The organism is Marisediminitalea aggregata (assembly GCF_900129565.1).
Taxonomy (GTDB): Bacteria; Pseudomonadota; Gammaproteobacteria; order Enterobacterales; family Alteromonadaceae; genus Alteromonas; species Alteromonas aggregata.
In genome coordinates this window covers 461,373-576,715 of the sequence record NZ_FQWD01000001.1, presented here as the reverse complement: position 1 = coordinate 576,715, position 115,343 = coordinate 461,373, and the positions used below count along the sequence as shown (strand labels likewise).

The 115,343-nt window shown below is 50.1% G+C and carries 97 protein-coding genes (2 of these 97 cut by a window edge); 46 read left to right on the top strand and 51 right to left on the bottom strand.

Annotation, left to right across the window (positions count from 1 at the left end; all coding sequences use genetic code 11):
• Nucleotides 1-393: the 5' end (the start) of an NAD(P)/FAD-dependent oxidoreductase gene (locus tag BUB81_RS02410; RefSeq protein WP_073317633.1), read on the bottom strand. 930 nt of this gene lie to the left of the window's left edge; 393 of the gene's 1,323 nt are visible here — the first part of the coding sequence; it begins with the start codon at nt 391-393; its stop codon lies off the left edge, out of view.
• Between the two features lie 29 nt (nt 394-422).
• On the bottom strand, nt 423-1,883 hold the full coding sequence (locus tag BUB81_RS02405; protein ID WP_073318651.1) for an aldehyde dehydrogenase family protein: 1,461 nt from the start codon (nt 1,881-1,883) through the stop codon (nt 423-425).
• A gap of 272 nt (nt 1,884-2,155) precedes the next feature.
• On the opposite strand from BUB81_RS02405, the gene BUB81_RS02400 reads away from it, so the two are divergent.
• The 8 genes from BUB81_RS02400 (at nt 2,156) to BUB81_RS02365 (ending at nt 12,634) form a co-directional block, all read left to right on the top strand.
• Nucleotides 2,156-3,337, top strand: a complete 1,182-nt coding sequence (locus BUB81_RS02400; protein ID WP_073317631.1) for a M20 aminoacylase family protein — start codon at nt 2,156-2,158, stop codon at nt 3,335-3,337.
• Nucleotides 3,338-3,412: 75 nt separating this feature from the next.
• Nucleotides 3,413-4,330 (top strand): GNAT family N-acetyltransferase, encoded by a 918-nt coding sequence (locus BUB81_RS02395; protein WP_073317629.1) that lies wholly within the window; start codon nt 3,413-3,415, stop codon nt 4,328-4,330.
• A 47-nt stretch (nt 4,331-4,377) separates the two neighbouring features.
• Nucleotides 4,378-4,749, top strand: coding sequence for a hypothetical protein (locus BUB81_RS02390; protein ID WP_073317627.1), 372 nt, complete (start codon nt 4,378-4,380; stop codon nt 4,747-4,749).
• 65 nt (nt 4,750-4,814) lie between these two features.
• Entirely contained in the window at nt 4,815-6,032 is a 1,218-nt protein-coding gene (locus tag BUB81_RS02385) for a TolC family protein (RefSeq protein ID WP_073317625.1), read from the top strand.
• A gap of 3 nt (nt 6,033-6,035) precedes the next feature.
• Nucleotides 6,036-7,316 carry an efflux RND transporter periplasmic adaptor subunit gene (locus BUB81_RS02380; protein ID WP_073317623.1) on the top strand — a complete coding sequence of 427 codons (1,281 nt, stop codon included), beginning with the start codon at nt 6,036-6,038 and terminating at the stop codon, nt 7,314-7,316.
• A 20-nt stretch (nt 7,317-7,336) separates the two neighbouring features.
• Nucleotides 7,337-10,483, top strand: a complete 3,147-nt coding sequence (locus BUB81_RS02375) for an efflux RND transporter permease subunit (protein ID WP_073317621.1) — start codon at nt 7,337-7,339, stop codon at nt 10,481-10,483.
• A gap of 123 nt (nt 10,484-10,606) precedes the next feature.
• On the top strand, nt 10,607-10,978 hold the full coding sequence (locus BUB81_RS02370) for a cupin domain-containing protein (protein ID WP_073317619.1): 372 nt from the start codon (nt 10,607-10,609) through the stop codon (nt 10,976-10,978).
• Nucleotides 10,979-11,095: 117 nt separating this feature from the next.
• Entirely contained in the window at nt 11,096-12,634 is a 1,539-nt protein-coding gene (locus tag BUB81_RS02365; protein WP_073317616.1) for a carboxylesterase family protein, read from the top strand.
• 18 nt (nt 12,635-12,652) lie between these two features.
• Here the strand turns inward: BUB81_RS02365 and BUB81_RS02360 are convergent, their stop codons facing one another.
• The 6 genes from BUB81_RS02360 to BUB81_RS02330 form a co-directional block, all read right to left on the bottom strand.
• Complete coding sequence (locus BUB81_RS02360) at nt 12,653-13,417, bottom strand: DUF6445 family protein (RefSeq protein WP_073317613.1); 765 nt, start codon at nt 13,415-13,417, stop codon at nt 12,653-12,655.
• A gap of 150 nt (nt 13,418-13,567) precedes the next feature.
• Nucleotides 13,568-15,094: a glycoside hydrolase family 30 protein gene (locus BUB81_RS02355; RefSeq protein WP_084526135.1), complete on the bottom strand. Its 1,527-nt coding sequence runs from the start codon at nt 15,092-15,094 to the stop codon at nt 13,568-13,570.
• Nucleotides 15,095-15,192: 98 nt separating this feature from the next.
• The gene (locus BUB81_RS22075) at nt 15,193-17,745 is read right to left on the bottom strand and encodes a carbohydrate-binding protein (protein ID WP_175555755.1); all 2,553 of its coding nucleotides are present in this window, start codon (nt 17,743-17,745) and stop codon (nt 15,193-15,195) included.
• Between the two features lie 236 nt (nt 17,746-17,981).
• Entirely contained in the window at nt 17,982-19,004 is a 1,023-nt protein-coding gene (locus BUB81_RS02340) for a cupin-like domain-containing protein (RefSeq protein ID WP_175555754.1), read from the bottom strand.
• Nucleotides 18,997-19,719 carry a SapC family protein gene (locus BUB81_RS02335; protein ID WP_073317604.1) on the bottom strand — a complete coding sequence of 241 codons (723 nt, stop codon included), beginning with the start codon at nt 19,717-19,719 and terminating at the stop codon, nt 18,997-18,999. The genes BUB81_RS02340 and BUB81_RS02335 overlap by 8 nt, the downstream gene beginning before the upstream one ends.
• Before the next feature lie 80 nt (nt 19,720-19,799).
• Complete coding sequence (locus tag BUB81_RS02330; protein ID WP_073317601.1) at nt 19,800-22,778, bottom strand: TonB-dependent receptor; 2,979 nt, start codon at nt 22,776-22,778, stop codon at nt 19,800-19,802.
• An 847-nt stretch (nt 22,779-23,625) separates the two neighbouring features.
• Here BUB81_RS02330 and BUB81_RS02325 point away from each other — a divergent pair.
• From BUB81_RS02325 to BUB81_RS02315, 3 genes are read left to right on the top strand one after another with little or no spacing between them, the layout of a single operon-like run.
• Complete coding sequence (locus BUB81_RS02325; protein WP_073317597.1) at nt 23,626-24,792, top strand: helix-turn-helix domain-containing protein; 1,167 nt, start codon at nt 23,626-23,628, stop codon at nt 24,790-24,792.
• 40 nt (nt 24,793-24,832) lie between these two features.
• On the top strand, nt 24,833-26,398 hold the full coding sequence (locus tag BUB81_RS02320; RefSeq protein WP_073317594.1) for a tryptophan halogenase family protein: 1,566 nt from the start codon (nt 24,833-24,835) through the stop codon (nt 26,396-26,398).
• Complete coding sequence (locus BUB81_RS02315; protein ID WP_073317591.1) at nt 26,395-27,870, top strand: tryptophan halogenase family protein; 1,476 nt, start codon at nt 26,395-26,397, stop codon at nt 27,868-27,870. Before BUB81_RS02320 ends, BUB81_RS02315 begins: the two co-directional genes overlap by 4 nt.
• A 12-nt stretch (nt 27,871-27,882) precedes the next feature.
• Here BUB81_RS02315 and BUB81_RS02310 read toward each other — a convergent pair whose 3' ends face one another.
• From BUB81_RS02310 to BUB81_RS02280, 7 genes are all read right to left on the bottom strand, one after another.
• Complete coding sequence (locus BUB81_RS02310; RefSeq protein WP_073317588.1) at nt 27,883-29,157, bottom strand: hypothetical protein; 1,275 nt, start codon at nt 29,155-29,157, stop codon at nt 27,883-27,885.
• 130 nt (nt 29,158-29,287) lie between these two features.
• Nucleotides 29,288-30,220 (bottom strand): 2-hydroxyacid dehydrogenase, encoded by a 933-nt coding sequence (locus BUB81_RS02305; RefSeq protein WP_073317586.1) that lies wholly within the window; start codon nt 30,218-30,220, stop codon nt 29,288-29,290.
• A 2-nt stretch (nt 30,221-30,222) separates the two neighbouring features.
• The gene (locus BUB81_RS02300; protein ID WP_073317583.1) at nt 30,223-30,729 is read right to left on the bottom strand and encodes an Lrp/AsnC family transcriptional regulator; all 507 of its coding nucleotides are present in this window, start codon (nt 30,727-30,729) and stop codon (nt 30,223-30,225) included.
• 130 nt (nt 30,730-30,859) lie between these two features.
• A complete protein-coding gene (locus BUB81_RS02295; RefSeq protein ID WP_073317580.1) occupies nt 30,860-32,986 on the bottom strand; it encodes a TonB-dependent siderophore receptor in 2,127 nt (708 codons plus the stop codon).
• Nucleotides 32,987-33,666: 680 nt separating this feature from the next.
• Nucleotides 33,667-35,703: a TonB-dependent receptor gene (locus tag BUB81_RS02290; protein WP_073318642.1), complete on the bottom strand. Its 2,037-nt coding sequence runs from the start codon at nt 35,701-35,703 to the stop codon at nt 33,667-33,669.
• A gap of 148 nt (nt 35,704-35,851) precedes the next feature.
• Nucleotides 35,852-36,691: an S-formylglutathione hydrolase gene (fghA, locus tag BUB81_RS02285; protein ID WP_073317577.1), complete on the bottom strand. Its 840-nt coding sequence runs from the start codon at nt 36,689-36,691 to the stop codon at nt 35,852-35,854.
• 66 nt (nt 36,692-36,757) lie between these two features.
• Complete coding sequence (locus BUB81_RS02280; protein WP_073317574.1) at nt 36,758-37,885, bottom strand: S-(hydroxymethyl)glutathione dehydrogenase/class III alcohol dehydrogenase; 1,128 nt, start codon at nt 37,883-37,885, stop codon at nt 36,758-36,760.
• A 121-nt stretch (nt 37,886-38,006) separates the two neighbouring features.
• Here BUB81_RS02280 and BUB81_RS02275 point away from each other — a divergent pair, with 121 nt between their 5' ends.
• On the top strand, nt 38,007-38,876 hold the full coding sequence (locus BUB81_RS02275; RefSeq protein WP_073317571.1) for a LysR family transcriptional regulator: 870 nt from the start codon (nt 38,007-38,009) through the stop codon (nt 38,874-38,876).
• A 184-nt stretch (nt 38,877-39,060) separates the two neighbouring features.
• On the opposite strand, the gene BUB81_RS02270 is transcribed toward BUB81_RS02275, so the two are convergent.
• Nucleotides 39,061-40,056 carry a proline iminopeptidase-family hydrolase gene (locus BUB81_RS02270; protein ID WP_073317568.1) on the bottom strand — a complete coding sequence of 332 codons (996 nt, stop codon included), beginning with the start codon at nt 40,054-40,056 and terminating at the stop codon, nt 39,061-39,063.
• Between the two features lie 283 nt (nt 40,057-40,339).
• Between BUB81_RS02270 and BUB81_RS02265 the strand changes: the two genes are divergently transcribed.
• Nucleotides 40,340-42,523: a prolyl oligopeptidase family serine peptidase gene (locus BUB81_RS02265; RefSeq protein ID WP_073317565.1), complete on the top strand. Its 2,184-nt coding sequence runs from the start codon at nt 40,340-40,342 to the stop codon at nt 42,521-42,523.
• Nucleotides 42,524-42,640: 117 nt separating this feature from the next.
• Here the strand turns inward: BUB81_RS02265 and BUB81_RS02260 are convergent, their stop codons facing one another.
• The gene (locus BUB81_RS02260; protein WP_073317562.1) at nt 42,641-43,087 is read right to left on the bottom strand and encodes an Hsp20 family protein; all 447 of its coding nucleotides are present in this window, start codon (nt 43,085-43,087) and stop codon (nt 42,641-42,643) included.
• A 291-nt stretch (nt 43,088-43,378) separates the two neighbouring features.
• Between BUB81_RS02260 and BUB81_RS02255 the strand changes: the two genes are divergently transcribed.
• The 3 genes from BUB81_RS02255 to BUB81_RS02245 are packed head-to-tail and all read left to right on the top strand — an operon-like array spanning nt 43,379 to nt 45,992.
• Nucleotides 43,379-44,404, top strand: a complete 1,026-nt coding sequence (locus BUB81_RS02255; RefSeq protein WP_073317559.1) for a 5'-methylthioadenosine/S-adenosylhomocysteine nucleosidase family protein — start codon at nt 43,379-43,381, stop codon at nt 44,402-44,404.
• Nucleotides 44,404-45,360: an SEL1-like repeat protein gene (locus BUB81_RS02250; protein ID WP_073317556.1), complete on the top strand. Its 957-nt coding sequence runs from the start codon at nt 44,404-44,406 to the stop codon at nt 45,358-45,360. Before BUB81_RS02255 ends, BUB81_RS02250 begins: the two co-directional genes overlap by 1 nt.
• An 11-nt stretch (nt 45,361-45,371) precedes the next feature.
• Nucleotides 45,372-45,992, top strand: coding sequence for a flavin reductase family protein (locus BUB81_RS02245; protein ID WP_073317553.1), 621 nt, complete (start codon nt 45,372-45,374; stop codon nt 45,990-45,992).
• A gap of 7 nt (nt 45,993-45,999) precedes the next feature.
• Here the strand turns inward: BUB81_RS02245 and BUB81_RS02240 are convergent, their stop codons facing one another.
• From BUB81_RS02240 to BUB81_RS02200, 9 genes are all read right to left on the bottom strand, one after another.
• The gene (locus tag BUB81_RS02240) at nt 46,000-46,704 is read right to left on the bottom strand and encodes a response regulator transcription factor (RefSeq protein ID WP_073317550.1); all 705 of its coding nucleotides are present in this window, start codon (nt 46,702-46,704) and stop codon (nt 46,000-46,002) included.
• Nucleotides 46,705-48,264, bottom strand: coding sequence for a sensor histidine kinase (locus tag BUB81_RS02235; RefSeq protein WP_073317547.1), 1,560 nt, complete (start codon nt 48,262-48,264; stop codon nt 46,705-46,707).
• Between the two features lie 54 nt (nt 48,265-48,318).
• Nucleotides 48,319-48,843 (bottom strand): hypothetical protein, encoded by a 525-nt coding sequence (locus BUB81_RS02230; RefSeq protein WP_073317544.1) that lies wholly within the window; start codon nt 48,841-48,843, stop codon nt 48,319-48,321.
• Between the two features lie 96 nt (nt 48,844-48,939).
• On the bottom strand, nt 48,940-50,652 hold the full coding sequence (locus BUB81_RS02225) for a GGDEF domain-containing protein (protein ID WP_073317540.1): 1,713 nt from the start codon (nt 50,650-50,652) through the stop codon (nt 48,940-48,942).
• A 22-nt stretch (nt 50,653-50,674) separates the two neighbouring features.
• Nucleotides 50,675-51,118 (bottom strand): DUF2721 domain-containing protein, encoded by a 444-nt coding sequence (locus BUB81_RS02220; RefSeq protein WP_073317537.1) that lies wholly within the window; start codon nt 51,116-51,118, stop codon nt 50,675-50,677.
• 125 nt (nt 51,119-51,243) lie between these two features.
• Nucleotides 51,244-51,924 carry a Fe2+-dependent dioxygenase gene (locus BUB81_RS02215; RefSeq protein ID WP_073317534.1) on the bottom strand — a complete coding sequence of 227 codons (681 nt, stop codon included), beginning with the start codon at nt 51,922-51,924 and terminating at the stop codon, nt 51,244-51,246.
• Nucleotides 51,925-51,934: 10 nt separating this feature from the next.
• Entirely contained in the window at nt 51,935-54,208 is a 2,274-nt protein-coding gene (locus BUB81_RS02210; RefSeq protein WP_073317531.1) for a TonB-dependent receptor, read from the bottom strand.
• A 335-nt stretch (nt 54,209-54,543) separates the two neighbouring features.
• Nucleotides 54,544-55,446 (bottom strand): bile acid:sodium symporter family protein, encoded by a 903-nt coding sequence (locus tag BUB81_RS02205; protein WP_073317529.1) that lies wholly within the window; start codon nt 55,444-55,446, stop codon nt 54,544-54,546.
• 79 nt (nt 55,447-55,525) lie between these two features.
• Entirely contained in the window at nt 55,526-56,470 is a 945-nt protein-coding gene (locus BUB81_RS02200; RefSeq protein ID WP_073317526.1) for a helix-turn-helix domain-containing protein, read from the bottom strand.
• Between the two features lie 119 nt (nt 56,471-56,589).
• On the opposite strand from BUB81_RS02200, the gene BUB81_RS02195 reads away from it, so the two are divergent.
• Together BUB81_RS02195 and BUB81_RS02190 are read left to right on the top strand one after the other, a co-directional pair.
• Nucleotides 56,590-56,988 (top strand): rhodanese-like domain-containing protein, encoded by a 399-nt coding sequence (locus tag BUB81_RS02195; RefSeq protein WP_073317523.1) that lies wholly within the window; start codon nt 56,590-56,592, stop codon nt 56,986-56,988.
• Nucleotides 56,981-57,466, top strand: a complete 486-nt coding sequence (locus tag BUB81_RS02190; RefSeq protein WP_073317521.1) for a GNAT family N-acetyltransferase — start codon at nt 56,981-56,983, stop codon at nt 57,464-57,466. The genes BUB81_RS02195 and BUB81_RS02190 overlap by 8 nt, the downstream gene beginning before the upstream one ends.
• On the opposite strand, the gene BUB81_RS02185 is transcribed toward BUB81_RS02190, so the two are convergent.
• The 3 genes from BUB81_RS02185 to BUB81_RS02175 form a co-directional block, all read right to left on the bottom strand.
• Entirely contained in the window at nt 57,455-59,179 is a 1,725-nt protein-coding gene (locus tag BUB81_RS02185) for a hypothetical protein (RefSeq protein WP_139241478.1), read from the bottom strand. The genes BUB81_RS02190 and BUB81_RS02185 overlap by 12 nt on opposite strands.
• 90 nt (nt 59,180-59,269) lie before the next feature.
• On the bottom strand, nt 59,270-60,388 hold the full coding sequence (locus tag BUB81_RS02180; RefSeq protein ID WP_073317515.1) for a glycoside hydrolase family 88/105 protein: 1,119 nt from the start codon (nt 60,386-60,388) through the stop codon (nt 59,270-59,272).
• A 16-nt stretch (nt 60,389-60,404) separates the two neighbouring features.
• Nucleotides 60,405-61,766 (bottom strand): BNR repeat-containing protein, encoded by a 1,362-nt coding sequence (locus BUB81_RS02175; RefSeq protein ID WP_073317511.1) that lies wholly within the window; start codon nt 61,764-61,766, stop codon nt 60,405-60,407.
• Between the two features lie 236 nt (nt 61,767-62,002).
• Between BUB81_RS02175 and BUB81_RS02170 the strand changes: the two genes are divergently transcribed.
• Nucleotides 62,003-62,239: a hypothetical protein gene (locus tag BUB81_RS02170; RefSeq protein ID WP_073317508.1), complete on the top strand. Its 237-nt coding sequence runs from the start codon at nt 62,003-62,005 to the stop codon at nt 62,237-62,239.
• A 10-nt stretch (nt 62,240-62,249) separates the two neighbouring features.
• Here BUB81_RS02170 and BUB81_RS02165 read toward each other — a convergent pair whose 3' ends face one another.
• Nucleotides 62,250-63,416 (bottom strand): hypothetical protein, encoded by a 1,167-nt coding sequence (locus BUB81_RS02165; RefSeq protein WP_073317505.1) that lies wholly within the window; start codon nt 63,414-63,416, stop codon nt 62,250-62,252.
• Nucleotides 63,417-63,585: 169 nt separating this feature from the next.
• Between BUB81_RS02165 and BUB81_RS02160 the strand changes: the two genes are divergently transcribed.
• From BUB81_RS02160 to ppiC, 6 genes are read left to right on the top strand one after another with little or no spacing between them, the layout of a single operon-like run.
• Nucleotides 63,586-64,941: a TolC family protein gene (locus BUB81_RS02160; protein ID WP_245819099.1), complete on the top strand. Its 1,356-nt coding sequence runs from the start codon at nt 63,586-63,588 to the stop codon at nt 64,939-64,941.
• Nucleotides 64,938-66,191, top strand: coding sequence for an efflux RND transporter periplasmic adaptor subunit (locus BUB81_RS02155; protein ID WP_073317499.1), 1,254 nt, complete (start codon nt 64,938-64,940; stop codon nt 66,189-66,191). Before BUB81_RS02160 ends, BUB81_RS02155 begins: the two co-directional genes overlap by 4 nt.
• Nucleotides 66,188-69,355 carry an efflux RND transporter permease subunit gene (locus tag BUB81_RS02150; protein WP_073317496.1) on the top strand — a complete coding sequence of 1,056 codons (3,168 nt, stop codon included), beginning with the start codon at nt 66,188-66,190 and terminating at the stop codon, nt 69,353-69,355. Before BUB81_RS02155 ends, BUB81_RS02150 begins: the two co-directional genes overlap by 4 nt.
• Entirely contained in the window at nt 69,333-70,010 is a 678-nt protein-coding gene (locus BUB81_RS02145) for a response regulator transcription factor (RefSeq protein ID WP_073317493.1), read from the top strand. The genes BUB81_RS02150 and BUB81_RS02145 overlap by 23 nt, the downstream gene beginning before the upstream one ends.
• Nucleotide 70,011: 1 nt before the next feature.
• On the top strand, nt 70,012-71,286 hold the full coding sequence (locus BUB81_RS02140; protein ID WP_084526131.1) for a sensor histidine kinase: 1,275 nt from the start codon (nt 70,012-70,014) through the stop codon (nt 71,284-71,286).
• Nucleotides 71,286-71,567 (top strand): peptidylprolyl isomerase PpiC, encoded by a 282-nt coding sequence (gene ppiC / locus BUB81_RS02135; RefSeq protein WP_073317490.1) that lies wholly within the window; start codon nt 71,286-71,288, stop codon nt 71,565-71,567. Before BUB81_RS02140 ends, ppiC begins: the two co-directional genes overlap by 1 nt.
• A 73-nt stretch (nt 71,568-71,640) precedes the next feature.
• On the opposite strand, the gene BUB81_RS02130 is transcribed toward ppiC, so the two are convergent.
• From BUB81_RS02130 to pedF, 6 genes are all read right to left on the bottom strand, one after another.
• Nucleotides 71,641-72,849, bottom strand: coding sequence for a type II toxin-antitoxin system HipA family toxin (locus BUB81_RS02130; protein ID WP_073317488.1), 1,209 nt, complete (start codon nt 72,847-72,849; stop codon nt 71,641-71,643).
• Nucleotides 72,839-73,090 carry a helix-turn-helix transcriptional regulator gene (locus BUB81_RS02125; protein WP_073317485.1) on the bottom strand — a complete coding sequence of 84 codons (252 nt, stop codon included), beginning with the start codon at nt 73,088-73,090 and terminating at the stop codon, nt 72,839-72,841. The genes BUB81_RS02130 and BUB81_RS02125 overlap by 11 nt, the downstream gene beginning before the upstream one ends.
• Before the next feature lie 213 nt (nt 73,091-73,303).
• Nucleotides 73,304-75,415 (bottom strand): NosR/NirI family protein, encoded by a 2,112-nt coding sequence (locus tag BUB81_RS02120; protein ID WP_073317483.1) that lies wholly within the window; start codon nt 75,413-75,415, stop codon nt 73,304-73,306.
• 117 nt (nt 75,416-75,532) lie between these two features.
• Complete coding sequence (locus BUB81_RS02115) at nt 75,533-77,296, bottom strand: PQQ-dependent methanol/ethanol family dehydrogenase (RefSeq protein WP_073317480.1); 1,764 nt, start codon at nt 77,294-77,296, stop codon at nt 75,533-75,535.
• Between the two features lie 638 nt (nt 77,297-77,934).
• The gene (locus tag BUB81_RS02110; RefSeq protein ID WP_073317477.1) at nt 77,935-78,801 is read right to left on the bottom strand and encodes a substrate-binding periplasmic protein; all 867 of its coding nucleotides are present in this window, start codon (nt 78,799-78,801) and stop codon (nt 77,935-77,937) included.
• 32 nt (nt 78,802-78,833) lie between these two features.
• On the bottom strand, nt 78,834-79,280 hold the full coding sequence (gene pedF, locus BUB81_RS02105; protein WP_073317474.1) for a cytochrome c-550 PedF: 447 nt from the start codon (nt 79,278-79,280) through the stop codon (nt 78,834-78,836).
• Nucleotides 79,281-79,559: 279 nt separating this feature from the next.
• Here pedF and BUB81_RS02100 point away from each other — a divergent pair, with 279 nt between their 5' ends.
• From BUB81_RS02100 to BUB81_RS02070, 7 genes are all read left to right on the top strand, one after another.
• Nucleotides 79,560-80,741 (top strand): ABC transporter substrate-binding protein, encoded by a 1,182-nt coding sequence (locus BUB81_RS02100; RefSeq protein ID WP_073318636.1) that lies wholly within the window; start codon nt 79,560-79,562, stop codon nt 80,739-80,741.
• Between the two features lies 1 nt (nt 80,742).
• The gene (locus tag BUB81_RS02095) at nt 80,743-81,723 is read left to right on the top strand and encodes a YVTN family beta-propeller repeat protein (protein WP_245819098.1); all 981 of its coding nucleotides are present in this window, start codon (nt 80,743-80,745) and stop codon (nt 81,721-81,723) included.
• Nucleotides 81,720-82,457 (top strand): ATP-binding cassette domain-containing protein, encoded by a 738-nt coding sequence (locus tag BUB81_RS02090; RefSeq protein ID WP_073317471.1) that lies wholly within the window; start codon nt 81,720-81,722, stop codon nt 82,455-82,457. Before BUB81_RS02095 ends, BUB81_RS02090 begins: the two co-directional genes overlap by 4 nt.
• Nucleotides 82,457-83,251, top strand: coding sequence for an ABC transporter permease (locus tag BUB81_RS02085; RefSeq protein ID WP_217653440.1), 795 nt, complete (start codon nt 82,457-82,459; stop codon nt 83,249-83,251). Before BUB81_RS02090 ends, BUB81_RS02085 begins: the two co-directional genes overlap by 1 nt.
• Before the next feature lie 84 nt (nt 83,252-83,335).
• Entirely contained in the window at nt 83,336-84,004 is a 669-nt protein-coding gene (locus BUB81_RS02080; protein WP_073317465.1) for a response regulator, read from the top strand.
• A gap of 69 nt (nt 84,005-84,073) precedes the next feature.
• A complete protein-coding gene (locus BUB81_RS22445; protein ID WP_139241493.1) occupies nt 84,074-84,196 on the top strand; it encodes a type II toxin-antitoxin system RelE family toxin in 123 nt (40 codons plus the stop codon).
• A gap of 89 nt (nt 84,197-84,285) precedes the next feature.
• Nucleotides 84,286-84,705 carry a hypothetical protein gene (locus BUB81_RS02070; RefSeq protein ID WP_073317462.1) on the top strand — a complete coding sequence of 140 codons (420 nt, stop codon included), beginning with the start codon at nt 84,286-84,288 and terminating at the stop codon, nt 84,703-84,705.
• Here BUB81_RS02070 and BUB81_RS02065 read toward each other — a convergent pair.
• The 7 genes from BUB81_RS02065 to BUB81_RS02035 form a co-directional block, all read right to left on the bottom strand.
• Nucleotides 84,699-87,383, bottom strand: a complete 2,685-nt coding sequence (locus tag BUB81_RS02065; protein ID WP_084526129.1) for a NahK/ErcS family hybrid sensor histidine kinase/response regulator — start codon at nt 87,381-87,383, stop codon at nt 84,699-84,701. The two genes, BUB81_RS02070 and BUB81_RS02065, sit on opposite strands and share 7 nt — an antisense overlap.
• Complete coding sequence (gene nosP / locus BUB81_RS02060) at nt 87,380-88,573, bottom strand: nitric oxide-sensing protein NosP (RefSeq protein WP_073317460.1); 1,194 nt, start codon at nt 88,571-88,573, stop codon at nt 87,380-87,382. Before nosP ends, BUB81_RS02065 begins: the two co-directional genes overlap by 4 nt.
• 67 nt (nt 88,574-88,640) lie before the next feature.
• The gene (locus BUB81_RS02055; protein WP_073317457.1) at nt 88,641-89,432 is read right to left on the bottom strand and encodes an ABC transporter ATP-binding protein; all 792 of its coding nucleotides are present in this window, start codon (nt 89,430-89,432) and stop codon (nt 88,641-88,643) included.
• Nucleotides 89,423-90,178, bottom strand: coding sequence for an ABC transporter permease (locus BUB81_RS02050; protein ID WP_073317454.1), 756 nt, complete (start codon nt 90,176-90,178; stop codon nt 89,423-89,425). Before BUB81_RS02050 ends, BUB81_RS02055 begins: the two co-directional genes overlap by 10 nt.
• Nucleotides 90,171-91,163, bottom strand: a complete 993-nt coding sequence (locus tag BUB81_RS02045; protein ID WP_073317451.1) for an ABC transporter substrate-binding protein — start codon at nt 91,161-91,163, stop codon at nt 90,171-90,173. Before BUB81_RS02045 ends, BUB81_RS02050 begins: the two co-directional genes overlap by 8 nt.
• 113 nt (nt 91,164-91,276) lie before the next feature.
• Complete coding sequence (gene exaC / locus BUB81_RS02040; protein WP_073317448.1) at nt 91,277-92,794, bottom strand: acetaldehyde dehydrogenase ExaC; 1,518 nt, start codon at nt 92,792-92,794, stop codon at nt 91,277-91,279.
• A 126-nt stretch (nt 92,795-92,920) separates the two neighbouring features.
• Nucleotides 92,921-94,081 carry a porin gene (locus tag BUB81_RS02035; RefSeq protein WP_073317445.1) on the bottom strand — a complete coding sequence of 387 codons (1,161 nt, stop codon included), beginning with the start codon at nt 94,079-94,081 and terminating at the stop codon, nt 92,921-92,923.
• 414 nt (nt 94,082-94,495) lie between these two features.
• Between BUB81_RS02035 and BUB81_RS02030 the strand changes: the two genes are divergently transcribed.
• Nucleotides 94,496-95,788: an NAD(P)/FAD-dependent oxidoreductase gene (locus BUB81_RS02030; protein WP_073317442.1), complete on the top strand. Its 1,293-nt coding sequence runs from the start codon at nt 94,496-94,498 to the stop codon at nt 95,786-95,788.
• A gap of 37 nt (nt 95,789-95,825) precedes the next feature.
• On the opposite strand, the gene BUB81_RS02025 is transcribed toward BUB81_RS02030, so the two are convergent.
• Nucleotides 95,826-97,184: an 8-oxoguanine deaminase gene (locus BUB81_RS02025; protein ID WP_073317439.1), complete on the bottom strand. Its 1,359-nt coding sequence runs from the start codon at nt 97,182-97,184 to the stop codon at nt 95,826-95,828.
• Between the two features lie 333 nt (nt 97,185-97,517).
• The gene (locus BUB81_RS02020; RefSeq protein WP_073317435.1) at nt 97,518-98,198 is read right to left on the bottom strand and encodes a hypothetical protein; all 681 of its coding nucleotides are present in this window, start codon (nt 98,196-98,198) and stop codon (nt 97,518-97,520) included.
• Between the two features lie 110 nt (nt 98,199-98,308).
• On the opposite strand from BUB81_RS02020, the gene BUB81_RS02015 reads away from it, so the two are divergent.
• A complete protein-coding gene (locus tag BUB81_RS02015) occupies nt 98,309-98,662 on the top strand; it encodes a VOC family protein (RefSeq protein ID WP_073317432.1) in 354 nt (117 codons plus the stop codon).
• Nucleotides 98,663-98,720: 58 nt separating this feature from the next.
• Here BUB81_RS02015 and BUB81_RS02010 read toward each other — a convergent pair whose 3' ends face one another.
• On the bottom strand, nt 98,721-99,287 hold the full coding sequence (locus BUB81_RS02010; protein ID WP_073317429.1) for a YceI family protein: 567 nt from the start codon (nt 99,285-99,287) through the stop codon (nt 98,721-98,723).
• 32 nt (nt 99,288-99,319) lie between these two features.
• Nucleotides 99,320-99,856 (bottom strand): cytochrome b, encoded by a 537-nt coding sequence (locus BUB81_RS02005; protein ID WP_370239854.1) that lies wholly within the window; start codon nt 99,854-99,856, stop codon nt 99,320-99,322.
• Between the two features lie 308 nt (nt 99,857-100,164).
• On the opposite strand from BUB81_RS02005, the gene BUB81_RS02000 reads away from it, so the two are divergent.
• The 3 genes from BUB81_RS02000 to BUB81_RS01990 all read left to right on the top strand — a co-directional run bounded on the left by BUB81_RS02000 (nt 100,165) and on the right by BUB81_RS01990 (nt 101,677).
• Nucleotides 100,165-100,473 (top strand): hypothetical protein, encoded by a 309-nt coding sequence (locus BUB81_RS02000; protein ID WP_073317423.1) that lies wholly within the window; start codon nt 100,165-100,167, stop codon nt 100,471-100,473.
• A gap of 55 nt (nt 100,474-100,528) precedes the next feature.
• Nucleotides 100,529-101,092: a CBS domain-containing protein gene (locus BUB81_RS01995; protein ID WP_073317420.1), complete on the top strand. Its 564-nt coding sequence runs from the start codon at nt 100,529-100,531 to the stop codon at nt 101,090-101,092.
• Nucleotides 101,093-101,227: 135 nt separating this feature from the next.
• Entirely contained in the window at nt 101,228-101,677 is a 450-nt protein-coding gene (locus BUB81_RS01990) for a hypothetical protein (RefSeq protein WP_084526125.1), read from the top strand.
• A gap of 3 nt (nt 101,678-101,680) precedes the next feature.
• On the opposite strand, the gene BUB81_RS01985 is transcribed toward BUB81_RS01990, so the two are convergent.
• Entirely contained in the window at nt 101,681-102,007 is a 327-nt protein-coding gene (locus tag BUB81_RS01985; RefSeq protein ID WP_073317418.1) for a TfoX/Sxy family protein, read from the bottom strand.
• A gap of 145 nt (nt 102,008-102,152) precedes the next feature.
• Between BUB81_RS01985 and BUB81_RS01980 the strand changes: the two genes are divergently transcribed.
• Both BUB81_RS01980 and BUB81_RS01975 read left to right on the top strand, forming a co-directional pair.
• A complete protein-coding gene (locus BUB81_RS01980; protein ID WP_073317416.1) occupies nt 102,153-102,974 on the top strand; it encodes a hypothetical protein in 822 nt (273 codons plus the stop codon).
• A gap of 80 nt (nt 102,975-103,054) precedes the next feature.
• The gene (locus tag BUB81_RS01975) at nt 103,055-103,951 is read left to right on the top strand and encodes a surface lipoprotein assembly modifier (protein WP_073317414.1); all 897 of its coding nucleotides are present in this window, start codon (nt 103,055-103,057) and stop codon (nt 103,949-103,951) included.
• A gap of 17 nt (nt 103,952-103,968) precedes the next feature.
• On the opposite strand, the gene BUB81_RS01970 is transcribed toward BUB81_RS01975, so the two are convergent.
• Entirely contained in the window at nt 103,969-105,360 is a 1,392-nt protein-coding gene (locus BUB81_RS01970) for a S8 family serine peptidase (RefSeq protein WP_073317412.1), read from the bottom strand.
• Nucleotides 105,361-105,662: 302 nt separating this feature from the next.
• Here BUB81_RS01970 and BUB81_RS01965 point away from each other — a divergent pair, with 302 nt between their 5' ends.
• From BUB81_RS01965 to BUB81_RS01955, 3 genes are read left to right on the top strand one after another with little or no spacing between them, the layout of a single operon-like run.
• A complete protein-coding gene (locus BUB81_RS01965; RefSeq protein WP_073317410.1) occupies nt 105,663-106,184 on the top strand; it encodes an RNA polymerase sigma factor in 522 nt (173 codons plus the stop codon).
• Complete coding sequence (locus BUB81_RS01960) at nt 106,181-106,921, top strand: hypothetical protein (RefSeq protein ID WP_073317408.1); 741 nt, start codon at nt 106,181-106,183, stop codon at nt 106,919-106,921. The genes BUB81_RS01965 and BUB81_RS01960 overlap by 4 nt, the downstream gene beginning before the upstream one ends.
• 18 nt (nt 106,922-106,939) lie before the next feature.
• Nucleotides 106,940-107,464, top strand: a complete 525-nt coding sequence (locus tag BUB81_RS01955; protein WP_073317406.1) for a CC0125/CC1285 family lipoprotein — start codon at nt 106,940-106,942, stop codon at nt 107,462-107,464.
• Between the two features lie 497 nt (nt 107,465-107,961).
• Here BUB81_RS01955 and BUB81_RS01950 read toward each other — a convergent pair whose 3' ends face one another.
• Nucleotides 107,962-108,570, bottom strand: coding sequence for a TetR family transcriptional regulator (locus BUB81_RS01950; RefSeq protein WP_073317404.1), 609 nt, complete (start codon nt 108,568-108,570; stop codon nt 107,962-107,964).
• A 126-nt stretch (nt 108,571-108,696) separates the two neighbouring features.
• Here BUB81_RS01950 and BUB81_RS01945 point away from each other — a divergent pair, with 126 nt between their 5' ends.
• Both BUB81_RS01945 and BUB81_RS01940 read left to right on the top strand, forming a co-directional pair.
• Nucleotides 108,697-109,830 carry an efflux RND transporter periplasmic adaptor subunit gene (locus BUB81_RS01945; RefSeq protein ID WP_073317402.1) on the top strand — a complete coding sequence of 378 codons (1,134 nt, stop codon included), beginning with the start codon at nt 108,697-108,699 and terminating at the stop codon, nt 109,828-109,830.
• A 15-nt stretch (nt 109,831-109,845) separates the two neighbouring features.
• Nucleotides 109,846-112,953 (top strand): efflux RND transporter permease subunit, encoded by a 3,108-nt coding sequence (locus BUB81_RS01940; protein ID WP_073317400.1) that lies wholly within the window; start codon nt 109,846-109,848, stop codon nt 112,951-112,953.
• A 78-nt stretch (nt 112,954-113,031) separates the two neighbouring features.
• Here the strand turns inward: BUB81_RS01940 and BUB81_RS01935 are convergent, their stop codons facing one another.
• Nucleotides 113,032-113,598: a hypothetical protein gene (locus BUB81_RS01935; RefSeq protein WP_073317398.1), complete on the bottom strand. Its 567-nt coding sequence runs from the start codon at nt 113,596-113,598 to the stop codon at nt 113,032-113,034.
• A 337-nt stretch (nt 113,599-113,935) separates the two neighbouring features.
• Here BUB81_RS01935 and BUB81_RS01930 point away from each other — a divergent pair, with 337 nt between their 5' ends.
• A complete protein-coding gene (locus BUB81_RS01930) occupies nt 113,936-114,136 on the top strand; it encodes a hypothetical protein (protein WP_073317396.1) in 201 nt (66 codons plus the stop codon).
• Nucleotides 114,137-114,258: 122 nt separating this feature from the next.
• Nucleotides 114,259-115,343: the 5' portion of an O-antigen ligase family protein gene (locus BUB81_RS01925; protein ID WP_073317393.1), read on the top strand. The gene runs 322 nt beyond the window's last position; 1,085 of the gene's 1,407 nt are visible here — the first part of the coding sequence; its start codon is at nt 114,259-114,261; its stop codon lies off the right edge, out of view.

Genomic DNA, 115,343 nt, shown 5'->3' with positions numbered 1-115,343 from the left:
TAACATACGGGTGTTAACGTTGAATTGTTTGGCTACGTCGCGCCAGCTGTCCCATTCTGCTAATTGTTGTGGATCGTCTGTGGCATAGCGTAAACCACAGCGGCGAAAACCCAGGTCCTGACCCAGATCTTCGGTCATCTCGTCCCACAGGCGCATAGCCAGTCCCGAGGTGGGAAGCTCACGTGCGTCACGGTTTTGCTGTCGGCACCACCCCCAGTTTCGGCTTGACTGTTCAGCGCCAACCAGCCCTTTCTCGATCAAGGCAACCGAGTAGCCTTGTTTGGCCAGAAAATAGCTGGCACAGGCACCAATAATACCGCCACCAATAACAACGACATCGGCCTGTGAGGGCAATGTTTCATTGCTGGCAATTTTCTTTAACGTCGGGGTCATGCTGTACCTTCAACTATCAAACTAAACGTTTATGCTTCATCAAAGCCAACGATGGCTTTGGTTTCCAGATATTCTTCAAAGCCTTCCAGGCCAAACTCACGACCGCTACCAGACTGCTTGTAACCGCCGAATGGCGCGTGGGCATCCCAGGCCGGGTAGTTAATGTGCACCTGGCCACTGCGGAGTAAGCGCGCTACACGACGAGCTTCATTTAGATTCTTAGACTGTACATGGGCAGCGAGGCCGTAAACGGTGTCGTTAGCCATTGCGATAGCTTCGTCCACCGTGTCGTAAGGGAGCATACACAGCACGGGGCCAAAAATTTCGTCGCGAGCAATTGCCATGTCATTGGTTACGTCACTAAAAATGGTAGGGCGTACAAAGAAACCTGCCTCAAATCCATCCGGTCTGCCAACCCCGCCGGTAATGCATTTAGCGTCTTCCGAGAGTCCTTTTTCAATCATTAACTGCACTCGTTCGAACTGTGCTCGGTTGGCTAACGGGCCATGGGTGGCTGTCTCATTGTCTGAGCGGCCAATCACAATGGTATTTACTGCTTCAATTGCTAACTGTTCCGCTTCTGCCAGCTGTTCGCGTGGTACCAGCATGCGGGTTGGGGCGCTACACGACTGACCATTGTTGCGCATACAGGCTAATACGCCTGGCCCGATAGCGGCCTGCAGGTCCGCATCGGGAAGAATAATGTTCGGTGATTTACCGCCTAATTCTTGCGCAACACGTTTAACGGTGGGCGCTGCAGCCTGAGCCACCAATATGCCAGCACGGGTTGAACCGGTAATCGATACCATATCCACAAGCGGGTGGCTGGATAGCGCTGAGCCCACTTCTGGGCCATCACCGTTCAACAGATTAAATACGCCCGCTGGCACACCGGCATCATGCAGAATGTCGGCGAAAGCGAGCGCACTGAGTGGCGAAAGCTCACTGGGCTTTAGTACAACCGTGCAGCCCGTCGCTATCGCCGGGCCGACTTTAGCGGTGATCTGATACAGCGGCCAGTTCCAGGGCGTGATCAATCCGGCCACACCAATGGGTTCACGGGCAATGGCGGTTGTGCCGCGCATCTCAGTAAATTCGTAGCTGGCCAGATTATCCCGGGCAACCTGCAAATGAGCCAGGGCCAGCGGCACATGAGCGGTTCGTGCATAATTGATCGGCGCGCCCATTTCGGTAGACAGGATTTGAGCTAGTTGTTCAGCGCGGGCTTCGAAAAGTGCAATTACGCCGTCCAGTATTGCCAAACGCTCGTCAACCGACGTCTGACTCCAGGCTGGAAATGCCGCAGCCGCCGCTTGTATGGCTGTATCGGCATCGTCAGCATTGCCTAGCGTGAGTTCGCCAATCAGGCTCTCGTCCGAAGGGTTAACAATGTTGTGCGAGCGCGTTGAGCTGAGCGTTACCCATTGACCATTTATGTATGCTTGTTGCAGCCTGCCAAGGGTTTTTAACTCGTCTACCGGGTGCGTCATGGTATTCCTGTTTCCGTTGATTCTGAATGCAGCACAATCTACTGCGACAGCACATCTTACCGCGCTGCCGGGACCTACTGACCAATGCAGAACAGTATAGGGCGGCAACTGCAGCATGGGGTGCTGCTTTGCGTGGCTGAACAGCAAATTATATTAAAAGCCAGCGCGTAAAGCAGTCGATATCACTTTTTGAATGGCGCTAAAATGAGTTAACGTAAAGTGGCCGATGTAAAAGTCAGATTCGCCACAATGACAGCCACAAGGATACCTTTATGCCCTCCTGTACGCTTTCCGATATTGACGCGTTAATTAAGCCGCTCATCGATTTTCGACGCGATATTCACGCGCATCCGGAGTTGGCTTATAAAGAAGTCGCCACGGCAAGAAAAGTGGCAGAGGCCTTGACGGCAGCAGGGCTCAAGGTTACGACAGGCGTGGGCAAAACCGGTGTGGTTGCCAGCTTAAAAGTCGGTAACGGCTCACGCTCAATTGGCCTGCGTGCTGATATGGACGCCCTCCCTATTCAGGAAGAAACCGGACTGCCTTATACCAGTTGCCACGACGGCGTATTCCACGGCTGCGGGCATGACGGCCATACCACCATGTTACTTGGCGCTGCGCAATATCTGGCGCAAACGCAGCAGTTCGACGGCACGGTTCACTTTATTTTTCAGCCAGCAGAAGAGGGCGAAGCAGGCGCAAAAGCCATGATAGATGATGGGCTGTTTGAACGATTCCCCTGTGACCGTGTTTATGCGCTACACAACTGGCCGGATTTACCGGCCGGGACTATCGCAACAAGGCCTGGCCCAATTATGGCGGCAGCTGACAAATTCAGTATTCGCGTACAGGGCAAAGGGGGGCACGCCGCTGCGCCGCATCAAACGCCTGACGCTATTCTTGCCGCCAGTGAGTTAGTGTCTCAATTGCATACCATTGTCTCACGTCGGATTGCGCCCACTTCGACTGCAGTCTTGTCGGTAACCCAAATTTCAGGTGGCAGTTCGCACAATGTGTTGCCGGGTAGCGTTGGCTTAACCGGTACGGTTCGCACGTTTGATCCGGAAGTGCAAAATGCCGTTGAAAAGGCCATTCGGCAGGTGATTCTGGGCGTGGCACTGGCAACCGGTACGGATATTTCCCTGGACTACAATCGCTATTACCCGGCTACCATTAATCATGAATCGGCGGCATTACGAGCGCTGGACGTCGCAGCCAGTGTGGGCAATGCTCAATTAGCCCCAGAGCCCGCTTTTACCTCGGAAGACTTTGCGTTCATGTTGCAAGCTTGCGAGGGAGCCTACATTTGGTTAGGTCAGGGGACTGAACAACCCACCATTCCGCTGCATCATCCACACTATGATTTCAATGATGATGTACTCGCTACGGGCATTCAGTTGCTGGTTGCGCTGGCAGAAGATTATTTAAGCGAAAAAGAAGATCGTACCGAATAACGCGGATTTACAGCAGCATATGTTTGCGCTGCACCGTTACTATTTACCCATTAATACAGTTTAAAAGGCAGTTTTGTGAAGTCTGAGATGGCAATGTCGATTCGTAGCATGACCGAGGCCGATTTACCGGTGTGCTTGTCGTTTACCCAACAAGTCAAATGGCCCCACAGGTCAATTGACTGGCAATTGCACTTTGAACTGGGGCATGGCAGCGTTATTGAAGCGAACCTGGATTCAGACAACGCGCAATCTGCGCCTCAAATCGTGGGCTGTATTTTGTGGTGGGATTACCCAGCGCTGAACAACGCAACCGGCAAGGCCTCAACTACTTCCGATTTGGGCTGTGCAACAGTTGGTTTGGTAGTTGTGCCCGATGCGATGCAAGGCCGTGGACTAGGCCGTACATTAATGAATACCGTGATGGAACAAACCGGCGAGCGTAATTTGCAACTGGTAGCCACAGTCGCGGGCAAGCGTCTTTATGAACAATGTGGGTTTACCACAAGAAGTACCATTTATCAGGTTCAGGGTGAGCTAACTACACAGCCTGACGTTTCTGACGAATTCGAGATCACAGACATCGACGCGAGTTCACTGTCTACTGTTTTAGAATTGGACAATCAGGCTTTTCAGGCCAACCGCAGTGCATTACTTCAAGCACTAGTGGCGCGAGGCAAGTGTGTTATTGCCTCCCAAAATGGCCAACCACAGGGTTATGCCTTTATTCGCGAGAGTGGACGAGGTGAAACCATTGGACCAGTCGTCGCCAGTGATGCTGATGTGGCAAAGGCTTTGGCGGCAGCGTTACTTCAGCAAGCCAATGGCTTTGTACGTTTTGATCTTACCGAACACGCCAGTGACCTGAAAAGCTGGTTGACTGACCTTGGTTTGCAGCAGGTCGATGAGGTAAGCTTAATGGTCAAAGGCGAATGGCTAGCCGAGCAAGCCGCTGATTATCAGGTATATAGTCTGGCGTCTCAGGCTTTCGGTTAGCCGGAATCCTAATTAATGTGAGGAGACCGTTGTTGGTAACACGGGCAATGAAACACTGGGTATTGTGCATACTGTTGGCATTCGCCACGCAGGCATCCAGTGCTGCCTTTGATAACCATGCCTCACATCAGGCCGGTACCGAGCACGTCAGTTTCGAGCATCATGAGCACCAGTCCGAATCTGCGATTGACGTTGAATCACAGTCTGATGAAGCCGGGCAGTCTGAAGTAGTAACAGCGGGTACGTCTGCTGACTTCGATTGCCATCATTGCTGTCATTGTCATGGCGCGCATCACGTCTACCTGCCGGTTGTCCTTACTCACTCAGGACTGAGTGCCTTCAAAGGCTTACAGCCAGAGTTTTACGCTAACCTGCACACCGGTTACCAGCGCAATTTGTTACGCCCCCCAATCGTTTAACGCAACGGAATTTTTCGTAGCACTGCCACGAAGCAGTGATCCACAACGTTAAACGAGACATTACTATGTTGTACAAATACATTTGTGCGGCGTGTGTTATCACGCTGAGCACAGGCGCATACGCGCAGTCAAAGCAGTGGGCCAATTGGCTGCTGCAAAAAGTAGACACCCACCCTTCTATTCAGGCGTTACAGCACGATGTTCAGGCGAGCGGGTATCAGGCATCGGCCCTCGCCAGGCCACTTTATAACCCATCGCTGGATACCAGCCTGGAACGCGAAGGCAGCGAAATCAACTATCAGATTGGGCTATCCAGTCAGTTGGACTGGCACGATGTGCAGTCTTCACAAACCCGAGCCGGTGAGCTGCTGTCCGAACAAAGTCGCCTGGCTTTGGCGTTAGCCAGAACAGAAGTGGCTGCTAAAGGGCTTAGATCCCAAGTAGCGTTTTTATATGCCGACAAGCAATACACTATCGCCACGCAGCGTGTTGAGCAATCCATTGAATTGCTTCAGGTTATCGAGAAAAAAGTGGCGACAGGCGAAGTGCCGGCTATGTCGTTGGCTATTACGAAATCGGCCATTGCTGAGGCGATGGTTGCTGAAAGTGAGTGGCTGACCACCTGGCAACAGGCAAAACAAGACGTATTGGCCATACTGGGCCAAGCCGGCCTGGAAACACCTATCAGCCCCCATTTCTGGACACCCACTCTTTCTTTGCTGCCGCCCACGCAGATCCAGCAACTGCCTTCCCTGCGATACGCTCATATCAACTGGTTGATTGCGTCTAATGAGGTGGATGTCCAGCGCGTTAGCAACAAGCCGGCGCCCACGGTTGGGTTTGGGGTTGGACGGCAGGCAGGAGAGCCGCTGCTGTCATTGTCGATGTCGGTGCCTCTGAACGTTCGCAATGATTTTAGCGAAGTCACCGAAGCGGCAAAACAGCGAGCAATGGCCAGTGAACAGCAATTAAAAGCAGAGGTGGTGACTGTGCGTGAAGCCATCTCGTCAACCTACCAACAGATGTTGCAACTAGGCGAACGGCATCGTATCTGGCAGCAAATTGATAGCGGTGACTTTTCGGAGCAAACCAAGGTGCTCAGCGAACGGTTTGCAGCAGGCGATCTGGCTTTTGACGACTACCAGTCTCAGCTCAATCAGTTATTGAGTGGTCAGCAGGCCGCGCTAACCCTTACTTATCAGTTTCAACTGACTTACATCGACTATTTGCGCCAGAGCGCGGGGCTGGTGGCACATATTAGTGCGCTGGCCGACAAGGAGTAATCCATGACTTTTCTTTATTTCAATAAATACATTCTTTTGAGCGTGCTGTTGGCGTGGCAAGTGGAAGCTGCAGACGCAGCGAGCAATGAGCAGGCACATGAACACAATCACGATGTTCATGAAAAGCATGACGTGCAGACTAAACCTGAGCAACATACTGAAGAACACGAAGAACACGAAGAACACGAAGAACACGAAGAACACGAAGAACACGAAGAACACGAAGAACACGAAGAACACGAAGAACACGAAGAACACGAAGAACACGAAGAACATGGCGGCGTAAGTCTTTCCGGTGAGCAGGTGGCCATGGCTGATATTCATCTGGATACGCTGGAGCCACTTAGCCTAAGCGAGTCTGTGTATGCGCCGGGCGAAATCAAAGCCAACGGTTATCAAAGCTACATAGTGTCACCGCGCGTAAGCTCGGTGGTGGTGAAGCGTCACGCTGCGCTTGGTGAGCAGGTAAAACAAGATCAACCTTTGGTGTCGCTATTCAGCGAAGACATGATCACGGCACAAAGCGAGTTGCAAACCGCCGCCGTTGAATGGCAGCGCATCCGCAAATTGGGGCAAGCCGCTGTTGGCGAAAAGCGTTACGTAGCCGCGCGTAATGATTATCAGGCGGCGTCACGCCGCTTGCAGGCGTTTGGGTTATCCCTGAAAATCATTAATGAAATCGCTGAAACACCAGATTATCCGTTGGGCGAGTATACGCTGGTTGCACAGGCTGCCGGCGTGGTGATGACAGACGATTTCAATCAGGGTCAACAAATCGCACCTGGACAGGCACTTATGCTGGTCTCCGATGAATCGCAACTTTGGGTAGAAGCCAGACTGCCTGCGCACAACGATTTGCATCTGGCCGCTGGGCATACTGCCAGCGTGGTGGTGGGTGATATTGCCGCAACGGCAACGGTTACGCAGGAATCCCACACTATCGATCCGGTAAGTAGAACGCGAACTGTGCGATTGAATCTGAACAACGAGGCACACAAGTTTCACTCCGGCATGTTTGCCGACGTGTATTTCAGCGGTCCACAGGCGTCACGCGTGCTAGCGGTGCAGGAAAGCGCCCTGATGCGCGACGCCGATGGCGATTGGCAGTTGTTTGTTGTAGACGAAGACGGCGAACTGGTACCCAGAGTTGTGCAATTGGGTAATCGCTATGGCAAGTGGCAACAAATCAGCGGTGTTGAAGCAAACGTGCGGTATGTGAGCCGCGGCGCGTTTTTTGTGGCATCGGAAATTGCCAAAGGCGGATTCGATCCGCATAACCATTAATTGTCGGTCAGGAGATTACTATGTTTTCAAACCTGATTGAAGCCGCCGTACGGCTGCGATTTATGGTGCTCTGCGTGTTGGTCGGGCTTGGCGTATTTGCCGCATTGATGATCCCGAAACTCAACCTGGATGCGTTTCCTGATGTGACCAACATTCAGGTTGCGATCAACACCGAAGCGCCAGGCCTGGCCGCTGAAGAAGTGGAGCAATTGATTACCTACCCCATTGAGGCGGTGATGTACGCTCTGCCCGATGTTGAAGAAGTGCGCTCGATTTCCAAAACCGGTTTATCGGGCATTACTGTTGTGTTCAAGGAAGGCACTGACATCTATTTTGCTCGCCAACTGGTATTCGAGCGCCTGCAAGTAGCATCAGAGATGATCCCCGACGGTATCGGCATGCCCGAAATTGGCCCCAATACCTCTGGCCTTGGCCAGGTGTATCAGTATTTGCTAATCGCCGAACCGGATTCTGGTTACGACGCTATGGCATTGCGCAGCCTGAATGATTACCTGATTAAGTTGTTACTGATGCCGGTAGACGGGATCACCGATGTGCTCTCATTTGGCGGGCAGGTTAAGCAGTATCAGGTCAATCTGTACCCCAATCGACTGCTGTCGTACAACCTGACTCAGCAGGACGTGATGGATGCGCTGGCCCGCAACAATAACAATGCGGGTGGCTGGTATCTCGACCGCGGACCCGAACAGCTGGTGATCCGCGGTGCAGGCTGGCTGGCGTCCGGTGCAGAAGCACTCACGCAGATTAAGCAGATACCGCTGACTACTGAGGGCAGTGGCATCGTAACCATTGGTGATGTCGCCGCCGTTGAGCTGGGCGCAGAGATTCGTCAGGGCGCGGTGACGATGTCAGTGCGGGATGAAAACGGCTCTGTCGCATCCCGGGGTGAAGTGGTGTCTGGCGTGGTACTTAAACGCATGGGCGCCAACACAAACGCCACCATTGAAGGTATCAACGCGCGAATCGACCTAATCCAGCAGGCCTTGCCTAAAGGTGTTCACTTTGAACCCTACTACGATCAGGCGGCGCTGATAAAACAAGCGGTCAATACTGTGGTGCAGGCGCTGTTGCTGGCCTTTGTGTTTATTGTCATTGTGCTTGCGCTATTTTTAATGAGTGTCCGTGCTACTTTGTTGGTATTGCTGTCGATTCCGGTGTCGATTGGGTTAGCGCTGTCGGTACTTAGCATGCTGGGCATCTCAGCCAACCTCATGTCGTTAGGCGGCATCGCGGTAGCAATAGGCATGCTGGTGGATGGCTCTGTTGTGGTGGTAGAAAACATCTATCAAAAACTGCAACAGCGTGAACCAGAACACTCGTCGATTTCAGAATTAGTGGTGCAGGCCGCGCAGGAAGTGGCGAAGCCGGTGTTTTTCGCGACCCTGATTATCCTGGTGGTGTTCACACCGTTATTCAGTTTTGAAGGGGTAGAGGCCAAGCTCTTCCAGCCCATGGCGGTTGCCATTATGCTGGCGCTAGTGTGTGCGGTAGTCGTGGCGCTAATTTTTGTGCCAGTGCTGTCGGTATTGGTGCTGGGATTGCGCACGCCGAAAGTACGTGAAAACCGCGCATTACTCTATATAGAATTTAAATATCAAAATGTGCTCAGTGCATGTTTGAATCGTCCGAAGTACCTGCTGTTTTCGATTGCTGTGCTATTGGCTGGCAGCGCTATTGTCTTTCCGCAGTTGGGTACCGAATTCGCACCAGAACTTGAAGAGGGCACCATTAACTTAAGGGTAACACTGGCGCCTTCGGCAAGCTTAACAACCGCTCTCGACGTTGCGCCTAAGCTAGAGGCTATCCTGCTTGGCTTCCCGGAAGTCACCTACGCGGTAAGTAAAATAGGCCGGGCCGAAATTGGCGGCGACCCGGAGCCGGTGAACAACATTGAAATCTACCTGGGCTTAACGCCGGTAGATCAATGGACCTCCGCGTCGAATCGTCTGGCCTTGCAAACTGAAATGGAAAAGGCGCTGGAAGTGCACCCCGGGCTGTTGTTTAACTTCTCCCAACCCATTGCTACCCGGGTAGACGAGCTACTGTCTGGAGTGAAGGCCGAGTTAGCTATAAAACTGTTTGGGCCGGATTTGAATGCCCTGGCTGAGTATGGGCAGCAGATCACGTCTGCTGTGGCCACAATCAGTGGTACCCGCGATGTTGCCATGGAGCAAATCAGTGGTGAAGCGCAATTGGTGATAAGACCCGATCGCAATCAGTTAAGCCGGTATGGGCTGGATGTCGCCGGTGTGATGAATTTGGTGCAGCAGGGGCTTGGCGGACAAGCTGCGGGCCAAATCATTCAGGGCAATGAGCGTTACGACATTCTGGTGCGCATCGATTCCCAGTATCGGAATGACATTGCAGCATTAGCCGAATTACGCCTTCGCTCTGCCCAAGGCGCGTGGGTACGTTTGCAAGATGTTGCCACGATTGCCATTGAGTCCGGTCCGCCGCAAATTCGCCGTGATGATGTACAGCGACGTGTGGTGATCCAGGCGAACGTGGACGGCAGGGATATGGGCAGCGTAGTGAGTGATATTCGCGATGCCATTGATACCTCGGTCCAACTACCCGCCGGATACACCGTGCAAATAGGCGGGCAGTTTGAAAATCAGCAGCGCGCTATGCAGCGGCTGATGCTGGTGGTACCTGTATCATTGGCGCTTATTGCTGTGTTGCTGTACCTCGCATTTGGTGAGTTGAAACTGGTGATGCTGATTATGGTGAATGTTCCCCTTGCCGCAGTTGGCGGGATATTCTCGCTGTATGTAAGTGGTCACTATTTGTCAGTGCCCAGCTCGGTAGGATTCATCACTTTGTTTGGGGTGGCGGTGCTCAACGGTGTGGTGATGGTTGAGAGTATAAATCAGCGCTTGGCGAATCAAGAGGCTCGAGCCAATACACAAAACGCCATTGATGCCATCAAAGACGGCGCTCGCTCTCGGTTGCGACCTGTGCTTATGACCGCACTCACATCGGCACTGGGTTTACTGCCTATGCTAATGTCGAATGGCTTAGGCGCGGAAATCCAAAAGCCACTCGCGGCGGTGATCGTAGGCGGTTTGGTCACCTGCACGCTGCTAACGCTGGTTGTATTACCAGTGTTGTATGCGCGATTTGTGAGCCATACCCGTTCACAGTGAATTCCACTAAACCTCACCTGTGACTCAACAGGATCTGCCTGGCAGGCAAGGCGAATCAGCCTCACTTGCCGGGCATTCTCACTATACTGGCTTGCTAACACTGTTACTGATTAGGAAGCCGTTATGTCTCGTCTAAATACTGTAGTCCAGCATCCCGCTGACGCGCCTGAAGAAGGCTACATTAACCCAGCTATTTTGTTAGCGGGAAATCCACTGCTACAAAAATGGGCGCCAGATTGCATTGCCGATGACAAGATCAAAGTCGGCGTAATGGGCGGCGAACCGGGCACCAACCGCTCAATCAAAGACGGTGTGTTTGAGTTCTGCTATCTCATCGAAGGGGGGATTGAGCTAACTGAAGACGGCTGTGAACCCAAGCTGTATCACGCCGGCGATACCTTTTATATGGAGCCAGGCTACAAAGGGCAGTGGCGTACTATTGAGACCTATAAAAAAGTGTACGTGTGTGTCTATGGGTTAGATAACCCACAGTAATCCTGCAGGTTTTCGGGTTCTGTCGCTAACTCGAACGTTCGAAATAAGGCAGGCGCTGCACTTTCTCACCAATCGCTGATATGGTGTGCCTTACATATTTTGTAGCGGAAACAGAAAGTGAAGCAATTGATTGCAAAAGTTGTCCGTCTTGTCGTAACAACCTCAACTGCGTTCTCGATAGCGTTGGCGTTTGTAAGCAGTGCCAATGCTAATTCCAGTGCGGTTGAGGTGCGTATTGGTGAGTCAGTACTGTATGGTGAAGCTTATGGTTCTGTGCTGGCTTTCAAAGGAATACCCTACGCCGCCTCTCCAGAAGGCCAAAACCGATGGATGGCACCTCAACCCGTTACCTATGACGGTGATATTGATGCTTCCCGCTATGGCGCGCAGTGCCCTCAGCGCACCGATCAAATCACCAGTGAAGATTGCTTGTTTATTAATGTATTCACTTCTGCAAAAAACGATTCCAACACAGCTATTGAGCCCAAACCCGTTCTGGTGTGGATCCACGGTGGTGGCTACGTAGGCGGTTCCGGCAATCTTGATATGCGCGCCGTGTCTCACTGGCTTTCTCAAGACGTAGTGGTGGTGTCCTTTAATTACCGTTTGGGCGTACTCGGCATTTTTGCGCACCCAACACTTGATGCAAGTCAGGGCGCAAACTTCAGCGTACTAGACATGGTGGCCGCCCTTAAATGGGTGAAAAGCCATATCAGCGTATTTGGAGGGGATCCAAAAAACGTCACTATTGCTGGTGGGTCTGCAGGTGGCATGGCGGTACAAATGCTGATGGTAGCACCGCAAAGCGCGTCGTTATTTCACCATGCTATCTCACAAAGTGGCTACGGTGCCTGGCCCTTACCCAGAACCAATAATTTAAAGCCGTTACCACAGAGCCTGAATGCACAGGAATATGCGCAAGTGCTGGCATCCAGAGTGGTCAGCAAAGCGGCTTCAGCCGTGACTGCTGAGGATTTAATTAATGTATCAGCCAGCCAATGGGTGGAGGCCGTTGAAGGATTTCACTTACCTGTGGCTGACGGGGTAATTCTTCCAGATGAACCGGGTGTCGTGTTTATGCAAGGGCGTCAGCACGATGTGCCTTACATGAGCGGCGGAAACAGCTATGACGGCAGCGTTTACCCCTGGTCTGGTGTGCCGGCTGCACGCTTGATTGAGCTGGCTGGTGATGAAGCGCCTGGCATCAAAGGCGTTTATCAGCTTTCAGCACTTCCCGATGGCAATGGGTATCAGTCACTACCTTACCAACACGTGTTTGGTGATATGCGCTATGTGCTAGCGGGCTCGGTAACTACTGAGGCGATGCAAAATAAGCGTAGCCAAGGGTATCGTTATTTCTTTGATGTTACCCGTAGCGGCGAATCCGGTGCGCATCATGGGGCAGAGGTGAATGCCTTGTTCTCCCCTTCCTCACTGCCCGGTGTACAATACATGCAGCGCTACTGGTTGCAGTTCATCAAATACGGTAATCCCAACGCAGCAGGCTTACCTGAGTGGGAGCCGGTAGACGCCAGTGGCGCAAATTGGATGGTGTTTACGGTCAGCGGCGCCGCGCAAGTACCTCACATTCGCGGTGATAAGCTGAAACTGCTGAATAAAGCTTATAAGGCCAGGCTTAGTCCATTAGTCCGTTAGTTATGTAGTCAATTAGGGTTAATCGGCGCGTATAAACACATTTACGGTGAGTCGGCCAGTTGCAGGATTGGCCGATAAGTCCCGGGTTGGGTCAATCAGCCCGCTGTGCAGCAAGGTCCCAGGGTAGATAACCAGCCGATTGGCCCGGTAATCTATTTTGCCCAAACGCTCAAATTCATCGGTGGAATCCGAAAAGTAACCGGTAGATTTTGTTTTACTTAATGATTCAGAGCCGCGATGTATGGCGTCTGCTGCATCGCGCGATGCTTTAAATGTTGGCCAGCGTGCAGCGGTAATATTTTCGTATCCTGTGGGGCGATGTCGATAGAACCCGGTTCCCTGAAAATCCTGTTCATTGGTATACAGCATTACCGCAAAGTCACGCTGGGAGTGTGAATCAAAATGCGGAAGTTGCTGTAAAGGGTCTAAGGCTTCAGGTGGAGTATTGGCAATGCTCAGCCATGAACCCTGATCGCTAAAGGTTTGCTGTGGAGGCAAGTGATACGCCTGTCGAATGATATCGGCACTGGCTGCAATGATGGCTTGGCGTAACCGGTCTGGACAGCGGGCACGTACACCGGGGTAATAGGTGTGTGTCTCATTGGTGTAGGTTTGTTCGCAGGCTAGTTGCCTGACAGCATTTATGGATTGTATGGCATCGTCAATCAAGAGCACCCTGGTTTTCTCTGCACCAATTTGCAATACATGACGCCGCGCGTTGGGGTTAGGCGCAATGGCGGCGTGAGTATGAGTTTGTGTTGATGAAAAAAGGTGGGTGTCCATAATGTGCTTTCTGTTAACTCGCTGAAAATAAATGATTTAATTTTTAAGAAAAGTGGGTGTCCAGAAAAAGTGCAAAAGAGCGCCCAGAAATTGGGATTTGTGGACACCCACCTTTTTAGTGGGTGTCCAACAATTTGCTTCTCGACTTTATTACCACTTCACGGTGACTATGCTATTGGCGGGCAGCGTGAGCTGCCAGTAGGTTTTGTTTGCGCCAATGGTGATCACCTGTTCCAGGTCGTGAGGGTTACTCAGGACACTCACTGTACTGCCGTTGGGATTGGTAAACGCCACGGCCTCGATACGGTTTACTGTCTCAGGCGTGACTTCAATGCGTGTTGCCTCTTCGCGAATAAAGCGGGAAAACTGCCCCATTAGCCAGTATTCAGGGGTTTTGTACCAATTGGTGCTGCTGCCTTTTTCCTGAATGATCATGGTGGGCCCCACCACTCCCAGTTTGTTGTAGGGTCCCTTATTAGCTTCATCGACCTGCTGTGGCAGCATGGTGACCCACGACAAATAGGCTGTAGACCAATGACGCAAATGACGAATAATGGCCTGATAACCGCGATTCGGGTTGTCGTTGCCGGCCCCCCACACGCTGCCTTCAGAAAAAATGACGTCCTTGCTTGGATAGGCGGCGTGCACCGCAGCCATGGCTGACGAATCGCCGCCATAATGGTGGAATGCGGTACCGTCCACATAGTGGGCTTTGCCTATTTCGGTAAAAGAGTCTAGCTGCTCGATAGCTTGTTGCCAGTAGTCGAAGTTGTGATCCAGTGTCCAGATTTTTACCGGAAGATCCTTACCGTACTCGCCGCCGATGTTGTGGAAGTTTTCATAAACCGCAATCAGTAAATCGCGCTCTTGTTGCCAGCTTAGCACCATACCAGGGTAAGCGGGTGGCTCGAACTGCCGTTCGTTTTGAAGGGTTATGGCATAGACCGGGATGCCTTCATCGGCGTAGGCTTCAATGAAGTTACGTAAATACTGGGCATAGGCGGCGTAGAATTCTGGCAGCAGGGTGCCGCCTTGTACCATCGAGTTGTGCTCGCGCATCCAGGCGGGCGGGCTCCAGGGGCTGGCCACAAACCGCACCGGGTTATTACTCGCTGCACCCACGTCAAGCGCCATGTTCAGGGTGTCAATAATACCCAGTTCGCGATTGCGCTGAATACTGAACGGGCTGTCAGGACTATCCTGAAAGCTATACCAGCCATTGGGGTGGCTGGTGGGTGTCTTCGCCAGTGTACCGTCGGAAAAATCTGACGTGCCAATGCTAATTCGAAACAGATTCATGCCAATGCCGTTTACCGGATCAATAAGGGCGCTTAGCAGAGCCCGTTGCTGGGCTTTTGATTTGTTCTTGCGAATGGCATACACGGTTGAGTGTTCCAGTGACGCGCCTATCCCTAAAATAGTCTGAAATCTCTTCTCGGGTTGTAGGGTGAATACCGGTGCGTTGAATGCTGTAACTGCATTTACTTTAATGGGACTCAATGTGTGGCTGATGTCACTTTCAGACCAGGGCGAGGAATACCAGCGATGGTCATTGGGGTGAAGCTCGGTGGATGCCCAGGCCTGTGGAGTTGGGCCCTTCGATGAAGTATCGGGGGTTGCACAGGCAGAAAGGCCGGGCAGAAAACAGAGTAGTAAGCAGGAAATTCGAAAAATCATAGATGACTCGATAGGTGATTTACAAAGGCAAATAAAAAAGCAGCAGACTTACCAAAAGCGAAATAAATCTGCTGCCCAAGTTGCACTAGCGTGCGCGCTTAGTTTTTCTCAAACTGCATCCAGTTGAGGTTCCAGGCGCCGCCCAGTGCGGTGAGTTGCAGCTCTTGTTCACCGGCTGCTAGGGTCACGGTTGTTGAAATTGTCGTCCAGTTTTGCCAGTCGCCCGTGTCAGGCACTGAAATACTGCCAACATTTGTGCCGTTCATACTAAAGGCAATGCCTTCGGAGCCGCCCGAACTGGCAATACGCAATGAAACAGTGTATTCACCGGCCTCGGCGACCTCGACGTTATATGTCAGTGTATCGCCGGGATCGGTATAGCCAAGGTTCTGACCACCGCCCTCGTCCTGGGTGTCTTCCACCTGGAAGCCTGACTGACCACTGAAGTGCTCAGCCTCGATTAAACCGGGAATACTGGCGTAAAAAATTTCCGTGGCAACTTCGTTAGACGCGTAGCTCTCTTCTCCGTTGTCGGCGGTGACAATGTAGTAGTACGTCACGCCTTCTGCGGTAGTCGTATCCAGATACATCTCCGCTTCCAGCCCTTCGGCAACTAACTGATAGTTGCTGCCCGATGACGTGGTGCGATACACGTTGTAGGTCGCATCGCTTACGCCTGTCCAAACCAGGCTCATGCCTTCGGCTGTTTTTTCCAGCGTGAGGTCCTGGGGCGCGTTAGGGAAGTTAAATATATCGGCTGGTTCGCTGGCTGTTAGTGCAGATTTCACCGGCTCATTCACTTCGTATTCAATGGCAGACATACCGGCAAAGTAGGCTTCAATGTCTTCTAACGAATCGTTGTTCAGATCAATACGAGGCATGGCTGCTGCGCTGATATCTGTGCCATTTTCCGGGGCAGCAGGCAGCAGATAAATCTCAGCCCAGGTATCTGATGAACCGGCGTCTACGAAGGAGCCCGACAGCAAGTAAGATTCACCACCGGTGAGTTGTACCGCTTGATACACACCGCCGTTAGCAAAATTACCGTTAGCTGTGATGCGCAGAATGCCGTTGCCATCAGCCATGTACCCCACTTCCGGGGTCAGATTGTCATCAGCTGGTGACGCGTCGGTTGCACTCCATTCAATCCAGTCACTGGCAGTATCAAACGCACTGTTCTGCAATACATTTTCGCCGCTGGACTGCGCGACCAGTTCGAGGTCGTCAATACGGATATCCTGATTACCACCCAAAGATCCTGACTTCACAATCAGGTAGAAAGTTTGGTCAGTGTCGGTTGGCGTGACAACTTTTGACGGTGTCTCACATGCATCGGACAGCGTGGTATCCCAGCCTGAACAGCTCCATGTGCTGGCTTTCGCCAGCAAGCGTTCCCCTTTGTTGGTTACATAACCCCAGGTGCCATTGCCCTGGCCGCCGTTGATAGTCATTACTTTGTAGGACCAGGCAGTTGCCGCCCAGCTTAATTCGTTATAACGGTCGAAGGTGGCACGTGTAATGGCGCCGCCTTGCTCACCTAACCCGGTCCAGGGCTGCATTTCGCCTATAAGGAATGGGGTGTCCAGCTCGCGTATTTTCTCATCCCACTCGCACACACCCGTAGTGCCATTCTGGCCGCATGTCAGCCAGTCGCGATGGACGTCATAGCCGATTTCACCCCAGCCAAAAATACCCGGGTAGAAGTGCATTTCAAACGCGACATTAGTCATACCGGCGTCTTTCGGATCGCCGTACGCATCAATACCGCTGTTATGACCTGGCAAGATAACAATGTGGTCTGTGTCCACCTCACGAATGGCGTGATACAGCTCTGTTACGTTTTCGGCGAGTGTTTCTGCGTCTGTACCCCAGGGTTCATTAAGCACACCATACCCAGCTACAGCGGGTTCAGCTTTATAGCGCGTAGCAATTTGCTGCCATAGCCAGGCGGTCCTGGCCTGATTGTCGGCGGCGTTGTCGCCATCCCAGTATTCGTTTTTACCCGCACAGCCGCTGTGATGCTCCCAGCCTTGTGCACCAGCCGCGCCGTGTAAATCCAGCACCACCCACATGTTACGGGACTTGGCTTCGGCAATGGCTTGGTCAAGATATTGCCAGGCATCGTCGCGCAGTGTCATTGGATTATTAGCGTCTTCGATTAATTGGTAAGGGAAAGGCAGGCGGATCAGGTTAAAGCCTGCTTCCTGCATAATGTCCCAGTCACGGGTGGTAATGAAGTTGTCGCGGTATACATCCATCAGGCGGGCGCGTTCTTCGGCACCGAAGCGTTCCTCCAGTTTGCCTTCAAATGTACATTGGTCTTCTATACCTTCGCCAACCGGGTTGCCGCCGTTGTCGAACATCCACATTTCCAGCATTAACCAGTTGCCCAGGTTCACACCGCGTAATGACACGACTTCACCCTGCTCGTTCATCCAGCGCTCGCGGTCGTGGCTCAGCATACTGTATTGCTCACTGCCGGGGGCAGGTTTGGGCGGTGCGAAGTCATACACGGTCTCGCCGTTGTGTTTGTTAGCATCGCTGGCTTGATCCAAACTGCAGGCTGTCATGTTCAGGGCCAGGCCCCCTAACGCAAAAAGCTGTGCCAGTTTGGTTAGCGTAAACTTATTCTGTTTATTGGTTGTTTTCACCGGTTATCTCCGAGTTGCTCCATTGGTTTGTCGGCGTGCTTGAATCAACAAGTTTGCAACAATCAGTTAACCAAAATTTCTTTCAGGTGGATTCCGACTGCAAGCAAAATGGCTAATTAGAACGTTCGGATTAAGGTCAGAACGTCTGTTTTTTCTGGGCTAGCAGGGAATACGCGCAAATTGGCGAAAGAAAGGAGTGTGTGCAATTGCAGTTGACCACGCTGAAATGAACGGCGCTATCTGTTCAAAGATTGCAGCAACACACTGCGAATTCGTCGTGCCATGGCATCATTCATTTCCCCTAATGGTCCTCTGGCGTGCTCGGGTATATGCGCATTCGCGTCTGGCGTTGATTCAAAAACATAGTGGTTGAACATGTCTTGCCAAATCTGCTTTTCGTTGCCGGGCAAATGGGCTATCGCTAGCAAAGCGTGATAAAGCGCATTCACCGGTGCATCGACGTAATCGGGGGTGGTGCGCCACCAGTAATTCACCAATACGTTAAACGGTGCTAGCGCCGACACCTCATGCCACCACATGCTGGGAATAAAAAGTGCGTCGCCGGGCTCCAGTTCGGTTACCTGAGCATGTTGAAGTGCAGTTTTAAATTTCGGGTATTTTTGGTAGTCAATATTATGCAGATCGACCAGGCTGACGGGTTGACCCGACGGCGTCACATCCAAAGGACCTATATATAAATTGGCGGTTTGGTTGGGGGGAAATAACGTAAAGTGGCGAGAACCGGCAACACAGCAAGCTATGTTTAGCGGCAGGTCCTGATGAATCGCGACCCGTGTTTGGTTGCCAATCCACAAGCCATTGCGCGGTTGAGCGTGGGGTACCGGCACCGGCGGATTGTGTTGTTCAAAGCCGGGCAGATAGTGTTGCAGGTGGGTACCGCCAATAAACAGCGAATGGGGTTCTGCTGCGCTGGCTTCCTGATGCAGACGCTGCAGCACGGTATCCAGTGTGGCGGCGACTTTGTCAAAATTAAAACCGGTTAGCGTGTCGTTATAAAAAAATCGGCCTTGGATCTCGGGCTTGCCATAGAAGAATCCTAATGCCTCTCCTGTGTAGTAAGTAAGCATTTGCTTACTCAATGCTTCGCTACTTTCAATGCCTAACTGCACTGCTTGCCAGTGAGCAATATAGCCGGGTAGTTTCACCGGCACAGTCGATTCCAGAAGAGCGGCTGGTAACGCCTTTCCGGGGCTAAGCTGGAGGGTTTGGCAAGCAGGAATATCCAGTGTATTAACCACGGCTCGCCGCCTGCTTGCGATCGATAAGGCTACGAAAATTGCTGTGGCTGGCCAGCACGTAATAGAGCAATGGTAATACGTTTTGCTGGTGTAATTCGGCTATGGCCTCTTTGGGCAGAGTGCTTAACCGCTCTTCGTTAATGGTGTAGTAGCCAGTTAGGCGATGCTTTGTCTGGTTGTCCAGCGTGACATCAAGGAAAAAAGGCTCGAGTAACTCGTAGCGTGCCAGCAAATCATAAAATACCTGAGTTTCGCTCTCACGTTCACGAATGGTTGCCAGTATATCGGTGACCTGTTGCAGATATTCACTGTGGCCGCCATGCGGTAGAAACAAAGGTTCACCGTCGTGTTCGCTGACCTTAGGACTGTCCATGTCTATCAGCAATACCGGGTGTGCGGCGCTGTTGTCGGCAGCAGGCTGCATGCCGATTAAAAAGGGTTGGCGTTCGATCATGAGCGGGATGTAGCTGGCGTCCCAGCCTTGATCATTCAGATACAGGTTTTCCTGTTGTTCAAAACCGAGTAGCGCCACCGCCTGATAGGTGTGTGTGGTGTCATTCCGAATAAACACCAACGGGTATTCGTGCTGTAAGCTTCGAAATTCAAACGGCAGAGCCAGGGTCATATTCAATGGCTCATTGAGTGCAGGTGAGTGGCGGCGAACCACGCGGAGATCTTTGTGTGTCACATTGTTAAGGACGACAGCATTGGTCATAAATTGCTCCTGTATAAAAACGCAAAAAACGGCGCGACACCTACCCGCAGATAAGTGAGGCACCGTTAGCCTGGTTACAATCAGAAGGTGTAGCGCATACCCAGATTGTAACGAGGCGACGACTGACGCAGGTTGATCAGCATGCGCTCATGACGGCCATGTTGACGCTGATATTCGTTGGTCAGGTTGATACCTTCGGCGAAAATAGTCAGGTTCTCGGTAACGTCATAGCTGGCATTAAAATCCCACTGACCGTAGGCTTCGGTATACACCGGGTTGTCGCCAGAGCCGTCGCCAATCCAGGCGAGGAACTTGTCACGCCAGTTGTAGGCTATACGAATTGAGAACACGTCGTTTTCGTAGAAAGCGATCAGGTTGGCGGAATCACTCAGGCCGGTTAATGCATACTGAGGTGCCAGAGACGCGTTGTCGTAATACAGATCCCCGTCGACCAGCGTACCGTTCACGTTAATACCAAATCCGCTGTCCCAGAACATGTGCTGAACGGCCATTTCCCAGCCATGCACATTGTTGTCGCGCTGGTTGAATGGAATGGTGATCTCGAATACCGCCAGTTCATCTTCCGGGCTGGCGACAATGACGACGTCACCGTGTTCATTCAGATAGACGTTCGGATCGCTGTCCAGATAGTTTTCAAGAATGTACTGACGAATCTCGGCATTACCGGTAAAGCCTGCTGCCCGCGCCGCGTCGGCACGAGGGCCTTGTGCCGGGTTACGCAAATCAAACGCGTTTTCGGTGATGGTTTGGCGGCCAACAAAGTTCTTCACGTCTTTGTTAAACCAGCCAATGGCGGCGTAGCTGGCCTCGTCGTAATACCATTCCAGCGACAGGTCGTAGTTGGTCGATTCCAGCGGCAAGAGCGCCGGGTTACCACGTGAACCTGAACCCTGAATGGTTGTGATTTGACTGCCCAGGGTTTTACCCCCTTGCATGTCGCCGTAACTGGGGCGGGATATGGTTTTGCTGTATGACGCACGGGCAACCAGATCGTCAGTTAAATCCACTTTAAAGTCGATGCTGGGTAACAGGTTGTCATACTCGCCTGATTCGTCGGTAAAGACCGAGTCGCCGGTAGGCTGTAACACCAGTTCGTTGGTGCTGCTCCAGTGAATACCGTCGTAGCTGGGCACCAGTGCGGCGGCATGGGTTTCGGTTTCTTCATAGCGCAAACCGGTAACGACTGTGGCGGGCATATCACCGATATCAAACACCAGGTTCGCCTGCACATAGGCCGACAGCATTTTTTCGTCGGTGTAGCGGTCGGTAGTGTAGTTGGTGCCACCACAGAAGCGCGGACCACACGGCCATTCAATCGGATTTTCATTGTAGAAATTGGCCGCGGTGAATTCGGCAATTTGCACAAAGTCCCAGTCGATGAAATACGGTTCAAGATCCGGGTCAGCATGGCCCGGTATGTTATCGAACATATTTGGCAGTGAACGCTGAGTAAACCAGCTGTCTTCCCAGTCCTCCGGTTCGCCTACACCACTCCAGGTACCGCGCGTGGCGCTGGCGTATTTCGAGTGGTTATTGACTTCGGTTTGTGAGATACCAAAATCGACACTTTCTACAATACCTGCATCAAAGGTGTATTTACCCTTGGCCTGGATTTGTTCCAGGTCCGAACGCTCGCGGTTGTTACCAAAGTTGCTGCCCGCGCCAATCATGTCGGCTGGCTCGAAGCCGTCAACACCGTCCGGGTATTCAATGCTAAGTACCGGGAGGACTTGTGAGAAATCCACGGTTGTGCGGATACGGTTGGCAGATATCATTGCCAGTGAGCCCCAGCTGCCGTATGGGCTGTTAGGTGCGTGTTTGGCTCCTGCAGTATGATAGTCCAGTTCTAACAACAGATTGTCGTTTACCGCGTATTCCAGATTCAGGCCCAATGACTGATTGGTGTTCTTCGTGGCCGAGAAACCACGACCCGAGTTAATCCCGGTACCCTCACCGCGCATGGTGTCAGCGCTGTAGTTATCGGTATCCTGATACTGAATGGGATACGCGATGCCTTCGCTGTTAGGCTCCGACCATACCATGGTTGAGTTGTTGTAGTTGAACGAGAACCAGGTCGACATGTCGGTCAGCTCACGGTCGATACTGTTTTCTGAATAGGTGTAATCCAGACGGGCCTTCAGTTTGTCTGTGGCCTGATATTCCAGCGTGAGCTGGCCGTTTACACGGGTGCGGTATGCTTCGTTGAACTGATAAATCAGGTTTTGCGGCACGGCATAAGTCACGCCGTCGGCCGGCTTGTTCAGGTAGGAGTTGTCCGGGTCTTCACTGGGCAGGTTACCCCAGCTGCCTTCATCCTGACCGGATATAAACGAGCGCCAGCCTGAACCCACCGACGCATTGCTGTTGCCGCTGTCGCGTTTTTGGTAGCTGCCGGTTAGCGACACACCAAATTTATCGTCAAGGAAGGTCTCTGAATACAGACCAGACAGTTCCGGCGTCCAGGTGTCACCGCGCTGTGTGGAGTCATCATGTACGGCTTTAAAACCCACTGTGGCCTTGCGACCCGGTGTCGCCAGTGGACGCGGAGTAATAATGTTAACTGTGCCACCTAAGCCACCCGTCGCAATAGACGCTCGGCCGGTTTTATATACTTCAACAGCGCTTACGCCTTCTGATGCCAGGTCGGCAAAATCAAATGAACGTGTTGGTGTGGGCATTTGACGGCCATTCAGCAGCACCAGGTTGCGGTCTGAGCCAAACCCACGAATAGTAACGCGGCTGCCTTCGCCGTCTGAACGGTCAATAGATACGCCGGTGATCCGCTGCAGTGATTCCGCCAGGTTGGTGTCGGGGAACTTACCGATGTCTTCTGCTGAGATGGCTTCTACCACACCGTCGCCAGAACGCTTCATGTCCATGGCGCGAATCATACTGCCACGAATACCACTGACTTCAATGATCTCTACCACGTCGTCTGTGTTTGCTTCCTGTGCGTGTGCGCTGGTGAGCATCGCCGAACCTACCACCAGAGAAACCGACAGGGCTATCTGGCTTTTTTTAAAGGGGCGAGTTTTCATTATTTTCTCCCTTGCGATAACTTTATGTGTTGTGCTCGTGTTGCACGCATTTGGTCTACTTTTCATTAACAAATAGGAAAAGCAGGGCAAGCCTACGCCGCGTCATCAGAGAAGTCGTTTTACTGCTGAAAAAACCGCCCACTCGAACGTTCGAGTGCAGGAATAGAACGTGGGTATATTTATATTGCTATTAAAATCATGTTGTTATGATTTTTGTGCCATGGCTGATTTGGCTGGATTAACCCTTGGTGATCATCAAATTCAACCGGCACTATAAGGCTGTATGGCGGAATTTCTTCAGTGTAAGACGTCGAATCAGCGAGCAATGAACATATATTGTTGTTAACAAATGCACTACAGGTGTGGGCATCGACACACTGAAAAGCGTCAACAATGACCGTTTGGAATGAATATGGGTGTGCAAAAAGTGGCTTTACCGGATCTGTTACTCGATGCTTACTTTGATTCCCTCTTTATTCGTTGTGATTTGATGAGGTCTGGCACGGGTGGTGTTTTCAATTTTATAACATGCGAAAAATGAGTGACTTAGCACAATTGGGCCCCCTAATTCACCCGTGTTCAGGTTAGTAAAAGGCGCAACTCGAACGTTCGTTTCCCGGAAAGAACTTGTAACCTAATGAAATTTATATTGTTATTGGTTTGGAATTTAGTTCCGGCGAACAGTGTTTTGAACAACTGGCAATAGGCAAAAAGTCAAAATGGCGTATAAGAGAACGTTCGGCTAAGCGCCATTTTTAGGTTTAAGCAATTGATTTCGTTGTAGCGAGTGTTTAACATTCTTGTGATTCGTTAACATCATAATTACAACAAACGTGCGCAGAGGATCATGGATAAAACCCTCTTCAACTTACATGACCTGGTTCTCCTTATCATTGCTTTTGAATGTCTGGCTGTGGCTTTTTATTTGGGTCTTAATCGGGCAAAAGCCAGCTTACCAACCAGTTTACTCATTGCGTTTTTAGCCGTTCATGCGGGCATTGCTCTTCATGAGTTGGTGCTATGGGGCAGCACATTTCGTTACTGGGTATTGGACGCCTCGCCGAACTATTTCTTTGTTTTAAATTTTGCGTACTGGCTGGACGGTCCGCTGCTATTTTTGTTTGCTTGTTCGGTCACGCAGCAGCATTTTAAGCTGCAGCGATGGCATGGCTTGTTGTTGGTGCCGGTAGCGCTGTTTGCAGTGTTTATTTTTCAGCATTTTTACGCGTTGCCTCACGACGCCAAGGTTACGCTGGTTAAAGACTACAGTTTTGCTGACTTTGACTACGTGTTTATGGACTTGCTGGCGAAGGCTATCAGGGTGGTATTCAGCGTCTATGCCACACTGTTGATTCTGCGAGGTAACGAACAAACTAAAGCGACATTCAATGTACCGGAATGGTTGCCGAAAGTACTGATGTTACTCACTGCAGTGTTAGCCTGGGAAACCATGCTGAGCATGATCAAAGTCTATCATTCTCTGTATGTCTTTCCGTATTACGACGTGGTCGAGTTTATCGGGCTGGCGTCGTACTACATGCAGTTTGCGTTGTTTAACACGGTGATTTTTATGTCGGCGTCGCATTTTTTGCGCGCGCAGCCAGCTAAGCCCAAAGCAGTAGAAAGGGAGCCGGTTAGTCAGGCGTTGCTTGAGCAGCTGGAAACCACCATGGAACGGGAGCGGCCGTACCTGAATCAGAATTTGTCGTTTGAGCGCTTGGCAGAAAAGCTCGACATTCCTGTGAAGGAGCTATCGAACGCGATTAACCGGCACTATGAGGTGAATTTTTACGAGTTCATCAACAACTACCGCATTCAGGAAGCCAAGCGGCTATTGGAAGACCCGGCTTGTTTTGAAAAGAGTATTACCGACATTTTCTACGATGCCGGATTTAACAGCAAATCAGTGTACAACACGCTGTTTAAGAAGAAGTTTAATAAAACACCTAGCCAGTATCGCAACGATGTAAAACAAAAGCTGGCCAAGCAACAGACACAAGCCGGTCTGTCCTGACTAAAGGATCTCCGGCTTTTGCAAACAGCCGGAGAGTCAAATGCAACAATCAAACGCTATCACTCAGGTCATTGTAGTCGGTGGTGGTGCAGCGGGGTGGTTAACGGCAGGTATTCTGGCGGCGACGGCAGCACAGCCCTGTGCGGTCACCTTGGTTGAATCTCCGGATGTTGGTATTTTAGGCGTCGGTGAAGGCACCTGGCCTACCATGCGCGGTACCTTACAAACGCTGGGTATAGACGAAGCGGCGTTTCTGGCCCAATGCGATGGTGCTTTTAAGCAAGGTACCTTGTTTAAGCAATGGCAACACAATCAGGCCAGCGACCAGTATTATCACCCCTTTAGTCTGCCCGTTGGGTATGGAGACGGCGACTTATATGCCTGGCTACGATCATTGGGCGAGGGCCCGTCTTTCGCCCACGAAGTCAGCACCCAACCCTGGTTATGCGACAATCATCTGGCCCCTAAACAGATACAAACGCCTGCTTTTGCCGGTGTGACCAATTACGGCTATCACCTGGACGCCTACAAATTTGCGGCTTTACTGAAACAGCATGCAACTACCCGGCTTGGCGTAAAACACATTGTAGACCATGTTGAATCGGTCGACGGTGCTCCCGGCGAGGCAATACGAGCCATCGTGGGGAAGCAATACGGCGCAATTCACGGTGATCTGTTCGTTGATTGCAGCGGTTTTTCTGCGCGACTCATTGGTCAACACTACAACCAGCCACTTATATCCTGTGGTGAGCAGCTCGTTAATAACCGGGCTGTGGCTATTCAGGCACGCTACAAGTCGCCCGATACACCTATTGCATCAGTGACTCGCTCCACCGCACAGAAAAACGGTTGGATTTGGGACATTGCGCTGCCAGAGCGCAAGGGCACTGGCTACGTGTTCTGTAGCGACTATTGTGACGACGATACGGCTTTGGACACGTTACTGAAGTATTTAAATGACGATCCGATTATCGCTGATGTTGATAAAGCGTCGGCCCGTTTTTTCAGTTTCAAACCCGGCTACCGCGAATCTCCCTGGCAGGCTAATTGTGTCGCGATTGGCACATCAATGGGGTTCCTGGAGCCGCTAGAGGCGTCTGCGCTGGTAATGGTTGAATTGGCGGCGTCTCATCTGGCCCGGCATATGCCGTTTACTACCGAACAGTTGGGGCCTGCAGCGAGGCAGTTTAATCGCATCTTCAGTCAGCGCTGGTCGCGGGTGGTGGACTTTTTAAAGTTGCACTATGTGTTGAGCAAGCGCGATGACAGCGCATACTGGCGGTATATGCGCAACCCGGACAGCGGTTCTGAGCAGCTTCAGGACTGGTTGAGTATGTGGCGCAACCGAAGTCCTGACCCCCTCGACTTTAACTTGCGGGAAGAGATCTTTCCCACGGCTAGTTACCTCTATGTATTGCAGGGTATGGGATTTACACCAGCGCTCTCTGGCGGAGAGAAGAATGCCGCAGCTGACTTATCCAAAGTACGTCAACGCTTGCAGCAGCATCAGCAGAATGTGCACATGCAATTGAATGGTTTGCCAACGAATCGCGCACTGCTCAATCACCTCACCGGTGCTCACAATATCAATAAGGAATATTCATGAATCAGCCAGATCAACAACGCGTCGTAATAGCGGGTGGCGGCACCGCTGGTTGGATGGCTGCCGCTGCGATTTCCAGGCTTTTGCACGGCCGGGTTGAAGTGACTTTGGTGGAGAGCAGCGACATCGGCACGGTGGGAGTAGGAGAAGCTACAATTCCGACTTTGCTGTTCTTTCACAAGTTGCTGAAGATTGATGAACAAGCCTTTATGGCAGCCACTAATGCCACGTTTAAACTGGGGATTAACTTTGAAAACTGGCGTTCGCTGAACCACGCCTATTTGCACGCGTTTGGCGCGACCGGTAAAGATTGTTGGGCGGCGGGATTTCAGCACTTCTGGCGCCGTGGGCTGGACCTTGGGTTAAGTGAAGACTTTGGCCAGTACTGCCTGGAACGTGTAGCTGCCGAAGCGGAGAAGTTTGCCCATTTGCCAGGTAATGGCCTCAATTATGCGTTTCATATTGATGCTACGCGATATGCTGGGTTTCTGCGGGAGTTAGCAGGGCAGGCTGGCGTAACGCGTATTGACGCAACCATTGAGCGGGTAAACGTGCGCGAGCAGGATGGCTTTATTGAAAGCCTGACGCTAGATAATGGCCAGACACTTTCTGGCGATCTGTTCATCGACTGCACCGGTTTTCGGGGATTGTTGATTGAAAAGGCACTGCATACCGGTTACGAAGACTGGTCGCAGTGGTTGTTATGTGACAGCGCAGTGGCGATGCAAACAGAAAGTGTCGAAGCGCCGTTGCCTTATACGCGATGCATTGCCAGGGAGGCGGGCTGGCAATGGCGTATTCCGCTGCAGAGCAGAGTGGGAAATGGACTGGTGTATTGCAGCAACTACCTGTCAGACGAGCGAGCAACGGAAATACTGCAGCAAAACATTAACGGTAACCCGCTAAACAGCCCAAGGGTGATTAAATTCAGGCCGGGTCGCCGACTAAAACAATGGAATCGAAACTGTGTGGCCATTGGCTTATCCAGTGGCTTTATTGAGCCGCTGGAGTCCACCAGTATTCACTTAATCCAGCAGGGCATAGTGAGATTGCTGCGCATGTTCCCTCATGAGGGTATTGAGCAGGCAGTAGTAGACGAGTACAACAAGCAAACCGTGTTTGAAATGGAGCGCATTCGCGATTTTATTATTTTACATTACAAAGTGACCGAGCGAACGGATAGCCCGTTCTGGCAGCACTGCAAGCAAATGGACGTGCCTGATTCTCTGGCTCAGCGCCTGGCCCTATTCGAAAAGACCGGGCAAATTCACCGGGAAAACAATGAACTGTTTGACGACTCCTGGCAGCAGGTGATGATTGGGCAAGGGATGGTGCCCAAAGGTTACCATCCTATTGCAGATACCATGACGGAGCGGGAACTGGCGGACTTTCTGGGTCATATAAAGCATAACATTCACCAGACAGTCGCGCGTTTGCCGTTACATCAGCAGTACCTGAATAGCTATTGCCGCTAAATATGATCTGACCTAATACTTTTGTACGCCGTCGTAGATACCAAAAAAGTATACGACGGCAGCCTTGCGCCAGTCGCCGTTGCCTTCAAGGCGGCCGGAGTCTGAGCCGCCCATAATAATATCGCCATTGGTTTTGAAGGTGGCGACTTTGCGACCTCTCACCCATACATCGCCGTTTTCCTCGAGGGAGCCCAGGGTTTTGCCGTAACTCCACACCTGACCGTCTTCCTCAAAAGAACCAATAAAGTCCGACTTCAGATAAATGTCGCCATCGTCCTCGACCCAGCCGCCAGAGGTACCGCCAAACCAGACTTCGCCTTTTTTGGTGATCTCGCAAAACTTATTGCCATTCACAAACATGTGCAGGCTCTCTGGGTTCAGCTTTTTATCCTTCTTAGGTATTTTAGACAGCGCATTTTGATGCTCGGGCAATTTGGCAAGTAAGGCATCATAGTGAGCAATGGCATTGGTAAACTGTTCGCGTTGTTGAGTGCGAGTAGCGCTATTGTCTATTTGGCTAATACGGTCAAACGTGGCGGCAACTTCGACACTTTGCAGCCCCATCGCCAGCACTTGTCCGGCATCCTGATGGGTTTTATTGGTAATATTCACCACACCGGTCATATCGTTGGGCTGCACATACAGTACTTGCATCGCCGTGGCTGTTGCGGTGGCGATTCGGCCTTCAGCCTGAGCATAGGCCTGCTGAAATTGCTTGATGATTTGATTAAACCACATGGTGTTGACCCAGTGATCAAACCGATCGTATTCGGCTTTGCTTAGTCGTCCTTCGCTATAAGCCTGGTTCACGGTTTGCTGGTCGGCCATTCGCTGTTCTTTAATCAATGACAGCATTGCCGTCGCCCAGGTTTCCGCTTGCGCTGGGGTGGGGTTGTCACCCAGCACTGGACGGTTGTTTTTCTGATATTTCGCGATCAGCGAGTTATAGAGTGCCTGACCAGACAAACCAGATGGTTTTTGCGCTTGCGCTTCTGGTTGCTTCCACTCCTCAAAAGTGGCCAGTAAGGTGGTTCTTGCGCCTTTCCATTTTTCCACTGTTTCAGCAAAAGCCGGGTCGTCTTTTGAACCGGTACTGGTGAGTAAGTCTTTGGCGTTTTTCAGTTTATCGGTGAGCTTGTTGATGGTATTCACATCGTTGCGTTTGATGTGCTTCAAGCCGTTCTCGACTTGTTTTACCAGGGCTTTTGCACGAATTAAATCACTGTCCTGGGCAGCGAATGAGGCAGTTGAAAGGCACAACAGGCAACATAAAAGCAGGTATTTCATTGTTATTATCCTTAATAAGCAGACTGACATTCCTATTTGAGCTGATTACGTGCTCGTTCAGTCTTTGTGGTCGGATAATATACTAAATTGAACGAAATTTGTACTGCTGTGAATGGCTGCGCGGTATGGATTAATACCCGCGCTGTTTATCTACCTCACCCATCATTGGCTCACCCTGATGCCAGCGTAACAGGTTTTCTGCCAGGCGATCTCCGGCTGTGTCGTTTCGAGTAATGGACGCGATATGAGGCGTGATATGCACTCTGGGATGCGTCCAGTAAGGATGAGACTCAGACAAAGGCTCGTCTTTAAACACGTCCAGAATCGCATACTGAATATGGCCACTGTCGAGTGCTGCGAGTAGGTCTTCGTCTACAATTTGCTCGCCGCGTCCCGCATTGATTACCGATGCACCCTGCGGCAGCTGTGCCAGTGTATCAGCATTGATCATGCCTTTCGTTTCGTCGGTCAGCGGTAACAGACTAACCAGAATGTCAGTGAGTGCTAGCATATCTTGCAAGCCTTGCTGACCATGAAATGTGGATATGCCGTCGAGTTGTTTGGCGCTGCGGCTCCAGCCATTCACGTTGAAACCCAGAGCGCTAAGCTGACTGGCGACTGCTTTACCCAATTCGCCTAAGCCCAGAATACTGATTGTGCACTCATGGGGTAAAGCTACCTTGTGTTGTTGCCAGGTTTTTTGCGCCTTTTGGGCCTGATACAAAAAGTGATCGCGGTGGATCATCATCACCGATGACAGCACATAGGTTTGCATTTGCTGAGTAAGCGACGGGTCGATAAGCCGTACCAGCTTAATCGAGTCAGGGATCTTGTCGGGTTGTAATTGGTCAACCCCGGCTCCGACCGAGAAAATGGCCTTCACATTGGGATAGGTCTCCAGCGCATTGTCTGGCAGTGTCCAGGCAATAATGGCGTCGACGTTCTCCGGCGCGGGAATGTCAGGCCAGGTACACCAGGTTGCATCGGGTAAAGCGCTGGCGACTGCGCGTTGCCAGCTTTCGCCGCGTGCCTGGGGGCCTTTGTATAACAGGGTAAACGGCATGTTTATTTATCCGGCTTAAACAGCGTGGTCAGTGGATAGTGCAGTTTCTCAATCGGTGATTTCAGCACGATGTAGCTGAAGTATTTTGAAATACCGAAATCTTTTTCCAGAATTTCTTCCATGAGGGTCTGGTAGTGGGTAATACCGCGGGTTACAAATTTGAGCAGGTAGTCGTAGCCGCCACTGATCAGGTGGCATTCAATGACTTCGTCAATGGTACGAATGTTACGCTCAAATTTCGCAAAGTCTTCCATGTGGTGGTCGCTTAACGTGACCTCAGTAAATACGGTTGCGGTTTCACCCAGTTTTTCCAACGCAATTTTCGCGTTGTAGCTGGTAATGTAACCGGCTTTTTCCAGTCGCTTTACCCTCGCCAGGCAAGGGCTGGGAGATAATGCAACGGCATCGGCGAGATCAGTGTTAGTGATGCGCCCGTTTTTTTGCAGTTCGGCCAGAATGTTTATGTCGATTCTGTCTAATTTAATACCTGCCACAATGGTGTTCCTCATGTACTGCTTGATTCCGACACAGTATCGCTAATGGCTAAACCAGCGCAACTGTTTGTTCAGAGCGGCTTATTCAGAGCTGCTAATTCAAGAGCTAAGAAAACAGGCCGGGCGCGATGGCCCGGCAATCCAATTAGAACGCGTATTTTACGCTGATCTTAGCAGTACGGGGTGTACCTGGCATGGTCCACAGCGCAGAGTAGGAGCTGGCGTAGTATTCCTTGTCGAACAGGTTGTCGATGTCGGCATTGATAACAACATTGTCAGACAGGTTTACCGAGCCAAATAAGCGAACGGTGGTGTAGCTGGGAAGGATGTAATCTGGGTCAATGGTTTCACCCAGACGATCGCCAACATAGGTTACACTGGCGCCCACTTTTGATTCTTTACCTGCAATGTCCATGAAGTGCATGGCGGTGACATTCAGCTTGTGTTCCGGAATGTTAATCAAACGGCTTCCCGCTGGGATATTAACGCCCCAGTCAAAGTTAACAATGTCGTTTGACGTTTCTGCATCTACATACGCATAGGCGACGGTGACTGTCGTGTCGTCGGCAATCACAGCATTCAGGTCGACTTCGATACCCTGACTTTCCGCTTCACCCAAGGCAGCAGAGTAGCCAGAGTTAACCGGGTCCGCGCTCAGTACGTTAGACTTTTCAGCACGGAATATAGCAACCGTACCGGTCAGGCTTTCGTCACTGTTTGCGAATTTCACACCGGCTTCGTAGGACTTACTTTCTTCCGGGTCAAACGCCTCGCCATCGGCATCGGTGCCGGAGTTCGGGCGGAAGCCTTCAGAATAACTCAAATACAGGGTGTAAAGGTTAGAAGGCTCGTAGACCAGGCCGATGCGTGGGCTTGTCGCAGTCTGAGACTGACTGGATTCAGAATCCGCCAGGTAATTGTAGAAATCACGTGAATAGTCGTCGAAACGGAAACCGGCCAGGACCTTTAACGAGTCAGTTATGTCAATCTGGTCCTGCACATACAGACCTACAGTAGACTGGTCTTCACGGCGGTCCCACAAAGCCCCGGTCTCTGGCTGAGCCTGACCGTATTCCGGGTTAATCAGAGAAACCGAATAAGTGGTATCCCCTGCACCCCAAGCGGTTCTCCAGCGCTGTTGAATTTGATCAAGTTGGTAGTCGTAGGCGTCAGCACCAATCAGAATGTGGTGAACAATGTCGCCGGTTTCAACGGTACCGCTCAGTTCAATACGACCCGATAAATCCTCGGCATCGTAGTCGCGATAACGGCGCTGACGCGAGACCGTTTCACCGTCGGTGTAAAGTAACTGACGACCGCCAGATAGCTCAACTTCACTCGAGTAACCTTCGAATGACGACTCGCGGTAGCTCAGGCCTACCATGACGCTCCAGTCACTGTTCAGACCGTGTTGTAAAGTAAGCTGGTGGCCCAAAGCTTCGATACTCATGGGGCCATCGTTAGGCTCACCATAAAAAGTATCGATTGGCACGGTCCCAAATTGATAGTCTACCACTACGATACCACGGTCAAAGGGGGCTTCCTGATCAAGCACTTCCAGCTCATAGGTCAGAGAAGTGTCGTCGGTAATTTGATAAGTAAGTGAAGGGGTAAACGCTAGCTTATTGCTTTCCACAGTATTGCGGAAGCTACCTGCATCTTCGTATGCGCCATTCACGCGGAAGGCTAAATCGTCGTTGATTGCATTGGTGTAATCACCTTCAAGGCGGTAAAGGCTGTAGGTGCCCGCAGTTGCCTGAATATACCCTTCTTCGGTAAATTGCGGCTTTTTGGTAATGATGTTGATAGTACCGCCTGGCTCACTGCGGCCGTAAAGTGCAGAGCCCGGGCCTTTTAAGACTTCAATGGCCTGAACGTTCGATGTGTCGCGACGACCACTGAATCCACGTCCTGCACTAAAGCCGTTGACTACATAACCTGACGGCAGGTTTTCATCGCCGGCGAAACCGCGAATCGCAAAGCTGTCCCACAGGCCGCCGAAGCTGTTCTGGCGAGCGACGCCGCTGGCAAAGTCCAGCGCATTCTGAAAGTCATTCACGCCGACATCTTTTAATAATTCGGCGCTTACCACATCAATATTTTGCGGCAGTGACTTTAAAGGCACATCACCACGGTAAGGCTGGCGCTGTTTCACCACCTCAATTTGTTCCATCTCTTCCGGAGTTTCCTGAGCAATTGCGCTGGCACTGTTTGCCAACGCAACAGAAACTGCCGCCGTTAGCGCAGTTTTCATAAAAATACGGTTCTTCATCTTGTGCTATCTCCAATTGTTCTCAAATCAACGGCAAAAGGGGCTATCCGGTGGCTGGTGTTATTTATTTTGTTGCCACACTTATGGTGTATTGATGCTGGATATTCCTTCCACAATCAGTATAAGTGAGTCGGCACACTGTAAATGCGTCGAAAAAACGCACTCTGGCAGCGGAAAATTGCGACGCTGGGTCGGCAGCAGCAGAATATGCTAAGTCAAAATCACTTTCTTTTTCACAGGTTACTTCGGCAATAGGGCTTCTTCTTTTCTCCGACTTTAATAGTTTTAGGCGATATGTCAGTTATTTAGCGCGGTAACTAGCGTTTTCTCTTTGGTTGGCTCGCAATGGACTATTTAAACTATTGACTAATTGGCGTGCTATTTCAGCGTGGCTAGTATCGAATTGTAACAGATTGTTAACATTGACAGGTCATGGAGAAGAGCATGGTTACACATAAACCCGTGTTTACTAAGCACGCTAGCGAATTCCGTGTGAAAGGCTTACTTACAGATCCAAATTTATATTGTTTTCTCATTGGTGTCGGGTTGCTTGTTGGCATTGATGTGTTGTTTTCAGCGATATAAAGAGAAATAACTGGCAGCAAGAACGACCCACAACCTCCAGTGTTTTTATGTCGCTGTGTCGCTAGCCAGTATGGCTAGCGACATTTTTAGCTGCATTAAAACCGGTAAGTGATCCCGGCGCGAACGGCACGGGGTTCAATGGGGTGGTAATGGTTGTCTTCAACGCCATCCTCAGGTTCGCCAGATAAACGACTGGCGTACCAGTAATCAATGTCGTGATCGCGGCTGTCGAACAGGTTTAATAAGGTGAGTTCAGCCTTCCAGTTGTCCAGTTCGTAGGCCAGATTAGCGTTTACGACCGTGAACGTGTCTGATTGGCGGGATTTCGTGCTGTCTAATGTACGCTTTCCGAAATGACGCACACGGAGACCGGTTCTGATGGTGTCTGTAGCCTGCCAGTTCAGGCCCAGGCTGGCAACGAACGGCACGCTACCGTCGATGTAGTTGCCTTCTCCCTCTTCGTCCTGAGTGAACCGGCCTTGCGTCCAGGCAAGTTCAACATCGGCAGTCAGATTGCTGTTAAACCAGTAGTAACCAGAGAATTCCGCGCCCCACCGTTTTGACGCCCGACTTGCCTCGGTATTTCCCGCATCGCCTACAAAGACCAGCTCGGAATCGTTACGCAACTGCCAAACGGCGAAAGACGCATTGTAGTAACGGTATTTGGCTACCCGGATACCGACTTCACTGCCCACGCCGCGAACCAGTAAATCAACCGGCGTGGCCGGCTCCAGGGTGACCGGGTCGACACTGATCACAGCGCCCCGGACGTCATTGGAATGAAAGGACTGTCCGGCATTGGCATAGACCTGCCAGGCATCGTTAATAATGTAGCTCAGGCCACCTTTTACACTTAGCAGACTATCCCGTTCTGAGCCACTGTTGGCTGGGAGGTCGCTGTTTACATCTGCCCACAGCGTGTCGTGTCGCACACCGATATGCACAGGCAGGTTGTCGGTAATGTCCAGGTTGAGTTCGTAATACGCAGCTACAGACTGTTCGTTAATATCGTCCCGGCGCACAGTACCAAGTCGTTCGCGATTTGCGGTGTTGAACAGACCAATATCACTGATGTCATCCTGTCGGTATTCAACGCCGGCCATATGGTGTGCGTGCAGACTACCGATTTTAGTCGACTGGATATAGGTGACCGAGCCGCCGCTGAGAATGCGCTCGTCGAGTTGTTCAAACTGGTCTCCCTGTTCGGGGTTGTCCAGTAGGTAGGTAAAGTTTGAGAACAGGTTTAACTGACTTTTAATGCTGTAGGCGTTCACCACCCATTGGCTGTTCTGCCAGTTCATTGACAGGCTGTAGCGGGACGAGTCGCCGCCCAGGCCGTTATCCAGCGAACCAAATTCGTCAATGAGTCCGGATGCAACTGCGCGAGCCGGAATTTGGTCTGCAGAATTCCAGCTGTTGTCATAGCCCATGAAAGTAACGCGCAGCAGGCTGTCGTCATTAGTGTGCTGATAGCGAACAAGCAGATTCTTTTTGTTGATATCCTCGTTGATATCCGTCCAGGGACCGTCATAACCCTGCCACTCTGCGCCAACAGCCAGGTTGCTGTTGTCTTGGCTAAAATTGGTGGCCGCCACGGCGCGCTGATAGCCGTATTCACCCAGTTCAAATTTTACAAACGGTTGTTCGAATTTGGAGGTTAGCGCGAAGTTAGCACTGCCAGCCAATGAAAAATCGCCCTGAATAGCCCGGTACGGCCCTTTCTGATAATCAATACGTTGGATAAATTCCGGCGTAATAAAATTCAGGTCGCTGTAGCCCTGTCCATGCCCATGGCTGCGCATGTTAACCGGCATGCCGTCTACCAGAATGCTGAAATCGGTACCGTGGTCTAAATTAAACCCCCGTAAGAAATATTGATTCGCTTTACCTGAGCCACTGTGTTGCGTCACTACCATACCTGGCACAAATTCGAGGATTTCGCCGGCGCGGGCGATGGGTCTGATTTCAATATCGCCATAGCCAATCACGCCTTCTGACGCGGAAATAGAATCACCAATTAAATCACTTTGACGGCCATATACCACCATGCGCTCGAAGTCGGGGCCATCCGCAAAAACAGAAGGCGAAGAAAGGACAATCAGGCTAAAAAGGGCAGTACGTGTGTTATTCATTACTTTGATCATTCATTTTATCGGACTGCATATAATACGCTTAACTCAGGCGCGTGGATGCAGGTTTCGGTGGAGAGTAGGAATTACCCGATAAATTCGGGGGAACCGTCCACGTAACGCACAATCAGCGCGCTACGTGTACAGTGTATTATTCAGCCAGTTGTTTGGCGTGGAAACGAAGATGGTCTTCTATGAAGGAAGCAATGAAATAATAGCTGTGATCGTAGCCTTCGTGTTGGCGAAGCACCAGCGGGTAATCTGTCTGCGTCACTGCTTCAGCCAATGCCGACGGCATGAGCTGCTCTTTCAGGAAATTATCATCAAGACCTTGATCTACCAGCATAGGTACAGACTCACGGTTTTGTGAGATGAGGTGTACGGTGTCGTATTGCAGCCAGGTGCTCTGGTCTTCTCCGAGGTAAGCGGTAAACGCTTTTCGCCCCCACGGGCATTGGGTGGGGTGACAAATCGGGCTGAACGCACTGGCGCTGGCGAACAGTTGCGGGTTTTTCAGCGCAATAGTCAGTGCCCCGTGGCCCCCCATGGAATGGCCGCTAATGGCGCGTTGTTGGGTAACCGGAAAGTGGGCTTCAATTAACGCCGGAAGTTCATTCACCACATAATCATACATGTGGAAATGCGCAGACCAGGGGGCCTGTGTCGCGTTCAGGTAGAAGCCAGCACCTTGTCCCAGATCGTAGCCGTCATCATTAGCAACGTTCTCTCCTCGTGGTGAGGTGTCAGGCGCTACAATGGCAATCCCTAGCTCTGCAGCGATACGCTGAGCGCCGGCTTTTTGCATGAAGTTTTCGTCTGTGCAGGTGAGGCCGGACAGCCAGTATAAAACCGGGACTTTGGCGCCACTACTGCACTGCGGCGGTAGGTAAATGGCAAAACGCATATCACAATGCGTCGTCGTGGAAGCATGGGAGTATTGCTTGTGCCATCCACCAAAACTCTTATTACTGCTAACGTGTTCTATGGTCATATAAACAAGTTCCAGGAAAAACACGCCGCTATCGGGTGTGGGTCAATGTGATAGCGGCGCATAGTACTAACTGTTGTAGTGAATTACGCTGCGAATGCTTTTGCCTTCATGCATCAGGTCAAACGCTTCGTTGATGCTTTCAAGCGGCATGGTGTGGGTAATGAAGTCATCCAGTTCGAATTTACCTGCCAGGTAGTCTTCAACAATCTGTGGTAAGTCTGAACGGCCTTTTACGCCACCAAAGGCAGTGCCGCGCCATACGCGACCGGTAACCAGTTGGAATGGACGGGTGGAGATTTCCTGACCCGCTCCAGCTACACCGATGATAACCGACTCGCCCCAACCTTTGTGGCAGCATTCCAGAGCAGAACGCATCACATTGACGTTGCCGATACACTCGAACGAGTAATCAACACCACCGTCTGTCAGTTCAACAATGACGTCCTGAATAGGCTTGTCGAAATCTTTCGGGTTAATACAGTCGGTGGCACCAAACTTTTTAGCCAGTTCGAATTTGTCCGTGTTCAGGTCAACACCGATAATGCGAGATGCCCCCGCCATCTGCGCACCAATCACGGCTGCCAGACCAATGCCACCCAGTCCAAAAATAGCAACGGTACTGCCCGCTTCTACTTTTGCGGTGTTTTGCACGGCACCCATACCGGTGGTAACACCACAACCCAACAAGCAGATTTTCTCAAGCGGCGCGTCTTTGTTGACTTTGGCTACGGCGATTTCAGGCAATACTGTGTATTCAGCAAAGGTTGAGGTGCCCATGTAATGATAGATAGGTTGGCCGTTTACTGAAAAGCGCGTTGTGCCGTCTGGCATCAGGCCTTTGCCTTGTGTTGCACGGATTTTTTGACACAGGTTGGTTTTACCAGATTTACAGAACTTACACTCACCACATTCTGGTGTGTAAAGTGGGATCACGTGATCGCCAACCTGAAGTGACGTTACGCCTTCGCCGACTGACTCCACCACGCCGCCGCCTTCGTGGCCAAGAATGGCAGGAAAAATGCCTTCTGGATCTTCACCTGACAAGGTAAACGCATCGGTGTGACATACACCGGTTGCAAACAGTTTTACGCGTACTTCGCCTGCTTTAGGCGGCGCTACCTGTACATCTTCTATCGTTAGAGGCTTGCCGGCTTCCCAGGCAACCGCGGCTTTACAAGTGATCACGTCAGACATGCAAATTTATTCCTTGGTAAAAATGGTTTAACAAATAACACCTAATAGTGTAGTTGTGTTATTTTGAGTAACAATAGGTATATTTAGTAAATCACTTTTACTACATGGTAATAATACTGGCATGGCGAATTGGGAAGGTATCAACGAATTTGTTGCTGTGGCTGAATTGCAGAGCTTTTCGGCGGCGGCAAAACGCCTGGGCTTGTCGACCGCTCAGGTCTCCCGGCAGGTAGTGAAGCTGGAAAACCGGCTGGGTAGCAAGCTGCTAAACCGCACCACGCGAGTTGTGGCCTTAACGGACACCGGTGAGACGTTTTATCGCCACTGCCAGCCAATTCTAGAAGAGCTCAACGCCGCAGAGCGCGTGATCACTGATTTGCAGGCAAAGCCCACGGGTAAACTCATGATGACAGCGCCAGTTACCTACGGGGAACGGATAATCGCACCGGTGATCAACGACATCGCCAAGGCGCATCCCGAACTGGAAATTCACCTGCATCTCACCAATCAGCTGGTGGATTTAATTCACGATGGCTATGACCTGGCCATTCGCCTGGGGACGTTGGAAGACTCTTCCTATATAGCAAGGCGACTGAGCAGCCGGGCCTGGCACATGGCGGCGTCGCCGGACTATTTAGCCAGATTTGGTACGCCACACAGTATCTCTGAGCTTGCAAAGCACCAATGTATCTTGGGTACGTCGGACAGCTGGAAGTTTTCCCGTCAGGGTAAACCAGAACTGGTACGTGTTAAGGCGAGAATGCGCTGCAACAGTGGAGTGGCTGTTATTGATGCGGCGTTAAAGGGCCTGGGCATTGCGCAACTGCCAGACTATTACGTTAACCCTTATCTGGACTCTGGTGAGCTGGTTGAGGTTATGCCGGGCTACCAGATTGCCGATGAAGGCATCTGGGCGATCTATCCGTCTACCCGGCACCTTTCGCCCAAAGTTCGATTGGTTATCGATGCTTTGGTTGAGGCATTACAGTAAAAATACTCACTTATTTGCAAATGATAATAATTATTATTTGCAAATGGTTTGAGGTTGGGGTACATTGAGCCTGTACGTAGTTCTTAATAGAAGTCTCTTAACTCTACTAGGACTCTTTCAGCAGGCTCTCATCCACTAGCCTGCTTTTTTTTGCCTGCAGAAAAGTAAACCGGTTCGACAGCCCCTATTGTGCAGCCGGGTCTTTCCTGGTTAGCCAACTGCGTAAAATAGCCAGTGTAATTAACGGGCGATCGCCATAAAATCCATGGGCTCCGCCGGGCACCACCGCCAGTTCTGCGCCAGGCGCTAAAGCCAGATAATCCTGTACGGTATCGATGCGGGCTGAATCGTACTGACCTATCATAAACAGCGTTGTTAGCGGGTTGATCTCGGCCAGTAAGTGGGTTGCATCATAGGCTTTTAATACACCGGTAGAGGAAAATTCACTCGGGCCCCACATGGCATTGTAAATAACCGGGTTAAAGCCATTGCCGCCCACGTTTTCGTAGTAGTCGAGTCTGGCTTTGCTCGGTGTGCCCCGGGTGTAGTAAGCGGAATAGAGCTTGGTGTATGCCGCGCTGCAGACGTCGCCTTCTGGTGGTTCAGAAGATTCGCACAATCTAAGGGTGTCCTGAACCAATTGGGGCGCTGCTTTTACCAGCAGGTTGGCGTCCATAATCCAATGCGGTGTGGATATAAAAGTACCGCCCAACACAGTCGACACCGTATGCTGCGGGTATTTCGCAGTGTATTCCAGCGCCAGCGCGGAACCCCAACTGTGTCCAACAACATGCCATTTGCCAATGTTCAGGTGCTGCCGAATGGTTTCCAGTGATTCCACAAACCGTTCAACCCGCCAGTTTGCCGGGTCATTGGGTTGTTCAGACTTACCACTGTCGAGTTGGTCGTACATGATGACCATGCGGTCATCAGCCAGTTCAGTCATACCGGCAAAGCCGTTGTGTGTGCCGCCCGGTCCGCCGTGAACGAAGATCACAGGCACGGCGTCTTTGTGTTGCAAGCCATTGAGTCTGACATAGACCTTCCCGCCTTCAACCGGCACCATGAGTTCTTTTTCTGGCTGGGCATAAGCTGGTGTGCTGGCATTTGTGGTGGACGATACCAGGCAAACAATGAGCAGGCACATTGTGCCAAGCAGGATTCGAAAGAATGCGGGCATGAAACAAACCTTAACAGTGAAGTCGCAAATCGGGCAGTATAAGAGCCTTTGTGAAGAGGCACCAGTTTACGGTGTTGAGTGACTGGCTGGTGCGACTAATCTTCCGTTCTATTTATGCACAGCGAACTTTACAACCCCACAGGCTTATTTTAGTAAAACAGGTACATACCGAATATTACGTAGTATGCTTTTGTTGGGGTAAATACGACAGATAAACAGGCTGCCTACCGGCTTGTTAAGAATAACAGGATGCGGTTAAACGCACTGGATGAGGAAATACACAATGGAATTTAAAAGGAAGTCATCGATAGCATCGATAGTGTTGCTGACTTTACTGGGTTGCACGTCACAAGATGCCAGCGTAAACACAGCGCCAGCAACACAGCCTGTTGCTGAGGTGCGTCAGGCGGTAGCCGATGACCCTTACCTTTGGTTGGAAGAGGTTGAGGGCGAACAGGCACTGGCGTGGGTGAAAGGGCAAAACAGCCGCACTTTGGCACAACTGCAGGCTGATCCTGTTTACGCTGATTTGGAGGCAAAAGCGCTTGATATTGTGAATGCATCAGAGCGTATTCCCTACGGCAGTATTCGAAATGGCAAGGTGTACAATTTCTGGCAGGACGCGACGAATGTGCGTGGTTTGTGGCGAAGAACCACACTCGAAAGTTACGGCACTGATCAACCCGAATGGGAAACCATTGTCGATTTTGATGCCTTTGCTAAAGCAGAAGGTAAAAACTGGGTGTACAAAGGTGCAGATTGTTACACCGCAAAAGACATCTCGAACTACAAGTGTTTAGTTAGTTTGTCCGATGGCGGTAAAGATGCCGTGACCGTGCGAGAGTTTGACCTGTCCTCCAAGCAGTTTCTGGATGATGGCTTCACGCTGCCGGAAGCTAAATCCGGCGCGGAGTGGATAGATTATAATACGTTGCTGGTTACAACCGATTGGGGCGGTGACGGCTCCACGCTCACTGAATCCCGTTACCCGTCGGTAGTAAAGCGCTGGACCCGCGGAACGCCATTGGAAGAGGCTGAAACCCTGTTCTCCGCGAATAAAACCGACGTCGGCGCCTTCCCTTTTACTCTGGACAGGGACGATGGCACAAAGGTCGAGGGGGTGGTAGTCGCACCCACTTTCTTTACTCGTGAATACTATATTTTTTCCGGCGCAGATGTTGTTCAGCTGCCTTTGCCAGCGCAGTCTGATTTGGTCGGTTTGTATGAAGAACAGCTATTCTTTACCGTAAAACAGGATTGGACCGTAACGGTAGATGGGGTGGACACCACCTACAATACCGGCAGTCTGTTAGCCATGCCTTTTGTTGTGAGCAGCGAGATTACTCAGGCTACGTTACCGGAAGTGGTGTTTGAGCCGAATGCGCGCCAGGCCATTGAAGGTGTTTCTATGACCAAGGGCCAAATCCTCATGACCCTTAGTGATAATGTGGTGGGTAAAGTCTTTGCCATTACCAAAGGGCAAAGCGGTTGGGTCTCGAAGCAGCTGGACCTGCCCGCAAACGGCACTCTGTCGGTGTCTTTTGCCGACCCTGATGAAGATACCGTGTTTGTTAATTATGAAGGTTTTTTAACGCCTGACTCGCTAATGAGCTACTCAGCATCGACTGGCAAAGTGACTACGCTTAAAAGCCTGCCCAGCTGGTTTGATGCCGACGATCTGGTTGTTGAGCAAAAGCAGGTGGAATCCAAAGACGGCACCATGATCCCTTTCTTTGTGATTCATAAGAAAGGCATTAAACACGACGGTAAAACGCCGACTTTATTGTACGGCTACGGCGGTTTCCAAATTTCTATGCGTCCTAACTACAGCGGTTTACGTGGCAAACTCTGGCTGGAGCGAGGCGGTGCATTTGTGCTTGCCAATATTCGCGGTGGCGGTGAATTCGGACCCAAGTGGCACCAGGCAGGCCTGAAAACAAAACGCCAGGTTATCTACGATGACTTTATTGCTGTGGGCGAATGGCTGATTGACCACAAACTTACGTCGCCTGAGCATCTGGGCATACAAGGCGGCTCAAACGGCGGCTTGTTAATGGGTGTGATGCTGACGCAGCGTCCTGATCTCTGGAATGCGGTGATTGTGCAGGTCCCCCTGCTGGATATGCTGCGTTTTCATTTATTGCTAGCGGGTGCAAGCTGGGTAGGCGAATATGGTTCTCCCGATGTGCCTGAAGAGCGTGAATGGCTGGAAGCAATGTCGCCATACCATAACTTCGATGCCGGAACTGCGTATCCGGAGCCCTTCTTTGTGACTTCAACTAAAGATGACAGGGTGCACCCCGGCCATGCGCGTAAAATGGCCAAGCTGTTTGAAGCGTCAGGGAAGCCTTTCCTGTACTACGAAAACATTGATGGTGGACACTCCGCTGCAGCAAACCAGCAAGAAACGGCACGCCGGGTTGCGCTGGAATTTACCTACCTGACCGAAAAGTTAATGGCTAAATAAAGCGAGCTGAGACACTGGAGCGCCAGTGTCTCAAATCAAGCCTTAACTCAGGCAAAAAAAAACGGCGCTTAAAGCGCCGTTAAAGAGAGAAACACATGAAAACCAGGGAGTCGTAGATTATTCGTTATCGAATAATCGACTGCCTATTTCAATTTTACGAGGCTTCTTCGCTTCTGGGATCACTCTTTCCAGATCGACGTGAAGTAAGCCGTTTTCCAGGTCGGCGGTAAGTACTTTTACGTGGTCGCCCAATTGGAATTTACGTTCAAAGTTGCGCTCAGAGATGCCTTTGTGCAGGAATTTACGTTCCTGAGCGTCTTTCGCATCGACGGTTTTGTTGCTGTTGATCACCAGGGTGTTGTCTTCCACCACAATGTTGATGTCATCTTTGCTAAAACCGGCAATAGCCATAGTAATTCGGTATTTGTCTTCAGCCAGCAACTCAATGTTGTAGGGCGGATAAGAACTTTGTTTTTCCGCGCGGCTGGCAGCATCAACTAATGATGCAAGGTGGTCAGAACCAATGAATGAACGGTAAAGAGGAGATAGATCGATAGTACGCATAGTCATATCCTTGTATAAAGCAATATGTAAAAAGTTATGCCCCGAATTCGGCGGCGGTTGTATCGGCCTTACTGTTAAGCACCGATAATTCCTATATGTGACCGGCCAACGGCTTTTCAAGTAAAAAAGTGAAAATTTTTTTCGACCAGTGCACATTGAGTCACGAGTAATGCTAATTCACAGGCTCTGTGTATACCTGTTAAGCTAGGCTCAATAACGGTTCTAAGGTGGCAAAGAAAGAACCGTTCGCTTTTTCACATTCCTCAAAAATTAAATTAGAAAGAGACATTTATGGTTGCAGTAACTTCCCGTTCTTTACGCGTGCTTTGGCTGGGCGTGATGGTATTCGTTATATCGGCGTGTCAGTCAACAACCGCGCCTGTTTATGGCCCGCAGTTTGCTGACGTGACAGATACTGAAAACGGCTTTACAGCAGTTGTTGTGGCCTATGCACCAGAAATGGAAGGTATATTAGGCCGCATTGAGGCAGACCCGAATGCCAGTATTACCTCAACGGTGACTTACAAAGGCGTTAAATACCGCTTAGGGCAATATCATGAGCAGCCAATTTTAGTGTTTGCCACCGGGATGAGCATTGCCAATGCGTCGATGACTATGCAGATGGCGCTGGATTATTTCCCGGTGAAACAAGTGGTGTATATGGGCATTGCGGGTGCAGTTAATCCAGCCTGGCAACCGGGTGATGTGATTGTACCGGCACGTTGGTACTATCACGATGAAAGTGTGTATGCCAATCCGGACCCGGCTAATCCCGGTCAGTCAGTATTACCAGAATACTACGCGAAGTTCATGCAGGAACAGCCTGCACGCAAGGCCGCAGACCCACATTACCCGAACTACAAGCCGTTTGCCTTTATTCACCCTGACGAAGTGTTGATCATAAAAGACGGGATGGATAAACCGCAGGATACAGCGTATTTCTCTGCCAGCGCCAGACTGCTGGACGCGGCGGAAAAAGCAATGAATGCCATGCCTGCACAGATGATTCTTGAACAGCGCCAAGCCAAATTACATGTAGGCGGCAACGGCGTAACCGGTTCAGTCTTTTTAGATAACCGTGAATATCGCAAATGGACCCGCGAGGTATTCAACGCTGAGGTCACTGAAATGGAGTCAGCCGCAATTGGCCAGGTGTGTACCGTCAACGATGTCGACTGGGTGATCATTCGCGCAATCAGCGATCTGGCCGGTGGTCAGGAAGGCGTGAATGTAGAACATATTTACGATAAAGAAGTCTCTCGCGTCGGTGCAAACGTACTCTTTGCAGTGATGGATGAATTAGCCAAGGCCAATTAATGAATAACAGTGAGAGTCGGTTAACGTGCAGCATGAGTAATGGGGTCATTGCCTTAATGCTGATTGCTGGGTTGTTAGTACCAATACGGGCGATAGCGGAATCGGAACAACATGCTGTTGCCAGGAAATACGCTGCGCTGGTGGGGCGTCTTGCGCTTACTGAGTCGTTGTTCAGTGAAATGTCTCTGCGATGTGATGTGGATTTTGCATACACCACGCAACAATATTCCGCTATCGACTACCACCTCAGAATTCATACCGGCATGACGTTCAACCAATGGCAGGCGCAATTTGGCGATGCTGAACAGTCGAACGCCATGGTTGAGCAGGTGATGAATGACACGCTTCGCGATATAGGTGAATGTAACCCGGAAGGCTTACAGCAGTGGTTTGCGGGCATGCAGCAAAATCTGGTCGGTCCTTCAGTCGATGAACTCACTTCACTGCCTTTGGTTTTTGGTTTGCGCGCCCGTTCAGTGAGCGAGCAGGAGGCCGTGGCATTCTTTCGGTCTCAGGTGTTAGCTTATAAAACCTTGAGTACAGCAGAAATTGTCGGACTGGCGCATGGCTTAAGTACTGGCGGCTACCATTACGCGAAAATGGTGTATCTACCCAACATTCAGGTAGATCATCAAAAGGCGGTTACGCTGTATGAGTTTGCTTACCAACAGGAAGCCAGTGCCGAGAATCTCTTCGCGCTGGCACAGGGTAAAGCCAGAGTGGATCGCGATGCGAGTGTGCCGCTGTTTAAGCAAGCGGCCGAAGAAGGGCTATTTGAAGCCCAGCGCTGGTACGGTAACTATTTAGGGTGTCAGGGTAATAAACCCGATGCCCTGTTCTGGCTTCAACAAGCCAAAGAGACCAACCCTGAGCAAGCTGAATTCATTGATGACTTCATTATCGAGATTAACGAATTGGGTGAGCCTACCAACTGCCTCGATGGCTGGGTTCACTAGAGGAAAACACGATGTCAGACCGGTTTTATTCTTATCAGGTGGCGAATGGCCACGGACTTCCTCACGACCCGTTTAAAGCTATCATTGCGCCGCGCCCAATTGGTTGGATAGCCTCTAAAAGCCTAAACGGTGTAGCAAACCTGGCGCCCTACAGCTTTTTCAATGCATTCAACAACGCACCGCCTATCATCGGCTTCGCCAGCGTGGGTTATAAGGACAGCGTGAAGAACATCGAGGAAACCGGCGAATTTTGCTGGAGTATGGCGACACAGCCGTTGGCTGAAGCCATGAATAATACCAGTAAGCCGGTAGCAGAAGATGTCAGCGAGTTCGAATTAGCAGGACTTGAACAGGGAGTACCTCACCAGGTTAATGTGCCCTTCGTGGCGGCCAGTCCGGTGTCGATGGAATGCAAATTAACGCAAATAGTGCAGCTTACCAATACCGCACAACAGCCGTTGGATACCTGGGTTGTATTTGGGCAGGTAGTAGCGGTGCATATTGCCCATTCACATTTAAAGGACGGCGCGTTTCAACTGGTAGAAGCACAGCCGATCATGCGTGCTGGCGGGCCGGGTGACTACTTTTCAATTAGCGCGGAAAATGGCTTTTTTATGGGGCGGCCGACGTAGTCCGCCGTTATTCAGCGGGTTGAATAAGACGATAGCCCCTGCCGCGGATAGTCTCAATGACAGGTGTTTTTGCGGGTGATGAGGGGGAGGCGTTTTCAGCAAGCTTCTTGCGCAATCGATTGATATAGACATCTACAACATTGGTTAACGGGTCGTTTTGTGTGCTCCATACCTGACTCAGGATCCGCTCTCGCGACAAAACGGTTTCCGGGCGCTCTATAAAAAATTTAAGCAACAGGAATTCCAGTGTGGTGAGCTGAAGTTCTTGTGCTTGTAACCACACCCGTTGTTTTGCGGGCTCAAGTGTTAGCTGGTGATATTGCACTTTGTCGGTCTGGGACTGACTGGAAGGCCGTCTTCTCAATAACGCATCAATGCGGGCAAGCAGCTCGTCGAAGTCAAACGGCTTGGCAAGATAGTCATCGGCCCCGTGTCGCAGACCTTCAATTCGCTCTTCGGTATCGCCCAACGCCGTTAACATCAGAAATAGCAAGTCAGGGTGGCGTTTACGCCACGTTGGTAAGCTGTACAAGCTGTCATCGGCGCCTATCATGCGGTCGATGATAGCTAGATCCGGTGACACCGATTTTAATTTGTCGGCCATCTCAGTTAGGGTGGCGGCATGGTGGCACTGGTGCCCCTCAGCATTTAAACCACGGGTTAAAAAACTGGCCAGTTGAGGCTCATCTTCCAATATTAACAGCGTAGCCATTTACGACCTCGTATTGGGTAATTCGACGGTAAAACAACAGCCAGAAGGCTCGACATTGTGAGCGCTGATTGTTCCCTGATGGGCATCGGTAATTGCCTTGGCGATTGCTAATCCTAATCCGTTACCCTGGCCGGAACGTGAATCCGACGCACTGAAATATCGCTCAAACACGCGCTTGATGTGTTGCTCGTCCATGCCGGTGCCCTGATCAGTCACCGTAAAACGAATTGCTGCTGGGTTTGCGTAAACTGACAAGACGATTTCACCTTTGTCTGGTGAATGTCCAATGGCATTGTCGAGTAAAATGAGCAGGACCTGACGAATTCGCTCATCGTCAAACACCGCGGTTTCCGCTTGTAATTCTGCACTTACAGTCAGATAGACAGGTTTCCCCGTCACCATGCTGCTGGCACGTTTCTCAACATCGGAGACAAACGTTGATAAGTCTTGCGCGGCAGGCGCAATACGCAACTTACCGGCTTCGGTGCGCGCAATAAACAGTAAGTCGTCTACCAGCTTACTGAGCGCCAACGACTGCTCCAGCACTATGCTCAGCGTTTCCCGCAGTGTGTCATTGTCGGCCTTCTGCCGCAATGTGACCTGCGATTCTCCGCGAATAATGGTAATGGGAGTACGTAATTCATGGCTGATATCGGCCAGAAACTCCCGTCGTGCAGACTCGTTTTGACGAAGCTGATTGTTCGCCTCGGTTAACGCCGTGGTGCGCTGCCCCACTTCATACTCCAATTGTTGCTGATATTGCTTTTCTTGTTGCTGTTGGTTATTTAAAGCGTCGGCCATGGTGTTAAATGCACTGGCGATATCGTCAAACTCCTGGTCGAAGCCGCGAGGAATGCGATAATCGTAGTTGCCCTTTGCCACTGCTTCTGCCCCCAGCCGAATTGATTGCAGAGGTTGGTATAAAATACCGAGTAACCAGTAACAGCCGTAAATGACCACGGGCACAGACAGCGTAGCTAACAGAATGGAGTAACCCAGAATAGATTGGTTTGTCGCATCAATCCTGGCCTCCAGATAGGTGACGACCTTTGACTGACGATTCACCGCCGCATTGATTGCCTCGCGAAACTGGTTGTCTATGGTGACTTCGAGTAAATACTGAATTCGACTCTCTTTGCTCAGGTCACCCTGGCTGTACTGGGCAATAATGACACGAAAATCGCTGATGATGTTGTCGAGCAATTGTTCCAAAGCTTCGGTATCTTCCACCGAACCTTTGGTTACCTGCTCCCCCAGCGCCAGGCGTTGTTGCGCTTCCAGCGTTTTGATTTTCAGTAGCGAGGACTCAATGATTTTCCGCTTATTGCGGACTTCCGCCTGATTAGCGCCCTTGCCAAAAATAAGCTCATCGGTGAGTTGTTTAAACAAACGGTAGGACACGCTGGACAGCAACAAGTGCTCCTGTAGCAAAGACTGTGCAATGGCATTTTGTGTCAGATTTGCGCGGGTAGTGTACGACGATATGGCTACCAGCGCTGAAGTGGCAACTAACAGCGTTGCCATGACCATGGCGAATATCGTAAGCTTTTTCTTATACATACTTGGTATTCTGGCGACGGCATTGAAAAGCCGCCGCGCCTGCCAGTTTGAATGCTACCCGTTAAAAGGGAGTGATGAGTGATGCAGCACTATCTTCACATCGCCCGATTCGTCCAGTCGGTACCCAAAGGTGTACTCAACCTTCACTTCTTCATTATTGATTGTAGTAAAAAAGTAGTTACCCATAGCCAGAGCAATGTCATCCATTACCAGAATATCGTGGTTATCAAAACGCACATTGGTCCAGGGATTAATGGCAAAGCCATTATCTTCATTTACTACGCCTGTAACGAAATACGAATGGGCTTCCTCAAAAGTTTCACGAAACTGGTCTGATTTTGCTTTGGTTGGCTTAAACAGGACGCCGTACTTTTCGTAGTCGTACAATTCGCTGATCATTTTCTCAGCGTAGGCCGCGTAGTCTTGATCAGACAGTTTTGCCTCACCAATGGACACAATGCCCTGAGCCCAGCGCAACTGCGCGTCAGTGATCATGTCTTCTGTTATTTGATTTGCGCTAGCGTTGGCCGCTGTTAGTGCCAGTGTTACGAATGAAAGTGAACAAGCCATGCGTTTCATAATGATGTCTCCAATCTCAACGTTCGGGATCATCTTATGTCACGCACTGTGAAAAAAGCTTTTAAGTAACATTAACAGAACATGAAAAAGAGCGCGTTAACTGGTCTTAGTGCATAACTGATCGCGGCCGTTGCGCTTGGCTTTGTAAAGCAGTTCATCGGCTTGATTAATCAGGCTGGTTACGTCGGTTTGTCCGTCAGCCTGCACCGCCCCCATACTAAACGTGACGTTAAGGGTTTGAGTGCCAATGTCGATTTCAGCGACGGCCTTTCGAAGTCGTTCGAACAAGCCATTGGTGGCGGAAAGCTCGGTTGCGGGCAGCACAAAAAGCCACTCTTCACCGCCCCACCGGCCTACTGCGTCGTGCTGACGTATCAGTAATTTTGCGCGCTCAGCGAAGGTCGTAAGCACAATATCACCGGCATCATGGCCGTAGGTGTCATTCACCGATTTGAAATGGTCAATATCGGCCAGTGCCAGTACAAAGGGCTTATTAGTTTGAGCAAATTCGTTACGTACCTGCTCGGCGTATTCCTGCACGGCGCGGCGGTTCAACACCTGGGTTAGGCCGTCGGTGTTCGCCAGGTGTTCGAAGCGCTTTGCGTCTTTGTGTTTACGTACAAACAGCAGGACCAGAATGGCCAGACAGAGTAACGAACATACCAGAGCCAGCAAATAAATAAGCTGCTGTTGCGACTGTTTTTCAACCTTGAGGTTTTGTAGTACCGTTTGTTGTCTTGCCGACTCAAGCGCTTTGGCCTGTTCAATTAATTGGAAGCTGGCATATTCCCGTGCCAGCGCTTTGTTACGTGACACGGTTTGATTCAGTGCCTGCGCCTGTTCGTAAAACGCTGACGCTGCCTGCCAGTCGCCATTTTCATTTGCTCGATTGGCGTTTAACGTGGTCAGCGTTAGCTGATCGGCGCTGGCCATCGCGTTGATTGGTAACGTGCTTAACCTGGTCATTGCTGATTCACGCTGCGCGTTAGTGCCGTGCTGAGCGAGATAGAGTTGCAGTGAAAGAATAAGCGCATTATTGCCAGCCTGTTCGGCATGGGCGAGGGCCTGCTCTGCATAATCTGTAGCAACCTGAATCTGGTTGTCTTCGATTGCCTGTTTCGCCAATACAAAGGTGGCGCGGGCCTGAACGGAATGGCTCACCGATTGCGTTTTGGGGCTGCGTAACAGCGCCAGCACCTCGCTCAGTTGGGCTTCATCACGAGGGGTATGCCACAAGTGGACAGCGGCTTGAAGCGCCAGGCTGTTGTCATCGTGAACCAGTAACGGGGTGAGCAGGTCACGCACCGACTGAAAGAAACCGATCCTAAAATGAATGTCGGCGACCGCGAGTTGGGCGTCGGCCAGCGGTTTACCCGATAACTGTGGCAGGAGTTCACTGGTAAGCAGGTGTGTGAGTGCCAGCGCCTGTTTAACATCGTCGGTGCGCAGGGCGTACTTGGCTAGCAACTGGGTGTATAGGGCCAGTTGCGCAATATTGTCGTTTACCGATAGCTGGGTTAGCAGCCGCTGTGCAGACTCGGCGGGGGCGGAAAGAGTAACGTCCTGCAAATACAGGTAAATACGCAAGGCGTCGTACTGCTGCTTTTCTTCCGGTGTCATTTGGGTCATACATTCGGTAGCCGGCAGCGCTTGCTGAAGTTGCTGCAGTTCGTGGGCGTAAATCGCAGTGTAGAATGTATTTGGATTGAATACTGAGGAATTCGGGCAGTCTTGTTGGGCTTGCAGTGTCATACTGCAAATCAGGGTGAACAGCGCAATGAATACGGCAATAAGTCTGTTGGTGGGCACCCGGCATTCCCTCATGTTGTTTCTACCGCACGGTTCGGATCACGCGAATAGTGGCTGTGGCTAATTTTACTTCCAGTAAGAAGAGTAGCAGTGCAAAGATAAGTAGCAACATTGCCAGAATAAATAAGGTGATGACCAAGACATTGAGCTTTACCTGCCATAACTCACCGGCAAACAGGCTCATGATCACGCTGCACACCATAAATGCTGATGCGGTACAAAAGCCAATTGCCCAGTTGATTAACTTCACCCGCTTCCATAGCAAAATTATTTCAGTTTTCAGTCGCCCGCTTTCCTGTTCCGAGGATATTGTGACAATTTCTTTTTCTGCCGAGCGCACACGGTCGGTAATGCGTCCCAATCGCCCTGACATGACATTCAGAAAACCGGCTATACCCGCCAGTAAAAACACCGGGGCAACGGCAATTTCAATTAAGGTCGATAACGACGGGATCAACGCTTCCATGGGCAAAGTCAGATACTGAAAAGCTGAAGTAAATGGGTAATTTACCAAGCATAATCAATATTATGCTGCGATACCAGAATAGCGCTGCACAACATGACTAAAGGTGAATAGGCCTGGCAGGGATTTTACAGCTGCGCGTGCTTGCGGATCAGGTTGTGATAGACGTGATGCAAACTGTCCAACTGTGCTCTCTCCACGCTGTCATTGTTTGCCAGTTGCTGAATGTTCTGGTCCAGTTCGTACAGGATTTCCCGGATATGGGTGTCTGACACCAGGCTTTGCATCCAGGTAATTGCTGCAATGCGAACACCGCTGGTGACTGGTGTGACTTTGTGCAGACTACTCGACGGATAGGTTACCGCATCGCCAGCCTGAGGCTTTACGCGCTGCTCGCCAAACTCAGTTTGAATAACCAGTTCGCCACCTTCGTATTCATCGGGTTCTGACAAGAACAATGTCATCGACATATCGGAACGCAATACATCCGGGGAGTTGGGGATGCGCATAATGGCGCCATCTACGTGAAACCCATAGGTTTCGCCGTTTGTGTAGCGGTTAAAACAGGGAGGGAAGATTTTTTGCGGTAATACCGCAGACACCAGCTTGGGTGTCTCGCCGTATTTGGCCAATAACGCATTGGCCAGTTGTTTCACTGTGTCGTCGTTGGCATCGGCCTGGGCGTTGTCTTTTACGCTGGCAGACATACCCATGGCCGTGCCCTTACCATCCAGCCACGGTACTTGATCGAGGTGCTGACGAAAAGCGTTAACTTCATCTTTGGTTAGCAGTTGCTCGATCAAGACCATGTGGTAATCCTTAGAATTGGTAAGTAACGTTGGCGCGCAGTGACTGACGGTCACCGATGTACATAAACTTCGGCGCTCGGTAAGTGGAGGTATAGTATTCTTTGTCGAATACGTTGCCAAGGTTTACACGAACCGTCAGGTCTTCTGTCATGTTGTACAGCGCAAACAGGTTAACCAGGCTGTAAGACGGGACTTCCGGGCCGTTTGAACCTGTGTCAGGCTGGCCGCCGGTCATTTTGTCTTTGTAAGTGAAGTCACCACCGAAGGCGAAGTCTTCCGTCAACTGATAACGGGCCTGAGCGTAGAAGCTCTTGTTGGCGAACAAGGCCAGCGGCAAACCAACGCTGTCCGGGCTGGACGCAGATTCTAAAATTTCAGAATCCATTACGGCACCGTTGATCTGGATGCTCAGGTTTTCTGTTACCTGACCATTTACCGCTACCTCAACACCGGTCACTTCGTTCTTACCTGTGTTCAGTGCACCGGTTACGTCGTAGCCGCGGCCTGAACCTTCCATAACGTCATCTTTAGTCAGCTTGAATGCCGCAATCTGAACGAACAACGACTCATCGATCAGTGACATCTTTGTACCGATTTCGATGTTTTGTACATTTTCAGGATCCGCAGCTGCGTTGCCGTCTGAATCGGTACAAACACCACCGTAACCACAGTTTCCGCCCACATCTGACTCACCGCCATTGATGTTCGACGCTGTACCGTATGATGCGTAAAGGTTGATGTCATCGACGACTTCATACACAACACCTAAGTGGCCGTTAACCAGAGTGTCGTCGAAGGCATATAGAGTTTCGCCGTCGCGGCCATTCGTGTTGTTGCTGTAGTCATAGGAGTCGATACGAATACCAGCGAACACCATTAACTCTTCGGTTAACTGGATGGTATCCATGACTGACACAGCACTGACTTCGTAGCTGTAGTCTGCGGTAAAGTCGCCTTCGTAGGCTGCTGAGCGGTCGATAACAGTATTCAGACCTGCAACCGCACTACCGCTGGCATCAAGGCCACAGAAGGTATTGCTAACGCCGCCGCGGCCAGAAGCCCAACAGTTTGCGACCGACGCTGAACCAGTATCGGCATAGCGGCCGTTCAATACAGAGTAATCGGCGTATTCGGCACTGAATAACAGCTTGTGCTCAATATCACCGGTAGTGACATTACCGAACAGGTTTAACTGGGTTGCAAAGTGTTCGACGTCCTGCCAGTTAGAGTGTGTACCAAACGTGAAAGTGGTGTAACCATTGGTGCCGTTGGTGGCATCGTCCTCAGTGGCATAGCCGGTTGTCCCGCCAGCACTGGTAGCCAGATAACCGTTGTCGGTTTTACCGTAACGGGTAATGTTGTAGATTTTCCAGTCGTCATTGATTTCGTATTCAACGCGTACCGTGCCCGACAGTGCCTCAGAAGTCAGAAAGTCGCCTTTTTGCGCATACACCGGAATATCTTCAAATATTACGCCGTCTACTGCCGTTGATCCCAGGTCAGGTACGTCTTCAGCTTTCAGGTAATAAACGTCTGCCCACACTTTGGTTTTATGCAGATCATCATACAATCCGGATAATAAAATACCGGTACGGTCGCGCTCTGCACCGTCGCGCTTTGGCGCATCTTCAGTCGATGTCATGATGTTAATGCGCGTGGCGAAATTATCAGAAAGTGGTGTGTTAACATCGACTGTGCCGCGCAAATAGTTGTCGGTACCAAAGCCAACATCCACACGACCAAAATCATAACCCAGGTTCGCTTTCTTCGTGATGCTATTGATCGCACCACCAGACGAGCCACGGCCAGCAAACGTAGAGCTGGGGCCTTTGGTGATTTCGATTTGTTCTACAGAAAAGCTTTCACGTGTGTTCATGCCCGGATCGCGTAAGCCATCAACGAACACGTCAGAGCGGGCTTCGTGACCACGGATAATGTAGCGGTCACCAAAAGCGTTACCGTTCTCACCGGTACCCAGGGTAACACCCGCTTGCGTCGACAGGACTTCTTTCAGATCGCTGCGACCCATTTCTTCGATTTGGTCTTTGGTTAGAACGGTGATGGTGGCTGGCGTGTCAACCAGGTCTGCCAGACGGCGGGCGTCACCTGATTTTTTCACATTGTAAATTGAGTTTCTGACGCCGTGGATTTTGATTAATTCAACGGCTTGCTTTTCTTTTTCTGCGGCTGCGTCTTGCTTGTTTTCGTCTGCGTACGCGGATGAAACCGACAGTGCTAAGGTGGTGAGCAATGCGCCCGAGCCGAATTTGTCCATTTTAGACATGATAAGTGTTCCTTATGGGAGTGTGTGTGCGGGTGAGAAAGTAAATGATAATGATTATCATGTAAAGTTAAATGAATGTTAATTTACAAACGCGAGACCCTTATATTTTCTGGACTCAGCGCCATTTGAGGACTATTCATGTAAGAGAAGTCGCATATTCGTTGGCCAAATAGTGTGCGAGATTTGTAAAGAAAAGCAGGTAAAAAAGCGGCTGGTTTGGGCGGTACTAAGCGGCAGAAAGTGGCAAATAGCGACGCCATAAGCATCGCTTATTGGCGGGGCTCACCGACAACAGTTTCTTCAAATTATTAGCATAAATCCATTAAGTGAAGTGGTCAGGGTTTGTCTTTCCTAGCCCAATAGCTGGCAAACATGGCGCCTGACAGGTTGTGCCAAATACTGAACAAAGCGCCTGGAAGGGCACTGGTTGCGGAAAAGTATTTGAGTGCTAATGCTACACTCAACCCAGAGTTTTGCATCCCCACCTCTATTGCGACGGTGCGGGCAATAACGCTGTCATAACCCAATTTGCGGGCGGCCAGGTAACCGCATGCCATACCAATAAGGTTATGCAGCATAACCGCGCAGACCACTGGCCATACTAAAACACTCAGGTTGTGATTGTTGAGCGCTACAACAATGGCTACGATCAGTAAAATTGCCAGAATAGAGAAGCGTGAAAACCAAGGGGTAAGCCGTTTCAGGTGTGCTGAAAAGAAATGATTAAACAACATGCCGGCCAATACCGGTAAAACAATCACCTTCACCAGCATTGTTAGCATGGAAGCCGCGGGGACGTCGATGTTCTGGCCTAAATAGAGCCAGGTAAGCAGAGGCAGCATAAAAACTGCCACCAGCGTCGAAATCATCGTCATACTCACTGACAACGCCACATTGCCTCTGGCGAGGTAGGTCATCACATTCGAGGCAGTACCGCCGGCAGTGGCACCCACCAACATCATGCCTGTCATGAGTTCACTGCTCAGGCCAAGTAAAAGAGAGATAAGCCAGGCCGCAAGCGGCATAACCAGAAACTGAATAGCAACGCCGACCATAACGATGTTGCGATAAGACACAATTCTGGTGAAATCCTTCCAGGTTAATGTCAGGCCCATACTCAACATTACCATCACCAGCAGGGGGATTATCCACGACTTTAACTGCGTTAATAGCGCCGGAAACAAGTAGGCCAGTATACTGACCAGAACAGCCCACACCGGAAACAGAAAAATTGCCATGAATACACCTGCTATGAGATTGTGCTGCTCGCCATCTTAACATCACAAAGCAATGAAAAATAATTGCTTAGATTTAAGACTATACGTTCTTAAACGCCCCGAACGTAGCTTTGTATTCGCTCGGCGAAATCGACAGGTATTTTTTAAAGTTGTAGCGCAACGTAATGGCATTGTCGAAGCCTGCACGCTCAGCAATGTGTTCAAGGCCAAGCTGGGTGGTTTCAAGCAAGGATTTAGCAACTTCCAGCTTGCGGGCCTGCAGCCATTCCAGAGGGGTCATGTGATAGTGTTTTTTGAAATGCCTGTCGAAGGTACGTCGGGTCATACTGGCCTTGCTGGCAATGTCCTCAATGGTGAGTTCCGGCGACAAGTGTTTTACAGCCCAGTCCAGCGCCTGCGACACCGACGATTTAGTTTGCGGCAGTGGCTTTTCTATAAACTGAGACTGTCCGCCATTGCGATGGGCTGGCAGCACCAACCGGCGCGCGACGGTATTGGCGACATGGTAGCCATAATCCTGACGGATCACCTCAATACCCAAATCCAATCCGGCGGCACTGCCCGCTGAACAGCCAACGACGCCATCGTAGTGATACAGAATATCTTCCTGATAGGTAACCTGTGGAAATCGTTGTTTAAACGTTTGGGCGTAGCGCCAGTGTGTAGTTGCAATTCGGCCATTCAGTAGCCCCAGCTCAGCCAGCAGAAACGCACCGGAACAGAAACTGATCACACGGCCTCCGCCGTTGTAGTGCTGAAGCACTGCTTGCCTGAGTGCTGCGTCAACTTGGGTCACAGATACCGGGAAACTGGGTATTACCAGCAGGTCACACTCCGGAAGCTCAGAAACCTGTTTACAGACAAAGCCGGTCTCACATAGGCCCGGAAACGCTGTGCTACCGAATGCGACTACTTCGGTGGTGTACCAGTTGTCGAACTCTGGTCGCGGCAAGGCAAATAACTCAACAGCGCTGGCGAGCTCGAACAGTGAGACTTGTTCTGCAACAACAATGACCACCTTCATGTGATTTTCCTATGTGTTTCTGGCTGTCTAAATGTTATCGATAGTTGTCTAATTAGACAATGTTTGATCTGAGATATTCATTGCAGAATACATTCAACAACCAACAAGGAGTCACCGTTATGTATTCAACTGTTATTAGACCCAGACCAGCTCCGTCCGACGAAGCGTTAGCCCACTTTCAGCGTTTACTTACTTTTGAAACAGACTGTTGGGATGTGCACTATGCCATGAATAACGGCTTGCATGATTTTGTGTTACTCGATGTGCGGGGTATCGAGACGGCGAAGCAAGGCTACATTGACGGCGCCGTATTTTTACCTCACGCGAACATTAACGAGGCCGCGCTGAGCGAATACGCAGACGATACGGTTTTTGTGGTGTATTGCGCCGGCCCCCATTGTAATGCAACCGAAAAGGCGGCGATAAAACTGGCCCGGCTGGGTCGACCGGTTAAGAAAATGATTGGCGGTGTAACCGGGTGGCTCGACGAAGGCTTTACGTTGAAAGCCGATGTCTGAAAATGTACTTGTTGTTACCCCAGCAAATCAGGCCGACTTACCTGACGTACTGTTACTCATGCGGGATTTAGCCGAGTTTGAGGGATATCTACCGGACTTTGCAGTGACGCTCGATGCACTGGAGAGCCTGTATCTGCAGCAACGTGTGTTTGGCATTCTGGTAGCAAAGCATAAGGATTCTGGTTCTACTGAAAACGGCAGAGTCGCTGGCATATTGGTGTATTTTTTCCAGCCTTTTACTTACGACTTAACCCCTTGGTTAATCGTGAAAGAGCTGTTTGTGTCAGAGGCATTCCGTGGGCAGGGCGTCGGTGAGGCGCTGATGCTGGAAGCCAGGAATGTGTGCAAGGCACAGGGCGGCTCGCGGATGAAATGGGAAGTGCTTACGCAGAACACCGCTGCGCAGGCATTCTATAAACAGCTTGGGGCTAGCGTAGAAGAGAACTGGCGCACCATGAGCTTGCCATTAGTCCGCTAGCATTTCGAAGTCTTTTTCATCAAACCGATCGAGGATTTTAATCAGCGCCAATAAATTGTGCTGAATGTTATCCATACGGATTTCGTTGTTGTACACCCGGGAGCGCAAACCGCCCGCAGCCGCCTGCTTGTTGGCGATGTAAAACATATCGATATCGTCAGCAAACTCCAACTGCATGGCGTGTCGGATCCCTTTGATGATGGCCTGACGGTAGGCTTCCTGACGCTTGGTATCGTTTACGGCCTTTGCCAGCGCCCAGGCGTCAGCCAAGCCTTCAAGGTAAACGCCGGTTGCAGAAGCATGCGGCGGGCCATACCCGCCTTTTGGGTAGTAAAAACGACCCGCAAAATCCGGATAATCGTAGCCTTCCTGTTCTTCTATTGACTGCAGTTTTTCAATCAACCAGTCATTCATGGTAAAAATTGAAGACTGCAAGAAAGGGTCACTTGTTTGTTGCCAAACCTTGTAATACGCCTGTGTATGCCAGGGCACAAATGCCGGATTGCGGTGCGCGAAATGCCAATCCATGTAGTAGCGCGCACTGGTCAGAAATTGCTGCGTCAGCGCGTCATCAGGCTGCTGTTCTAACCAGTGAGCCCAGAAAAACATCGCCTCACCGGGGTAGAAATTATGCAGGTCATTCCGTTCCTGACGAATGAAGGTGCGAAATGCGCCGGTAGGCTGCCACTGTTCCTGAATGGCATTAACCAGCCCGTTGAACTGCGCTGTAAATTCGTCACCCTGCTGTGATGTGAATATCGACAGGGCTGCCAGTCCGGCTGCGCCCAGTTTGCGTTTCTTGCTGTACTCAATAAATCCAATTTCGCCGTCGGTTTTGTAGTAGGTGTTCAGATTGAACGTGAGATTTTTATGGGCAAGCTCAACCGCTTTGGGTTCTTGAGTCCTGTTTGCCCAGACCTGCATGGCGTAGCTCGCCATAAACTGGCGGATCATGTTGTTGGACGTCGAAAACTTAGCCGGGCCGGGCCAGTATTTATAGGCTGTTTCGCCGGTGGCGGGACTGGTGTTATTGAACAACCAGCCTGCGAGCCGCTCAGACATGGCATTCACGGAAGTTTTAGAAATGTCATCATACGTCACCAGTTGGTTACCGCGATACAATGGCGTGGCTTTACCTGTGTTTACGTCAAAGTAGAACTGATGATTGTCGTAGGTATAAAAAGGGATATCTGCGGTGTTTAGTTTGGCCAGGCTCACGTCAATGGCCTTAGCAAATAACGTTAAAATTCGCCACGGCGTTTGATTCTGACTTACTGATTTTAGCCCGCAATAGTTGATGGACTTGTCTTCATAGTGAAACTCAAATCCCTTAACGCCAATCGCCGTTTGATAACTGCTGGGTGATTTCAGTGGCATCCGGGTGAGTGTGTAGTTGTAACCAAAGCACAGTGTGAGCTGGTTATAGTCCTGGTCTGGCAGAGTGGCGAGGGCTTGTGTTACCAGATTACGCCAATCCGTGTTGTCTTTAATGGTGGTTTCAGCCAGCAACTCACCGTTACGGCGGCTATGTAACTGCAGGGAGGTAACCTTGGTAACCGCGCCGGGCCCTTGGGTGAAATACGGTTCCAGTGAAGTGACAACGCGTTGCTCCAGCGTCAGAGGTTTTTTCGGTATCGTGACACACCCACTGAGAGACAGTAGTAAGACACTGAAGAGTAAAGTAGAGCGGCAAAAAGCCCAGAATGTCATCATTGAATAACCGTTAACGTGCAGGTGTCTTATGACACGGGTTCCCTTGCGGCCCAGCATAGCTAAGGGCCACTCAGGATTCAACGCAAAACGCTATTTGGATGTGTTATTCACCAGCTTGTAAATTTCGCTACCGGCGGCTAAAAACGCCCCTACGCCGTATACTTCGGTTTTATCGGGCCAAGCTTCACCGGGTGCGGCCCCGATAGGTTGTACATAACCCAGCATGCCGGCCTCGGTAATATGCGAGGTCATATTTGCCCAGCCTTTTTCTACCGCGGGTAAGTAGCTGTTGCTGTCCAGGTACCCGTTGTTAATGCCCCAGGCCAAACCGAAAGTGAAGAAGCCCGTGCCGGACGTCTCTGGCGTGGTATACACGTCTCCGGCTTTTAAGCTCATAGGCCAGAAGCCGTCTGTTGACTGAAGCTTAACAAGTGCTGCTGCCATTTCCGTAAACAGGGTTTCAAAATAGGCTTTTTGCGGGCCATCGGGCATCTCTTCGAGAATCAAAGCCAGGCCAGCGAACACCCAGCCGTTGCCGCGTGACCAGAATATTTTGCGGCCATGCTCTTTTACGCCGATAAAATGTTCATCACGGTAAAAGAGGTGTTCTTCGGTGTCGTATAAATGATTGGTCGTGGCAACATATTCCGCAAACATGTAATCACGGTATTGCTTATTTCCCGTGATATTAGCGAGTTTCGCCCACAATGGCGGAGCCATAAATAATGCATCACACCAGGTCCAGCGCTCGGTGTACTTGTAGTTGTTTAGTCGCATAGGTTGCTGGCTGGGATTTTCCAGAATATGTGTAGTGCGTTTCAGCGTTTTTTCGAGCATATGCGGCGACTGAAACTTGTCGTACAGGGCAAGGTAAAGCTGGCCGATAGCCTGGTCGTCTGCATGGTATTCCGCTTTGGCTAAATCCCATTTGTTTTCATCGGCAACGCTCAGTAAAAAATCATAGTAGCGCTTGTCTGGTGCAATATCCGCCCAACGTTCCATACCAATGTACATGGCGGCGTAAGGCCATCCATTGATAGGGTTATCCCATTCATGTTTGCGCCCGTAATCATCCCGGAAATGGGTGATTTGCCAGTCGGCCATACTCGTTAGCGTGGTTTGTAAGGTCGATCTATCATGCAATGCGGCTTGAGTAAACAAAGCAGATATTCCCAGTGTGAACAGGAGTGGGCGAAGCAGTTTAGGCATAGTGATTTCCTTATAATTATTGCAAGCTGGCTTGCCAGCTCAGTACGCCAATGTGACTGGGCGCAACTTGCGCGCTTTCGGCATCGTTGCCGTCTCGTTGCTCGACGCGTTGCAGCAGCAGATCAGCCCTGCCATGCTGTATCCACTGCGTTGGGTCAATACTGGGCTCCCAGGCACCGACATTTTGTGGGTGCAGCACATGCGATTCCCAGTTTGCATCAATAATGTTGTGCATGGTCAGGCCCATCACCTGTCCGCTCTGAAAGTCATCCCGGTAAATTAAATGCAGCGACGTCACACCATTGTGCTGACGAGGTAGCACAATGGTTCGGGAGATGGGTGGCCGCTTGGTGCCGTGGCCACTGAGTTCGAAATTCTCTGCCGCTTTGGGCGCTTTAATAATCTGCCAGGTGTTGGGTTGGGGAAGAGGATATACCACCTGATAACGAGGAATATCAGTGGGGGAATCAGCCCAATAGCTGGCAATAAAAGGGCGGCTGCTATTGTCGCCCATTACAACAGGTGGATTCATTAACTTGTGGTGTTGAGGGATAGGGACAACAACATCGGACTCGGATTCGGTAATGGGCAGCGCATAAGGTGTGCCGTCGTATTGTTGCCAGGTATCACCTTGATCAAAGGAACGGGCATAGGCGAGATCGTGATTACTGGCTACGTCGGGGGGTTCCCGCCAAATCCAGGCCAGATGAACCACACCATTAATATCGACAGACATGTCCCAGTAAGCGCTGCGCTTACCTTCACCATCCAGCACAGAGCTGTGCAAACGCTGCCATTGTTGGGTGCGAAGGTCATAACGGTTGAGTACCAGGTTCCCACGGCCAGAACCTCCATCGCGGTAGGCAAACAGCAGGTCACCTGAAGGCAACGCATAAAATTGCGGGTAGGTAACACTGTTCTCTCCGGCCTCGTCTGGCGACTGTGGTTCGCCTAACATTGGCTTTCGCTCTAGTGTAAGCGCGCCTGGCGCAACAGAGCGCGCATAATTCAGCGGAGAGTTATGGTGATCCCAGGCAATATGAAGGTACCCGTCGGCATCGACCACCAGGCTAATATGATTGTGGGCATCGTCTACATTGCCGGTAAAAGGCGTTACTTGCGTCTGCCAGGTTTTGGAACCAGTTGGGCGTTTGGCAAGCACCAGGTGCCGATTCGCATTGTAGTAGGCGGCATATTGGAACTGGCCATGGGTAAAGAGGGTCTGTTTGACGCCCGCCAACACATTCACTGAACTGCCTGCGAACGCGTCATCGGCGATAATTGAGTAGCGACTATCTGCATCGGCAGACAGCGGATAACCACCGCCGCCACAGCTCATCAGCGAAAACAAACTCATTAACAGGAAAATCGTGCGCATAGTCCGGGCTCATTTATAATTTGTATGACGAATTAACATACCTGAAAGAAAAAGGTAATGCCCTTTTTTGTTTTCTACTTGTCGTTCTTTAATTGAAACGAATGCTTTGCTATCGGTTTTTGAATCGTCTGGGTCGGGGGCGGTGAAAGCAGATCTTAAGGCTAGCTGTTTGATGCCATTTAGTTAGGTAGTTTGGTGCAGATCAGCGCAGGAAATGCTACTTCCGGGGAAAACCTATGTTCCGAGATATCAAATCTATCGCAGCCTACGTGTGTTATTTAGTTATGCAGGTGATTACGTCTGTGGTCCTATTAAAGCTGCAGAAAAGCCTGTTTGCCTTGTCAGACAGCGAGGAGATGGCGCTGACATTCTGTACGCTGTTAGTTGTTACCTATGTGTTTACAACGATAGCAAGAAAGTGCGGCCTGTTTCGCAGCCAGCAGGAAGGTGCTGACAACGAAAAAGATGGTTAATCAGGCAATATCATTTAGGGCAACTCATGGCGGTAAACCTCTGACCTTGGGTAAGAGTATTTCGCCCGCCTCTGGAGCCGGGATTTTGAGGATCCATTAGATTGATAGGGTATGCCCGATCTTTTGCTTGCTTGTCGGTTTGGACATAAACCTCGTACCAACACTGACAATGTGCCATGGATTTCTTATTCGCCAGACACGTAGAGAAGAAGACGCTTTCGGGTAGTTTTTCATCGAGAGCTTCGGTCATTCCAAACAAAAAGGGCAATGTGATGTTTGCGTCACAGGCTTGGGCTTTCGCCCAGTTGGTGCCGTTCCCTTCAACGACTTTTAGTAAAATTTGTGAGAGTTCGAAATTTTTGAATAGTTTGTCGTGTTGTACTTTAAGTACTGCTTGCGCAGTATTGAGTGCATCACCGCCAATGGACTTGCAGGCGGCAATCAGATAGTTACTCGCCTGAATGACCTGATAAACCTCCTGAGGCGTGTACGTTCTGCGTTTCCCTTCGGATATATCCTCAACCAATTGGCTGGGCAAGCTGTCATTCAATTGAGAAAGCGTGCGCCAATCTTCAATTTGAAGCGCTCTGGCCATTGGTTTACAAGCTTTATGTTTGGACTCCTGCTTACAGGCTACGGCTAGTCCTCTCAAACGAGCAAACTTAGGACCTCCTGGACACGTGTTTTCATCTTTACAGATGTCATCGCAGCTTCCCCCTAATATCGCTGAGGTATAGCAAACCCTGTCCTTTTGAGCCATCGATTTTATCAATAGGGCATCCAACTGACGCCCTTGCTCCTCAATGCCCGCCTGTAAGGCTGACTTGGGCTTTAATTTGTAATTTTTCCAATATTGTTTGGCTGACATGGGCATGCCAACGCAGAATAAATTGGTGTGATCATTGATAATGCCGGCCTGTTCAAACGGAATGGAGATTGAGATTTCATCTTCGTGCAGCACATTTCTGATTTCAGTTGGGTGTTCAGAGAAATGTTTCAGTTGTTCCGGGGTGGCGACTTCCGCCGTTCTGACCGCAACGCATTTACAGTAGCCGTCCAGATTATCTCTTCCGCCTTTGCATTTCGAATAAAGCGCGAGGGTATCTTCATGTACATCTGCTGCGCAAAATAGGGGGAATGCGAGAGTTACCACAAAAAACAAAAGGAGTCTGTTCATCTGATGTCCTTATCAAGAGTAAACGAGGGAACAGCGTAACCTACTTTGTTTGTTTTTTATACGGTTAACTTCCGCTGTTTTAACGCACGCTAGTGCGTTAATCAGCGTTAACCCGGCATTAACCGTTGGTTTTGTATTCTGTGCCCATTGTGAATAAACAGGTATGGGTATGAGACATACACTTCTAGCCGTTTCTCTGACGTTGGTGCTTTCCGGCTGCGCCAGTCAGTACACGGGTGACTTCAGCGAAAACGCTCAGCTCAATACCGGGAAAGGTGTGAGTTGGCAGACAATGCCAGCAGAGGCCAACTCGGTTACGTCGCTAACCGAACTCGTTAGTGTGCCCGGTTTACCTGCGCTGATTGACGAGGCGTTAAGCGGCAATCCGGGCTTGCAGCAACAGCTAATTAGCTTAAAAACCGCTAAGGCGCAAAAACGCGTGACCAATGCATCGCGGTTGCCCGGTGTTAGCGCGGGCCTGAGCGGTACGCGCCAGCAAGACAGTGACGATAGCTATAACACAAGTCTCACTGTCAGCTGGGAAGCCGATATTTGGAATAAGCTGGGCAATCAGGTGTCAGCTGCACAATGGTCAGTGGCTGCCAGCGAGGCAGAGCTTACCTCGGTGACCAATACCCTGGTCGCTGAAGTGATGCGAGGTTATCTGGAAGTCGCTTATTACCAGCAGCTCATTGACAATGAGCAGGCCCGCCTGACACTGCTGAAAAACAATCAGGAGGTTATCCTCAAGCGCTATCGCACCGGATTAGGCGCATTGGAAGATCTCGACAACGCCCGTACATCGTCGGCTAGCAGCGAAGCCAATATTGCAGCGTATAAAGAAAACCTCGCGCAATCACTGCGCGCTTTGGCAGTATTACTTGGTCGTACTGACATGTCGGTGAGTGATCTGCCGGTTGCTGCCACCTTTCCGGATGTACTTTTGCCACTGACCAGTTTGCCTGAACAGGACCTGGCGAGACGCCCTGATTTAATGGCGGCTTATGCAAATATTCAGGCTCAGGAATTCAGTACCCGGGTGGCTTACAAGTCACTGTTACCTTCAATTAGTTTGAGTGCGGCCCTTTCCGATGCGGGTACTTCGCCCTCGCAGGCGTTGTTTACTAATCCTGTCTGGCAATTACTTGGTCAGTTAACAGCACCGCTGTTTCAGGGCGGAGAATTACGCGCAAATATCGACATTCAGGAACTGGCTGTAGAAAACAGCTGGTGGGGCTATCAAAGCACGTTGCTCACTGCGGTAAAAGAAGTACAGGACGGCATTGGGCAGGAGAAAAGCCTGGCCAGCCAGTATCAGGCTACGAGCGTCGCACTGGCGAATGCGAAGCGCAGCAGCGACACCTACACAAAACAATACCGTCAAGGGTTAGTCGACATTTTGGATTTACTGTCGGTATATCAGCAAACCTACGACCTGCAAGCGCAGTTATTGCAGCTGCAATTTAATCAATTATCGAATCGAATCAGTTTAGGCCTGGCACTGGGTCTGGGAGTATCAGCATGACTTCAACAGCAAAACGCGTCATCGGCACCGCAGGGGCGCTGGTAGTATTGGTACTGGTTACCATTAGTGTATTTGGTCAGTCTGGTCATGCAGGCCCGCCGGGAGGTCCTCAAGGAGCCCCTTCAGCGGCAAAAACCCAAGGGCGTCCCGCTGCTGAAGCAAGTACATCAGATACAAAGGTTCCGCCACTTGCCAGCCCTCAGAATCAGGAAGCCAGCTTACCTGCGATAGGCGTACTGGACGTAGTCGCAGGAACGTATCAGGCGAAAGTGAACGGCTATGGTGAAGTAACCGCTAAACACGTATTGTCGCTGACTGCGCAAGTGAGCGGCGAAGTCACGCGGTTGTCGCCGCATTTTGAGACTGGCGCGGTTTTTCGCAAAGGCGAAGTCATGGCTTACCTGAACGACACTGCCTATCAACAAGCCGTGGCGACCGCCAGAGCCGCCGTTGAAGCTGCAACCGTCGCGCTGGAAGAGGAACGACTGCAAGGCGTCCAGGCAAAAGATAACTGGGAACGTTCAGGGTTAGATGGCGAACCTGAATCGCCCCTGGTACTCAGAGAGCCCTACTTGCATGCCGCCCAGGCCAATCTGGACGAAGCCAAAGCCCAATTGAAAACCGCAGAGCGTGAACTTGCCCTGACGCAAATCGTGGCGCCTTTTGATGCCGTTGTGGTTACTCGTGATATCCAGCCCGGTAGCTTTGTTCAATCGGGTACCAGCATTGCGCAGCTATATTCAGCCTCAGAGGCCGAGATTGCTATTCCGCTGTCGGCCAGCCAGTGGCAAAACCTGCCAACCACGGCGTCGTCGGATGACCAGTCATGGCCGGTTGTCATTGAGGATATGGATGGGCTGAATCAATGGCACGGCACGGTAAAACGTATCGAACAGCACCTGGATACCAGTTCACGACAGCGTTCGCTGATTGTTGAGGTGCAACAGCCCCTTGCCGGAGACTCACCGTTGTATTTTGGCACCTATGTCACCGCGCATGTCGCCGGAAAAACCTATGATGCACTGTGGGAAATTCCCGCCAGTGCCATCTCGCAAAAGCAGGAAGTGTGGTATCTGGACGCTGGTAACAAGCTGAATAAATTTACCCCCAATGTGAAGTTTCAGGCCGACGGCAAAGCTTACATTATGCCTCTCGCTGGCATGACCGAAGCGCGCATTGTGGCCCGCCCGCTTAACAGTTATTTGGTGGGTACCCGTGTTAGTCCGCAAAGCACCGGAGGTAACGCATGAGTACGCAACACAGAGGGATTATTGCCTGGTTTGCCAACAACAGTGTGGCAGCCAACCTGTTAATGATGGCCGTGATTGTGGCGGGTGTACTGTCGGTAAACGAACTGCGTAAGGAAGCGTTTCCCAGCATGGAGCCTCGTTTTGTTACCGTATCCATGACCTATGACAGTGGTGATGCGAAACAAGCGGAAGAAGGGATTGCAATTAAAATTGAAAACGCGCTGGAGTCTGTGCCCGGGATCAAGCGTATTACGTCTAACTCCTCGGCTAATGGCAGCTCTGTGCAAGTCGAAAAACAAACCGACTACGACCTGGATACGCTGATGACCGACGTGAAAAACAAGGTCGATGCAATATTTAACTTCCCGTCTGACGCGGAGAAAGCGGTGATCTCCAAGGGCCGTCGTCAGGAGCACGTGATATGGGTGCAGCTATACGGCGATACCGATACCGCCACCTTACAGCAATTAGGTGAGCAGTTGGAACGAGAGCTGTTGGCCCGGGATGGCATTAGTCAGGTATCTCCCAGTTCTTATGTCGACCACATGATGTCGATCGAAATCGATGAAGCCAAACTGCAAGCCTATGGCCTGACTATCGACGATGTATCCAGTGCCATCAATGCCGAATCGGCCACGGCACTTACCACCAGTTTGCGCAACAAAGAAAAAGTCATTCGTTTGAAAGCCTCTGAGCAGGCCTATTACAAAGCTGACTTTGCCAGCATTCCCTTGTTAGCGAATGCCAATGGCACTTATCTGACCGTGGGCGATGTGACTAATATCTCCGACATGTTTGCCGACGATGCCTATGCCTTATCTCGCTACAACGGCGTGAATGGCTATGGCATTCAGGTGATCATGGATGAATACGGCGATGTGCAGAACATTGTAGAGCAGGCCAATCAGCTAGTAGCCGAGTGGCACGAACGCGGTATTTTGCCCGACGGCGTTGAGCTGGAAACCTGGTACGATCGCAGTACCCTGATCACTGAACGTCTGGATCTGCTTACCAAAAACGCATTAACCGGCATTGCCATGGTGTTTGTGGTACTGGCATTGTTCTTAAACCTGCGCGTGGCGTTTTGGGTCGCAGCGGGTTTGCCATTCATCCTGTTCGGCACCCTGTTCTTCATGACCGGCAACTTTGCGGCGCTCACCATTAATGAAATGACCACCTTTGGCTTCATTATGGCGCTGGGGATCGTGGTGGATGACGCGGTCGTAGTGGGTGAGTCCGTCTATGACACCCGCAAACGCGAAGGGGATACCTTGAACAGTACTATTCGCGGCACGCACAAAGTTGCCGTGCCAACCCTGTTTGGTGTGTTTACCACGGTAGCGGCATTCGCGGCGCTTTCCAACATCTCTGGAGGATTAGGAAATCTGTACGCTCAGTTCGGCATGGTGGTGACCATTTGTTTGTTGTTGTCGGTAGTGGAGTCCAAACTGATACTGCCTGCTCACCTGGCGCATTTACCCACCCATAAAAAGCCAACGCATGCATTGGCACGTGGCTGGGCTAAGATACAGGACGGTGCCGACGCGGGGTTACAGTGGTTTAGCCAACGGGTGTATATGCCGGTGCTGAAGTATGCATTACAGTTCCGTTATGCCGTGATCCTGTTGTTTGTGGCTGTGTTTATTGCGGTGATTGGTATGCCGATGAATGGCACGGTACGCGTGGGGTTCTTCCCCAGCATGCCAGGCGATACCGTTGAAGCCAGCATGACGCTGCAAAGTGACGCCAGCTTTGGCCAGACTGAGCGCAATATGCAGTGGCTGGAAGCGACACTTAATCAAGCGGATGCGCAGTTAATGTCGCAAAACGATGCCGACGGTTCAGGCATTAAGAGTCTGCAGGTAATGGCATCAGGCGATCAAAGTGGGTCTATTGTAGTGGAACTGGCGAAAGAAAAGCCCTATTCACTTGACGACCTGGCCCGAACCTGGCGTGAACTGGCCGGTACACCCGAAGGTGTGAAGCAACTTAAAATTCAATCGCGCCGGGAAATGGTAGATGCCTTCAAAGTAGAGCTGAAAAGCGTGAGCGACGAAACTCTGCTGATTGCTGAAGAAGCATTTCGTGAGGCATTGGATAGCATGGACGGGGTGACCAGTGTGGAGTCTTCCCTTACGCCGGGCGAAGCCATGATGCGCTTTGAGCTCACGCCTCAGGGCCGTGCATTAGGCATGGATACTGCCAGTTTGTCGAAGCAGCTGTTACAAGCCTTTGGTGGTGACATCGTGCAACGCTATCTGCGCAATAAAAACGAAGTGAAGGTGCGTGTACGCTACCCAGAGGAAAGCCGCAGCAACGCGACGGACATCCTCAATGCCCGCGTGCGCTTAACTGACGGCACGGTCGTTCCGCTAAGCGTGGTAGCGAATATTATTCAGGACAGCCAACAACAACAAATCACTCGCATCGATGGTTTGCGGGCACTTACTGTGTCTGCATCTGTTGATTCTGATGTGATCACCGCTACCGAGTTGGTGCAAACACTGAATCAGTCACTGGTACCTCAGCTAACCCGTCAGCACGCTGATTTGTCGATACATTTCGCCGGTGAAGCCGAGCAGCAGGAAGAAACGACCTCGTCGATGAAGACCCTCACGGTGATGGCACTAATTGCGATCTACGCACTACTGGCTATTCCGTTGAAGTCATACATTCAGCCGTTGATTATTATGTCCGCGATTCCATTTGGTATTGTTGGCGCCATTCTGGGCCACTGGAGTAACGGCCTGATGATGAGCATTTTGTCGCTGAACGGTATTCTGGCACTGAGCGGTGTGGTGGTGAATGACTCCCTGTTGCTAGTGTCTCGTTATAATGAAATGCGTCGCGCCGGTGGAGAAGTGTTCGATGCTATTCAGCAAGCCTGTCAGGGGCGCTTACGAGCCATATTGCTGACGTCGTTTACCACGTTCGCCGGGTTGTATCCGATTCTGGGTGAAACCTCAAAACAGGCGCAGTTCCTGATCCCTGCTGCGGTGTCGTTAGGTTATGGTATTCTGTTTGCCACGTTTATTACGCTGTTGCTTATTCCGGCGCTGATTCTGATTAACGAAGACGCCCGCCGGGGAGTAAAAAAGCTGCTGTCTGCGGTATCAGGCAGGGCACAAGGGTCAACACATCATGATCAAACTGCTGCTGGTTGAAGACGACCTGGATCTGGCCGGTAATGTAATGGATTACCTGGAACTGGAAGACATCGTGTGCGATCACGCCAGTAACGGCGTGGCCGCCCTGCAGCTCTTGGAAGAAAACCGTTATCAGGTGGTTGTACTGGATATTAATCTACCGCGATTGGATGGATTACAGGTCTGTGCCCGGGCCAGAGAGCAAGGTAACGATACGCCCATTATTATGCTGACCGCACGGGACCAGCTACAGGACAAAATCACCGGCTTTAAACAAGGTGCCGACGACTACCTGGTAAAACCCTTCGCCATGGAAGAGTTGGTTATGCGGGTGAAAGCCCTGGCAAAACGCCGCAGCGCGCAAAACAAACAGCTGGCGGTGTCCGGTTTAGTCATGGACTTATCCGGTAAGTCGGTCAGCTACAATGGCGTGGTTTTACACTGTTCACCCACCGGTTTTAAGCTGTTAGAGCAGTTGATGCGAGCCAGCCCAAACCCGATTGACCGTGATGAGCTGGTTGAGCTGGTTTGGGGCGAAGAAAGTCCCGACAGCAACAGCCTGAAAGTCCACATGCACAAGTTGCGCAAAGTGTTAAGCTCCGCCAGTGTGCCGATGGAAATTAATTTTAAAACCCAGGTTGGGTTCAGCCTGTCGCCAGTTCAGGAGTCGTAATATGGCCGCCATGAATATAAGTTTGCGCCGTTATGTGTTTATGTCGCTGTTTGTGCTGGCCAGTGTGATGATTGCGGCGTTTTCCTGGATGTCGGCCAATCAGTTTCTGGCAGGCATGGATGGCATGATGCGGGGTACTATGATCGATATAGCCCGTCGTACGCCGGTAGTCCAAGGCGCACCCGTGTCGGTGCTGAGCTATACCATTGCAGCCGATTGGCAGGACTTGCCCGATACCATTCAGCAGCAGTTTAACCCCAAAAAACTCAAACCATTTCGATTGTATAAACACGTAGAACGCAACTCCATCTTTCAGCGACCTACCGTGGCTGAATTTGTGCTGATGGCAAAGTTCGACAACGCCAGGCCCGTCTACGTAACCCAGATGTTTAAACCCCGGGATGGCGACGACGAGCCCCCTTTTCATATGACCCGGGAAGCCTGGATCATGATCATTGGCATTGTGACACTGTTGTTATTTAGCTTGCTGGTGGTATTAATGCAAAAGTCGGTGTCCCGCCCGGTTGAAAAGCTGCGAGAGTGGGCAGCGAGCCTGCAAAATGCGCCGCTCCCTACGGCCCCGCCAACGTTTAAATACGCCGAGTTGAACTCGTTAGCAGCACTGATATACCAGGCAATGCAGTCGGTGCACGACAGCCTTAAGCGTGAACAGAATTTTGTACGCCATGCCAGTCATGAATTGCGCACTCCTATTGCCGTCATTCGCAGTAGTACAGAGCTCATTAATCGCGTACGCCGCGATGCGCCCGAAGACAAGCTCAGCAAACCGCTGAAACGTATTGAGCATGCCTCTCACACAATGGAAGACCTAACTGAAACATTGTTATGGCTAGACAGACAGGACAATTCGTCGCTGTCGACATCGCCGGTAGCGTTGCACAGTCTGGTGACCACTATCAGCGATGAGCTCGCGTATCTGTTGCAAGGCAAAGAGGTAAGCGTTGCTGTTGAGACCAATGAGTACACCCTTGAAGCCAGCCCAATTGCAGTGCGAATAGTATTAGGTAACCTCATTCGCAACGCGTTTCAGCACACACAGGTTGGCTCGGTAACTATTAATCAAATTGGTGCCGGGGTTGAAATTATTAACCGAAATACCGACAAACCTGACTCTAAGGAAACGCAAACATCGCTAGGATTTGGGCTGGGTTTACAAATGGTAAGTCAACTAACGGCCGCAATGGGCTGGCAATACGAGTATAGTACGCGGGATAATGGCGTCCATTGTGTGCAAATAACATTTGAGGGTAACTAATGGCCACTGCAGCCGCCGTGCATATTCTGGTAAAAACCGAACAACAGGCGTTGGATATTTTAAAGCAACTCAAACAGGGTAAAAACTTTGCTGCGTTGGCGAAGAAGTACTCTATGTGCCCGTCGGGGAAGCGCGGCGGTGATCTGGGTGAGTTTCGTCGCGGGCAAATGGTTAAGCAGTTCGACGACGTAGTGTTTAAAAAAGAAGTGCTAACGGTACACGGCCCGGTTAAAACCAAATTTGGCTATCACCTTATTAAAACGCTCTATCGAAACGGCTAAGTCAGATTGTTTACTAAAAGCTGCGACCTTACTTTGGCTAATGCCGGGACAAGTTGATTAGCATTTATGTACATTACTCATACTTCTTCTTTTTGTCGTGCCTGAATACCGGTTGTATGCCAGTTGTTTTCATCACATTATTCAGGTGAGCTTCAATGGAGCCCCTTAACCCATCCATAGCACTTACTTCTTCCATATTGGATAGGGACACTGGGATGCATTCTGCCATTCTATCGACTATTTTACCGGCCGCCGACCGGCTGATACCTGCTGTATAGGCAAATTCCACCAGCTCATGCCGAGAGGGGAACGCCTTGCTTTTACGCATTTTGAGCGCCATATCATTGTCGATAGTGGGGTATATCAGAGTATGGGTGACATCGTATACAGGGCTGAGCTCAATTCGGGTGAGATCCGGAAGATACTGTAGAGAGAAATTTTTCAGGTGGGCGTCACCATTGCCAATCAGGCAATTAAAAGCGACCAACTTAAATGCCTCTTCAACTTGCTCCATCGAACCGGTATTCAGCTTGACCACTTTTAACACATTTTCATAAGTTCCCTGGTATTTTTGATCGCCGGTCCGGCCCATCAATGTGGCAAAGTCCTCAATTCCGATTTTATTTCCCAACTCATCAGTATCGAAACGCTCTACCACATAGTGTTGCAAATCATCGGATAGCCAGATTTTTGGTGTGTTGAGTCCACAATGCTCAGCACATTTCATACAGACGTATTCATTTACCGTGAGTAGCGGAAATTCTTCATCAAACGTTTTGACGATCACATCTTTCTGTAAAATCGCAGAACGGGAAATGACAACCTTGGGTTGTACTCCTGATGCCATGCCATTGAGGTAATATCGTTCCAGAAGTTGAGGAAATAGCTTTTCTCTGCCAGACCAATGAAGAATATCCTCTATTGCCACTGGCTCTGCTGCGGGTAAGTGGATCCCTGCATCGTAGGACAGGTGACCTATTCCTTTGGTACCCATTAAAGCCAACAGATACATATCGTCTATCTCAGCATGGCGGCGAAGCTTTTCTGAGATATAACGGCGCAAGTAGCCTTCGGGCAAATTCTGAGTAAATACAGGATGAAGCGCACCGCGATTGTAGGGATCGGGTTGATTTGGCATGGTTAGCGAAACTGCCATGGCATCCTGGGAGTACAAAAAACTGAAATGTGAAGAATGAGTGAGTAAACCAACTTGTTGGCGCGCGACGTTGACGGTAATCCGCTTTATTTGCGCTGGCAATCCTGCAAGGTTATCAGTCGTCATTGTAGACAGAGTCCAGTTCATCTAATGTTGGTCGTTTGGCCTGTTTGGGAGTGGCCGTAAGTTCGAACCCCATTATGTTCAGATATCGCTCCAGCAGTTGTAGTGAGCCTTGGTACCTGCCATTTTCAATATTGGAAATGCTGGGCCGGCTGCATTGCAATTTATCTGCAATATCAGATTGGCTTAGTTTCTGTCGCTTACGCTCGGCCTGTAATTGCTGACCAATACCTTCCCTACTCATTACACTCTCAAAATGTATTTATATAAGTACAATTATAGATAAAAAATCAAAATGTACAAATATAGATACAAAATGGGTGGTTGGGAGCCACAAATAAGACATTAATCAGGAAGCACATACCGGATATTGTGTCGACTTACTCCTCTTAAACAGTCGGAAGCGCTTTAAGGATGATCAAATACACAAAGTGGTAGGTCTGGAATTTACTTCTATTCACCTTACCTCCACAGCCAAAGAATCAGCCATATCGGGTTTTCTTTTGGGCCCTTTTTTCGCTTTTTTCAGGGGAGGGCACAGGTCGTCATTGTTGTAATACACAATGCATTCCAGGCACTGCACACACTCGTTGTAATCTACTTTGCCTTCCGGCGTGATCGCCTTAATATCGCACTTGTGATAGCACATGGTACATGGCTTTCCGCATTCTTTGCGACGTGTGAGCCACTCGAACTTGTGGAAGTAACCCAGTATGGCTAACCCTGCACCCAGCGGGCATACGTAGCGGCAGTAAAATTTATTAATAAACAGTCCCGCCGCGAGCAAGGCGACTGTGTAAAGCACAAACGGCCAGTAGCGCACAAAGTGCAATGTAATCGCAGTCTTGAAGGGTTCAACTTCCGACAGAACTTCGGCGTCTGACAGCGATATATAAGACGTAATGACTAAGCCGCCCAGAATGGCGTACTTAATCCACCATAGTTTGCGGTGTACGGCGAAGGGAATTTTACGTTGCCGGATTCGGAATTTTTTCGCAACCCAGCCCACCATTTCCTGTAAGGCACCGAACGGGCAAAGCCAGCCACAAAATATCCCGCGGCCGACAATAAACAGGCTAACAAATACATAGCTCCAGAGGATGAACAATACCGGGTCCATCAGATAAACCTGCAGGTCAAAGCCGGATTTAACACTTTGCAATATGGGGTAGATATTCACCACCGACAGCTGACCCTGCGCATACCAACCGATGAATATCAGGGTGTAAAACATAAAGCTCCAACGTATCCAACGAAAGCGCTTTTCATTGGCGGATAACTGATGTTGTAAAGCGAAGATGGCGGTGACCGCAATCAGGCTGAGCGCCAGTACGGTAATGACTGGCCAGCGCATTTTCCACACTCTTATCCAGGCCGGTTCCGGTTTGTATTCTTCAGTCGGCGCAGCGATATCGAACAAGTCCTTGGGCAAGGTGTAAGGGTGGGTGAGTTGGAGTTGTTGGCTAATTAAGTGGTTTTTAGCAATGTCGATGTTGAGGCTTAACTGCATAGGTAAGCTAGGGTTAAAACCTGACTGGGTATTTACTGCAAATATTTGAAGGTCGTTTGTGGCCTCCAAATTACCGGCAAGTTGCTGAGGTTCAAAGCTATAAAAATTCAGGTCACGCATACCAAATGGCAGGCCATTTTGCTGCAGGCTTACCCGGGTTGGTACCGTGCCGGGCTTAAATTCGGGTTCGAGGTAGCTGAAAAAGCCAGACGACATCACCATAAAGGCCTGCTCGTTGGGTTTTAACATCGCTTGCAGACGAGTAAAGTCGGCTTCGCCAAGCAGATTTTTGCCAATTAATGGGCTATTTAAATAGGCGAAGTAAACCGTAAACGTTTCGCCATCCTGCAGATAAAAGGTGCCATCAGGGTAATCGTCGAGGCTTGCGCCCAATTCGTCTTCAAAGACCTCCGGACTTATTTCCCAGCGTTGGAGTAAACCGCGCTCGAATAGTGTGTCGGTATTGAGCGGTTCATACAAGCCCGGTTTGGCTGTGGCAGCGGGGGCGCTGGCAAAACCAGTCAGTTTATTTTTTGCCACCTGTAATGCGGAAAGCAACACGGTATCGCTTATCACAATGACCGACACCGTGGCTTTGGTGACGCCATCTACGTGAACGGTATTGTCGTTAGGATTCGTGTCATTTGCAGCGCTATCAACAATCACGCGATTCGACACATTCTGACCAATATACTGGTCTATGAAGCGGTTCATAGGCTCCGGGCCTAAACCGTGTAAGAAAATGGGTTCGTGATGGTGCAGGACTTCAATACCCACAATATTGCCCTGCACGTCAATGCCAATGAGCAGGTTAATACGGTCACCGGAGAAACCGGGAAATTCAACTAAGTCATTGCTTTCGAATGCATAGCCAATGAGTTCCTGTAACTGATAAACCGGATAGACGGGGAAGTCGGAGGCTTTGTTGCCAATCACGGTCGCTTTGGGAAATAAGCGCTGAATTTGCTCCGGGCTGACGGATTCGCTGGCTTTACATTCCAGCACGATGAACAGGCTATTGAGAAAAATAACACAGATAATTAGAATAAAACGTTTCATCTGACTCCCTCAATAAAGCTGAAAAAGGGGCGAATGAACCACTACCTGCATTCACCCCCGAGGAGAGAAAAAAACGCGACGAAACGGTGGGACTAAAACGATTCGTCGCGTGGCCTCTTAGCTACGAGGCAATTTGAACGTCCAGACAGTACCGCCTTGGTTAATGTCTTTGACTTTCTTGGCAACTTCACCGCCCCACAGAGGAACAGCGCCACCCCATCCAGACACGATGCTCAGGTATTGCTCACCATCCTGTTCCCAGGTAATAGGTGAACCAACAATGCCTGAACCTGTGTTGAACTTGTATACGACTTCACCGGTTTTCGCATTGAAGCCATACAGGTAGCCTTCAGGTGTACCGGTAAATACCAGGTTACCCGCGGTGGCTAACACACCACCCCAAAGTGGCGCGTTGTTTTTGAATTCCCAAACAATCTCACCGGTTTTAGGATCAACGGCTTTCAGTGAACCAATGTGGTCGTACATTGACTTGATAGTGAAACCAGAACCTAAGTAGGCAGCCCCTTTCTTGTAGTTAACCGGCTCGTTCCAGATGTCCATGCCCCATTCGTTAGACGGTACATAGAACAGGCCTGTTTCCTGGCTAAACGCCATAGGCATCCAGTTTTTACCACCTAAGAATGAAGGTACGGCAAATACGGTTTTACCTTTTTTGCCATCTTCACTGTCTGACGGGTTACCTGGGCGCATGGCTTCGTCGTAAATTGGACGACCGTTTTTATCCAGTCCTTTCGCCCAGGTAATGCCGCTTACAAATGGGAAGCCGCGAATGAAGTCGCCGTTTTCACGGTTAAGGACATAGAAGAAGCCGTTACGGTCAGCAGTTGCTGCCGCTTTAACTGTTTTTCCACGATCTTTGTAGTCAAATGCGATGAGTTCGTTAACACCGTCGTAATCCCAGCCGTCGTGTGGGGTGGTTTGGAAGTGCCATACGATCTTACCGGTGTCTGGGTCGATAGCCAGACGAGAAGAAGAGTACAGGTTGTCGCCTGGACGTAAGTGAGAGTTCCATGGAGCCGGGTTACCCGTTCCCATGAAGATCAGGTCCTGATCCGGGTCGTACGTGCCGCCTAACCAAGTCGCTGCACCACCTGTTTTCCACAGGTCGCCGGTCCAGGTCTTGTTAGCTTCACCACCAGTGATGCCGTTGTCTTTACCGTTAAGCGTACCCATGTGGCCTTCAACCGTAGGGCGGCTCCATACCAGTTCACCGGTTTTTGCATCGCGGGCTTCAACTTTACCCACAATACCGAATTCACCACCAGAGATACCGGTTACAACCATGCCTTTAACAATCATAGGTGCTGCAGTGAATGAGTAACCTGCTTTGTAGTCACCCATACGCTTACGCCAGCGCACTTTACCGGTTTTTTGATCCAGGGCGACCAGAATCGCGTCCAGAGTACCGAAGATTACCAGGTCATCGTATATAGCTGCACCACGGTTAATCACGTCACAGCAAGGCATAATGCCATCAGGTAAACGTGCTTCGTATTGCCACAGCTCTTCACCACTTTCTACGTCGATTGCGTAAATACGTGAATAAGACGCTGTTACATACATAACACCATCTTTAACCAGCGGCTGTGATTCCTGACCACGTTGCTTTTCACCACCGAATGAGAATGCCCATACCGGGTGCATTTTCTTTACGTTTTTGGTGTTCAGTGTATCCAGTGGGCTAAAGCGCTGGCCACGAGGGCCTAAACCATAACTGACTACGTCATTGGTGGTGGCCTGGTCATTCAGGATGTCTTTGTCAGTCACGCCCGCTTGTACGGCGCCAGACAGTGTCCCTAAAGACAGCGTCAGACAAAACGCAGAGCTTAATAAGTGACCTGAAACTCTTTTACTTTTCATCAGATTTCTCCAGTGTTTCAACGGGTACTTAGGGCTTGTATTACCCCTTGTTCACAACGAGCGCGAATTGAATAGGTTCAGCATGCGACAGGTTGAGTATTGTTGTTGACCTTGTGGTGTGGGACTAACAGCCAACTCAACCACAAAAGGCATCAGAATCAGTATCTGACATCAATTTGTTAACAACCATTAAACCTTGGATTATCATTTTTAGTCCGATGGTAGTACTACTCTGCAATAAAACTTGGTAGTGAGGCTTACGGAAGGTTTTAGAGAAAGTAAACTGTTTACTGACGAGAAAAATGGTGATGTAGATAGCGTAGACTTGAATACAGATTAAGCCCTAGCGACATTTCTTGGGATCTCGGGGGGTGTCATTGAGGGAACCGATTATCACGTTTAACAGGCCATTGAAAAGGTTTGCTTTTTTTTCGTCTCTGTCGCTATTTACATTTCTGTGCAGCGTACCCTCTACAAAATCGCAACTTACCCGAGCCACCGTGGTGGTTGCACAGCCTGATATTAATGAAATAAAAAAGATGATTGCCGCACATTTTCTTTTCACGAATAGACAACCTTAACTTGTCATTATAGTCTCTCTACTTTAACACTCAGTAGCACTAATACTAGTGTTATGCTCATTCGGTGCGGAAATAGTCTGGGATTTCGTAGCTCAAGCCATACTCGAGGTATAGTTTTTCCATCTCGCCGCTGTTGACCATGGGCGTGATGATTCCTTCAATGGCATAGGTCAACTCGCGATAGTCCTGTTTTACCGCCATACCAATATCCCAGCTTTTAATGCTCATTGCGGCCAGACCGTCGGCGCTGATGTCGTACTGGCTGGTAAGCGGGCCCATTCCCCATTGTAATTGGCTTCTCATACCTGCAACTGCCGCCACTTCACCGGCTTTCAGTTTGTCGATACCAGTAAACACCGAGTCTACATGAACCAGCTTGTCACGCAGGCGGCCACCAATGGTTGCGCCTAAAAAGAAGCTGGGTAGCGAGTCCAGTTCAACGGCGACATTTTCATACTGGAAAATGGCCAGAGTACGTATATCGTTGGTTTTCTCGTGATCGCGAACCAGTGCCCAGCTTTCCCGCTGGTAGGGGGAAAACATCACGACCAGTTCGTTTTTCGGCAAACCATAGCCATCAATGGCATAAGCAAAGCGGCGGTCGTAAGGCACGCGCAACATCACATCGGCTTTCTGCCGCGTAATGATATGGCCTTTCCATATCGCGTTACGCAAATCGTCTTCGAGGTTTTCGTCGGCGTTTATCCAGAGCCATTCAACCGACACGCCAAGGCCCTTGGCAATGTGTTTGCCAATTTCGATGTCGACGCCAGCAGGCTCACCGTCTTGTAAAAAGGAATAGGGAGGGAAATCGTTGTAGACAGCAATGGTGATCTGACCTGACTCGATAATATCTTCGTAGCTTCGGGCGTTTGCGTAGCTGCTGAGCGCAACGCAAATCAGGAACAGAATTCGTACTACCATTACTGCCTCAACGGTTATTGTTTAGTTAACACTTACTCGGGTGTACCACGGGTTTCGATGTAAGATTTGATGGCCCACATCGCTTCCTGGCTCAGGATACCTTCGAACGGAGGCATGTAAACACGACCATCTACTACCGCGCCGTTACGAATACGCATCATAAACCAATCGTCCGCTTCTTCCTGGCTGAAAAATTCGTTCTCGTCATTCAGTTTACGCAGATCCGGCGTAATACCGCCAGAAATAACTTCCAGTCCATGGCAGCGTGCACAGTTCTGATTATAAGCAGAGTCGCCGATTTTAATCGCAAGCTCATTGCCGGTGTAAGGGTTGGTAGCCAGCCACTCATCGCCCAACTGGGGAAGTGCACTGGTGTCTACTGCCTGAGGCGTCACGTCACCGTGAGCCAGCGCTTGTGCAGATGTTAATGCCATCGAGGCAATCATCGCACTGCGCAAAAAGGTTAAATACTTCTTCATGATGTTTCTCCAAAAGCTGCCTGTGAGAATGCTTGTTTACGCTGCAGAAACGCCCTCGCTTTTTATTCTTTCGCTACTACAACAAAGCACACCGTGAAAGTTAGGAGATATGCACTAAGCTTCCAATTGTACTTAGGTAGTAAACCTTTCATCCTTTTTGCTCATTTCATCCGGGCATGATCATGCTCTACTATTGCAGCATAACGTTAATAAAGGGTTTTGTTTTTGAACATAAAAAATCCCGTTGATTACAAATTTTACACAGCTTTAACGTGGTTTATGCGATTTATCGCAACTACCACAAAAAGCCTGTGCTGGCTGTTTTTGCTGCAAAAAAGCGCGTTTGCCGCTGTGCAAAATATCGACATTTTGTACGTTAAACTGCACGCTGAAATGTCGGCAGAACCCTTGTTGTTGAAACAGCCTGCTGACAATAAAACCCTGGCAGGTGCAAAACTGGCCATTGAAGATAGCAATACAACAGGGCGCTTTTTAAAACAGCATTATCAGTTAACGGTAGTAGAAGATAACAATGCCGACGGGGTAATTAGTCAGCTCAAGCGCTTGCTGTCTGTACAGGAAGCGCCTGGCACTGTTTTAGTGGATGTGCCGGAAAATGCGTTTAATGCGGTAAGTGAAGTCATTCGGGGTAGTGGTGCGCTGGTTATGAATATCAGCAGCCGGGAGGATGCCCTCCGGCAATCACAATGTGCAGAAAAGGTGTTACACACGGTGCCTAGCCGGGCCATGCTGGCCGATGCCATGACCCAATATCTGATGTCGCGTCGCTGGCGTGAATGGTTCCTGGTATCGGGAAACAGCGACGGCGATAAAGCGTTTGCAAGTGCACTTCAACGCTCAGCAAAACGCTTTGGTGCAAATATCGTTGAACAAAAACAGTGGTCATTCGACACTGACTTACGCCGTGTGGCACAGAAGGAAATCCCGCTGTTTACTCAACACGATGACTACGATGTGGTCGTGGTGGCAGACGAGCAGCACCTGTTTGATAAGTACTTTCCGGGCAATACCTGGTTACCCCGCCCAGTGGTAGGTACTGAAGGTCTAGTGCCAACGGGCTGGCACTGGACATTGGAGCAATGGGGGGCAACCCAGTTGCAAAACCGCTTTTACAGTCAGTTTGCCCGGGAAATGACAGAGTCCGACTATGCCGCCTGGCTGGCAGTCAGGGCAATCAGTGAGGCCGTGACAAGAACCAAATCGACAGCGTCTGACGTGCTTTATGATTATTTGCTCAGCGATAGTTTTGAATTGGCAGCCTTTAAGGGGCGAAAGCTAAGTTTTCGGGCCTGGAACGGGCAGCTACGGCAGCCTATCCCTCTGGTCCATCCAAATGGTCTCACCGCACTGTTACCTCTTGAAGGCTACATGCATCCGGTTACTGATTTAGACACACTGGGGTACGACAAGCCCGAAGTGCGTTGCAACATGGCGAAGTAGTATGAATCTGTTCAATGTAAATCGTTTTGCTAAATTGACGATGGTCAGCTTGTTAGCCTTGCCGGCAGCGGTACAAGCTGAAACCGCTTATGTTTCAAACGAGAAAAGCGACACGCTGACGATAATCGATACGGACTCTCTGGAAGTCACTAACACCGTGGATGTGGGGATGCGCCCCAGGGGGATCATCTTCAGCCAGGACTACAAATACCTGTATATTTGCGCCAGTGAATCCGATGCCGTGCAGGTAATGGACGTTGCGACTAACCGTATTCTGCACAACTTGCCATCGGGCGAAGACCCTGAGCAATTTGCGCTACACCCCAACAATCGCCATTTGTACATCGCCAATGAAGACAGCGCGGTAGTGACGGTGGTAGATACCGAGTCCCGAACGGTCATTGCACAGATTGACGTGGGGATAGAGCCGGAAGGCATGGCGGTGAGCCCGGATGGTAAATGGGTTATTAATACCTCTGAAACCACCAATATGCTGCACTGGATCGACACCAGCACACATGAGCTGGTAGACAATACGCTGGTAGACCAGCGGCCGCGTCATGTTGAATTTAGCAAAGATGGCAGCCTGGTTTGGGCATCTGCTGAAATTGGCGGAACGGTAGCGATTGTAGACACGACTACGCGCCAGATTAACCATACCATTCGTTTCAAAATACCTGGCGTACACCGAGACAAAATTCAACCGGTCGGTATTAAGCTCACCGACGATGGTAAGTATGCCTTTATTGCCCTTGGCCCGGCTAACCATGTGGCTGTCGTCGACGCGAAAACCTACGAAGTTCTGGATTACCTACTGGTCGGTCGTCGTGTATGGCAGTTGGCCTTTGCCGACAATCATTCTAAGCTGCTGACAACCAATGGGGTGAGCGGTGATGTATCGGTGATAGATGTGAATAAACTCAAAGTAGTGAAAACCATTAAGGCCGGGCGTTATCCCTGGGGAGTGGTAGTCAAACCATGATTGATGAAGTGCTGGCTATCGACCAGCTAGGCTTTCAGTACGGCGAAAAACAGGTGTTGAGCGATATTTCGTTATCGCTTAATTCAGGTAAATACTATGCGCTGCTTGGTCCGAATGGGGCAGGTAAGAGTACGCTGTTTTCGTTGATTTGCCAGTTACTTCGTCCGGTGAGCGGCTCACTGAACCTGATGGGGAAAAATACCCAAAAACATACCCGCTTTGCGCTGAAGCAGTTGGGTATAGTGTTTCAGCAACCCACCCTGGATCTGGATTTAACAGTAACCCAAAACCTCCAGTACCACGCCAGTTTACAAGGCATGTCAGGCGCGTTAACTCGCCAGCGAATTGAAGAAGAGCTGGCGCGTTTTGGCCTGGCTGACAGAGCGAAAGACAAGGTCAGAGCATTAAATGGCGGGCATCGCCGACGTGTTGAAATTGCCCGGGCATTATTGCACAAGCCCAAGTTACTACTGCTGGATGAAGCCACAGTCGGCCTCGACCAGAACACCCGCGACGCGATGAATACGCACTTACGGGCATTGTGCGACAGCGAGGGGATTACAATTCTGTCGTCGACTCACCTGATTGACGAAGTCAAACCCAATGATGAACTCATTGTGTTGCTGAACGGGCAGGTAAAGTTACAGCAGCGCTGTGAAGAAGCAATGAAATCTCTGGGAGTCGAAACCGTGCAGCAGCTCTATCGCCAGATGCACATGAGTGGCGGGCAATAATGGCTTATTTTACGTGTTTTACCGGCATCCTTATTCGCGAGCTACTGCGCTTTTGGCAGCAGCGCTCACGCCTGATCAGTGCGCTGGTGCGCCCGCTATTATGGCTGGTGGTCTTTGCGGCAGGTTTTCGTGCGGCGCTGGGCGTGGCGATTATTCCCCCTTATGAGACTTACATTACTTACGAAGTGTATATCGTACCGGGATTAGCCGGTGTCATTATGCTCTTTAACGGTATGCAAAGTTCGCTGTCGATGGTGTATGACCGCGAGATGGGCAGTATGAAAGTGCTGCTGACCAGCCCAATGCCAAGATCATTTTTATTGGTGAGTAAACTGCTTGCGGGCGCGTTTATCTCAACATTGCAGGTTTACGCTTTTTTCGCCATTGCATGGTTGCTGGACGTACAGGCTGAGCCAATAGGCTACCTAGTAGTATTGCCTGCACTGGTGCTTACGGCGTTGATGCTGGGCGCACTGGGGCTGTTGCTGTCGTCATTTATAAAACAATTAGAGAATTTTGCCGGGGTGATGAATTTTGTGGTGTTTCCCATGTTCTTCCTCTCTTCGGCGCTTTACCCATTGTGGAAAATGCAGGAGTCGAGTGAGTGGTTGTATCAGCTTTGTCTGTTCAATCCATTCACGCACGCAGTAGAGTTGATTCGCTTTGCCATGTACAGCCAGTTTAACGCTCAGGCGTTAGCGGTAACCTTGGGTTGTACACTAGCGTTTATAGGACTGGCAATTTGGGGATACGACCCCAAGCGTGGCATGGTACGCCGCAAAGTAGGTGGCTGACGCCGCGCACACGGGTGTGGTAGATTCGCTAAACAGGCCCACATCCACTAAAATAACTAACAATATATAAGCAGGGTGACACACATGGTAGAAATATTAGTTGCAGACGACCATCCCTTGTTCCAGTACGCGATCACGGACTTTGTTGAGCGCAATATCCCTGATACCAAAACTATCAGTTGTACTGATCTGGAAGAAGCCCTCAACACTGCCGAAGAGAACCCTGATATCGACCTGGTGTTACTCGACCTCAACATGCCGGGCATGGACGGGCTAAACGGTATCGTTCGTTTTCGCAACCAGTACCCGGAAATTCCGATCGTTATTGTGTCTGCGGAAGAAGACAAAAACGTTGTGCTGCAAGCCTTTACTTATGGCGCTGTGGGTTTCATTACCAAGTCATCCAGCTGCGAACAGATTGTAGCGGCACTGCAGCAGGTGCTCTCTGGTCAGGTGTATTTGCCGCCCGACATTATTCGTAAAGGCGGAAATAATAAGCCTCGCGAAGAGCAGGCCTCGCAACAAATCGATCCTAAATTAATCGGCGCGCTGACCCGTCGTCAGTTACTGGTGTTTGAGTGTATTGCAAAAGGCAAATCCAATAAGCAAATTGCCTACGAACTCAATATTGCGGAGACCACGGTAAAAGCCCACGTGTCGGCTATTCTGACCAAGCTAAACGTTCACAACCGTATTCAGGCGGCGCTCTGTGCGGCCAGCATCGACTTTAACCAGTACTTAATGCGTAACTAAACACTGGTTTATTCCGTTCTATGTCCTCGGGACAGTTTTACTGTTCCGGGGGGTTTTGTATTTTTTTAGCTGTACCTCCTTTTCTGCGTTCGCCAGGGCCTTTATCGGATTATTTACGAAATAAGAGGTCAGGAGCTTATTGTTCAAGTAATAAAAGTGGGGCATGGGTCGAGCGTGTGCAAACTCACTTAAATTAACTACTGATTCAGAGGCTGGCTGCTTATACGCTTGTCCATTATGATAGAGCCATAAATTATCCATTTATTAAAGGACAAAGCCTAATGGGCCCTGAGACGTTGTCACTGGAGTGGCAAACACTGCAGAATCAGTTCGACAGTTACGAAAAATACAGTCTAATTATAAAGCTAGTGGCAGTGCTGCTGACAGCAATTGCATTACTTACCCAGTTGCCAGTGCTGTTCGCGATAGCATTAATTGGTGTGCTGTGGTTGCAGGATGGAATATGGAAAACATTCCAGGGGCGTTTTGAGCAGCGTTTACTTCAGATTGAAGCTGAAATAAGAGAATCCGGTACGCCGACAGACTGTCAGTTCAACTCTGCTTATCAGGCTCAGGCCAACTCAGGCGGCGCACTCATTGCCGAATACATTAAACAATCCCTTCGTCCGACAGTGATGTACCCATACGTTGTTTTAGAAGCGCTGGTCGTGGCCGCGGCGGTTTACCAGTCCTTCTACTGATTTGATAGCAGATTCGACAGGGCGAGTTTCATCTTGTGGGGCTTAACCGGTTTATTTAGCAGCGAATACCCCTGCTCTCGCACCTGCTGACGCAGTTCATTAGTGTAGTTGGCGGTGATCATGATAACCGGTGGATGGGGGGTTAAGTGCTCGCGGGTAATAGCAAGCGCGTCGAAACCGGTATCTCCGTCGTCCAGGTGGTAGTCAGCAATAATAAGTTGTGGGTCCAGCTCAGTTAAGAATTCAGGCTCGCTGAGTTCTTCCAATGTTTGCACCGACGTCACATTACAATTCCAGCTGCCCAGCACAGTTTCCATGCCTTTACAGATTTCTTCGTCGTTATCGATTAACAGAATGCGCGCGCCTTCCAGCTTGTCGTTGAAGCGATCTATGAGCGGTGCGGGCGCGGGTTTGGCTTTCTGATTTTTGATATCAGCATAAGGCAGCGTAATGCTAAAGCAGGAGCCCCTGCCTTCTACTGAGCTAACTGATATTGACAGGTTCATCACGCTGGCCAACCGTTCCACAATGGCCAGACCAAGCCCCAGGCCTTTGTCGTGTCGGCGCTTCTTCGCATCCAGTCGGTTAAACTCGCGAAATATGTCAGACAGTTTATCCTGAGGGATACCAATGCCGGTGTCGATTACCTGGATCTGAACGCCTTGCTTACGTCGGCGTACGCCCAGCAAAATGCCGCCTTCATTGGTGTATCGCAAGGCGTTACTCAACAAATTACGCAGTATGCGGGCCAGCAGATAGTTGTCGGAATGCACCAGCTTCTGCGTGGTTTTCACCTTGAATTTAAGGCCTTTCGATTTTGCTTGAGGGGCAAATTCGGCTGCCATGTTGTTAATCAGATCATCAATCTCAAAGTCATCAAGCACCGGCTCTATGAGTCCGGCTTCCAGCTTGGAGATATCAACCAACGCACTGATCAATGACTCCAGATTCTCCAGCGAATAACTCAAAGAGGTCATCAGTTTTTGTGCTTCATCACTCAGTGATAAATCGTTTAGCGCATCAGCGAATAATCGTGCCGAGTTCATTGGCTGCAACAAATCGTGGCTGGTTGCTGCAAGGAATTTGGATTTGGACTCGTTGGCCTGATCCGCTTCTCGCTTGGCTTCCAGCAGCTTCACTTCTGCTAACTGACGCTCTTCAATCTCGTTGCGTAACTGCAGGTTTATCTCGGAGATTTTCTTGGTGCGCTGGTTAACCCGCTGCTCCATGTAGTCATAGGCGTGTTTTAGGGCACGTGCGGTACGACGCTGTTCGGTAACGTCCTGTTCCAGTGCGAAGAAGCCTATGACATTGCGCTGCTCATCGAAATGTGGAATGTAGGTTTTATTTGAGATTCTCACATTGTCTGGGTCGCGACTGTGTTCAATTTCAAAATTCACCGCCTGACCCAACATGGCCCGGGCAATATGGATAGACAGGTTGTTGTACTCCTGTTCGCCTAGCACATCGCGCAAGTGGTGGTTGATGATTTCCTTGCGAGAACGGTTAAACCACTTTTCAAATTCGCGATTAACGAATTCATAGCAGTGCTCTTTGTTCACATAAGAAATCAGCGCCGGCATCGCATCAGTGATCAGGCGGATGCGCTGCTCACTTTCTTTTAACGCTTGCTGACTGCGACTGCGCTCAGTGATGTCGGCAAAGGTAAACAACATACCACCGGAGGGGATCAGGCTTCGGCGGTTCAACAACACCAGATCATCGCTGAGTACCGTCTCGACTTCCATAAATGGCGTGTCCTGTGACTGATCCAGAGCCAGTGCGTTATACAAGGTTTGCGCGGCAGGTGTTTGTGACATCAGGCGGGCGAATTCTTCGCCTCGGCTGACGTTGGAGTCAGGCATACCAATGAAAGACAGGAATGGCTGGTTCCAGGTTTCGAGAAGACCATCTGCGTTTATCAGCACGACGCCCTGCGACATGTTTTCCAGTGTGGCTTTTAGCAGTTCGGCCTGTTCAGTCATGGCGGTTTCATAGCGCAGTTCTTCAGCCAGTTTTATCGACGTGATGTCGGTATAAACCACCACCAGACCACCGTCGTGAGTAATGCGCTCCTGCATTTGAATCCAGGTGCCATCGCGCAGTTTGAAAATGGTTTGGGCGATGGGGTCGTGGTGCACGCCCACTTTTTTCTGGGCTTTGGCGTCTTTGTCCACCACCACCAGTGACGCGGCGGTGATCTCCTGGAACGTGGTAACTCCCAGTTCAAACTCGATATTGTGTTGTCGCCAGAAATCCGCACAGCGGCTGTTCACCATCACCATTTTTCGGTCTGAGTCGAACAAAGCGAATGCGTCAGAAATACTTTCAATCGCGTCGCGCAAGCGCTGTCGATCCTGCTCCGCCTGAATCTGGCTTTGCTCGGTATCGCGGCGTGCCTGTTCCAGTTCTTTGTTGGACTCTTCCAGACGATGCAGGGTTTGTTGTAAGCGATAGGTCCGCTCTTTTACTTTGTCTGCCAGCATGGCGGCGTCTTCGAAAGACTGGTAGGCGTCGGAGTGATTTCCCCAGCCCATTTCAACGCGTCGCATGAGTACGCGATTGATTTTTTGCAGTTTTTCGTTTTCGTAGCGCAGGCGCGCCAGTTCATCGGCGGGGTTTTCTGCTTCTATTGGTGGTGGCGTTGATGCGACCTCAGTGTTGGCAGGTTTGCTCAAGGCTGGCTCCGGTGAGGCGCTCCAATGGCAACACCCGTAAAGGTGTGATTCAGATGCAGTCCATTGATTTGCTCACCATAGGTGTTAAACCCAATCATATGGTGGTCCCGGTACAACGACGACATGGACTCACACAGGTCCAGCTTGTCGATTTCCGCGCGTCTGTGAATACAGTCAAACCCTATCAGTAAGTCAATATTGCCTAACCGTTGTTGCAGTTCGTTCAACACCATGGCGGTATGGGCATGCAGGCCGCTTGACTGCATGCGGGTAAGCACGATACCTGCATCAATGGCACAGAAGAATGTGAGGCTCAGGTCATCGTTAACCTGCTGGATGCTGCGAATATACAGCTGATCGCCAATTTGTACGGCTAAGGGGTTCATGGCGAATACTTCAGAGCTGAGTTCTTCCAGCTTTAGACCGTTAATTCTGCAGTATTCCAATGCCGCGGGTTCGGCGTTAAATTCTTCGACAACGCGTTGACCTGGTGCGGTTTGGGTCACCACCAGTTTTTCTTCTTCGGGGGCCAGATGGTGGTAACTGAACACTTCAAACTGACAGCTTGTGTTGACCAGCATAAACACCGCTGCATGGCTGTAAAAGCGTCCATTGCAAAAGACCTGGGTGTCTACAAAATGCTGATCATCACCGGCAGAGCCGCCAACTAACGGGATGTCCTGTAAACTTAGATTCAGGGCATTAATAACCAGTTCTTCGCGAATTGACAAGCCGTCAAGTAAGGTTAAACCAAAACAGTGTTGTTCGATGGGGCCGGCAGAGACGGTTCTCTTGCGTAAATTTTCCAGCATGCCGCTAACCAGTTCATCGGCATCGGTTTCTGAAAAGGTCGCCAGATTCTCGATCAGTGCAGTCTCTACTGAGAAATGTTGTTTGCTCAACGCAAAGGCACTAATGGAATGCTTTCTGCAGCCAAGAGGCGTAATTTCACCGGCAGATGTACAGCCTATAACGGTGATATCACCAAAATAGCGACTTAGCTCTTTTGACAATTGTTCCAGCGGGTAACGCGTACAGCAATAGAACACCACGCAAGTGGCTTCGCATTCAGCAAGTGACGTATAAATTTCTTTGGCTGCAACGACCGGATCCAGGCTTTCAGAGCCCGCACGGGCAACAGCTGGGGCGAAGGTATCGTTTACCGCGTGTTGAATTGAATGAGACAGCATAAAAACCCCCTGACAAGGCTTGATTTTATCTGCTTCACAATTGATTAACAAGTTCGGTAGCATGCTTTTACCCCGCCGTTTGCACGTTTGGTGGTATTTGGTTTTTCTCATCGGTCAGCCACGCGCGCAGTTGTTGGGTAATCGCTTGAATATCGGCGTTGTCGATGGGTCTCGGTCGTGGCTGGGGTATTTGCATTCGGTGCTTTATGCTCATGGGAGAACGGCCTGCAACCACGACTCTGTCTGCGAGTGCCACCGCTTCGTCAACATCATGAGTAACCAGTAATACCGACGTGCGCTGTTTCGCCCATAACAGTAACAAACGTTCTTTTATGTCCGACGCGGTTTGAATATCCAGTGAGGAGAAGGGTTCATCTAATAGCAGGATGTCCGGTTCATAAGCAAACGCCCGGGCCAGCGCGGCGCGTTTAAGCATGCCACCCGACAGTTGATTCGGAAAAAACTGTGCGTTGTCAGCCAGGCCCACTTCTTCGAGCCAGTATCTGGCGCCGTCGATTTTGGCTTTTCGCGAGCCATTGATAACCAGTGCAACATTGTCTTGTAACGTTAACCAGGGCATTAAGCGATGCTCCTGAAACATCAGTGCGACTTTGGCATTTTGTTGGGTATTCAGCGTGTTGTCGCCGTAGGTAATGGCACCGCTAAAATCCTTGTCGAGGCCGGCCATGATATTCAGCAGCGTGCTCTTTCCTGCCCCGGATGGCCCGGTTAAGGCTACAAATTCTCCCGGGTGTATAGTCAGGGAAAAGTCACGAATAACCGGTCTTGTTGCGTTATTTAAACTCTTAGAATCTAAGAATGCTTTATTGGCCACGCAGACCCCGTAACTTAACGCCATCGTAGACCCCTCCGTTCCCAAGGACGCAGAATCCCTGCTTCAACGGCAAAAATAATACAGGCAAATGCCAGGGTATAAGCCAGCACGCTGGTGATATCAAAAAACTGGAAAAACAGCGACAGTTGAAATCCTACGCCGCTACTGCAACCGAGCAGCTCTACAACCAGCACAATTTTCCAAACCAGCGCGAGTCCACTGCGGGCCGCGGCTAAAAAATACGGGTACAGTTGTGGCAAATATACGTGGGTAACCTGGCGCGTTAAGGGCAGTCGATACGCTTTACCTACCGCCAGTAACTGAGCGTCGACAGCGCGCGCTCCTTCGCGAAGGGTAACGGCGATGTTGGGTGTTTTGTTTACAATCACTGCGGTGAGTGCAGCTACTTCATTCAGACCAAACCAGATAAAACAAAGAATGATCGTTACCAAAGCCGGAATATTCAGCGCCAGGGTGGTAAGGCTGTCGAGCCATAAATCAAGGTACCGGAATTTCCCCATCAGAATACCAAGTACACTGCCCAGCACCATCGCGATACTAAAACTAATCGCAATGCGCCCCAGCGTAATACCTAAGTGGTGAGGTAATTCACCGGATTCCGAGTGCTGCCACAGACTGTTAATTACCTCCAGTGGAGACGGGAGCAGCGCAGGCTCGATGAGGCTTACAACAGATTGCCAAATTACAATCAGCCCTACAACAGAGCATACGCGAATTAGCGATGCATGGGGCTGTTTAGGATTATTCATGGGATCCTAACACGGTGTTTTGCCAGAATAGGGAAGTGGGAAGGGTGTCCAGTTGCCCGGTTAGCGTTTGGGCATCGTCGTATTGCTTGATTACCCTTAGGATTGTTTGCATGTCCTGCCAAGTCGCCGGTCCCCACCGGGTAGGAATGCCCGCACGATAGGCACTGATCAGCGCAGGTTGAACCGATGCCGGGTATTTACTTGTAAAAGAATTAATATTCTTCCACATGTCGTCCTGTTTGTTGAGCATGCTACGGATAGCATATGAGCGTTGCAGAAAAGCGTTTACCAACTCAGCATGTTGGTCGCCCCACTCACGTTTGAACAGCCACCCCAGCACAGGTACTTCTTTTTGAATACCAAAGCTGTTGAGTATGTCCTGCATGGTGAGCATGGGCGTGTAGTTGTCGTTGGTAAGCACAGCCGCGTAATGCCAGAAGGTGAGTACCGCATCAATATCACCGCGTTTCAGGAGTGAGTTCAGCATTGGCGGTGCCGCGAACTTGATGGTCGTAATGCTGGCAATATCAACATTAAATTGCTTGAGAGCATAGGCCCGGTACAGGATGTAGTTTTTATTGGCTTTGCCTCCGGCAATGCCCAGTGTTTTTCCGTCCAGTGCCTTGATTGACTGGTTGCTCAGCGCAGGGGATGCGATAAGGGTCCCTGCAGCGGTTGAATAGGGGTAAAAATAGAATTCACGCTGATGAAGATGTTGGCGAGCGGCCCATAGCCAGTCACCTATGATCATGTCCACCGCTCCGCCTTGCAGCGCAATAGTTAATGCTTGCGGCGAACCTAATGGAACCAGTTCAAGCTGATAGCCAACGTTTTCAGGTGCGTCTTGTTTGGCAATGTCGAGTTCCCAGTTAAGGGTACCGTAGGTCAATACACCAACGCGAAGTACGGGAAGCTGACTGGATGCATGTGCCGTGGGTAACAGCAGAAGAACGAGAAATGATGAGATAAGAACGGCGATTCTCATACGTTCACTTCTAACCTCAAAGTAAGTGTGAAACGGCAAGTGACTCGCGAAGGCCGTAAAAGATCTCCGCGCGAACGCGGAGATCGTTACTTACGCCAGTAATGGCAACGCTTTTAGAAAAAGCCCAATGGGTTGATGTCGTAGCTAGTCAGCAGGTTTTTGGTTTGCTGATAGTGGTCGAGCATCATTTTGTGGTTCTCACGGCCCACCCCAGATTTCTTATAGCCACCGAATGCTGCGTGAGCTGGGTAAGCGTGGTAGCAGTTCATCCACACACGACCCGCTTCAATGCCGCGACCCATACGGTAGGCAAGGTTTGTATCACGTGTCCAGACACCTGCACCTAAGCCAAACTCAGTGTTGTTGGCAATAGCCAGTGCTTCTGCTTCGTCTTTAAAGGTAGTTACACCTACAACCGGGCCGAAGATTTCTTCCTGGAACACACGCATGTCATTTGAACCTTTCAGCAGTGTTGGTTGTACATAGAAACCGTTGCTGAAACCTTCAACGTTGGCAGGGCCGCCACCGATAAGTACCTCGGCACCTTCTTTCTTACCGAGTTCCAGATAACCCAGAATTTTTTCGTACTGTTGTGCTGATGCCTGCGCACCAACCTGCGTATCGGTATCGAGCGGGTTACCACGTTTGATTTGCTGAGTACGGGCAATAACCAGAGAGATGAAATCATCGTACATATCTTCCTGGATCAGGGCACGTGAAGGACACGTACATACTTCACCCTGGTTGAAGAATGCCAGAACCGTACCTTCAACACATTTACTCAGGAACTCATCTTCGTGCTTCATGACATCGCTGAAGTAGATGTTTGGCGACTTACCGCCCAGTTCCACAGTAGAAGGAATAATGTTGTCTGCTGCACATTTTAAGATGTGGGCACCTACTGGGGTTGAACCAGTGAAAGCAATTTTTGCAATACGCTTGCTGGTTGCCAGCGCTTCACCCGCTTCTCTACCGAAGCCGTTTACAACGTTCAGTACGCCTGGTGGCAGTAGGTCACCAATGATTTCCATTAGAACCAGGATAGACGCAGGTGTCTGCTCAGCTGGCTTCAGTACGATACAGTTACCCGCAGCCAGCGCTGGCGCCAGTTTCCACGCAGCCATCAGTAGTGGGAAGTTCCATGGAATGATTTGGCCAACAACACCTAAAGGCTCGTGGAAGTGATACGCGATAGTGTTTTGGTCAATTTCGCTAATACCACCTTCCTGAGCGCGGATACAACCTGCGAAATAACGGAAGTGGTCAGCAGCTAAAGGAATATCAGCGTTCAATGTTTCGCGAACTGCTTTACCATTATCCCAGGTTTCGGCTACGGCCAGCGCTTCAAGGTTGGCTTCAATACGGTCAGCTATCTTTAAAATCAGATTAGAGCGTTCAGTGACTGAGGTTTTGCCCCAGGCTGCTTTTGCTTTGTGAGCGGCGTCCAGCGCCAGTTCAATATCTTCCGCTGAAGAGCGTGGGATTTCACAAAATACTTCGTTGTTAACAGGTGATACGTTGTCGAAATACTGACCTTTAACGGGAGCAACCCACTCGCCGCCAATGTAGTTTTCGTATCGTGATTTAAATGAGACGACAGAATTTTCTGTTCCAGGTGCTGCATAGATCATGTTGCTTACTCCGGTAATCAATTATAAAAGCGTTGCCAGATTGTCGATTGCGCGGGAGGTATTTTTTCCTCCCACAACGGCATCGACGGCCGTAATACAAAGCTGCTTTCTGGCAATCAAGCAGCCTTAAAAATTAACAATGGCACCAACGGCAACGGTGTCTGCTTCTTCGGCACCCAGGATGCCGCTGAATTCGCTGGTTGAATACTCAACTGCGAAGGTCACGTTGCTGTTGTACGAATGGAACCACGCGGCTTGCATTGCTTCATGAGCAATGTAGTCAGCGTTCTCAACTTCGTTTTCGCCGTAAGACAGGACAAAACGGTTGGCGTCCAGCGTGTAAGACGCTTGCAGTAAGTAGCCCTGACTGTCTAGTTCGTTGTAATCAGTGTCATACATAGTGACTTGAGCCAGGCCTAATGCGGCTTCGGTTGGGCCAAGCAAAATACCGATACCTTCACCGCTGTAGCCTGATGCATGCAACGACACGCCACCAAAGCCCACTTTCACACCGTAAGACGTGCCCGTTGAGTCAACGTCGCCCATGGATGATTCAGAAGACTGATTCAGGAAGCCAACCCAGGCTGTTACTGAACCGCCGTCAAATTCTGTGCTGTAAGTCACCTCACCTTCGATACGAGGTACAGATTCTTCGCGGTCGGCGGCACCATTTACTGGTGATGGATCAACTAAAGCCACCGCGACTTTAAGACCACCGGCGAAGGTTGGAGAGGTATAGCGAATTTGAGAAGCCGGGAAGGGGTAGGTGTAACCTGAACCGATGTTACCGAACGATACGCCCTGGCCGTCTACCAGACCCAGGGTGTCGTTGACGTTGCCGTAACCAAGCAGAATTTCGTCAAGGAAGATGTTACTGCGGTTAAACAGTGTAAAGTCTTTACCCAGCAAGACCTGACCCCAGTCAGCATCTAATGTGGCATAGAACTGACGTACGTCGATGCCGGTGCTGGTAACGCCTGTATTGGTGTCGTTAATGGTTACCCAAAACGATGAGCGGCCGCCGACTTTCATGTCGCCAACTTGTTTGCTGAAGCTCATACCCAGCCAGTTTGGCAGGAAGCCCATTTTTACGCGTGACTGTTCACGATCGCCATTTGGACCGCCATCAATCGATGAATTAACGTAAAATGTGTTAAAAGACGCGTCTACCGACACGGTTGCTACCTCTGCATCGTCATAAATGGTCACTGCGCCATTCGCTGAAGCCGCTGCAAGAGTAAGACAGGCAATGGATAGTGGTTTATACGCAAATTTCATGTTTTTCATGTGTAACCCTCGTTATATTTTTTTAAATTTTGCGCGGAGTAACACTTTTTTCTATCCCACTGTCACTCTCATCAAACGGTAGCGATTCGTTGCCGCCACTCTTTGGAATGAGTATTGTTTAGGCGAGGAAAATTGAGTACTCCACAAAGGAGCCTTTTGCGTCACACTTTAGTCGCCGATGAATGCTGGCCAAAAGAACTACTACCAAAGTGCTGGTTAAAACGGTGGGTTTTTAACTAGCTGTAAAGTGCTATTCTGAGCGCCCGTAAAGTCCTAAGAAAGGCACTGGCTTTTGCTGAGTTTGTTAACATAAAATGGTGACATCGCCAGAAACGACTAAGCCGGTTTATGAGTGTTGATTGATGTGTGCAGGACACCTGTGCAGACCAATTCACATTTATAAATAGGTCTATTATGAAAAAAATCGTTGTGGTTGGCGGCGGTGCGGGCGGTCTTGAGCTCGTAACCCGTTTAAGTAAAACCCTCGGCAAAAAGAAGCTGGCAGAGGTTATCCTGGTGGATCGCAGTCGCACTCACGTATGGAAGCCCCTGCTGCACGAAGTAGCTGCAGGCATCATCAACAAAGCGTCAGACGGCGTGGATTACCGCATGCACGCGGCTCAGCACCACTACCAGTTCCAACTTGGAAACATGAGTCTTATTGACCGTGAAAACCAAAGTATCTATTTGGACCCACTTTACGATGATGACGGCGAGGAAATCCTGCCAGAGCGTACGGTTGAGTACGACTATCTGGTGCTGGCATTTGGCAGTGTAACCAATGATTTTGGCACGTTAGGAGTAGCAGAGCATTGCTACTGCCTGGACTCGTTGGATCAGGCTGAGCGTTTCCACAGAGCCCTGTTAAATCAACTGCTTAAGATTAATCAGGATGGCGTGAACAAAGATAAAATTCACGTCGCTATTGTAGGCGCAGGGGCGACAGGTACGGAACTGGCTGCGCAGCTTCACCATGTGGCGAATCTCGCGCGTGCTTATGGTATGCCGGAGATGTCTGCTGAACGTTTGAAGGTATCGATCCTGGAAGCCGGACCACGTATTTTACCTGCGTTGCCAGAGCGCATTGCCGCGTCGGCTCGCAAGGCACTGACCAAATTAGGCATTGATGTGCTGGAAGGGACACGCGTTGCACGGGTTGAAAAAGCGGGGTTTATTACCGCCGAAGAAACGCTCATCGAGGCCGATTTGATGGTCTGGTCTGCAGGTGTAAAAGTGCCTGATTTTATAGCAGATTTGAATATTTTTGAGCTGAACAGAGCAAATCAAATCCTGGTGACGCCGGAATTACAGAGCACTGTCGACAACAAGATTTTTGCGGTGGGTGACTGCTGTGGTGTGTTGCAGGAAAATGGCAAATGGGTACCGCCACGGGCCCAGTCCGCCCACCAAATGGCCAGTTTGGTCGCCAAAAATCTGGTCAATCTGTTTATGCATAAACCGCTGCAAACCTACACTTACACCGACTACGGTTCGTTGGTGCACTTAAGTAAATACTCTACGGTGGGAAGCTTAATGGGCAAGCTGTCGAACAGCAGCATGTTTATTGAAGGAAGGCTCGCTAAAATGGTCTATATCTCTCTGTATAACATGCACTTATTTGCGGTGCATGGGTGGCTCAAAGGGGCGTTGATACTGCTTACCCGCAAGGTCAGTAACCTGGTAAGCCCGCGACTTAAGCTCCACTAAACTATAAGGCCCGGTGTATTCCGGGCCTGTTTGTTTTCTAGCCTGTTATCAATGCACTGGCGGCTGCTTTGTGGCGTGAAGTAAGGTCCGGTAAATCCAGGCCGTTGATTTGTCCATCGGTCACGCGCCATTCACCATTTACCATGACATGTTCTGCTCGCTCTGCACCGCATAACAGCAGGGCTGCGATGGGATCGTGGGAGCCACTGAAACGCAGTTCATCCAGTCGAAAACAGGCTAAATCCGCGGCTTTGCCTTCGGCTATTTGGCCAATATCGTCGCGGCCTAACACAGTGGCAGAGCCGACGGTTGCCCAACTGAGGACTTTCTCTGGGGTAATAGCCTGAGCGCCATATTTCAAACGTTGTAAATACAACGCCTGGCGCGCTTCATACATCAGGTTTGAAGCATCGTTAGACGCAGAACCATCTACGCCTAAGCCAATCGGCGCGCCGGCTTCAATGAGATCTAACGTGGGGCATATACCTGATGCCAGACGCATATTCGACACCGGACAATGGCAAATGCCAGTGCCGGCTGCACCTAAACGGCGTATTTCGTCGTCGTTAAAGTGAATGCCGTGAGCCAACCAGGTACGGTCGCTTAACCAACCCACACTCTCCAGATAATCAACCGTGCGCATGCCAAACATCTTCAGGCAAAACGCTTCCTCGTCGAGGGTTTCAGCCAGATGAGTATGCAAGCGAACGTCCTGCGCTTCGGCCAACTCTGCGCTTTGCTGCATGATTTCCCGTGTAACGGAGAATGGGGAACACGGGGCCAACGCAATTTGGATTTGCGCGTTTGGACCGCGTTCGTGGTATTGCTGAATCAGTCGTTCGCTGTCTTTTAGAATGGCTTCACCGGTCTGCACCGTATGTTGCGGCGGCAGGCCGCCATCGGCTTCTCCCAGACTCATCGAGCCGCGGGTGAGCATAGCCCGCATGCCCAGTTGCCTCACGACATCCACCTGAATATCAATGGCGTCGTTAAGGCCTTCCGGGAACAGGTAATGATGGTCGGCCGCCGTGGTACAGCCCGATAAGAGCAATTCAGCCATGGCGACCTGACTGGCCAAATGCAACGCTTCTGGCGTCAATCGAGCCCAGACCGGATACAGGGTCTGCAGCCACGGAAATAACGGCTGGTTTACTACCGGTGCCCAGGCACGGGTAAGGGTCTGATAAAAGTGGTGATGGGTGTTGATTAATCCGGGCAGAATAACCAGTCCTGAGGCATCAAATACCTCGTCACAGGCGGTTTGCGGCTGCTCGTTGTTGTATAACAGGGACTCAATGACACCACCGCTGATCACTAATCCGGTAACCGGTTCGGCTGATTCAGGGGCAAAAATACAAAGGGGATTTTTAATAAAAATGCGCTGAGTTGCAGGCATAACGATTCTCCATTCAATGTTGAGGTATGCCAGCTCAGTTATGCCCTGTCTGCTGATCCAGGGGAGTGTGTTGAACTCGGTAACAGTTTACTTGATTAGGCGCTAAATTAAACCCTGAAAAACGACTTTATGCGCGTTAATTAATTGTAAGTTTATTAACAATTTGGCGGTTGTCAGTGGCAATGTTTAAGCGCGTTTTGCGGTGGTTTTAAGCCGTAACACTGGAGCCGAAAACGGCTGTTTGTAACATCTGATTAGCAAGTGTATTTCACTTTTTTAATTCGCCTGTATGGCAATCTGTCGCCAATTGATACCAAAGTACAGGTGTGTGGATCAGGTGCCAAGGTTGTCAGAATGTGTTGATGGTGGGTTGGTGATTGCCAGCCAGACACCAACACTCAGAAACCAGATAATCATGCCGCTTAGGTACGTGAATTCCAAGTAGTGGAATGACGAATTGAACAGTACAAGCACCCCAAGCACACCTACAGCTATCCCCAGGATCTGCAGAATGGGGTGAAAACGTCGTTGGAATAGCAGGTAAACATTCATTAAGCACAACCAGACGTCAATGCCCCACTCAGTGCTGGCTCGCAATTTAATCAGTACCGAATAGATCGTCATGGTCTGCTGGGTAAGCTGTTGATGGGATTCGAAATGCTGCTGTAAAAACAGTTCGTTAGATAACGTCTCGATGGTAAACATAGCAATGTCGTGACACAAAGCCACATAGGCTACCAGCGTGCACAGTGTCGAGAATCCGCCCAGTGGCGGGGTAGTTTGCTTTACCAGCGTACGATTCAGAAATAAAACCGACAGACCCACTAACGGAAAGATAATAAAGTGCCATACGTGCAATAGCACGCCGTATTGCTCAATAACCCGCAACCGGCCTTCGGGAAACACATAGATATCCGGTGCAATCCATTTCAGTGTGACCGCGCCAATAATGAAGCACGCTGCGCAAGTGAAAGCCGCGATAGCACCCTGTAGCTGAATTCTTCCCTGTGTCATTAACTCTGTCGCCGTGTTTATTTTGCCAGCATTCAGTTTGCTCGCGGTTCATTTTCTGGCACATAATAAACCCAGACGCTCGTTTAGCCAAAAATAAGCAAGGAGTTAGCATGGCAGTTCAGGACATAAAAGCATTTGTTCCCTGCAAGAACTATGAGGTTTCAAAGGCGTTTTACGAGGAAATAGGCTTTTCATTGGCTTACGTAACCGATGATCTCACGCTTTGTGAAAGCGGTGAGTGTGCGCTGTTTCTGCAACGCTTCTATGAACCGGCGCTGGCGAATAATTTTATGCTGCAAATTTGTGTGGATAGTATTGAGCAGGCCTATGAGCGCTGTAGCAGGAGTCAGCACAAGACTAATCTCAAAGAAGTCAAACAAGAGTCGTGGGGAAAGGTGTTCTATGTATGGGGGCCGAGTGGCGAGCTACTTCACATCACTGAGCTAAACGAATACATCGGATAGAAAAAAGCCGGACGCTGAACGCATCCGGCTATTGTAATTAGCGTGGTTAATCACTCGATTACTGCTTCACGCCTTCCACGTGTAGAGACAGTTCAACGTGGGTCGATGCCGGGCCCAGGTTGTAGTCGATACCATAGTCTTTTAAAGCAATGGTCGTGGTGCCAGCGAAACCTGCGCGGTAACCGCCCCATGGATCTGCACCTTCACCAATTTTTTGTGCGTCGATAACGATAGCATTGGTTTTACCGTGCAGAGTAAAGTCACCATACACTTTTAGTTTATTGCCACCCAGGTCTTCTACCTTGGTGCTGACGAATTTGGCTTCCGGGTATTTCTTTACCGACAGGAAATCACCGCCGCGTAAATGCTTGTCACGCTCAGCATGGTTTGAGTCGATGCTGTTGGTGTCGATGGTCACGGTAATGGAAGACGCTTCTGGCTTGGCCGGGTCGTAGCTGAAATTACCGCTGAAATCGTTAAAACGGCCAGTTAACCAGGAATAACCTAAGTGTTGAATTTTAAAGTTAACCGATGCGTGTGCACCATTGGTATCAATGACGTAGTCAGCGGCATTGGCAGCCAAAGATGACAATCCCAGTAATGCACCTATTACTAATTTTTTCATTTCACTCTCCTGTATTCTCAATAAAAAAAGGTTTACCGGTGACGGCCCGTCATTTGCGACAAGGTGGCGTCCCGACTAATAAAATGGTGTTTGAATGCCGCCAGGGCGTGAATAACCACTAGCCCAATCAAACCGTATGCCGCGTATTCGTGAACTTCCCCGGCAATGTCTGATTGCTCGGCAAATAGCTCACCTGCGCCGGGCACAGTGAACCAGTTAAATACTTCTATACCCCTGCCGTCAGCGGTCGAGATCAAATATCCACTCACAAAAATAGTAATCAGCAGCGCGTATATACCTGCGTGACCCAGACTCGAAAGTATGCGTTCCACAGCGCTACCGAAACGCTCTGGACGCTGAGTGCGGGTGCGCATCAGCAATCTGGCAAGGGTTACCGCAGCCAGAATTAGGCCTGTGCTTTTGTGCCAGTGGGGGGCGGTTCGATACCATTCGCTGTAATACGTCAGGTCAACCATCCATATGCCAACGGCAAACATGCCTATCACCACGAGTGCCGTTACCCAATGAATAATAATCAGCCCGAAAGGCCAGTTCTTTGGTGTCGCCAAAACCATTTCCTTGCGTAGTTAGTCGTCGCATTGGGTAAATTACTTATCCGATGCGAACAGATTATCTAACCTGTTTCATTAAAAACAGTCCAATTATTAGAGTGAAAGATTCTAAAAAATAGGACGTAACTAAACTTATCATCGAAGTTTGTTTTGAAAAATAGGTAGAAAAAGCGAGTGTCACAGTCTCTGATATGCCACTTAACCAGTTTTTTCCGCTATTGGTCGGTATTCTACTTTATTCCGGAACTGTTCAGGTCCATCTTTACTCTTAACAACATCCCTTGTTTATTTTGGAATTGCTTCAGATGAAGGCTTGGTTACTGATACTCACACTGATAGCGCTGGCAGGTTTGCCTGGCTCAGGTGCTGCTGTGCAGTCAGGCTTACATGGTCAATGGAGTAGCGTTGATAGCAACCTGGCTGAGGCTGAGAGCGCCGAGGTTGAACAAGGCATTGAGTCTGACCAGCAGGACGATGGCCCCGGTGTAATCAGTAGTGCTAAAGGTATGCGGTTTGCGCCTCAGGCAAGCACGGTTCCCGGCCAGCTCCAGACGCAACTGTCAGGCTCATTTTATTCCGGATATGCCATCAGGGCCCCACCTGTATTTAGTTAATCAATCGACTCAGCGGCGCATTGCGCCACTTTCTTAATTTTTCGAGGATTAACTCATGCATCATTTAACACTTTGCCAAACTGAAGCTATTGATACGCTAGCGCACCCTGAAGTCTACGACCACGTTGAACTGGCGTCTTCGGCACTAAGCATTTTCACTGATTTTCATGAACACCAACCGCTGGTCATTGACGGTAATGTAAAAGCCATAGAACTGGAAAGACTAATGCGTCAGTCTCACGTAAAAATGAAGCTGGTATTAGACAAACACGAGCAATTCGTGGGTATCGTGACGCTGGCTGACATTACTGAACAAAAAATCCTGCAGCGCGTTGTGCAATTGGGGCTGCCCCGCTCTGAATTGCTGGTGGCTGATATGATGCAACCCAAAGCCGCATTGCAAGCCTTTGACTACCACGAACTGAAGGTCGCATCGGTAAAAGATGTGGTGGATACGCTGCAAGACAACGGCAAAATGCACTGTTTGGTTATCGACAAGCAACAGCACGAAATACGAGGCGTGATCAGCGTGAGTGACATAGCTCGCATCTTGCGGGTTCCACTGGATATTCAGTCACAGCCTTCATTTGCCGCACTGTCGCATATAATTGCAGCCTAAACTGAAGAGTCGGATCGGGGGCCTTATAGCCCCCGACGTTTAATTATGAACTAACAAGAACAGTAGTATCCAAAAATACGCTCGCTAACGGAATATTTGTTACACTTAATATACAGCACGCAGTGAGGACGAGAAGTGGCAACGTTTTACAATAAACAACACGGTGAGTTTAGCCTGATAATGAATCAGGATGTGGTATTAACCAATGCCGTGGGCCCATGGAACCTCGAGTGTATTGAGCAATTTGGTATCGATTACGCCACCAGTGTGTATTCAGCAAAAGTGTCCAGGTGGGCTGACATTATCATGCTGCAGGGAGAAAGCCTGCTGGTACCCGATGCAGAAAAAGATCTGCAGGTGCGCATTGCCCGCGCAGTAGAAACCGGCTTGAGTCACGTAGCGGTAGTGATGTGTAAGTCAGAAGTGAAGACCACCGCAAAACTGCAAATGAAGCGCCTCTATCGCAATCTACCCGCCGAGCTGGCATTTTTTGAGACGGTTCAAGAAGCCATTGACTGGATCACTGAGCATGGATATCGCTGTGAGGCCTCGGTCATTGAAGCATTTTTTGACGACACACCCTAGGGCCTATTTCCCGGCCAATGCAGCCGCATAAGCCTGACGCGCCCAATCGCAGGCGTCATCCGGATCATCATAAATTTCTTCCGGCGCTTCCATGTAACTAAGCGCGATGGTTTTGCCTTGTCGGACATAAGTAAACGGTGAATAGCCCCGTTCTTCAAGCGCCTGCTTCATTCCGGCGTCCACTTTTATATAAAGCTGATCGCTCACTACCAACGCAAACATTTTTCCCTGACTGAACACGCCATGGCCACCAAACATGCGCTTTAGATGAATAGGTCCAAACGTACTGAAGACATCATGCAGACTGTTAGCAAATTGGTTTGCGGACATGGGGTTAACTCCTTCAATGGGGCCGAAATATCAGTCTACTGCCCGGCTTTTTTTAACTCAATCTGCATTTTTTTCATTTTAGAGGGAATAAACCTCAGGTCCTCTCCGTTAACTCAATGTCAATGTGACATAACTGGAGATGATTATGAAAACTTTTACTTTTACTTCACTGATTCTGGCAATGGGTTTGGCACACGGTGCCGCGCAGGCACAGTCTGTTGAATCCGACGTCACGTTTAACCAATCTACCGCCGCTGATGCACAGACTTCAGCAAGTACCGACCCAACTACGGCTTCGTCTGTAACACTGTCGTTCGCAAACCAGTCTAATGTAAAGGCAAACAGCAACGCCAATGAGCAAGTAGCAGATGAGTCAGCAGCTCAATCAGAAGAAGCAACGACTGAGGTAGCAGAGTCTGCAGAAGGCACGGCAGAACAATCGACAGAAACGGTGAGCGAGTCTGAAGAGACTATGGCTGAAACCGGACAACAAGCAACCGCGTCAGCTGATACCGCACTTGAACAAAGCACTGATATCGTGACGGACTTGCCGGTTGCGGAGCTGTCTCAATCACTACAAGGTAGCCTGCAAGGAAGTCTGAATGTCGTCGCTGATGCCGGTGGCTCAATCAGTTCAACCCTGAATGGCTCGGGCGACGCAATCAACAGCGCGGTAAACGGCACTTTGCAAAACACCATTGATGCTGCAACGGCATTGCAAGTGGCGGACGCTGCTTCGGTTGAACAGGTGGTGTCGTCTGCCGTGTCAGCCACTGTTGCTCAAAATGTGTCTACCAGTGCGGTAACGCAAGTTAGCGATACCGTAAACAGTACAGTCACTAACAGCGTTTCCAGTGCGGTGGATGGCGCGGTTGAAGGTGCTGTTGAGGGCGCGGTAGAAGGTGCAGTATCCAGCACGGTTAACAATGCCGTGGCTGCCAATATCAGCTCGATTCTGGGCAACTAATCACATCAGTACGTAGAGGGAAGGCATGCGCCTTCTCTTTACTGTTTGTGCAACAAACCGATAATTGAAGGGGTCTTCCGATGAAAACGACACTGATTTTTGCTGCCATTACTGCCGTGAGCGTACCGGCTGTTGCGACGGTAACCTACAAAGGGGAGTTACAGGCTGGTGCGCAATACGACTCGAACGTCACAGTGACAGAGTTGGATCGTGCCAGTAATCAATCCGATTACGCGGGTTACCTGAAAGGCAAGCTCAGCGCAGATTGGCAAGCCACGGATGCGTTGTCCTTTAACGCCGGCGTGAACCATCAGCGCACGCAGTATCAGGACGCAACCGACTTCAACCTGGCTATTACAACTTGGAATGTGGGCGCAGGCTTAAAAACCCGTTTGGGTAAGTGGGGCGTGCATAGTTACCTGGCCGATGCGGCACTGGACGGCAATGACTTCATGCGTTATCAGCAGTCTGGGGTGAGCTGGCAAAACAGCATTACCGCGAAAACCTACTTGCACATAAGTGCTGACTATCTTCAAAAGCGCTTTGACACTGTGCCAGAACGCAACGCCAATGGTGGCCAACTATCTACACAATGGTTTTACATGCCAGACATGGAGGGGCAGATGATCAATGTGGGTTATACCTATCAGTATGAGGACGCCGACATCGACAGACTCGACTTTACTGGTCATGCCGGCCAGCTTAGCTGGACATATCCCACACAATGGTGGGGCACGCCAACATCACTGAAGGCACAATATCAGTTTGCGTATCGGGACTATCGGGAGGCTGAGGCCTTTTTGTCGGTAACCCAGCGCACTGACCGCCAGCATACGCTTGGTGTAAGCGCCAGCTATCAGTTTTCGAAGTATGTCGCATTCGATATTGGTGCGAAATACGCCGACTATCAGTCAAACCTGTCAATAGCTGACTATCAGGAGAACCAGGCGAATGTGGGTGTTACCGCGAAGTTTTAGCCAACGCATTCGGGGGACTATTTTGCAGGCAGCCAGGCGCCTTCGCCAAATACCGGATCCCAGCCTGGCTCGCCTTTATCCTGCAACTGTTGTCGCAATGCCGGCGGAATGGCGGTTTGCGTCGTGTCGCTTCCTGACTGGCATGTTCGCCACTGCGCTAACCATCCGGCCACGGCTGGTGAGGCAATAGACGTTCCGGTTTCTGGTCCGGTTTCTCCTTTAACCCGGGCTGTGAGTACACTTACACCGGGAGCCGATAGCGCCACTTGCTCCCCCTGATTTGCCCATCGATAAATATTGCCTTGTGCGTCGACCGCCGACACCCCAATAACGTCAGGATATGCCGCTGGAAACAAGGGCGGAGCCGCTGGTCCGGCATTGCCTACGGCTGCAATCAGCGTAACGCCTTTAGACGACAGCCCCGCAATGGCTTTTGCCAATAATGGGTTGTCAGGGCCGGTCAGACTCATGTTGATAACCGGTACCTGCTGACTCGCCAGCCAGTCCAGTCCACTCACTAAATCGAACAGACTGGCTCCTTGCGATACCTGGGTTCGGGCATAAAACACGGCCGCATTAACTACCTGACTGTTATGGGCCAGATGTTGCTGAAGAATACCCGCTACCGCGGTGCCATGGGCACGGCTAAGCGGCAATGACGCGTCAATGAATGTGTGCTCGCGAACCTGCAATGTGGACAGTAATGGGTGAGTATCTTCAATAGCTGAGTCCAGCATACCAATGCGCGCCGGTGTCTCACACAGGGGTTTAGTTTCAACCGAACTTGTTGTTGCGGCGCTCTCTTTTACTGCTGCACCTTCTTCGTTCGCTTCTGCCGGGTTGCTTTGAGTCAGGTACACATGGTTTCGGCCAAGCTGAGATTGCAAATGCGCAGGTAACGCCGCTTTTATTCGGTTAAGTGAATTAAAGGCATCGGGAACCTGAATATTAACAAGCCAGCTGTCGAGCAGTGACACATAACGTTGTTTGGTTACCGAAAACGGGGATTGTTCAAACCAGGCTAAATCGGCCTCTGACGCATACACTACCCATTCTCTCGCTATAGCAAGCTCGCCCTGTGGCGTGATCTCTTCCCGCAACACCGTGTGCTGTAGGGAATCTACGACACTGATGGCTTGTTTTACCGGTAACAGCGCATTGGAAAGGTCCGCTGTTAATGTGCTGGTAAGGGCCGGTAATAGTTCAGGCAATGCGGGCTTTTCAGGCCGGATCAGCCGCTCGGTTACACGGTTTGCAGGCAACCGACGAGTCAGATCTTCGATAGGTTGAGTCACCGAACGGGTTACGCTTGGCAGGACTTGTGCATTTACCAGTGAAATAGGACTCAGCACTACCGCAGCTGCGATAAGCGAACGTGATAGTAACTTAGTGGATAACGATAACTTCATAGTGACACCTTATTACAAAAGTGAGATTTGCGATAGCCGTCGTCCAGGATGCTTAAGTGAAGCTTCGCTGTCATTCTGGAAACAACATTACTGTCCGGGCGCCCTGTGCCTCGTGGATGACACTGAAGTTGCGTGCCAAAATGAGGAACAAGGCTCCCGCTTTGTTAGCTGGGATACTGAGTTAACGAAATAAATTAAAAAAAATTCCAATTAATGGGAATAAAATAAATCCTGTCTCGTTAACACTATAAAAGAGGCAAGTCAGGTGACGAAATATCACCTTTGCAGTGTAGGAAATGACAATGACAAAAACGCAATCAGAACAGCTTAAAGCAATGTTGCCGGTACTCAGACGGTTTGCCTATTCGTTGACAGGCAGCATGGCCGACGCTGACGATTTATTACAAAACACCGTGGAAAAATTACTGACTAAGCCAGTACCCGACGACGTTGAGTTGTTGGCATGGTCGTATCGCATCTGCCGGAATTTGTGGATTGATGAGTATCGGGCAAACAAGGTACGTCAGGCCGCGGTGCATAACCCTGAGTTACAGCAAGCCGAAGTGGATGCCACGGCGCAAATCACTTCTGATATTACGTTAAAGCAGGTAGAAAGCGCCATGGCAACCTTACCTGATGACCAGCGCGAAGTACTTTCGCTTGTCGCAGTGCAAGGGCTGTCGTATCAGGACACGGCCAACGTGTTGTCTGTTCCTTCGGGGACGGTAATGAGTCGGTTGGCACGTGCCAGGAGCAAATTGGCACAAATACTGTTTTTAGAAAAAGGCACCAAAGGCCCGAATGGCAATGAGGTAACGGCATGAAGATCACCGACGAACAACTCAGTGCGTTTTTAGATAACGAACTGGATGACGAGCAAATGGCGCTGGTACGTGATGCTATTGCCGCCGACGAAACCTTGTGTGACCGCATGGCAACCTTAAGTATGGTCGATCACGTTGTTAAACGTGCTGCAGAGCAAGCAACGACCGGCCCTGTGCCTGAGCACATTGTTGCGCTGTGCGATTCGGCATCTGAAAGTAATGTCGTGTCTTTTACTGATCGCAAGGCTGAGCAAACTGCACAACAACCAACGCCAAACTCGAACACACGTTGGCTTAGAGGAATGGCAATGGCTGCCAGTGTTGCGCTAGTGGGCTTGTTAGGCTGGCAGCAATTAATGGGTGACCAGCCGGGTGATGCAGGCCAGTGGCAGCAAATAGCCGCGGTACTGGATAGTCAGACCAGCGGCAGCCGCTATAGCGCGGGTGACGTCACCGTCATGCCTCAGTTGTCCTTTGTGCATCAGGACGGCGCGTTGTGCCGACAGTTTACTGTTTCAGGTCAGTCTCGTAACGATGCGGTGATCGCCTGCAAAAAAGACGGCTCATGGCAGCAACGGACGTTAGTGCCGATGACGCCAACCAACGGCCAGACAGGTGAGTATCAGACGGCGACCTCTGCCCATGAGTTAGACAAGGTGCTCGACACCATCATTAAAGGCGCTCCGTTAAATCGTGAGCAGGAACAACAAGCAATTCAATCAAACTGGCAGCAGTAACTGCCATTGGAGGTAATCATGAAAACATTAATGAAACTTGCCACATTAGTGATGGCTATGACACTGGCCGCCTGTGCCAGTCAACCTGCCTACCGTGCTGCTGAAAATGGTGGGTATGGATATTCGGAAACCAAACTGACCGATACTCAGTACCGGGTGTACTTTAAAGGGAAAGGCAGTGACAAAACCAAAGCGATGGACTACGCCATGCTTCGTGCAGCAGAGATCACGCTTGATCAGGGTTACGACTGGTTTGTAGTGGCTAATCGCGAAACCATGGTAGACCGTGAAAAAGTATCAATGGAACCGGAAATTGGCTTTTCTAAACGCTACACCCGCGTTACCGATTGTGGCCTGGTTACCTGTCGCACCAGCTACTACCCGGAATCGACGCTGTCTACAGGGATTTACGTCGGCGGCCGTGAGAAAAGCGTTATTGAAAGCGCACTGGATATTCAGTTAGGTCGCGGCACCCGCCCGGACTCCAGCGCTAGTTTCGATGCGCGTCAGGTGAAAGAAAACTTGTCGCCGAAAGACGAATAATCCGGGAAATCGTTACGATAAAGCCAGCATGAGAAGTGTCATCCCGGGCTCGCCCCGGGATCTATTCAAAAAGGCTGTGATTTCAAAACGACCACTGTTTGATGTGTCTAAGATCCCGGATATCGCTGCGCGATTCCGGGACGACGGATGGGGATATCGCTGCGCGCTTCCGGGAAGACAGATGGAGATAATCGCGTCACATTTTCCGAGACGACAACCACACCGTCATCCCGGGCTTGCCCCGGGATCTAATCGAAAAGGCCGTGATTTCAAAACGACTACTGTTTGATGTGTCTAAGATCCCGGATATCGCTGCGCGATTCCGGGACGACGGATGGGGATAATCGCGTCACATTTTCCGAGAAGACAACCACACCGTCTTCCCGGGCTTGCCCCGGGATCTATTCGAAAAGGCCGCGATTTTAAAACAACCTCACCGTCATCCCGGGCTTGCCCCGGGATCTATTCAAAAAGGCCGCGATTTTAAAACAACGAAGCTAGCGCCATTTTCCAAAGAACACGCCAAATAACTTGGGAGCCATTTCTTTTAATGAAAACTCGTCAGGGTTCTCCAGGTATTCAACGACAATCCCGCGGAAAAAGCAGTTCAGAGCCATGGTCAGCGTTTTGGGATCAAGGTCGGCAGACAAGGTGCCTTGCGCCTGAGCTTTGGCAAAGAATTTTTCTAGCGTGGCTTGTTTTTCTTCTTTGGCGAGTCGGGTCTTTTCCTGGCAAACCTGCAAGCTTCCGCTGTAGTCGCATTTAAGCAAAAACAGCGACAGTACTCGCTGTAAATGCGGGTCTTCTTCCAGCCTCACTGTGAGGTCACAACACACCTTTTCCAGCTGGCGGAGCGGGTCATCGTAGGATTTCTCTAACCCGTCTACCAGTTCTTGAATGAACGGCTTGTGCAGTTCATCGTAAAGGGCCATAAAGATGTCGGTTTTGTTCTTAAAGTGCCAGTAAACAGCCCCTCGGGTAACGTTTGCGGACTTTGCTATTTGCTCCAGGGTTGCACGCGCTACCCCTTGAGATGAAAAGACATCTACCGCGGCATCAAGGATAGCGGCCCGGGTTTGTTCGGCTTCTTCTTTAGTTCGTCGCATTTTTGACTTTTTTGGTCTGATTGACAACATACATACACGAATGTATTTTAAACTATATCTAAGTTGTCTATTTGTCCAGCTTTCCTGTCACAGCTGTCCTCAGGAATTTACTAAGTAAAGAATTTTATGATCAAAAAACTTGTACTTGCTGCACTGTCAGTGTCAGTTATAGCCGTTACCGGATGTTCTCAGGAGTCAGGCGGTCAACAAGCCGCTGGTGGCCAGGGCGCACCATCCGGCGTGCCCGTTAATGTGGTAACGGTGGAGCAGCAAAATGTGTCTACAACATTAGAGCTGCCAGGGCGCGTAAGTGCCTTTCGTCAATCCCATGTCCGTCCTCAGGTCACCGGCGTCATTACTCAGCGTTTGTTTGAGCAGGGTACCGTTGTGGAAAAGGGCCAGCAGCTATATCAAATTGATGATCTGCAATATAAAGCAGCACTCAACAGTGCCAAGGCCGATGTCGCTTCTGCTAATGCCAATGTGAAAACACTAAAGGCTAAGGCAGCGCGATATAAAGACCTGATGAAAGTCAACGCAATTAGCGGCCAGGAGTACGATGACGTCGTCGCGCAGCTCGACCAGGCTATGGCAGCAGTCAGTGTAGCTGAAGCGCAGGTGGCACTGGCTGAAGTGAATATGGATTACACCAAAGTGTATGCGCCAATTAGTGGGCGCATTAGCCGTTCTTTTTACACCGAAGGTGCATTGGTTACGGCGAACCAGACCGACCCGCTGGCAACGATTACCCAGTTAGATCCGGTTTATGTTGATGTGCAGGTATCAAGCGAACAGGCATTGGGCCTGCAAATGGCGCTTCGTGATAAAGGCAGCTTAACCGTTGACCTGACAATTCCTGGTTCGCATCAGTCGCTGGAAGGGCTGAAAGGTACTGTAGAGTTTTCGGAAGTCATCGTGAATGAATCTACCGGCTCGGTGACCATTCGTGCCCGTTTCCCGAACCCGGATAACATTCTGTTACCTGGCTTGTATGTTCGCGCCACTATTCATCTGTCGGATACGGCAGCCCTGGTTGTGCCGCAGCGAGCGACCATTCGTCAGCCGGATGGCAGTTTGTCGGTGTGGGTAGTCAATGGCGACAACCCAGAGCTGCGCAGTATTGGTGTGTTACAGGCATTCGATGGTAACTGGCAGGTGAGTAATGGCTTGTCTGCAGGTGAGCAGATCATAGTGGCGGGTTATCACAAACTGCGCCCTGGTGCCAAAGTCATGCCTATTCCATTGTCGAAAGACGCATAATTACAGGACCCATTCATGGCTAGATTTTTTATCGATCGCCCGGTTTTCGCTTGGGTACTGGCAATCATCACTATGCTGGCGGGTGTAATGGCGATAACCAGCCTGCCCATTCAGCAATATCCGACAGTTGCGCCGCCGTCTGTAACGATTTCTGCATCGTATCCGGGCGCGTCTGCGCAAACCGTCGAAAATGCGGTAACCCAGGTTATTGAGCAACGTTTGACCGCCATCGACAACCTGCGATATTTCCATTCGAGCAGCGCGAATGGACGAATGACCATTACCCTGACCTTTGAACCGGAAGCAGATCCGGACATTGCGCAGGTACAGACCCAGAACAAAGTGCAGGGCGCGGTATCTCAGTTGCCGTCGTCGGTACAGCAAATGGGCGTGACGGTCACTAAATCTAATAACAGCTTTATGATGGCTGTGGGTTTCTACTCTGAAGATGACAGCATCGACCAGTATGAGCTGGGTGACATTCTGTTGTCTAAATTCCGCGACCCGATTTCACGGGTAGACGGTGTTGGTAGCGTGCGCGCATTCGGTGCGCAAAAAGCCATGCGTATTTGGTTAGATCCGCAGCGTTTATACAGCTACAACCTGACGCCCCAGGACGTGCAAAGCGCCATTGCGGTGCAAAATACCGATGTATCTGCCGGTGAGTTAGGTGGCCTGCCTGCGATTTCCGGTCAGGAAATAAACGCGACTATTCAGGCGCAATCCCGACTGCAAACCGAAGACGACTTTGAGCGAATTTTGTTGCGGGTAAATGCCGACGGTTCGCAGGTACGACTGCGCGATGTGGCGCGTGTTGAACTGGGCTCAGAAAGCTACGGTGTGATTTCGCGATACAAACGTCACCCGGCTGCGGGTATGGCGTTGTCACTGGCATCAGGTGCCAATGCACTCGATACTATCGACCGGGTAAAAGCGCGTGTCGAGGAACTCAAGAGCAACCTGCCTGCTGGCGTGAAAGTGATTTACCCAATCGACAACGGCCCCTTTATCGAACTGTCTATTAAGTCGGTTGTACAAACGTTACTTGAAGCCATTGTACTGGTGTTCCTGGTCATGCTTCTGTTCCTGCAAAACTGGCGAGCTACGTTAATCCCAACCATTGCTGTACCGGTTGTACTGCTTGGCACGTTTGCTGTCCTTTACGCATTTGGCTTCAGCATAAACGTACTTACCATGTTTGGTTTAGTACTGGCTATCGGCTTGCTGGTAGATGACGCCATTGTTGTTGTGGAAAACGTGGAGCGGATTATTCATGAAGAAGGCCTGAGCCCGAAAGAAGCAACTAAGAAATCCATGACTCAAATCACCAGTGCGCTCGTGGGGATTGCCGCGGTACTGTCTACGGTGTTTATTCCAATGGCGTTTTTCTCGGGTTCTGCGGGGGCCATTTATCGTCAGTTCTCCATTACCATTGTATCTGCCATGGTGTTGTCGGTACTGGTAGCTATTATTCTTTCGCCGTCGCTGTGCGCCACTTTCCTGCGCGCGGCCGATGCAGAAGGCGAAGCAAAAACCGGGTTCTTTGGCTGGTTTAACCGTACCTTTAACAAAGGGCGCGACCGGTATCAGGGCGCAACCCGCTTTATGGCGAATCGCCTGGCGCGCTTTGTGGCACTGTATACCTTACTCGTTGCGGGTATGGTGGTGATTTTCATGCGTTTACCGGGCTCGTTTTTACCGAACGAAGATCAGGGCTTCCTGATGATGATGCTGAATACCCCGGCGGGCTCCAGCGCTGAGCGTACACTTGAGTCGGTAGCCAAAGTAGAAGATCACTTCCTCGAACAAGAAGGCGATTTGGTTGATCACATGTTTACCGTTACCGGCTTTAGCTTTGCAGGATCTGCTCAGTCATCGGCATTAGGCTTTATTCGCCTGAAAGACTGGTCTGAGCGGACCGAGCCGGGCACCAGTGTCGAAGCGGTAGCAGGACGTGCTTATCCGGCGCTTGCTCAAATCATTGATGCCAGTGCTTTTGCATTCTTCCCACCGCCTATTCGCGAACTGGGAAATGCGTCGGGCTTCGATATGCAGTTGCTGGATGTGGCGGGTCGCGGGCATGAAGCCTTAATGCAAGCGCGCAATCAACTGCTGGGTGCAGCAGCACAGAATCCAAAGCTGGTAGGCGTGCGTCCAAATGGGCTTAACGACGTCCCTCAGTACAAAATCGACATCGACAGCGAGAAAGCGACGGCGTTGGGTGTGTCATTAAGCGATATAAACAGCACCCTGCAAATTGCCTGGGGCTCATCGTATGTGAATGACTTTATTGATGACGGCCGCATTAAGAAAGTGTACCTTCAAGCCGATGCACCGCACCGCATGATGCCGGATGATCTGAACAAATGGTATTTGCGCAACAGTGCCGGTGAAATGGTGCCTTTCAGTGCGTTTGCCTCCTCGAAGTGGACCTATGGTTCACCGCAGCTAGAGCGTTTTGATGGCGTGTCTTCAGTCAATCTGCAAGGTTCAGCTGCCCCGGGAATTAGCTCGGGTGAAGCTATGCAGGAAATGGAAAAGCTGGTCGCTGAGATGTTACCTGAAGGTTTCGAGATAGCCTGGTCAGGCTTGTCGTATGAAGAACGAGCTGCGGGTTCACAGGCAGGCTTCCTGTATGCGATTTCGATTCTGGTTGTTTTCCTGTGCTTGGCCGCGTTGTACGAAAGCTGGGCAGTGCCGTTCTCGGTCATTCTGATTGTGCCGCTTGGTATTTTGGGTGCCGTGGTCGCCGCCTACCTGTTCAACCTGTCGAACGACGTTTACCTGCAGGTGGCGTTTTTAACCACTATCGGTCTGGCTGCGAAAAACGCCATTCTGATTGTCGAGTTTGCCAAGGTGCTGCAGGAAGAAGAAGGCAAAACCGTTATGGAGGCGGTGACCATGGCGGCTAAACAGCGTTTCCGCCCCATTCTGATGACCTCAATGGCGTTTATTCTGGGGGTAACCCCGCTGGCAATCGCAAACGGCCCGGGTGCAGCAAGTCAAAACGCGATAGGTATTACCGTAATCGGCGGGATGTTTGCAGCTACCTTCCTGGCTATCTTCTTCGTACCCATGTTCTACGTGTTGATATCCAAATTCTCAAGGCCAAAACAGAGCTAGAGAAGCCAATATTAAAAGCCCGCTCATTCGAAGCGGGCTTTTTTGTATGTGCTAAAGCAGTTTGTCTCGATCTCGGTATTAGTCCGACATTTTCCTTGAAAGGAAAAACACCCACGTTGCCAAACTTCCAGCAACAATCAAAGAAATGAAAAACGCATGTAGTGCTTTCAGATAATCTGTTTTCCATTCTATAAAATCAGAGAGGTTGCTTTTGTCAAAGCTGCTTGTAAATTCTAAGCCTGAACTGAGGAAATTTTTATATTCTCGGAGCCAGGATATGTTCTTTTTTACATATAAATTTAACATGAGCATGTCGGGCTGTTGATCTGTGCTCAAGTGTAATTGAAATAAGTGATTCAGCTCGTTACGAAGTTGTTCTGGGTCTTTGTTATTCGTATTTGAGTCGGATTCGACCATGTTCATTAAGCGTTTTGTTTGATCGGGATTTAGTGTGGAAATTCGAGGAAAAAATACACCGTTAGCATCTTTCACAGGCAATTGATTCAGTGGTAAATACGATGAAAAGGCGGTTAAAGGAAAGGATGCTGATAAATAATAAATGGGGCTAAACGTCATATAGATCAGAGTGGAGAGCAGTGCTGCTGTAATTGAAAACGGCAGTATTTTACGTAAAGCCAGTAACATATGCTTGCCTCTCAAACTTGGTATTAACCTGTCTATCAACATCTACTGTATCATTTCACTCTAAATTAGCAGCATTACACTGTAAAGATGATGATGCAATGCACACGAAGCAGTACAAGGTAGGGCAGTCCAATTGAATTTAAAAAGTAGTCTGGTGCACGAGTCCGACAATGTTTTTTGTGTGTCCGTCAATTAAATGACATGCAATGTCCGTTTTTTGACAATAAATGCTTGCTGGAGTGGCTCTGGTTGGTTAAATTGTAATCAGGTGTGAGGGCGGAGCGCTTCTCCAGCCACCAACATCTTAGTGAAAAGACTATTAATGGAGTATTTAGTTATGGATAAGAAAAAGGTTTTAAGCATTCTTTCGTTTATTGGTTTGTCTGGCAGTTTAATGTTCAGTGTGTCTGCGTTGTCCGCTGATTCCATTTCAGACACCAGCTTTGCCGGCGGATCTCCAATTAGCTTGACTGTTCCGGGTTGTGATAATGGCCAGGCAGTAGGTAATAAGCATTGTAACGACTCTAGCGACGACTAAGCTTGTTTGATTGATACTGACCATGACAATTAGTTTAGAACAAAAAGCACTACTGGGGTAGTGCTTTTTTATTGATGTTACAGCAATAGCCGAACTTTGATGTTGTGCAAGGGATTTTGTTTATGTTGAGTAGTATTAAACATATAAAATCAGAGAATGGTTCAGCAATATTTCTATTATTACTCCTAGCTTATTTAGCGATATTGCCATTGCCGTTAGGTGGACAGCTGGATTGGGCACGAAACGCCGGTCAATTAGCACTTTATATTATTACTTTGGTATATGGACTGACGTACTGGCCGCACATCCAGCGGGTTATTAGAACCCACTGGCTTCCGTTGGTACTCTTTTTTTCTGTTTTAGTGTGGATAGTGTTGCAGTGGTTGCCTTTGCCAATTCAGATCGTCAATGTACTGTCTCCTGAAACTGGAGAAGCATATGCTGATGCTGGTCTTAGTTTTGGGAGCCTTAGCCTGGATAAACCTGCGACTTTCGAAGCGCTTTTAAAAGCCACGTCTTACTTTTGTATATTTTTACTCGGCTTAGCTTTATTTCAAAACGAAAAAGCGTTGTTGGTAGCGCTTCTCTTCTTGGTTATAGCCGGCACTTACAATGCTTTTTACGGTGCGTTTGAAATTCTGTCCGGCCAGGATTTTAGTGTTGTGCACAATGAGGAAAATGGCCATCGAGCGAGCGGTACTTTTGTTTACCACAACCACTTCGCAAACTTTTTGTTGCTGTGTCTAAGCGCTGGGCTTGGTTATTTTATTGCAACTCTTTCTCATCGGGTATTTCCCAGTAAGCGTGCGTATATTAAGGCACTTTTCTTTTCTGTCTTAGAAACTAAAAGTACTGTCCGCCTGTGTTTAACCATAATGGTAATCGCGTTGGTCATGTCACACTCCAGAATGGGCAACACCGCTTTTTTTGTCAGCCTTTGCTCTGTTTCGATATTGTACATGCTATTTGGCAAAAATGTGCCAACGTCATTTAAAGTTCTGGTTGTCAGCATGCTCATTATTGACGTGTTTGTCGTAAGCGCATGGTTTGGTTTGGAGGAAGTAGCACAAAGGTTAGAAGCTACTAGTCTTGACACGGAAAACAGGGATGAGGTTTTAATTGATGGCCTGAAAATGCTGGAGAATTTTCCATTGACTGGGGCTGGTGCAGGTAGCTTCGAGTATGCTTGGACAACGTATTTGTCTGA

Excerpts from the sequence above, each read along its gene's own strand:
- BUB81_RS02380 (WP_073317623.1), top strand. The coding sequence starts at position 6,036 with ATGACTTTTCTTTATTTCAATAAATACATTCTTTTGAGCGTGCTGTTG.
- BUB81_RS02160 (WP_245819099.1), top strand. The coding sequence starts at position 63,586 with ATGAGACATACACTTCTAGCCGTTTCTCTGACGTTGGTGCTTTCCGGC.
- BUB81_RS01985 (WP_073317418.1), bottom strand. The coding sequence starts at position 102,007 with ATGTCCGCAAACCAATTTGCTAACAGTCTGCATGATGTCTTCAGTACG.
- BUB81_RS02385 (WP_073317625.1), top strand. The coding sequence starts at position 4,815 with ATGTTGTACAAATACATTTGTGCGGCGTGTGTTATCACGCTGAGCACA.
- BUB81_RS01970 (WP_073317412.1), bottom strand. The coding sequence starts at position 105,360 with ATGAAGTTATCGTTATCCACTAAGTTACTATCACGTTCGCTTATCGCA.
- BUB81_RS02280 (WP_073317574.1), bottom strand. The coding sequence starts at position 37,885 with ATGTCTGACGTGATCACTTGTAAAGCCGCGGTTGCCTGGGAAGCCGGC.
- BUB81_RS01930 (WP_073317396.1), top strand. The coding sequence starts at position 113,936 with ATGGATAAGAAAAAGGTTTTAAGCATTCTTTCGTTTATTGGTTTGTCT.
- BUB81_RS02205 (WP_073317529.1), bottom strand. The coding sequence starts at position 55,446 with ATGGCAATTTTTCTGTTTCCGGTGTGGGCTGTTCTGGTCAGTATACTG.
- BUB81_RS02145 (WP_073317493.1), top strand. The coding sequence starts at position 69,333 with ATGATCAAACTGCTGCTGGTTGAAGACGACCTGGATCTGGCCGGTAAT.
- BUB81_RS02025 (WP_073317439.1), bottom strand. The coding sequence starts at position 97,184 with ATGCCTGCAACTCAGCGCATTTTTATTAAAAATCCCCTTTGTATTTTT.
- BUB81_RS02020 (WP_073317435.1), bottom strand. The coding sequence starts at position 98,198 with ATGACACAGGGAAGAATTCAGCTACAGGGTGCTATCGCGGCTTTCACT.
- BUB81_RS02405 (WP_073318651.1), bottom strand. The coding sequence starts at position 1,883 with ATGACGCACCCGGTAGACGAGTTAAAAACCCTTGGCAGGCTGCAACAA.
- BUB81_RS02250 (WP_073317556.1), top strand. The coding sequence starts at position 44,404 with ATGAATAACAGTGAGAGTCGGTTAACGTGCAGCATGAGTAATGGGGTC.
- BUB81_RS02360 (WP_073317613.1), bottom strand. The coding sequence starts at position 13,417 with ATGGACACCCACCTTTTTTCATCAACACAAACTCATACTCACGCCGCC.
- exaC (WP_073317448.1), bottom strand. The coding sequence starts at position 92,794 with ATGATCTATGCAGCACCTGGAACAGAAAATTCTGTCGTCTCATTTAAA.
- BUB81_RS02230 (WP_073317544.1), bottom strand. The coding sequence starts at position 48,843 with ATGAAACGCATGGCTTGTTCACTTTCATTCGTAACACTGGCACTAACA.
- nosP (WP_073317460.1), bottom strand. The coding sequence starts at position 88,573 with ATGCTGTCTCATTCAATTCAACACGCGGTAAACGATACCTTCGCCCCA.
- BUB81_RS02375 (WP_073317621.1), top strand. The coding sequence starts at position 7,337 with ATGTTTTCAAACCTGATTGAAGCCGCCGTACGGCTGCGATTTATGGTG.
- BUB81_RS01965 (WP_073317410.1), top strand. The coding sequence starts at position 105,663 with ATGACAAAAACGCAATCAGAACAGCTTAAAGCAATGTTGCCGGTACTC.
- BUB81_RS02325 (WP_073317597.1), top strand. The coding sequence starts at position 23,626 with ATGGATAAAACCCTCTTCAACTTACATGACCTGGTTCTCCTTATCATT.
- BUB81_RS02265 (WP_073317565.1), top strand. The coding sequence starts at position 40,340 with ATGGAATTTAAAAGGAAGTCATCGATAGCATCGATAGTGTTGCTGACT.
- BUB81_RS02170 (WP_073317508.1), top strand. The coding sequence starts at position 62,003 with ATGTTCCGAGATATCAAATCTATCGCAGCCTACGTGTGTTATTTAGTT.
- fghA (WP_073317577.1), bottom strand. The coding sequence starts at position 36,691 with ATGACCATAGAACACGTTAGCAGTAATAAGAGTTTTGGTGGATGGCAC.
- BUB81_RS02130 (WP_073317488.1), bottom strand. The coding sequence starts at position 72,849 with ATGACGACTGATAACCTTGCAGGATTGCCAGCGCAAATAAAGCGGATT.
- BUB81_RS02055 (WP_073317457.1), bottom strand. The coding sequence starts at position 89,432 with ATGGCGTTAAGTTACGGGGTCTGCGTGGCCAATAAAGCATTCTTAGAT.
- BUB81_RS02115 (WP_073317480.1), bottom strand. The coding sequence starts at position 77,296 with ATGAAAAGTAAAAGAGTTTCAGGTCACTTATTAAGCTCTGCGTTTTGT.
- BUB81_RS02270 (WP_073317568.1), bottom strand. The coding sequence starts at position 40,056 with ATGCCCGCATTCTTTCGAATCCTGCTTGGCACAATGTGCCTGCTCATT.
- BUB81_RS02100 (WP_073318636.1), top strand. The coding sequence starts at position 79,560 with ATGCGATTTATCGCAACTACCACAAAAAGCCTGTGCTGGCTGTTTTTG.
- BUB81_RS01960 (WP_073317408.1), top strand. The coding sequence starts at position 106,181 with ATGAAGATCACCGACGAACAACTCAGTGCGTTTTTAGATAACGAACTG.
- BUB81_RS01975 (WP_073317414.1), top strand. The coding sequence starts at position 103,055 with ATGAAAACGACACTGATTTTTGCTGCCATTACTGCCGTGAGCGTACCG.
- BUB81_RS02240 (WP_073317550.1), bottom strand. The coding sequence starts at position 46,704 with ATGGCTACGCTGTTAATATTGGAAGATGAGCCTCAACTGGCCAGTTTT.
- BUB81_RS02330 (WP_073317601.1), bottom strand. The coding sequence starts at position 22,778 with ATGAAAACTCGCCCCTTTAAAAAAAGCCAGATAGCCCTGTCGGTTTCT.
- BUB81_RS02175 (WP_073317511.1), bottom strand. The coding sequence starts at position 61,766 with ATGCGCACGATTTTCCTGTTAATGAGTTTGTTTTCGCTGATGAGCTGT.
- BUB81_RS02155 (WP_073317499.1), top strand. The coding sequence starts at position 64,938 with ATGACTTCAACAGCAAAACGCGTCATCGGCACCGCAGGGGCGCTGGTA.
- BUB81_RS02010 (WP_073317429.1), bottom strand. The coding sequence starts at position 99,287 with ATGAAAAAATTAGTAATAGGTGCATTACTGGGATTGTCATCTTTGGCT.
- BUB81_RS02015 (WP_073317432.1), top strand. The coding sequence starts at position 98,309 with ATGGCAGTTCAGGACATAAAAGCATTTGTTCCCTGCAAGAACTATGAG.
- pedF (WP_073317474.1), bottom strand. The coding sequence starts at position 79,280 with ATGAAGAAGTATTTAACCTTTTTGCGCAGTGCGATGATTGCCTCGATG.
- BUB81_RS02180 (WP_073317515.1), bottom strand. The coding sequence starts at position 60,388 with ATGCCTAAACTGCTTCGCCCACTCCTGTTCACACTGGGAATATCTGCT.
- BUB81_RS02235 (WP_073317547.1), bottom strand. The coding sequence starts at position 48,264 with ATGTATAAGAAAAAGCTTACGATATTCGCCATGGTCATGGCAACGCTG.
- BUB81_RS02080 (WP_073317465.1), top strand. The coding sequence starts at position 83,336 with ATGGTAGAAATATTAGTTGCAGACGACCATCCCTTGTTCCAGTACGCG.
- BUB81_RS02070 (WP_073317462.1), top strand. The coding sequence starts at position 84,286 with ATGGGCCCTGAGACGTTGTCACTGGAGTGGCAAACACTGCAGAATCAG.
- BUB81_RS01940 (WP_073317400.1), top strand. The coding sequence starts at position 109,846 with ATGGCTAGATTTTTTATCGATCGCCCGGTTTTCGCTTGGGTACTGGCA.
- BUB81_RS02355 (WP_084526135.1), bottom strand. The coding sequence starts at position 15,094 with ATGATTTTTCGAATTTCCTGCTTACTACTCTGTTTTCTGCCCGGCCTT.
- BUB81_RS02275 (WP_073317571.1), top strand. The coding sequence starts at position 38,007 with ATGGCGAATTGGGAAGGTATCAACGAATTTGTTGCTGTGGCTGAATTG.
- BUB81_RS02300 (WP_073317583.1), bottom strand. The coding sequence starts at position 30,729 with ATGAGGAACACCATTGTGGCAGGTATTAAATTAGACAGAATCGACATA.
- BUB81_RS02210 (WP_073317531.1), bottom strand. The coding sequence starts at position 54,208 with ATGTCTAAAATGGACAAATTCGGCTCGGGCGCATTGCTCACCACCTTA.
- BUB81_RS02110 (WP_073317477.1), bottom strand. The coding sequence starts at position 78,801 with ATGGTAGTACGAATTCTGTTCCTGATTTGCGTTGCGCTCAGCAGCTAC.
- BUB81_RS02185 (WP_139241478.1), bottom strand. The coding sequence starts at position 59,179 with ATGATGACATTCTGGGCTTTTTGCCGCTCTACTTTACTCTTCAGTGTC.
- BUB81_RS02045 (WP_073317451.1), bottom strand. The coding sequence starts at position 91,163 with ATGAGAATCGCCGTTCTTATCTCATCATTTCTCGTTCTTCTGCTGTTA.
- BUB81_RS02165 (WP_073317505.1), bottom strand. The coding sequence starts at position 63,416 with ATGAACAGACTCCTTTTGTTTTTTGTGGTAACTCTCGCATTCCCCCTA.
- BUB81_RS02220 (WP_073317537.1), bottom strand. The coding sequence starts at position 51,118 with ATGGAAGCGTTGATCCCGTCGTTATCGACCTTAATTGAAATTGCCGTT.
- BUB81_RS01955 (WP_073317406.1), top strand. The coding sequence starts at position 106,940 with ATGAAAACATTAATGAAACTTGCCACATTAGTGATGGCTATGACACTG.
- BUB81_RS01995 (WP_073317420.1), top strand. The coding sequence starts at position 100,529 with ATGCATCATTTAACACTTTGCCAAACTGAAGCTATTGATACGCTAGCG.
- BUB81_RS01950 (WP_073317404.1), bottom strand. The coding sequence starts at position 108,570 with ATGCGACGAACTAAAGAAGAAGCCGAACAAACCCGGGCCGCTATCCTT.
- BUB81_RS02120 (WP_073317483.1), bottom strand. The coding sequence starts at position 75,415 with ATGAAACGTTTTATTCTAATTATCTGTGTTATTTTTCTCAATAGCCTG.
- BUB81_RS02335 (WP_073317604.1), bottom strand. The coding sequence starts at position 19,719 with ATGACCAATGCTGTCGTCCTTAACAATGTGACACACAAAGATCTCCGC.
- BUB81_RS02150 (WP_073317496.1), top strand. The coding sequence starts at position 66,188 with ATGAGTACGCAACACAGAGGGATTATTGCCTGGTTTGCCAACAACAGT.
- BUB81_RS02320 (WP_073317594.1), top strand. The coding sequence starts at position 24,833 with ATGCAACAATCAAACGCTATCACTCAGGTCATTGTAGTCGGTGGTGGT.
- BUB81_RS02035 (WP_073317445.1), bottom strand. The coding sequence starts at position 94,081 with ATGAAAAACATGAAATTTGCGTATAAACCACTATCCATTGCCTGTCTT.
- BUB81_RS01980 (WP_073317416.1), top strand. The coding sequence starts at position 102,153 with ATGAAAACTTTTACTTTTACTTCACTGATTCTGGCAATGGGTTTGGCA.
- BUB81_RS02050 (WP_073317454.1), bottom strand. The coding sequence starts at position 90,178 with ATGAATAATCCTAAACAGCCCCATGCATCGCTAATTCGCGTATGCTCT.
- BUB81_RS02315 (WP_073317591.1), top strand. The coding sequence starts at position 26,395 with ATGAATCAGCCAGATCAACAACGCGTCGTAATAGCGGGTGGCGGCACC.
- BUB81_RS02125 (WP_073317485.1), bottom strand. The coding sequence starts at position 73,090 with ATGAGTAGGGAAGGTATTGGTCAGCAATTACAGGCCGAGCGTAAGCGA.
- BUB81_RS02260 (WP_073317562.1), bottom strand. The coding sequence starts at position 43,087 with ATGCGTACTATCGATCTATCTCCTCTTTACCGTTCATTCATTGGTTCT.
- BUB81_RS02200 (WP_073317526.1), bottom strand. The coding sequence starts at position 56,470 with ATGAAGGTGGTCATTGTTGTTGCAGAACAAGTCTCACTGTTCGAGCTC.
- BUB81_RS02090 (WP_073317471.1), top strand. The coding sequence starts at position 81,720 with ATGATTGATGAAGTGCTGGCTATCGACCAGCTAGGCTTTCAGTACGGC.
- BUB81_RS02310 (WP_073317588.1), bottom strand. The coding sequence starts at position 29,157 with ATGAAATACCTGCTTTTATGTTGCCTGTTGTGCCTTTCAACTGCCTCA.
- BUB81_RS02305 (WP_073317586.1), bottom strand. The coding sequence starts at position 30,220 with ATGCCGTTTACCCTGTTATACAAAGGCCCCCAGGCACGCGGCGAAAGC.
- BUB81_RS02290 (WP_073318642.1), bottom strand. The coding sequence starts at position 35,703 with ATGAATAACACACGTACTGCCCTTTTTAGCCTGATTGTCCTTTCTTCG.
- BUB81_RS01945 (WP_073317402.1), top strand. The coding sequence starts at position 108,697 with ATGATCAAAAAACTTGTACTTGCTGCACTGTCAGTGTCAGTTATAGCC.
- BUB81_RS02245 (WP_073317553.1), top strand. The coding sequence starts at position 45,372 with ATGTCAGACCGGTTTTATTCTTATCAGGTGGCGAATGGCCACGGACTT.
- BUB81_RS02195 (WP_073317523.1), top strand. The coding sequence starts at position 56,590 with ATGTATTCAACTGTTATTAGACCCAGACCAGCTCCGTCCGACGAAGCG.
- BUB81_RS02190 (WP_073317521.1), top strand. The coding sequence starts at position 56,981 with ATGTCTGAAAATGTACTTGTTGTTACCCCAGCAAATCAGGCCGACTTA.
- BUB81_RS02400 (WP_073317631.1), top strand. The coding sequence starts at position 2,156 with ATGCCCTCCTGTACGCTTTCCGATATTGACGCGTTAATTAAGCCGCTC.
- BUB81_RS02095 (WP_245819098.1), top strand. The coding sequence starts at position 80,743 with ATGAATCTGTTCAATGTAAATCGTTTTGCTAAATTGACGATGGTCAGC.
- BUB81_RS02390 (WP_073317627.1), top strand. The coding sequence starts at position 4,378 with ATGAAACACTGGGTATTGTGCATACTGTTGGCATTCGCCACGCAGGCA.
- BUB81_RS02030 (WP_073317442.1), top strand. The coding sequence starts at position 94,496 with ATGAAAAAAATCGTTGTGGTTGGCGGCGGTGCGGGCGGTCTTGAGCTC.
- BUB81_RS02085 (WP_217653440.1), top strand. The coding sequence starts at position 82,457 with ATGGCTTATTTTACGTGTTTTACCGGCATCCTTATTCGCGAGCTACTG.
- BUB81_RS01935 (WP_073317398.1), bottom strand. The coding sequence starts at position 113,598 with ATGTTACTGGCTTTACGTAAAATACTGCCGTTTTCAATTACAGCAGCA.
- ppiC (WP_073317490.1), top strand. The coding sequence starts at position 71,286 with ATGGCCACTGCAGCCGCCGTGCATATTCTGGTAAAAACCGAACAACAG.
- BUB81_RS02140 (WP_084526131.1), top strand. The coding sequence starts at position 70,012 with ATGGCCGCCATGAATATAAGTTTGCGCCGTTATGTGTTTATGTCGCTG.
- BUB81_RS02255 (WP_073317559.1), top strand. The coding sequence starts at position 43,379 with ATGGTTGCAGTAACTTCCCGTTCTTTACGCGTGCTTTGGCTGGGCGTG.
- BUB81_RS02000 (WP_073317423.1), top strand. The coding sequence starts at position 100,165 with ATGAAGGCTTGGTTACTGATACTCACACTGATAGCGCTGGCAGGTTTG.
- BUB81_RS02295 (WP_073317580.1), bottom strand. The coding sequence starts at position 32,986 with ATGAAGAACCGTATTTTTATGAAAACTGCGCTAACGGCGGCAGTTTCT.
- BUB81_RS02370 (WP_073317619.1), top strand. The coding sequence starts at position 10,607 with ATGTCTCGTCTAAATACTGTAGTCCAGCATCCCGCTGACGCGCCTGAA.
- BUB81_RS02215 (WP_073317534.1), bottom strand. The coding sequence starts at position 51,924 with ATGGTCTTGATCGAGCAACTGCTAACCAAAGATGAAGTTAACGCTTTT.